This window comes from Paenibacillus sp. OAE614 (assembly GCF_040546645.1).
Classification (GTDB): domain Bacteria; phylum Bacillota; class Bacilli; order Paenibacillales; family Paenibacillaceae; genus Paenibacillus_AQ; species Paenibacillus_AQ favisporus.
The window spans coordinates 3,991,820-4,107,162 of sequence record NZ_JBEPOD010000001.1 but is presented as its reverse complement, the minus strand read 5'-3'; the positions used below and the strand labels follow the sequence as shown (position 1 = coordinate 4,107,162).

The 115,343-nt window shown below is 53.0% G+C and carries 100 protein-coding genes, 3 pseudogenes and 1 riboswitch (2 of these 104 running past the window's edge); of the genes and pseudogenes, 87 read left to right on the top strand and 16 right to left on the bottom strand.

Translation table 11 applies throughout. From position 1 onward, the window contains the following. The 4 genes from ABIE48_RS18805 to ABIE48_RS18790 all read left to right on the top strand — a co-directional run. Nucleotides 1–1,221: the 3' portion of a methionine gamma-lyase family protein gene (locus tag ABIE48_RS18805; protein ID WP_192715519.1), read on the top strand. It extends 33 nt beyond the left edge of the window; 1,221 of the gene's 1,254 nt are visible here — the last part of the coding sequence; its start codon lies off the left edge, out of view; it ends in the stop codon at nt 1,219–1,221. An 87-nt stretch (nt 1,222–1,308) separates the two neighbouring features. Beyond that, the gene (locus ABIE48_RS18800) at nt 1,309–1,722 is read left to right on the top strand and encodes a MerR family transcriptional regulator (RefSeq protein ID WP_076171220.1); all 414 of its coding nucleotides are present in this window, start codon (nt 1,309–1,311) and stop codon (nt 1,720–1,722) included. Between the two features lie 33 nt (nt 1,723–1,755). Beyond that, entirely contained in the window at nt 1,756–3,084 is a 1,329-nt protein-coding gene (gene glnA / locus ABIE48_RS18795; RefSeq protein WP_076171222.1) for a type I glutamate--ammonia ligase, read from the top strand. Nucleotides 3,085–3,239: 155 nt separating this feature from the next. Then, nucleotides 3,240–3,365 (top strand): sporulation protein YjcZ, encoded by a 126-nt coding sequence (locus ABIE48_RS18790; protein WP_143811875.1) that lies wholly within the window; start codon nt 3,240–3,242, stop codon nt 3,363–3,365. Between the two features lie 85 nt (nt 3,366–3,450). Here the strand turns inward: ABIE48_RS18790 and ABIE48_RS18785 are convergent, their stop codons facing one another. Further along, on the bottom strand, nt 3,451–3,834 hold the full coding sequence (locus ABIE48_RS18785) for a DUF1259 domain-containing protein (protein ID WP_145024178.1): 384 nt from the start codon (nt 3,832–3,834) through the stop codon (nt 3,451–3,453). A 220-nt stretch (nt 3,835–4,054) separates the two neighbouring features. Here ABIE48_RS18785 and catA point away from each other — a divergent pair, with 220 nt between their 5' ends. The 6 genes and pseudogenes from catA (at nt 4,055) to ABIE48_RS18755 (ending at nt 11,262) form a co-directional block, all read left to right on the top strand. Then, nucleotides 4,055–4,705 carry a type A chloramphenicol O-acetyltransferase gene (catA, locus tag ABIE48_RS18780; RefSeq protein ID WP_145024180.1) on the top strand — a complete coding sequence of 217 codons (651 nt, stop codon included), beginning with the start codon at nt 4,055–4,057 and terminating at the stop codon, nt 4,703–4,705. A gap of 227 nt (nt 4,706–4,932) precedes the next feature. Next, on the top strand, nt 4,933–6,285 hold the full coding sequence (locus tag ABIE48_RS18775) for an extracellular solute-binding protein (RefSeq protein ID WP_192715518.1): 1,353 nt from the start codon (nt 4,933–4,935) through the stop codon (nt 6,283–6,285). A 128-nt stretch (nt 6,286–6,413) separates the two neighbouring features. Continuing rightward, a pseudogene (locus tag ABIE48_RS18770) lies at nt 6,414–7,306 on the top strand (carbohydrate ABC transporter permease). Between the two features lie 15 nt (nt 7,307–7,321). Next, a complete protein-coding gene (locus tag ABIE48_RS18765) occupies nt 7,322–8,200 on the top strand; it encodes a carbohydrate ABC transporter permease (protein WP_145024184.1) in 879 nt (292 codons plus the stop codon). Between the two features lie 67 nt (nt 8,201–8,267). Next, entirely contained in the window at nt 8,268–10,097 is a 1,830-nt protein-coding gene (locus tag ABIE48_RS18760; protein WP_145024186.1) for a sensor histidine kinase, read from the top strand. Then, a complete protein-coding gene (locus tag ABIE48_RS18755; RefSeq protein WP_145024188.1) occupies nt 10,072–11,262 on the top strand; it encodes a response regulator transcription factor in 1,191 nt (396 codons plus the stop codon). Before ABIE48_RS18760 ends, ABIE48_RS18755 begins: the two co-directional genes overlap by 26 nt. A 95-nt stretch (nt 11,263–11,357) precedes the next feature. On the opposite strand, the gene lexA is transcribed toward ABIE48_RS18755, so the two are convergent. Continuing rightward, the gene (gene lexA / locus ABIE48_RS18750) at nt 11,358–11,984 is read right to left on the bottom strand and encodes a transcriptional repressor LexA (RefSeq protein ID WP_076171240.1); all 627 of its coding nucleotides are present in this window, start codon (nt 11,982–11,984) and stop codon (nt 11,358–11,360) included. 239 nt (nt 11,985–12,223) lie between these two features. Here lexA and ABIE48_RS18745 point away from each other — a divergent pair, with 239 nt between their 5' ends. The 5 genes from ABIE48_RS18745 (at nt 12,224) to ABIE48_RS18725 (ending at nt 15,131) form a co-directional block, all read left to right on the top strand. After that, nucleotides 12,224–12,604 carry a LysM peptidoglycan-binding domain-containing protein gene (locus ABIE48_RS18745; protein ID WP_145024190.1) on the top strand — a complete coding sequence of 127 codons (381 nt, stop codon included), beginning with the start codon at nt 12,224–12,226 and terminating at the stop codon, nt 12,602–12,604. 101 nt (nt 12,605–12,705) lie between these two features. After that, nucleotides 12,706–12,888, top strand: coding sequence for a DUF896 domain-containing protein (locus ABIE48_RS18740; RefSeq protein WP_076171246.1), 183 nt, complete (start codon nt 12,706–12,708; stop codon nt 12,886–12,888). Between the two features lie 248 nt (nt 12,889–13,136). Further along, nucleotides 13,137–13,652: a hypothetical protein gene (locus tag ABIE48_RS18735; protein WP_192715517.1), complete on the top strand. Its 516-nt coding sequence runs from the start codon at nt 13,137–13,139 to the stop codon at nt 13,650–13,652. 39 nt (nt 13,653–13,691) lie between these two features. Then, entirely contained in the window at nt 13,692–14,486 is a 795-nt protein-coding gene (locus tag ABIE48_RS18730; RefSeq protein WP_192715516.1) for an HAD family hydrolase, read from the top strand. Between the two features lie 231 nt (nt 14,487–14,717). After that, a complete protein-coding gene (locus tag ABIE48_RS18725) occupies nt 14,718–15,131 on the top strand; it encodes a FixH family protein (RefSeq protein ID WP_192715515.1) in 414 nt (137 codons plus the stop codon). Nucleotides 15,132–15,221: 90 nt separating this feature from the next. Here ABIE48_RS18725 and ABIE48_RS18720 read toward each other — a convergent pair whose 3' ends face one another. After that, on the bottom strand, nt 15,222–15,761 hold the full coding sequence (locus ABIE48_RS18720; protein ID WP_076171258.1) for a 1,2-dihydroxy-3-keto-5-methylthiopentene dioxygenase: 540 nt from the start codon (nt 15,759–15,761) through the stop codon (nt 15,222–15,224). Nucleotides 15,762–15,966: 205 nt separating this feature from the next. Here ABIE48_RS18720 and metH point away from each other — a divergent pair, with 205 nt between their 5' ends. The 22 genes from metH (at nt 15,967) to ABIE48_RS18610 (ending at nt 40,463) form a co-directional block, all read left to right on the top strand. Beyond that, nucleotides 15,967–19,383: a methionine synthase gene (gene metH / locus ABIE48_RS18715; protein ID WP_483312693.1), complete on the top strand. Its 3,417-nt coding sequence runs from the start codon at nt 15,967–15,969 to the stop codon at nt 19,381–19,383. A 102-nt stretch (nt 19,384–19,485) separates the two neighbouring features. Continuing rightward, nucleotides 19,486–20,418 carry a ribonuclease Z gene (gene rnz, locus ABIE48_RS18710; protein ID WP_192715513.1) on the top strand — a complete coding sequence of 311 codons (933 nt, stop codon included), beginning with the start codon at nt 19,486–19,488 and terminating at the stop codon, nt 20,416–20,418. A 452-nt stretch (nt 20,419–20,870) separates the two neighbouring features. Next, nucleotides 20,871–21,668: a TIGR01457 family HAD-type hydrolase gene (locus ABIE48_RS18705; RefSeq protein ID WP_483312659.1), complete on the top strand. Its 798-nt coding sequence runs from the start codon at nt 20,871–20,873 to the stop codon at nt 21,666–21,668. 72 nt (nt 21,669–21,740) lie between these two features. Then, entirely contained in the window at nt 21,741–22,556 is an 816-nt protein-coding gene (mutM, locus tag ABIE48_RS18700) for a DNA-formamidopyrimidine glycosylase (RefSeq protein ID WP_192715836.1), read from the top strand. Beyond that, on the top strand, nt 22,546–23,403 hold the full coding sequence (locus tag ABIE48_RS18695; protein ID WP_192715512.1) for a deoxyribonuclease IV: 858 nt from the start codon (nt 22,546–22,548) through the stop codon (nt 23,401–23,403). The genes mutM and ABIE48_RS18695 overlap by 11 nt, the downstream gene beginning before the upstream one ends. Nucleotides 23,404–23,443: 40 nt before the next feature. Next, the gene (locus ABIE48_RS18690) at nt 23,444–23,785 is read left to right on the top strand and encodes a cyclic-phosphate processing receiver domain-containing protein (protein WP_145132273.1); all 342 of its coding nucleotides are present in this window, start codon (nt 23,444–23,446) and stop codon (nt 23,783–23,785) included. Next, nucleotides 23,782–24,102: a thioredoxin family protein gene (locus tag ABIE48_RS18685; protein WP_192715511.1), complete on the top strand. Its 321-nt coding sequence runs from the start codon at nt 23,782–23,784 to the stop codon at nt 24,100–24,102. Before ABIE48_RS18690 ends, ABIE48_RS18685 begins: the two co-directional genes overlap by 4 nt. After that, on the top strand, nt 24,099–24,872 hold the full coding sequence (locus ABIE48_RS18680; RefSeq protein ID WP_192715510.1) for an ABC transporter ATP-binding protein: 774 nt from the start codon (nt 24,099–24,101) through the stop codon (nt 24,870–24,872). Before ABIE48_RS18685 ends, ABIE48_RS18680 begins: the two co-directional genes overlap by 4 nt. 7 nt (nt 24,873–24,879) lie before the next feature. Further along, nucleotides 24,880–25,950: a 23S rRNA (cytidine(2498)-2'-O)-methyltransferase RlmM gene (locus tag ABIE48_RS18675; RefSeq protein WP_145024206.1), complete on the top strand. Its 1,071-nt coding sequence runs from the start codon at nt 24,880–24,882 to the stop codon at nt 25,948–25,950. Between the two features lie 216 nt (nt 25,951–26,166). Beyond that, a complete protein-coding gene (locus ABIE48_RS18670) occupies nt 26,167–27,651 on the top strand; it encodes a protein kinase domain-containing protein (RefSeq protein ID WP_192715509.1) in 1,485 nt (494 codons plus the stop codon). 34 nt (nt 27,652–27,685) lie between these two features. Then, the gene (locus ABIE48_RS18665; protein WP_192715508.1) at nt 27,686–28,714 is read left to right on the top strand and encodes an SAF domain-containing protein; all 1,029 of its coding nucleotides are present in this window, start codon (nt 27,686–27,688) and stop codon (nt 28,712–28,714) included. An 82-nt stretch (nt 28,715–28,796) separates the two neighbouring features. Continuing rightward, nucleotides 28,797–29,510, top strand: coding sequence for a hypothetical protein (locus tag ABIE48_RS18660; RefSeq protein WP_192715507.1), 714 nt, complete (start codon nt 28,797–28,799; stop codon nt 29,508–29,510). After that, complete coding sequence (locus ABIE48_RS18655; protein ID WP_145024214.1) at nt 29,507–30,352, top strand: P-loop NTPase family protein; 846 nt, start codon at nt 29,507–29,509, stop codon at nt 30,350–30,352. The genes ABIE48_RS18660 and ABIE48_RS18655 overlap by 4 nt, the downstream gene beginning before the upstream one ends. Beyond that, a complete protein-coding gene (locus tag ABIE48_RS18650; RefSeq protein WP_192715506.1) occupies nt 30,353–32,260 on the top strand; it encodes an ATPase, T2SS/T4P/T4SS family in 1,908 nt (635 codons plus the stop codon). After that, nucleotides 32,250–34,325, top strand: a complete 2,076-nt coding sequence (locus ABIE48_RS18645; protein ID WP_192715505.1) for a hypothetical protein — start codon at nt 32,250–32,252, stop codon at nt 34,323–34,325. Before ABIE48_RS18650 ends, ABIE48_RS18645 begins: the two co-directional genes overlap by 11 nt. Before the next feature lie 14 nt (nt 34,326–34,339). After that, on the top strand, nt 34,340–34,822 hold the full coding sequence (locus ABIE48_RS18640) for an ABC transporter permease (protein ID WP_192715504.1): 483 nt from the start codon (nt 34,340–34,342) through the stop codon (nt 34,820–34,822). Nucleotides 34,823–34,851: 29 nt separating this feature from the next. After that, the gene (locus tag ABIE48_RS18635) at nt 34,852–35,265 is read left to right on the top strand and encodes a hypothetical protein (RefSeq protein ID WP_192715503.1); all 414 of its coding nucleotides are present in this window, start codon (nt 34,852–34,854) and stop codon (nt 35,263–35,265) included. Continuing rightward, nucleotides 35,258–35,812: a hypothetical protein gene (locus ABIE48_RS18630; RefSeq protein ID WP_192715502.1), complete on the top strand. Its 555-nt coding sequence runs from the start codon at nt 35,258–35,260 to the stop codon at nt 35,810–35,812. The genes ABIE48_RS18635 and ABIE48_RS18630 overlap by 8 nt, the downstream gene beginning before the upstream one ends. Continuing rightward, a complete protein-coding gene (locus tag ABIE48_RS18625; protein ID WP_192715501.1) occupies nt 35,799–36,806 on the top strand; it encodes a hypothetical protein in 1,008 nt (335 codons plus the stop codon). Before ABIE48_RS18630 ends, ABIE48_RS18625 begins: the two co-directional genes overlap by 14 nt. Before the next feature lie 132 nt (nt 36,807–36,938). Then, a complete protein-coding gene (locus tag ABIE48_RS18620; RefSeq protein WP_192715500.1) occupies nt 36,939–38,492 on the top strand; it encodes an ABC-F family ATP-binding cassette domain-containing protein in 1,554 nt (517 codons plus the stop codon). Nucleotides 38,493–38,594: 102 nt separating this feature from the next. Next, nucleotides 38,595–39,626 (top strand): thiazole biosynthesis adenylyltransferase ThiF, encoded by a 1,032-nt coding sequence (locus ABIE48_RS18615; RefSeq protein ID WP_145024230.1) that lies wholly within the window; start codon nt 38,595–38,597, stop codon nt 39,624–39,626. Nucleotides 39,627–39,773: 147 nt separating this feature from the next. Beyond that, nucleotides 39,774–40,463, top strand: a complete 690-nt coding sequence (locus ABIE48_RS18610; protein ID WP_192715499.1) for a response regulator transcription factor — start codon at nt 39,774–39,776, stop codon at nt 40,461–40,463. A 43-nt stretch (nt 40,464–40,506) separates the two neighbouring features. Here ABIE48_RS18610 and ABIE48_RS18605 read toward each other — a convergent pair whose 3' ends face one another. Further along, nucleotides 40,507–41,025 (bottom strand): C40 family peptidase, encoded by a 519-nt coding sequence (locus tag ABIE48_RS18605; protein ID WP_145024234.1) that lies wholly within the window; start codon nt 41,023–41,025, stop codon nt 40,507–40,509. A 276-nt stretch (nt 41,026–41,301) separates the two neighbouring features. Beyond that, nucleotides 41,302–41,943 (bottom strand): thiamine diphosphokinase, encoded by a 642-nt coding sequence (locus tag ABIE48_RS18600; RefSeq protein WP_145024236.1) that lies wholly within the window; start codon nt 41,941–41,943, stop codon nt 41,302–41,304. A 179-nt stretch (nt 41,944–42,122) separates the two neighbouring features. Between ABIE48_RS18600 and ABIE48_RS18595 the strand changes: the two genes are divergently transcribed. Then, the gene (locus tag ABIE48_RS18595) at nt 42,123–42,776 is read left to right on the top strand and encodes a trimeric intracellular cation channel family protein (RefSeq protein WP_089550280.1); all 654 of its coding nucleotides are present in this window, start codon (nt 42,123–42,125) and stop codon (nt 42,774–42,776) included. A gap of 21 nt (nt 42,777–42,797) precedes the next feature. Continuing rightward, nucleotides 42,798–43,262, top strand: a complete 465-nt coding sequence (locus tag ABIE48_RS18590) for a low molecular weight protein-tyrosine-phosphatase (RefSeq protein WP_116229885.1) — start codon at nt 42,798–42,800, stop codon at nt 43,260–43,262. Nucleotides 43,263–43,458: 196 nt separating this feature from the next. Here the strand turns inward: ABIE48_RS18590 and ABIE48_RS18585 are convergent, their stop codons facing one another. Next, complete coding sequence (locus tag ABIE48_RS18585; RefSeq protein ID WP_192715498.1) at nt 43,459–44,190, bottom strand: alpha/beta hydrolase; 732 nt, start codon at nt 44,188–44,190, stop codon at nt 43,459–43,461. A gap of 259 nt (nt 44,191–44,449) precedes the next feature. Between ABIE48_RS18585 and pdhA the strand changes: the two genes are divergently transcribed. The 12 genes and pseudogenes from pdhA to ABIE48_RS18525 all read left to right on the top strand — a co-directional run bounded on the left by pdhA (nt 44,450) and on the right by ABIE48_RS18525 (nt 57,673). Next, nucleotides 44,450–45,517 (top strand): pyruvate dehydrogenase (acetyl-transferring) E1 component subunit alpha, encoded by a 1,068-nt coding sequence (pdhA, locus tag ABIE48_RS18580; protein WP_076171332.1) that lies wholly within the window; start codon nt 44,450–44,452, stop codon nt 45,515–45,517. 54 nt (nt 45,518–45,571) lie between these two features. Next, nucleotides 45,572–46,552: an alpha-ketoacid dehydrogenase subunit beta gene (locus ABIE48_RS18575; protein WP_076171334.1), complete on the top strand. Its 981-nt coding sequence runs from the start codon at nt 45,572–45,574 to the stop codon at nt 46,550–46,552. Nucleotides 46,553–46,584: 32 nt separating this feature from the next. Next, nucleotides 46,585–47,905, top strand: a pseudogene (locus ABIE48_RS18570) (dihydrolipoamide acetyltransferase family protein). Between the two features lie 3 nt (nt 47,906–47,908). Beyond that, the gene (gene lpdA, locus ABIE48_RS18565; RefSeq protein ID WP_076171339.1) at nt 47,909–49,330 is read left to right on the top strand and encodes a dihydrolipoyl dehydrogenase; all 1,422 of its coding nucleotides are present in this window, start codon (nt 47,909–47,911) and stop codon (nt 49,328–49,330) included. A 295-nt stretch (nt 49,331–49,625) separates the two neighbouring features. Beyond that, complete coding sequence (locus ABIE48_RS18560; RefSeq protein ID WP_145024238.1) at nt 49,626–50,495, top strand: AraC family transcriptional regulator; 870 nt, start codon at nt 49,626–49,628, stop codon at nt 50,493–50,495. Between the two features lie 163 nt (nt 50,496–50,658). Further along, nucleotides 50,659–51,933, top strand: coding sequence for an ABC transporter substrate-binding protein (locus tag ABIE48_RS18555; protein WP_244364426.1), 1,275 nt, complete (start codon nt 50,659–50,661; stop codon nt 51,931–51,933). A 63-nt stretch (nt 51,934–51,996) separates the two neighbouring features. After that, a complete protein-coding gene (locus tag ABIE48_RS18550; protein WP_116229893.1) occupies nt 51,997–52,884 on the top strand; it encodes a carbohydrate ABC transporter permease in 888 nt (295 codons plus the stop codon). A gap of 16 nt (nt 52,885–52,900) precedes the next feature. Beyond that, nucleotides 52,901–53,776, top strand: coding sequence for a carbohydrate ABC transporter permease (locus ABIE48_RS18545; protein ID WP_084203934.1), 876 nt, complete (start codon nt 52,901–52,903; stop codon nt 53,774–53,776). A 252-nt stretch (nt 53,777–54,028) separates the two neighbouring features. Further along, the gene (thyA, locus tag ABIE48_RS18540) at nt 54,029–54,823 is read left to right on the top strand and encodes a thymidylate synthase (RefSeq protein ID WP_076171348.1); all 795 of its coding nucleotides are present in this window, start codon (nt 54,029–54,031) and stop codon (nt 54,821–54,823) included. A gap of 37 nt (nt 54,824–54,860) precedes the next feature. Beyond that, the gene (locus tag ABIE48_RS18535; RefSeq protein WP_192715496.1) at nt 54,861–55,349 is read left to right on the top strand and encodes a dihydrofolate reductase; all 489 of its coding nucleotides are present in this window, start codon (nt 54,861–54,863) and stop codon (nt 55,347–55,349) included. 278 nt (nt 55,350–55,627) lie between these two features. Continuing rightward, nucleotides 55,628–57,116, top strand: a pseudogene (locus ABIE48_RS18530) (glutamate synthase subunit beta). Between the two features lie 113 nt (nt 57,117–57,229). After that, a complete protein-coding gene (locus tag ABIE48_RS18525) occupies nt 57,230–57,673 on the top strand; it encodes a GNAT family N-acetyltransferase (protein ID WP_145024240.1) in 444 nt (147 codons plus the stop codon). Between the two features lie 121 nt (nt 57,674–57,794). On the opposite strand, the gene ABIE48_RS18520 is transcribed toward ABIE48_RS18525, so the two are convergent. Continuing rightward, nucleotides 57,795–58,580, bottom strand: a complete 786-nt coding sequence (locus ABIE48_RS18520) for a TioE family transcriptional regulator (protein WP_192715495.1) — start codon at nt 58,578–58,580, stop codon at nt 57,795–57,797. 213 nt (nt 58,581–58,793) lie between these two features. Here ABIE48_RS18520 and ABIE48_RS18515 point away from each other — a divergent pair, with 213 nt between their 5' ends. The 3 genes from ABIE48_RS18515 (at nt 58,794) to ABIE48_RS18505 (ending at nt 63,091) form a co-directional block, all read left to right on the top strand. Further along, nucleotides 58,794–59,765 (top strand): ATP-binding cassette domain-containing protein, encoded by a 972-nt coding sequence (locus tag ABIE48_RS18515; protein WP_192715494.1) that lies wholly within the window; start codon nt 58,794–58,796, stop codon nt 59,763–59,765. Then, nucleotides 59,762–60,583 (top strand): ABC transporter permease, encoded by an 822-nt coding sequence (locus tag ABIE48_RS18510; protein ID WP_192715493.1) that lies wholly within the window; start codon nt 59,762–59,764, stop codon nt 60,581–60,583. The genes ABIE48_RS18515 and ABIE48_RS18510 overlap by 4 nt, the downstream gene beginning before the upstream one ends. A 246-nt stretch (nt 60,584–60,829) precedes the next feature. After that, nucleotides 60,830–63,091, top strand: a complete 2,262-nt coding sequence (locus ABIE48_RS18505) for a type IA DNA topoisomerase (protein ID WP_192715492.1) — start codon at nt 60,830–60,832, stop codon at nt 63,089–63,091. Between the two features lie 70 nt (nt 63,092–63,161). On the opposite strand, the gene ABIE48_RS18500 is transcribed toward ABIE48_RS18505, so the two are convergent. Both ABIE48_RS18500 and ABIE48_RS18495 read right to left on the bottom strand, forming a co-directional pair. Further along, nucleotides 63,162–63,926, bottom strand: a complete 765-nt coding sequence (locus ABIE48_RS18500) for an HAD family hydrolase (RefSeq protein ID WP_192715491.1) — start codon at nt 63,924–63,926, stop codon at nt 63,162–63,164. Between the two features lie 13 nt (nt 63,927–63,939). Next, nucleotides 63,940–64,857, bottom strand: coding sequence for an ArsR/SmtB family transcription factor (locus ABIE48_RS18495; RefSeq protein ID WP_145024252.1), 918 nt, complete (start codon nt 64,855–64,857; stop codon nt 63,940–63,942). Nucleotides 64,858–64,978: 121 nt separating this feature from the next. Between ABIE48_RS18495 and ABIE48_RS18490 the strand changes: the two genes are divergently transcribed. From ABIE48_RS18490 to ABIE48_RS18470, 5 genes are all read left to right on the top strand, one after another. Further along, nucleotides 64,979–66,166, top strand: coding sequence for an MFS transporter (locus ABIE48_RS18490; protein ID WP_192715490.1), 1,188 nt, complete (start codon nt 64,979–64,981; stop codon nt 66,164–66,166). 117 nt (nt 66,167–66,283) lie between these two features. After that, on the top strand, nt 66,284–67,009 hold the full coding sequence (locus ABIE48_RS18485; protein WP_145024254.1) for a phosphonate ABC transporter ATP-binding protein: 726 nt from the start codon (nt 66,284–66,286) through the stop codon (nt 67,007–67,009). Between the two features lie 44 nt (nt 67,010–67,053). After that, nucleotides 67,054–68,385 carry an FG-GAP repeat domain-containing protein gene (locus ABIE48_RS18480; RefSeq protein WP_192715489.1) on the top strand — a complete coding sequence of 444 codons (1,332 nt, stop codon included), beginning with the start codon at nt 67,054–67,056 and terminating at the stop codon, nt 68,383–68,385. Next, nucleotides 68,378–69,076 carry a response regulator transcription factor gene (locus ABIE48_RS18475; RefSeq protein ID WP_076171376.1) on the top strand — a complete coding sequence of 233 codons (699 nt, stop codon included), beginning with the start codon at nt 68,378–68,380 and terminating at the stop codon, nt 69,074–69,076. Before ABIE48_RS18480 ends, ABIE48_RS18475 begins: the two co-directional genes overlap by 8 nt. Further along, entirely contained in the window at nt 69,073–70,521 is a 1,449-nt protein-coding gene (locus ABIE48_RS18470) for a sensor histidine kinase (RefSeq protein ID WP_076171378.1), read from the top strand. The genes ABIE48_RS18475 and ABIE48_RS18470 overlap by 4 nt, the downstream gene beginning before the upstream one ends. A gap of 72 nt (nt 70,522–70,593) precedes the next feature. On the opposite strand, the gene ABIE48_RS18465 is transcribed toward ABIE48_RS18470, so the two are convergent. Continuing rightward, entirely contained in the window at nt 70,594–71,814 is a 1,221-nt protein-coding gene (locus ABIE48_RS18465; protein WP_145024260.1) for a glucose-1-phosphate adenylyltransferase, read from the bottom strand. Nucleotides 71,815–72,010: 196 nt separating this feature from the next. Here ABIE48_RS18465 and glgB point away from each other — a divergent pair, with 196 nt between their 5' ends. Both glgB and glgA read left to right on the top strand, forming a co-directional pair. After that, nucleotides 72,011–74,116 (top strand): 1,4-alpha-glucan branching protein GlgB, encoded by a 2,106-nt coding sequence (glgB, locus tag ABIE48_RS18460; RefSeq protein WP_192715835.1) that lies wholly within the window; start codon nt 72,011–72,013, stop codon nt 74,114–74,116. A 12-nt stretch (nt 74,117–74,128) separates the two neighbouring features. Continuing rightward, the gene (glgA, locus tag ABIE48_RS18455) at nt 74,129–75,559 is read left to right on the top strand and encodes a glycogen synthase GlgA (RefSeq protein WP_192715488.1); all 1,431 of its coding nucleotides are present in this window, start codon (nt 74,129–74,131) and stop codon (nt 75,557–75,559) included. A 112-nt stretch (nt 75,560–75,671) separates the two neighbouring features. Here glgA and ABIE48_RS18450 read toward each other — a convergent pair whose 3' ends face one another. After that, nucleotides 75,672–77,420: an alpha-glycosidase gene (locus ABIE48_RS18450; RefSeq protein WP_192715487.1), complete on the bottom strand. Its 1,749-nt coding sequence runs from the start codon at nt 77,418–77,420 to the stop codon at nt 75,672–75,674. Nucleotides 77,421–77,888: 468 nt separating this feature from the next. Here ABIE48_RS18450 and ABIE48_RS18445 point away from each other — a divergent pair, with 468 nt between their 5' ends. From ABIE48_RS18445 to ABIE48_RS18430, 4 genes are all read left to right on the top strand, one after another. Further along, nucleotides 77,889–78,698 (top strand): transporter substrate-binding domain-containing protein, encoded by an 810-nt coding sequence (locus ABIE48_RS18445; protein WP_192715486.1) that lies wholly within the window; start codon nt 77,889–77,891, stop codon nt 78,696–78,698. 170 nt (nt 78,699–78,868) lie between these two features. Next, entirely contained in the window at nt 78,869–79,528 is a 660-nt protein-coding gene (locus ABIE48_RS18440; protein WP_192715485.1) for an amino acid ABC transporter permease, read from the top strand. After that, nucleotides 79,515–80,237: an amino acid ABC transporter ATP-binding protein gene (locus ABIE48_RS18435; protein ID WP_192715484.1), complete on the top strand. Its 723-nt coding sequence runs from the start codon at nt 79,515–79,517 to the stop codon at nt 80,235–80,237. The genes ABIE48_RS18440 and ABIE48_RS18435 overlap by 14 nt, the downstream gene beginning before the upstream one ends. A 238-nt stretch (nt 80,238–80,475) precedes the next feature. Beyond that, a riboswitch (cyclic di-AMP (ydaO/yuaA leader) is annotated at nt 80,476–80,628 on the top strand. A 3-nt stretch (nt 80,629–80,631) separates the two neighbouring features. Further along, nucleotides 80,632–81,291 carry a 3D domain-containing protein gene (locus ABIE48_RS18430; protein WP_192715483.1) on the top strand — a complete coding sequence of 220 codons (660 nt, stop codon included), beginning with the start codon at nt 80,632–80,634 and terminating at the stop codon, nt 81,289–81,291. A gap of 72 nt (nt 81,292–81,363) precedes the next feature. Here the strand turns inward: ABIE48_RS18430 and ABIE48_RS18425 are convergent, their stop codons facing one another. Then, the gene (locus ABIE48_RS18425) at nt 81,364–82,206 is read right to left on the bottom strand and encodes a polysaccharide deacetylase family protein (RefSeq protein ID WP_145024272.1); all 843 of its coding nucleotides are present in this window, start codon (nt 82,204–82,206) and stop codon (nt 81,364–81,366) included. A gap of 270 nt (nt 82,207–82,476) precedes the next feature. On the opposite strand from ABIE48_RS18425, the gene ABIE48_RS18420 reads away from it, so the two are divergent. The 7 genes from ABIE48_RS18420 to mobB all read left to right on the top strand — a co-directional run bounded on the left by ABIE48_RS18420 (nt 82,477) and on the right by mobB (nt 88,195). Beyond that, complete coding sequence (locus ABIE48_RS18420; protein WP_192715482.1) at nt 82,477–83,499, top strand: NADH:flavin oxidoreductase/NADH oxidase; 1,023 nt, start codon at nt 82,477–82,479, stop codon at nt 83,497–83,499. Nucleotides 83,500–83,743: 244 nt separating this feature from the next. Then, nucleotides 83,744–84,412 (top strand): PspA/IM30 family protein, encoded by a 669-nt coding sequence (locus ABIE48_RS18415; protein WP_089547862.1) that lies wholly within the window; start codon nt 83,744–83,746, stop codon nt 84,410–84,412. Between the two features lie 110 nt (nt 84,413–84,522). Then, nucleotides 84,523–84,927, top strand: a complete 405-nt coding sequence (locus ABIE48_RS18410) for a DUF350 domain-containing protein (protein WP_076171403.1) — start codon at nt 84,523–84,525, stop codon at nt 84,925–84,927. A gap of 49 nt (nt 84,928–84,976) precedes the next feature. Further along, on the top strand, nt 84,977–85,483 hold the full coding sequence (locus tag ABIE48_RS18405; RefSeq protein WP_145024276.1) for a DUF4178 domain-containing protein: 507 nt from the start codon (nt 84,977–84,979) through the stop codon (nt 85,481–85,483). Nucleotides 85,484–85,497: 14 nt separating this feature from the next. Beyond that, nucleotides 85,498–86,259, top strand: coding sequence for a DUF4247 domain-containing protein (locus tag ABIE48_RS18400; RefSeq protein ID WP_145024278.1), 762 nt, complete (start codon nt 85,498–85,500; stop codon nt 86,257–86,259). A gap of 125 nt (nt 86,260–86,384) precedes the next feature. Then, nucleotides 86,385–87,659 (top strand): molybdopterin molybdotransferase MoeA, encoded by a 1,275-nt coding sequence (locus tag ABIE48_RS18395; RefSeq protein ID WP_192715481.1) that lies wholly within the window; start codon nt 86,385–86,387, stop codon nt 87,657–87,659. Continuing rightward, entirely contained in the window at nt 87,656–88,195 is a 540-nt protein-coding gene (gene mobB / locus ABIE48_RS18390; protein WP_192715480.1) for a molybdopterin-guanine dinucleotide biosynthesis protein B, read from the top strand. Before ABIE48_RS18395 ends, mobB begins: the two co-directional genes overlap by 4 nt. 93 nt (nt 88,196–88,288) lie before the next feature. Here mobB and xerS read toward each other — a convergent pair whose 3' ends face one another. Beyond that, nucleotides 88,289–89,371: a tyrosine recombinase XerS gene (gene xerS, locus ABIE48_RS18385; protein WP_192715479.1), complete on the bottom strand. Its 1,083-nt coding sequence runs from the start codon at nt 89,369–89,371 to the stop codon at nt 88,289–88,291. 184 nt (nt 89,372–89,555) lie between these two features. On the opposite strand from xerS, the gene ABIE48_RS18380 reads away from it, so the two are divergent. Then, nucleotides 89,556–90,044, top strand: coding sequence for a GNAT family N-acetyltransferase (locus tag ABIE48_RS18380; protein ID WP_192715478.1), 489 nt, complete (start codon nt 89,556–89,558; stop codon nt 90,042–90,044). 261 nt (nt 90,045–90,305) lie between these two features. Then, a complete protein-coding gene (locus ABIE48_RS18375; RefSeq protein ID WP_192715477.1) occupies nt 90,306–91,196 on the top strand; it encodes an aldo/keto reductase in 891 nt (296 codons plus the stop codon). 157 nt (nt 91,197–91,353) lie between these two features. Here the strand turns inward: ABIE48_RS18375 and ABIE48_RS18370 are convergent, their stop codons facing one another. Then, the gene (locus ABIE48_RS18370) at nt 91,354–93,693 is read right to left on the bottom strand and encodes a helix-turn-helix transcriptional regulator (protein ID WP_192715476.1); all 2,340 of its coding nucleotides are present in this window, start codon (nt 93,691–93,693) and stop codon (nt 91,354–91,356) included. A 410-nt stretch (nt 93,694–94,103) separates the two neighbouring features. Between ABIE48_RS18370 and ABIE48_RS18365 the strand changes: the two genes are divergently transcribed. The 4 genes from ABIE48_RS18365 to ABIE48_RS18350 are packed head-to-tail and all read left to right on the top strand — an operon-like array spanning nt 94,104 to nt 99,395. Then, a complete protein-coding gene (locus tag ABIE48_RS18365; protein WP_354519451.1) occupies nt 94,104–95,093 on the top strand; it encodes an ABC transporter permease in 990 nt (329 codons plus the stop codon). 30 nt (nt 95,094–95,123) lie between these two features. Further along, the gene (locus tag ABIE48_RS18360; RefSeq protein WP_145024294.1) at nt 95,124–96,011 is read left to right on the top strand and encodes a carbohydrate ABC transporter permease; all 888 of its coding nucleotides are present in this window, start codon (nt 95,124–95,126) and stop codon (nt 96,009–96,011) included. 39 nt (nt 96,012–96,050) lie between these two features. Continuing rightward, nucleotides 96,051–97,583, top strand: coding sequence for an extracellular solute-binding protein (locus tag ABIE48_RS18355; RefSeq protein WP_192715475.1), 1,533 nt, complete (start codon nt 96,051–96,053; stop codon nt 97,581–97,583). A gap of 33 nt (nt 97,584–97,616) precedes the next feature. Beyond that, a complete protein-coding gene (locus tag ABIE48_RS18350) occupies nt 97,617–99,395 on the top strand; it encodes a glycoside hydrolase family 35 protein (RefSeq protein WP_192715474.1) in 1,779 nt (592 codons plus the stop codon). A gap of 174 nt (nt 99,396–99,569) precedes the next feature. Here ABIE48_RS18350 and ABIE48_RS18345 read toward each other — a convergent pair whose 3' ends face one another. Further along, nucleotides 99,570–100,652, bottom strand: a complete 1,083-nt coding sequence (locus ABIE48_RS18345; protein WP_145024300.1) for a GntR family transcriptional regulator — start codon at nt 100,650–100,652, stop codon at nt 99,570–99,572. A 520-nt stretch (nt 100,653–101,172) separates the two neighbouring features. On the opposite strand from ABIE48_RS18345, the gene ABIE48_RS18340 reads away from it, so the two are divergent. The 9 genes from ABIE48_RS18340 to ABIE48_RS18300 all read left to right on the top strand — a co-directional run bounded on the left by ABIE48_RS18340 (nt 101,173) and on the right by ABIE48_RS18300 (nt 113,656). Beyond that, entirely contained in the window at nt 101,173–102,090 is a 918-nt protein-coding gene (locus ABIE48_RS18340; RefSeq protein ID WP_483312658.1) for an ABC transporter permease, read from the top strand. A gap of 11 nt (nt 102,091–102,101) precedes the next feature. Further along, a complete protein-coding gene (locus tag ABIE48_RS18335; protein WP_089547852.1) occupies nt 102,102–102,998 on the top strand; it encodes a carbohydrate ABC transporter permease in 897 nt (298 codons plus the stop codon). An 80-nt stretch (nt 102,999–103,078) separates the two neighbouring features. Then, nucleotides 103,079–104,776 (top strand): extracellular solute-binding protein, encoded by a 1,698-nt coding sequence (locus tag ABIE48_RS18330; RefSeq protein ID WP_354519446.1) that lies wholly within the window; start codon nt 103,079–103,081, stop codon nt 104,774–104,776. Then, a complete protein-coding gene (locus tag ABIE48_RS18325) occupies nt 104,773–106,398 on the top strand; it encodes a glycoside hydrolase family 183 protein (RefSeq protein WP_354519444.1) in 1,626 nt (541 codons plus the stop codon). Before ABIE48_RS18330 ends, ABIE48_RS18325 begins: the two co-directional genes overlap by 4 nt. A gap of 67 nt (nt 106,399–106,465) precedes the next feature. After that, complete coding sequence (locus tag ABIE48_RS18320; RefSeq protein WP_192715471.1) at nt 106,466–108,091, top strand: hypothetical protein; 1,626 nt, start codon at nt 106,466–106,468, stop codon at nt 108,089–108,091. A gap of 72 nt (nt 108,092–108,163) precedes the next feature. Continuing rightward, the gene (locus ABIE48_RS18315; protein ID WP_192715470.1) at nt 108,164–109,015 is read left to right on the top strand and encodes a sugar phosphate isomerase/epimerase family protein; all 852 of its coding nucleotides are present in this window, start codon (nt 108,164–108,166) and stop codon (nt 109,013–109,015) included. A gap of 190 nt (nt 109,016–109,205) precedes the next feature. Further along, nucleotides 109,206–112,250 (top strand): alpha-mannosidase, encoded by a 3,045-nt coding sequence (locus ABIE48_RS18310; RefSeq protein ID WP_192715469.1) that lies wholly within the window; start codon nt 109,206–109,208, stop codon nt 112,248–112,250. Nucleotides 112,251–112,292: 42 nt separating this feature from the next. Continuing rightward, nucleotides 112,293–112,961, top strand: coding sequence for an SGNH/GDSL hydrolase family protein (locus tag ABIE48_RS18305; protein WP_145024312.1), 669 nt, complete (start codon nt 112,293–112,295; stop codon nt 112,959–112,961). Nucleotides 112,962–113,215: 254 nt separating this feature from the next. Then, entirely contained in the window at nt 113,216–113,656 is a 441-nt protein-coding gene (locus ABIE48_RS18300; protein WP_192715468.1) for a MarR family winged helix-turn-helix transcriptional regulator, read from the top strand. A gap of 254 nt (nt 113,657–113,910) precedes the next feature. Here ABIE48_RS18300 and ABIE48_RS18295 read toward each other — a convergent pair whose 3' ends face one another. Next, nucleotides 113,911–115,343, bottom strand: the 3' portion of a protein-coding gene (locus tag ABIE48_RS18295) for a PucR family transcriptional regulator (protein ID WP_192715467.1). The gene runs 154 nt beyond the window's last position; the window shows 1,433 of its 1,587 coding nt (coding positions 155–1,587); its start codon lies beyond the right edge, outside the window; its stop codon occupies nt 113,911–113,913.

Sequence of the window (115,343 nt, the reverse complement as noted above, 5' to 3'; positions counted from 1 at the left end):
AAAGATACAGCCGAGCGGCGGATCGAAGGTCAGCTCCGGACGGTGGACGGAATCGTGGACCATAATCAGTGGAAGGTCATCGAAGCGTTCCAGCGCCATCAGGTGAGCGATTTTCATTTCGCCGGCTCAACCGGTTATGCCTATAACGACCGAGGAAGAGAAGTGCTTGACTTGGTGTATGCGGACGTATTCGGAGCCGAAGCAGCTCTGGTACGCCCGCATTTTGCTTCCGGGACCCATACGATTTCAACGGCCTTGTTTGGGGTGCTTCGTCCTGGGGACGAGCTGTTCTACATTACCGGACGGCCGTACGATACATTACATAAGGTGATCGGCCAAAAAGGGGATGGTACGGGCTCCCTGGCCGATTTCGGGATTACTTACCGCGAAGCTGCCTTGACTGCGTCAGGAGACGTAGACTGGGAGGCTGTAGAAGCAGGCATTTCCGGCTCAACGAAGTTGATCGGCATCCAGCGGTCGCGCGGATATGACTGGCGTTCCTCGTTCACGGTGGAGCAGATTGGCGAAATGGTCCGGCGCGTAAAGCAAATCAAGCCGGATGTGATCGTGTTCGTGGACAACTGCTACGGCGAATTTACGGAAGAAATAGAGCCGACGCAGGTCGGTGTAGATCTGATGGCGGGCTCGCTGATCAAAAACCCCGGCGGGGGTATTGCCGAAACCGGCGGCTATATTTGCGGCAGACAAACCCTCGTTGATCTTGCAGCCTATCGGCTGACCGCACCGGGCATCGGCGGTGAGGTGGGAGCGATGCTGGGAGCGACCCGGGGGATTTACCAGGGGCTCTTCCTGGCGCCGACGCTTGTGGGACAAGCGGTCAAGGGCAGCATTTTCGCAGCCGCGATGTTTGAGCAGGCGGGGTTCGAAAGCAAGCCGGCATGGAACGAGAAGCGCACCGACCTGATCCAGGCCATTTCCTTTACCGGGCCGGATCATTTGATCGCTTTCGTTCAGGGGATCCAGCGCGCGGCAGCGGTCGACAGCCACGTCGTACCTGAGCCGTGGGACATGCCCGGCTACGAGCATCCGGTCATTATGGCGGCCGGGACGTTCATTCAAGGGGGAAGCCTGGAGCTGTCTGCAGACGCGCCGATCCGGGAGCCTTTTATCGGATACATGCAGGGCGGACTCACCTATTCACACGTCAAATATGGCGTAATGATGGCGTTACAGACGATGAAAAATCGAAAATTATTGTAAGTTTATCTGACACGTTATTGACGTGTGATATCATGAAATGTACAATGGAACATGAGAAATAGTTCATGTGGAAGGTTGAGATGAGTCATGGGTGATGAAATTCGCAGAAACATGGCATTATTCCCGATAGGTATCGTCATGAAGCTGACCGATTTGTCCGCGCGGCAGATCCGGTATTACGAACAGCACAATTTGATCGTGCCTGCGCGCACCTCCGGCAACCAGCGGTTGTTCTCGTTTAATGATGTCGAGAGATTGCTGGAGATTAAGGCGCTCATTGAGAAGGGCGTCAACATCGCGGGAATCAAGCAGGTCATGAATCCTGTGTCCAAAGAGTCTGAGGAAGCCACTGTCCTTAATGCCGACACCGAGGTAAAGCGCAGAGAACTGTCGGAATCTCAGCTGCACCGATTGCTGAAACAGCAGCTGGTATCTGGTAAGAGACCGGGTCAGGTCTCATTGATTCAAGGCGAGCTGTCCCGGTTTTTTAATAAAAAATAATAGGAATCACATGTGAGAAAGGGAGAGGATATCGTGAGTTATACTAAAGAGGATATTCTGCGTATTGCGGAGGAAGAGAACGTCCGTTTTATCCGTCTTCAATTCACGGACTTGCTGGGAACGATCAAAAATGTGGAGATTCCCGTCAGCCAGCTGAAGAAGGCGCTCGACAATAAAATGATGTTCGATGGATCTTCCATCGAAGGTTATGTGCGCATCGAGGAATCCGATATGTACCTGTATCCGGATTTGGACACTTGGGTCATTTTCCCTTGGGTGACGGAAGACCGCGTTGCGCGTCTCATCTGTGACATTTATATGCCGGATGGCACTCCGTTTGCCGGAGACCCGCGCGGTATTCTGAAACGCAACCTGAAAGAAGCGGAAGCGATGGGCTACACGTCCATGAACGTAGGTCCGGAGCCGGAATTTTTCCTGTTCAAGACCGACGAGAAAGGCAATCCGACGACGGAACTGAACGACCAGGGCGGATATTTTGACCTGGCTCCGACAGACCTCGGCGAGAACTGCCGCCGCGAGATCGTATTGACGCTGGAAGAAATGGGATTTGAAATCGAGGCTTCCCACCACGAAGTGGCGCCGGGACAGCACGAGATCGACTTTAAATACGAGAACGCCGTGAAGGCAGCGGACCAGATCCAAACGTTCAAACTGGTCGTTAAAACGATTGCCCGTCAGCATGGTCTGCATGCGACCTTTATGCCGAAGCCGCTGTTCGGCGTGAACGGTTCCGGTATGCACTGCCACCAGTCGCTGTTCAAAGGCAACGAGAACGCCTTCTACGATGAGTCTGACGAGCTGGGCCTGAGCGCCACCGCCCGCTATTACATGGCAGGCGTACTGAAGCATGCCCGCGCCATGGCAGCCATCACGAACCCGACGGTCAACTCTTACAAGCGCCTCGTTCCAGGTTATGAAGCTCCGTGCTACGTGGCTTGGTCCGGCAGCAACCGCAGCCCGATGATCCGGATTCCGGCTTCACGCGGTTTGAGCACACGCGTTGAAGTTCGTAACCCGGATCCTGCAGCGAACCCGTACCTGGCGCTTGCCGTTATGCTGAGAGCCGGCCTTGACGGCATCAGCAACGAGCTGAAGCTGCCGGCGCCGATCGACCGCAACATCTACGTGATGTCCGAAGAAGAGCGCATTGAAGAAGGCATCCCAAGCCTGCCGGCCGACCTGAAGGAAGCCCTCGGCGAACTCATCCGTGACGAAGTCATCATCGACGCGCTCGGCGAGCATGCCCTGGCTCACTTCTACGAGCTGAAGGAAATCGAATGGGATATGTACAGAACACAAGTTCATCAATGGGAGCGCGATCAATACATCACGCTGTACTAAGAATGGACAATCCCCTGCACCTGACCGGTGCGGGGGATTTTTTTACGGCTGACAGGCTGCTGCCCAATCTCACTGTTCTTACCATTTAGCCTATACCTCTTTATGCTTTTCGCCATATGAATATGGTGTACCTTATAAATCAAGGAGGTTATCACATGAGCGATGGCGTTGGAGGCGTTGGAGTAGGATACGGTTATGGTGGTCTGTGGGGCGGAGGCGTAGGAGCAATCCTGGTCCTCTTCATCCTGCTGGTCATCATCACGAAAGCCTTTATTTACTAAAATAAAGGATCTCGAAGCCCGTCGGCATCTGCCGGCGGGCTTTTCTTGTCGGAATCGGCATCATCCTTTCAGCGATGCACACAGATCACTTTTTCAGCACATTTAAAGCCGCTCTTAATTTTCTGGCAAACGTAACGGGGTTCTCTACTGTTTCCAAATGAAGGTACATCAGCCTCGGCTTTTCAAAGAGCCAGTGATTGTGGATAGCGGTCACTTTAAAACCTTGCTTGCGGGCGGCACTGGTAAAGCGCTGGACTTCCGACTGAAGCAGCGTGATTTCCCCTGTGTTGAGCGTTGTGCCGTTTTTCAAAGATTGGATCGTGATTTCGTGCTCGGTTTCATAGTTTCTGCCGAGAATTTTGGCATTCAGCTTTCTTTCGATCATGATGGAGCAGCTTTTTCCGTCTGACGTGCCTTTGCCCCCGAGAATGGCGGCCAATCGGTCGCACAGCGATTTGGAGATGTTCATAACCGGATTTCTCCTTTCATCTCTTGATGATCTAACTTATGCGAAACCGTGCTAGAAAGGAAAAGCAGGAGTCTATAACTCTATAAAATGGTTTTGTTGTTCAGCGAAATTGGTTACAATGGCATAGTAACCAATCCTGTACATGGAGTGAGCGTCGTGGTGAAATCCGTTGATTTACCCTCCTAAAATCGCGAAATATACATTTTAGGAGGGTTCATACATGAAATTTATTCCGATCCAAACCGGGCAGTGGGACAGACAGCCTTATTTTGACCACTATTTCAAACAGAACCGGTGCACCTTTAGCATGACAGCCAACATCGAAATCACCTTGCTGCTGGGCGAGCTGAAGAAGAGGGGGATGAAGCTGTACCCCGCCTTTTTGTACATGCTGTCCAGAATCGTAAATGCGCATGTGGAGTTTCGGATGGATATTCGGGAGGAGCAGGTTGGCTTCTGGGAGCAGATGAGTCCGTGTTATACGATTTTTCATCCGGAAAACCATACCTTCTCCGCGATCTGGACTGATTACAGCAGCAGCTACCGGAGCTTTATGGAACTTTACCGGGAGGATCAGCTCCGTTATGGACAAGATATGGGGCTGTTTACGAAAAAAGACATGCCGCCTCATACCTTCTCCGTCTCCATGATTCCATGGGTCAGCTTTACCGGCTTTAACCTGAATCTGGATCATGGCGGAGGCTACCTGCTGCCGATCATCACGGGGGGCAAGTATTTTCGGGAAGGGAAGCGCGATCTGCTCCCGGTATCGCTCCAGGTACATCATGCCGTCTGCGACGGGTACCATGCCGGGATGTTTCTGCAAGAGCTGCAGCAGCTCGCCGACACCTGCACTGACTGGATGGATTGAGGGATGTACACGCTATAAATGAGGATGAAAGGATTCTCAGGGGACCCTTACAGGGTCCCTTTTTTGTCGATTGTTCGGCAATGCCTGGTTTTAAAATACTACATTGTCTCAGGTGATCATTTAAAGGGACCTTTAGAAATTAAACCTATTTCCTGAATTTCTCACCTCCCTTTTCGAGTCAAATCGCGGCATAATGAACCCATACCAAACAAAAAGGGGATAACAAGATGGCAAAGATGTCGAAATTATTAAGCATCGTGCTTACAGGCACCTTGGCGCTTAGTCTTACGGCTTGTGGAAGCGGTAACAAGGAGGATTCTGGCAGCAACGCATCGGGCGCGGCCGGATCCAACAGCAGCACATCCGACACATCGAAGGACAAGAACATTACGATTACTTTCCAAAACATCTATCCGGACCCGACGGATCCGAAGAACAAGATCATGAACAAGATTGTGGATCAGTATGAGAAGGATCATCCGAATATCAAAATCGAACTGGATTCGCTCAACACCGACCAGCAGAAGCTGAAGCTGAAAACGCAGGCGGCCTCCAAGGAAATTCCGGACATTACGGTCGTGAACCCGGCGGCGCAAATGCAGCCTTTTGTCGATGCCAAGCTGCTGGCTCCGCTCGACGACATGCTGGCCGAGAACGGTCTGAAGGACACGTTCCAGGACGGGCTGCTGGACTGGTACAGCTTTAACGGCAGCACGTATGCGGTACCGGACGGCAACAACATCGGCGTGGTGTACTACAATAAAGAGCTGTTCGAAAAGGGCGGCGTGAAGGTTCCAAGTACGTTTGAGGAAATGGTCGACGTCGTCAAAACGCTGAAATCCAAAGGCATTCAGCCGATGGCAATCGGCGAGAAAGACACCTGGACCGGTTCGTTCCTGTTCATGAACATGCTGCTTCGCACGAACAACGGCCCTGGATTCCTGAAGGACGTCCTCGACAAGAAAAAGACGTTTGAAGATCCGGCCTTCGTTGAGGCGGTTGACGCATTCCAGAACCTCGTGCAAGCCGGAGCTTTCCAGGAAGGCGCAACCTCCTTCGATTACAACGCCGGCGAGAACCTTTTCAAAACCGGTAAAGCAGCAATGTACTACATGGGAACCTGGGCCACCGGCGGCATTGAATCGTCTTCCGTAAACGGCAAAGTCGGCGTCTTCAAATTCCCGACGATCGGCGGCAAGGGCAACCCGGACGAATTCATGCTGGCACCGGGCAGCGCGTTCGCGATTGCAGCAGACAGCAAGCATCTTGCAGAAACGAAGGAGTTCCTCAATTACTTCATGCTGAACTTCCCGAAAGAAGCGTTTGAAGCTAAAGGCGCGGTCGGAATCGGCCAGAAAGTGGACGGAGACTTCAAGGCTGCAGGATATTCCGACATGGCGATGGACGTGCTGAACATGTTCAAGGAAGTCAAAGGCGGAGACCTGGCGTTTGACAACACGATGAATCCGGGCACGGCCCAGGTTCACCTCTCCAGCATTCAAAACCTGTTCGCCCAGAAGAAAAATTCGGCGGACGTGGCGAAAGAGCATCAAGCCGGGTTCGAAGATAACAATCAATAAATAACGGATACAGCTAGTTATAGAGAGAACAGGGATTTAAACATGAAGGGAACGCATTTCGGATGCCGTTCCCTTCAATTCCCATGAGGAATATTGCAGCCAAGAAGGAGAAGGAGGAGAGGTAAGTCGTGAACGTGCTGAAGGTCTCCCGCTGGACGATTGCCGCGTTTGTGCTTCCTTGCTTAATCATCTATATCGGTATTGTGTTTGTTCCCATCCTCGTATCCATGTACAGCGGTATGCTGGACTGGAACGGGATCGGCGAATCGACGTTCGTGGGTCTGGCCAATTTCAAAAAGCTGCTGTTCCACGACTCGGTATTTTGGCCGTCGGTGCGGAGAACGCTGATGTTTGCGGTGTTCTCTATGGCCGAGATTCCGATCGCACTGCTTGTAGCCATACTGCTGAAGCGTTACGTGCGAAAACCGAATTTTTTGGTTTCCAGCTACTTTTTACCGGTCATCTTGTCCGTCGTCGTCGTCGGCCAGCTGTGGAAAACGATCTATAACCCGGCTTCGATGGGCGGTATGCTGAATCAAATCCTGGATGCAGTCGGACTGCATTCCTGGGGCAAAGCCTGGCTCACCGATCCTTCGGTCGCCATGTATTCGCTGTATTTCGTCGCCCTGTGGCAGTACCTGGGTTACCACACCCTCATTCAATTTACAGGCATTTCGAATGTCCCGGACGATGTGTACGAAGCGGCCCGTATTGATGGTGCCGAAGGCTTTAAAGCGGATTGGCACATTACGTTTCCGCTGATTGTCCCGATTTTCAAAATTTCCATCGTGCTGGCCTTCATCGGCTCTCTGCAAGCTTTCGACATGATCATGGTCATGACGGGGGGGGCGGACCGGCGCATGCCACGGACGTCATTTCCACGCACATGTACAATATGTCGTTCACGTCCATGAAATACGGTTACGGAAGCTCGATCGCCGCATTCCTGGTGGTGCTCTGTCTGGCCGCCACGTTCTGCATCAACTTCATTTTCAACAAACTGGAAAAACGATACTCGTAAAGGAGGAAACCGCCAATGAACACAAGCACTGCCGTCGCTTTGAACAAGCAGGTGGCCGCAACCGGACGCAAACGGTTTTCCGTTACGAAGGCCATCGTGTTTCTGGTGCTGGGCATTCTGTTTGTAACCCAGGTGTATCCACTGTTGTGGCTGCTCCTGTATTCCTTGAAATCCAATGAAGAAATTTTGTCGGGCAGCTTCTTCGCCCTGCCGCATTCGCCGCAGTGGGGCAATTACAGCGCTGCGCTGGAGGGCAACTATTTCCGCTATCTGCTGAACAGCATTTTTGTCACATCCGTGACGATGATTGCCGTCATTATTCTCAGCTCCCTGTGCGCCTATGCGATCAGCCGATTCCGGTGGCGCTTTGGCGGGGCGGTCATGGTCGTATTCTTGATCGGAATGATGATCCCGATGCAGGCGACGCTGCTGCCGCTCATGATCATTTTCAAAAACATGCATATCCTGAATACACATCTGTCGATCATTTTGCCGTATGTGGCATTTTCCATGCCGATCGCCATCTTTATTCTGAGCGGGTTCATGAAAACCATTCCGCACGAAATCGAAGAATCCGCGGTGGTGGACGGAGCGGGGATCGGACGCATATTCTCGAGCATCATCCTGCCGATCTCGGTTCCGCCTGTGATGACGGTGTGTATCCTGACATTCATCAACATCTGGAACGAATATATTTTGGCTGCGACGTTTATCTCATCAGAAAAGCTGAAAACACTGCCGTTCGGCGTCAACAGCTTCGTCAGCCAATATTCGGTCAACTACGGGGCCATCGGCGCATTTCTTGTGCTGGGCGCGCTTCCGGTCATCATTATCTACTTCCTGCTGGCGGATAAGATCACCCAAGGTATGGTAGCAGGAGCAGTAAAAGGTTAGTAGGGCAAAGACGGCTTCTGTGATAGAATGACAAATGGATGACCGGATACGAAAGGGGAATGTATCTGTGGGGCGACATTTTCGTTCGATTCACAGCCGTCTTTTTCTGCTGTTTCTATGCTGCATGACCGGCATATTGATATTGATCAGCGTTGTGTATTATTACCGTACGATTTCCATTATTCATACCAAGGTGAATGATATCGCCGAGAAGAACATCTCGCAGACCGCCGGACTGTTCAACTCGCTGCTTCAAGGCTACAACAGTCTCTCCAAGTCGCTCAACAGCAACTACGAGCTGACCCGGCTGCTGCAGGAGACCCATGTGAAAGAGACCGTCGCCATCGAAAACGAACGAACGATTACGAATATTATCGGGGCGGCTTACTATTCAAGGAACGATATTACAGGCATCCATATTCTGACCGACAGGGGCAAAGTGTACAGTTATGAGCGCCAGTTCGCTGGGGTCATCGACAACAATTACGCCCAGACGTCCTGGTACAACGAGCTGAACGCCTCGTCGGGCAATATGGTCTGGCTTGGGATCATGCCAGGATCGCCGATCAATACGCTGCAGCAGAAAGAGAACGTCTTTGTGTTCGGTCGGAAGCTGTATGATCTGAACACGCACAAGCAGCTTGGCATCATGGTCATCGAAGCGAATCCTTCGTCCATCATGGAGGCAATGTCCAATGTGACGATCAGCCCGGGCAGCCGCGTGTACCTGATCGATCAGAACAACAACATCATCGCTTCCACCGGTAAAAAAGGGACGGAGGCGCCGGACTTTGCCAGCATTCCGAAGCCGGGTGCCGAAGACGGTATTCTGGTGGACGACAGCTCAAGCCAGCTGGTGGTCGCTGCCAATACGCCCATGGCGGGCTGGACAATCTACGGTTTTACCCCGAAGCACGACATTCAGGCGGAAGTGAACCAGACGACCCAATACCTCGTTGTCGTCCTGATCGTGCTGATTATCGTCTCGACGGTTCTGGCCACGCTGGTATCGCGCAACATAGCTTCTCCGCTGAAGCTGCTGATCCGGGAAATGAAAAAGGTGGAGATGGGCAATTTCAGCGGTTCGGTTAATGTCGATTCGTTTGACGAAATCAACAGCCTGGTGTCTTCCTTCAACCGGATGGTGCACCGGATGGATGAGCTGATTGAGACGATCAAGGTCACGACCGTCAGCGAGAAGAACGCGCAGCTGCAGGCGCTGCAGTCCCAGGTGAATCCGCATTTTTTGTACAACACGCTGGACATGATCTACTGGATGCTGGATGAAAAAGGGAATGAACGCCTCAGCAGGGTCATTCTGTCGCTGTCGCAAATGTTCCGTTACAGCAGCAACTGGGAGGAGGCCTCCCGGACGACGCTGCGTCAGGAATTGGAGCAGATCCGGCATTATTTGACGATTATCGAGAACCGTCTTGAGGACAGGCTCGTACCGAAGATCGATGTGGATCCGCAGTGGATGGACGTCACGCTGCCGAAAATGACGATTCAGCCGATTATTGAAAACGCTGTAAAATACGGACTGGAGCCGCTGGATCGGCAGGGTATGCTGCTCGTTACGGCGGAGCAGGTCATGGACGATCTGCATGTCGTCGTTCGGGATAACGGGAAGGGAATGGACGAAGACACGCTGATGCGGGTCAGAAGCTTGCTGGAGGGCGGGAACCGCACGTCGCCCATAGCGGAGGACAGAGACGGCCCTGTGCTTCGCCGTGGCATCGGTTTGAGCAATGTGCATGAGCGGATCCGAATGATGTTCGGCAGTCCGTACGGTTTATACTTGGACAGTCAAGAAGGGGAAGGAACGACGGTAACCATCCGTTTACCAATCCGGCACCAAGGAGGAATGGAAGATGAACATTTTAGTCGTGGACGATGAGCATGTGATCCGTGACGGAATTAAGCGCACCATCCACCGGGCCTATCCGCAGCATTATGTTCACCTGGCAGCGAATCCGGAGGAAGCGGTTCAGCAGCTGCGCAGACACCGGATTGACCTGGTGCTGACCGATATCCTCATGCCGGGAATGACGGGCCTTGAATTGATGCAGCTGTGCCAAGGCAGTTATCCGCATATCAAATGGGTCATTATTTCGGCTTATTCCGAGTTTTCCTACGCCCAGGAAGCCGTCAAGCTTGGGGCTAAGGACTATATGCTCAAGCCGATCGGGAAAGAGCTGCTGCTCTCCATGATATCCGGACTTGCTCAGGAGATGGATCGGGAGAATGAAATCGTTCGCGAGGCGGAGCTGCTGAAGTCTAACCTGAAGTATTTGCGCGAGGCGGTATTTCAGCGCTGGGCGAGCGGACTCGATACCGGGCGCCTTGACGTCGCCTCAATAATTGAGAGCTACCCCGCATTCCAACTGGTGATGGTTAAGATGGAGAGCGAGGCGCCGGTGCATCTGGAGCATTTTATTATTGAAAATGTGCTTGGTGAGCTGATTGAAGCGCACGGCTGCGGATTTGTGACAAGCATGGACGAAACGAGCCTGATCGGCCTCGTCTCGCTGGGGGAAGAGGGCGGCATGAAACGTCTGACGGATGAGCTGCGCGCTAACTTGAAACGATGCGTCAAGGTGCCTTTCCAGATTCAGTCGACGGGACTCATCACAGACATTCACCGGGTGCCGGAGGAAGTGCGGCGGATGCGCCAGGAATCGGCATCGCTGGACTACGAATACAACAACCCGGGCGGTAACCGAGCGATCGAGGTTGCGGTGCAGTACATCAAAGCGCACTATCATACGGATCTGTCCCTGGAAAAGGTAGCTTCGGTCGTGTTCCTGAATCCGGTCTACTTCAGCCAGCTGTTTAAGCAGAAGACAGGAAGCGGCTTCAAGGAATACGTCACCAATCTGCGGATCGAACAAGCCTGCAAGCTGCTGCTGCAAACGCATTTGAAGCTGGCCGATATTTCGGACAAAGTCGGATATGTGGACGTCAAGCATTTTACCCAGGTGTTCCGCAAAAAGACGGGAAAAACCCCGACGGAGTACCGTCTGGAGCAAACGGCGGATTCCCGTGAGGCGTGTCCCACCTGAATCATCCTGCCTTGATCCCAACGCCGAAAAGAGCCCTTGACCTTCCTGAGTAAGGAAGAGCAAGGGCTCTATTGCTGCTTGTCCAGCATCATCTGCTAGTGAATATCGCGGAACAGCCCGACGACTTTGCCCAGAATGGTGACATGGTTCAGACGCAAAGGTTCGTAAGCCGGGTTCTCCGGTTGAAGCCGGATATGGTCTTTCTCCTTGTAAAACGTCTTCACGGTTGCTTCATCCTCATCCGTCATGGCAACGACGATGTCCCCGTTATCAGCTGTCTGCTGCTGTCTCACGATGACGTAGTCACCGTTATGAATGCCCGCCTCGATCATACTGTCCCCAACGACGGAAAGCATAAACACTTTCTCATCTCCGACATAGTGCTGCGGCAGAGGGAAGTAATCTTCAATGTTCTCCGTTGCCGTGATCGGCACTCCCGCTGTGACCTTGCCTACTACGGGAACTCTGGCGATCGTATGCGTGAACAGATTGCTGCTCTCGGATTCTTCTTGTCCCAACAGTTCAATGGCACGCGGCTTCGTAGGGTCTCTGCGGATCAAGCCTTTCTTCTCCAGTCGGTCCAAATGGCCGTGTACAGTCGAGCTGGAAGCCAACCCTACCGCCTCACCGATCTCTCGGACGGACGGAGGATAACCCTTGGCGCGGACTTCATTTCTGATAAATTCCAATATCGCTTGCTGCCGGCTAGATATCTTTGACATTCCCCATCAACCCCATTTAGTAACGTTTGGTAAAATTATAACATAGAACTGCCGTTCGTACAAACATAAGTTCTAAATGATTTTGCTTTGATGGAGCGGGATTTTTGCGGCTTCTGAATGAAGGAAACCTGTCTCTAAAAACATAGGAACAATTGTTCGAAAAAAGTGTTGAACAAAACAAATGTTCGTGTTATATTGTTCTCATAAAACAAGAACAAACGTTTGGAGGCGTAATATTTATGCTGAAACACACTACATACCAAAGTATTTATAATAACCCATCCGTTAACCCATCCATCAATGAAGCTATAGCAACTCCTTGGTTGAAGAAAGTCCAGTCCTTCGCGCCAGGCCCTGCCTTGATCAAACTGATCCTAGCGGCCCTGATTATTTTGGTGGGATGCACAGGTGTCGTTCGCGTATTCGCAGGAACCTCGGATGATGTTCGGTTAGAGAAAAATGTCATCGTTCAGCAAGGCGATACGCTGTGGGGAATCGCTTCTGCCCATAAGCCGGAAGACATGGATATCCGCGCATATATTATGGCGGTGAAGAAGTATAACGATTTAACCAGCAGCGAAATTCAAGCCGGAGAAGTATTGGCACTCCCACAATATTAATAGAAGATAAATGATCAAGAGCTTGGAAAGGTGTGAACCTTGACAAGCTCTTTTTATCATGGCAAAGTTAGGTATGACTTGAATATTGGAGGAGTAATTGTATGGATATCGATAGCGTTGTAGAGAGAATTAATGAGCTTGCGCGCAAGCAAAAGGAATCCGGTTTAACCGAAGAGGAGATCGAAGAACGGGCCAAGCTTCGTGAGAGATACCTTCAGAATGTCCGCAGAAATTTCAGACAGCAGCTGGACTCGATTGAATGGGTGGATGAAGAGAAGAAATAACACCAGCTGGATTAGACTCATACATTCGATCATGGTATAGACTGACTCAAGGTTTTGTATGGCTCACTACCGATAACAGAATGCTTCTATGTAAGCGCACCAAGTTTCCTTCATTTGTTCTATTATATAGAATATGAAACTACAGGAATAAATGCTGTAAGCAGTATTGGGCCGTTATATATTAGGAAGTAAATAGCAAAACTTTCGTTCAAACTATATAGCCGTAAGCATTTTGAGGAGGTTCGTGAATGGCCCGTTCATGGGAAAGACAGGTAAGAAAAAATTCAGCGCAGCTGGATAAGCAGAGAAAGAAGCAAGGGAAGCCTTCCATCTACAGCGCGGGGGGGCCTTCAGCTGACATTTATAAAGGAAGAAACTATGTGCTTCCGATTACGATGGTCGCTCTGGCTGCGGTCTACTTTTTGCTCGGGATGATCGGACAGGAGGGTACGGCAGGAAACAGCAGCATGACCTGGATCATTATGGCCATGTACTTGTTCCTGGGCTTGATGATCTTTTTGCGCAGGCCTTTCCTGCGTGTGGAGAAAAACGCCGTATCGACGATCAAGTTCAACCGGGATCGGCGACTGACCGCAGACAATATCGCCAAGATCAAGCTGGCCAAAGGCTCTGTCGTGATTGAGCCGAAGGGCAAAGGCGGCAATTGGGTGTTCACGCGCCTGATTAATCGCTACGACACTGATGCCATAGGGGAACGTCTGGAGCGTTTTGCACAGACCCACAATATCCCTTTGGAAAAATAAACATATATAAGAGATAGCTAATGGAGAGGATGGAAGAGGATGCCGGTACAAGCTGTTTTTTTCGATTTGGACGATACGCTGTTGTGGGATGAGCGCAGCGTGAAGGAATCCTTTGAAGCGGTATGCGAGACGGCCGCCAAGGCGAAGGGCATTGACGCCAAGGAGCTGGAGGAAGCGGTCCGCAATGAGGCAAGGACGTTATATCAATCCTATGACACGTTTGCCTTTACCCAAATGATTGGAATTAACCCGTTTGAAGGGCTCTGGGCCAACTTCAGCGCAGGCGAACAACCTGAATTTCGCAGACTTGAGGAGCTCGCTCCAGGCTACCGCAAGGAATCATGGCGGCGCGGGCTGCTGAAGCTTGGTGTTGACGATGAACAGCTGTCCGGAGAATTGGCCGAGCAATTTGCCGCCGAGCGTCGCTCCCGCCCCCATGTATATGAAGAGACCTTCCAGGTGCTGGACGAACTGAAAGGAAACAAGAAGCTGCTTCTTCTGACGAACGGCTGTCCTGCGCTCCAGCAGGAGAAGATCGCCGGCGTTCCCGAACTTGCCCCGTATTTTGACGAGATCGTCATTTCCGGCACATTCGGCAAAGGCAAACCGGATCCGACCATCTTCGAACATGCGCTTTCTTTGCTTGGATTAACACCGGAACAGACGCTCATGGTCGGCGACAAGCAGACAACCGACATCAAAGGCGGAAACAGCGCCGGACTGACCACGGTATGGATCAACCGCACCGAAAAAGTGAAAGATCCGTCCATTGAGCCTGATTACGAAATCAAGCATCTGTCCGAGCTGCATCGCATCATTGCCGAACGGTCTTAAGCTGGTTTTATACGTTAGCCTGCCCAGAGGGAGGAATCCTTCGTCCGGCAGGCTTTTATTATACCTTGTGCATATGAATGCCCCGTTTGCTGAGCAACCTCGACCGCTCTCCGGTCAATTTGTTCCATTTTGTTAACAGATGGATTGTTTGGGTGAGGCGATAATTATGTATAATGATGAAGAATATGGACAAACAGCATACATAGATAGACGTATAGGGAGTGACTTCGCTTGAGAAAGTACGGTTTTGTTGCTCTGCTGCTGCTGGCGGTATGGAGCATAGCAGGCTGCGGCAGCGGCGGCGGTGGTCATGCGGGCATGGACATGAGCGAGAGCATGATGGATCCGGTGCAGGTGGATCTTAGCTGGACGCCGGAGCAGGTCAAGGTAGGTAATCAAGTTACCATCGAGGTGAACGTAACGCAAAAAGATAAACCAGTCGATAAGGCCGATGAGGTTATGATTGAAATCTCGAAGGAAGGCGACAGCAGCAGCCATGAAAAGGTGGCCGCCCAGAATGCCGGCGGAGGGAAGTATACGCTCGATAAATCCTTTGAGCAGGCGGGCACCTACAGTATCACGTCACATGTTACGGTAGGACCACAGCATACGATGCCGACGAAAAAGCTGACCGTGGCGGAATAATCAGCATCATGTTTCGTTTGATAACGACAAGCAACCCCCGTCCTTCCTGGCGAAGGCGGGGGTTGCTGCGTATATCGCTATATTTGTGGATTAGGACTGAAAGCTTGGGTCCTGAACCGGATGGGCGACCCAGCCGTTTTCCTCGATAAAGAGGCGGACGGCGATAATTTTACGATTGTCCATCAGCGTAAAGAAGTGGTTTGTATTTTCCGGAACGGAGATGACATCGCCGGCTTCGAGCTCTACATTGAAGTAGCCGATGTCGCCTGCGCCCTTGATTACGAATATTCCTTTGCCGCCCACGATCGCCCGGATTTCGTCTTCCGTGTGGGTATGAACCTCTTCGAACTTATTCAGCAGGTCTTCCAGGTTCGGCGTAGCGTCGGACAGGGTGATGACGTCCCAGATCTTGTAGCCGCGGCGGGCAGCCAGATCACGGATCTCCTCATCGTAGGTGTCCAGGATTTGCTTTTTCTGCTCGTCGTTCAGTTGAAAATTGGTTTGAAGCTCCAGAGGCAGCTTGGAAGCATCCCATTTTTCATAAAGAACGTTTTGATTGTTGAGGAACTCACGAACATTATCGTCGCCGGTAATCCGTTCGTTCGTATTGCGAATCACGATTTCAGCCATCTCTAAACCCTCTTTTCCACTTGGATTAATTCATATTATAACGAACCATACTTTTGTTGTCGATTATATATTACACGAAAATCAGGTGCAAAACCCTCCCTTAAGGCATTTCTTGCACTTTTCTAATAAGGGCTATTCTGATAAACTAAGATTTAACGTTTGGCAGGGGGGACATACAGTGAACAGACCTGACTTGAAGGAATTAATGAAAGAACGAATATTGATATTGGACGGTGCCATGGGTACCATGATCCAGCAGGTCGACCTTGGCCCTCAGGATTTTGGTGGAGAAGAGCTGGAAGGCTGTAATGAAATGCTGGTCATTACCCGTCCCGATGTGATCGAACAGATCCACGAGAAGTATCTGGAAGCCGGGGCGGATCTCATAGAGACGAATACGTTCGGCGCTACCTCGGTCGTATTGTCCGAATACGACATTCCCGAGAAGGCGCGGGAGATTAATCTGCTTGCTGCGGAAATTGCCCGCAGAGCGGCGGATAAATTCAGCACGCCGGACAAGCCTAGGTACGTGATCGGAGCGATCGGCCCGACGACGAAGACGCTGTCGGTGACCGGGGGCGTAACTTTTGAGGAGCTCGTGAGCAGCTACGAGGAGCAGGCGGTTGCCCTGATCGAGGGCAAAGTCGACGCCCTGTTGCTTGAAACGAGCCAGGATACACTGAATGTTAAGGCTGGCAGCATCGGAATCCGGAATGCCTTTGCAAGCACAGGGATCACGCTGCCGATCATGATTTCCGGTACGATCGAACCGATGGGGACGACCCTGGCCGGGCAGAACATTGAAGCGTTCTACATTTCACTGGAGCACCTGAATCCGATTTCGGTCGGCCTTAACTGTGCGACAGGTCCGGAATTCATGCGCGATCACATCCGTTCGCTCGCCTCCATGGCCAAAACGGCGGTCAGCTGCTATCCGAATGCCGGCCTGCCGGATGAGAACGGGCATTATCATGAGTCTCCGGAGTCGCTGGCCCGGAAAATGGAAGACTTTGCGGAGCAGGGCTGGCTCAATATTGCCGGCGGCTGCTGCGGCACGACCCCGGATCATATCCGGGCGCTGAACGAGGTCATGAAGGGCTACCAGCCGCGTCAAATGGAAGGGAGCCATCCGCCGGCGCTGTCCGGGATCGATCCTGTGTACATTGAGTCAGACAACCGGCCTTATATGGTGGGAGAGCGGACCAACGTACTCGGCTCTCGCAAATTCAAACGCCTGATCGTGGAAGGGAAGTACGAGGAGGCATCGGAGATCGCCCGGGCCCAGGTCAAAAACGGAGCGCATGTCATCGACGTGTGCGTGCAGGATCCGGACCGGGATGAAGCGGAGGATATCAAGCTGTTCCTGGAGCTTGTGGTGAAAAAGGTCAAAGTGCCGCTCATGATCGACACGACCGATCCGAAGGTCATCGACCTTGCGCTCAAATATTCTCAGGGCAAGGCGATTATTAACTCCATTAACCTTGAAGACGGTGAAGAAAAATTCGAATATGTGACTCCGCTCATCCATAAATACGGGGCTGCCGTCGTGGTGGGAACCATCGATGAGAGCGGACAGGCCATTGACCGAAACGACAAGCTGAATGTGGCAAAGCGATCCTACGATCTGCTCGTTCATAAATACGGCATTCCCGCTGAGGACCTGATTTTCGACACGCTAGTGTTCCCGGTTGGTACCGGAGATGAGCAGTACATCGGTTCCGCCAAGGAAACGATTGAAGGGATCCGTTTGATTAAGGAAGCGATGCCGGAGTGCCATACGATCCTTGGCATCAGCAACGTCTCGTTCGGTTTGCCGGAAGCGGGCCGCGAAGTATTGAACTCCGTCTTCCTGTACGAGTGTACGAAAGCGGGCCTGGACTATGCCATCGTGAATACCGAGAAGCTGGAGCGCTATGCCTCGATTCCAGAAGCGGAGCGGAAGCTGGCCGAAGAGCTGATTTACAATACGAACGATGAGACGCTGGCCGCGTTTGTGGCGGCGTTCCGGAATAAAAAGGTCGAGAAGAAAGAGAAAATTTCGAACTTGTCGCTGGAAGAACGGCTGGCTACCTATATCGTTGAAGGCACCAAGGAAGGGCTGATTCCCGACCTGGATGCTGCGCTGCAGAAGTACGGCGCCTTGGAGATCATCAACGGGCCGCTCATGGACGGCATGTCCGAAGTCGGTCGTCTGTTCAACAACAACGAGCTGATCGTGGCGGAGGTGCTGCAGAGCGCCGAGGTGATGAAAGCGTCCGTGTCCTATCTGGAGCCTTTTATGGAAAAGAACGAAACGTCCGTCAAAGGGAAGATGCTGCTGGCCACCGTTAAAGGCGACGTGCATGACATCGGTAAAAACCTGGTCGAGATTATCCTCTCGAACAATGGTTACCAAATCGTCAATTTGGGTATAAAAGTACCACCGGAGACGATCATCGAGGCTTACCGGAAGGAGCAGGCCGATTTGATCGGACTATCCGGTCTGCTGGTGAAATCCGCACAGCAAATGGTCGTGACCGCGCAGGATTTGAAAAATGCCGGCGTGAAGGTGCCGATTATGGTTGGCGGAGCGGCATTGACCCGCAGGTTCACCAAAACGCGGATCCGGCCGGAGTATGAAGGCATGGTCGTGTACGCGAAGGACGCCATGGACGGGCTTGACCTGGCAAACAAGCTGATGGATCCCGAGCAGCGCAGTCTGATGCAGGCTGAAATGGACGCGGAGCTCGAAGCTCTATTGGCGGAAGCTGAAAAGCCGGTTGAGCTGCCGGAACTGACCCGTGCGGCCAAGTCCAACGTGTCGACGGATGTCCCGGTCTTTAACCCGCCCGATTTGGAGCGGCACATCATCCGCAACTATCCGATCAGCCACATCATCCCATACATGAACATGCAGATGCTGCTTGGCCATCACCTGGGGTTGCGCGGTCAGGTCGAGCAGCTGCTGGAGAAAGGTGACGAAAAAGCGCTGGATTTGAAAGCAACCGTCGATGAAGTACTGGATCAGGCCGCCCGCGAGGGGATTATCCAGGCGCATGCTATGTACCGCTTTTTCCCTGCGCAGTCGAGGGGCAACGACATTGTCATTTACGATCCGGAGGATCACACCAAGGTACTGCATACGTTTACGTTCCCGCGCCAGAACGTGGCACCGTTCCTCTGCCTCGCCGATTTCCTGAAATCGGTCGACAGCGGCAAGATGGACTATGTCGGCTTCCTGGTCGTCACCGCGGGACAAGGCATTTCGAAGCTGTCTTCGGAGTGGAAGGATAAAGGGGACTATCTGAAGTCCCATGTCCTGCAATCGGTAGCGCTTGAGACCGCCGAAGCGCTGGCCGAGCGCGTTCACCATATGATGCGCGATACGTGGGGCTTCCCTGACCCGGCCGATATGACGATGAAGCAGCGTCACGGGGCGAGGTATCAAGGCATCCGCGTCTCCTTCGGATATCCGGCATGTCCGGATCTGGAGGATCAGGAGCCGCTCTTCAAGCTGATGCAGCCGGAGGATATCGGCGTACATCTGACCGAAGGCTTTATGATGGAGCCTGAAGCCTCGGTGTCGGCGATGGTGTTTGCCCATCCGGAAGCACGGTATTTTAATGTCGACAAGGTAAAATAATATATATTCGGTTCATAGCCGAACCGAAGCAAATGTCAGCAAAACCCTCCGAATGTTCGGGGGTTTTTTGCTGGCGCATTCTTGGAAAGAAGGTATAGCGTTATGGAACTGGAGTTTTTGGGTACCAATGCGGGGGTTCCTTCCCTGCAGCGGAACGTGACATCGATGGCGCTTCGGATGTACGAGGAGCGGCGCAGCTTCTGGATGTTCGATTGCGGCGAAGGCACGCAGCATCAAATTCTGCGGTCTTCATTAAAGCTGAGCAAGCTGGAGAAAATTTTCATTACCCACCTGCACGGTGATCATATATTCGGTCTTCCCGGGCTGCTCTCCAGCAGGTCCAACCAGGGCGGCACCACGCCCTTGCAGCTGTACGGACCACCGGGGATCAAAAAATACATAGACACGTCACTTACCCTCAGCCAGTCGCGAATCGAGTTTGAACTTGAGGTGATTGAGCATACGGGGGGAGTCATTTTTGAAGACGGGGAGGTCCGGGTTGAATCCCGTCTGCTGGAGCACCGCATTGACAGCTATGGATACCGGATCATGGAAAAAGACAAGCCAGGCAGCTTGGACTTGAAACGGATGGCCGAGTACGGGTTAAAACCGGGGCCGATTTACGGCCGTTTGAAGCGCGGGGAGAGCATCGACCTGGAAGATGGCCGGGTGCTGACACCGGCAGACGTGCTTGGTGCGCCGAAGAAGGGGCGCGTCGTTACGATCTTGGGTGATACCCGCCCTTGTGCCAACGTTCTGCCGCTGGCCGAACAGGCGGATCTGCTCGTTCATGAGGCCACGTTTCTGCATGAGCTTCATGAGACCGCACACAACTATCATCACAGCACGGCGCTTCAAGCCGCAGAAGCTGCCCGCGATGCGGGGGTCAAGGAGCTCATTATTACGCACTTCAGCTCACGTTACAAGGATATTGAGCACCTGCAGCCTCTATTGGCGGAAGCCAGGTCACTCTTTCCAAAAACGCTGCTGGCCGAAGAATTGGTGCTGTTTCCGGTGACCCGCCACGAAGAATAGTGAAGACATAGGGCAGGCGATAATGGAATGAAGGCTCCGGGCGAGCCTTTTTTCTTTAAGATTATAGAATTTATAAATTTCAGCGAAGCTGAACCATTCTATAATCGCAAGAAAAACTTCAGCTAAACGCGGTCTGTCTTCTTTGAAAGTACGTCGATAGACGTTTTTCTTACTGCAGCGGTTCATTGCCCGGATAATCATTATTTTCCGGGAAAGCGCAGGAAATGACACAACTTTGCACAATTGGACTTCCCGTGATAGGTTTCAGGGGAAACGCTTGACGAAATAATGGAGATAAACGTCCTTGTCGTCGTGCTTTCGGTTGCCACATTCCTCCGTTTTCTTTTACAATGGAACAAGCTGGGTTACAGGAAGCCTGGAGATCGACCGTTGCAGCGGGAGCCAGGCTTTTCGCAGCCATAAGTTTTACTAGATGAAACGAGGTATGTCCATTGAACACGCTGAGAACTACCCGCGGTCTGCTGATTGACCTGGACGGAACGTTATATCATGGGAAACATATGATACCCGGAGCGGACATTCTGATTCGAACGCTGCAATCGCGGGAAATCCCTTATTTATTCGTGACGAACAATTCTTCGAAAACGCCGGAAATGGTGGCTGCTCATTTGAACGAGATGGGCGTTCCCGCCGACAAAGAGAAGGTTTGCACCTCGTCACTGGCCGCCGCGCGGTATATCGCTGAAGAATCTCCTGGGGCCAGAGTGGCTATGCTAGGGGAAGATGGGCTTCGGCAGGCTTTGATTGAGGAAGGGCTCAAGCTCGTCGACGAAGCGCCTGAATTTGTCGTGCAAGGCATCGACCGCTCTTTTACTTACGATACGCTCGCCCAGGCCGTTCGCTGGATCCGTGAAGGTGCCCGCTCTGTGCTGACCAATCCCGACCTTCTGCTCCCTTCCGATCACGGGCTTGTCCCGGGAGCCGGATCGCTTGGAGCGGCAATTGAAGCGGCTTCCGGTGTCAAACCAGTGATTATCGGGAAGCCTTCGAGCCACTTGATGAAATATGCTACGGATCGGCTGCAGCTGTCCCCGACCGAAGCCACTGTGATCGGTGATAATATGCGTACGGACATTGCGGCAGGGGCTGCCGCGGGATGTCAGACGATTTTGGTCCTGACGGGGCTGACGACGGAGAGCAACTTGCAGATGCACGTCGATGCAGCCGGCATCTCTCCGGACATCATTTGCCGTGATCTGACCGAGCTGACTCAGCTGTTGTGTCCTTGACACCTTCAGGGACCGTTTTATATACATTTACATGAACATCCGTGATGGATTTTGAAAGGATAGATGAACAAGATGCCGGAACTGCCGGAAATGGAAAATTACCGAAGATTGCTGTCAGAACTGATTATCAATGCTCCGATTACGAACGTAGTCGTCAACCGGGAGAAATCCATTAATGTTCCCGTTGAAAGCTTCAAGGAGGAACTGCTTGGCAAGAGAACGATTTTTGTGGAGCGGCGCGGAAAGCATCTCATTTTCCACCTGAACAACGGCCGCAGGCTGCTCCTGCATCTGATGCTGGGCGGCTTGATGTATTACGGAACCGAAGAGGACCGCCCGAAACGTTCTACCCAGATTGAAATTTCGTTTGGAGACCGGACGCTGTATTTTATCGGCCTTCGGCTAGGCCATCTTCATCTGCATTCGGCAAAAGAAGTCGATGAGCTGTTCGCTCCCCTTGGACCGGAACCGCTGGACCGCCGGATGAACCCGGAAAAGTTTGCAGGAATATTGCAGGGGCGGCGCGGATCTTTAAAATCGCTGCTGGTCAACCAGCATGTCATTGCCGGCATCGGGAACTGCTATGCGGATGAAATCGCGTATGAAGCCGGTCTTCTGCCTTCGGTGAAGGTTCAGGACTTGACGGAAGCATCGGTTGCGAGGCTGTATGATGCCATGCAGAAAGTACTGCGGGAAGCCCTTGAAGGCGGGGGCTATATGGATACTCCGTTTATGGTGGGAGACCAGTTAACCGGCGGCTATGACGATCAGTGTAAAGTGTATGACCGTGAAGGGGAAGCATGCTACCGCTGCGGAGGTACGATCAACAAATCCGAATTAAACGGGCGGAAGTTTTTTTATTGTCCGTCCTGCCAGCATGAGCAGTAACCAGCTGCTCATCGGCTGCCATGTCAGCACGCGCGGCGGTTATGGGAGAGCTGCCCGGCGGGCATGGGAGATCGGAGCGAGATCGTTTCAATATTTTCCGAAAAATCCCCGCAGCATGTCGATCAAAACGCTGGATGCATCTGCTGCGGCGGACTGCCTTACCTTTTGCCGGGAGCACGGCATGCCAAGCATCGCCCACACTCCGTATCCGATCAACATCGCAATCGGCGACAGCCGGGGCCGGGAGCTGTACGAGCTGACCGTCAAGTCGCTGCAGAACGATCTGATCATCGCCGAGGCTTGCGGCACGGTCGGCATCGTGGTCCACTTCGGACATTTCAAAGGACGCGATGCATTACAAGGCTACAAAAATATAATACAATGTTTAAACGAGACGCTGTCAGGCTGGCAGGGCAGCGCGAAGATTTTGCTGGAAAACCAGGCCGGCACCCCGGGCTCAATGGGCATTACGCTTGATGAGCTGGTAAACATCAGGCGGCTGAGCGATTACCCGGAGAAAATAGGCTTTTGCCTGGATACTTGCCATGCATACGCATCAGGCGTGTGGGATCCGCGTACGACGGATGCCCTCGTTGAGCGGGGCAGAGAGCTTGGATACTGGAGCGATCTGGCCGCAGTTCACCTGAACGATTCCAAATACCCGCTCGGGTCGGGAAAAGACCGCCATGAGCGGATCGGTCAGGGGTATATTGGCGAGGAAGCCTTTCAGGCGCTGCTGTCATATCCGGAATTCCATGGCAAGGCGCTCGTGCTGGAGACGGACGCAGGCGAAGACGGTACGCACCTTGGCGATATCGCCAAGGTGAAAAGCTGGCCGATCGATTAGCCGTTTCGTTTTGTTTTTTTAGGGAAGGAGGGACCCGAGCGTGATCCATCTGTTTTTGGATGACTACCGCCGCTGTCCGCAAGGCTTTACCCTCGCTCGCAATGCGGAGGAATGCCTTCTGATGCTTAAGGAGTGCGAGGTTGGCATCTTATCGCTTGATTTTGACTTGGGACCCGGTGAAATGACCGGCAAGGACGTGGTCAAGCATATGATTACGGACGCCTTATTCCCGCAGGAGATTTATTTGCATACGTCGAGTATGTGGGGGAAAAAGGAAATGTATGAGCTGCTCTATCATCATAAGCCAGAGCATGTCGTGCTTCATAATGGCCCAATGCCTCCGGATGTGCTTGAGCGGGTTGCGGGAGGGGAAACGCAATGAGGCATCTAAGCGAGCAGGAGCTGCTGAAGGAGCTTTGGACCAAGGGGCAGCCGCTGGCAGTTTTTTTGTATACTCCTTTCTGCGGCACGTGTAAAGCGGCCAGACGAATGCTTGAAGTGGCGGAGCACCTGCTGCCGGAGGGCATTGTGGCGGATGCGGACGTGAACATGCTGCCGCAGGTCGTTCAGCAGTATCAGATCCGCAGCGTGCCTGCGCTCCTCGTCACCGACGCGGACCGCAGCGCCAAGCCGTCCATCCGGTACAGCATGGGCTCCGTGGAGGACCTGCTGCAGGAAATTAGGGGAGTGATTTCATGATTTCGATGAAGGACGTGACGCTGAGAAGAGAGGACAACCTCATTCTTGACCATGTGTCTCTCGAAATAAAACCCGGGGAGCATTGGGCGATTCTCGGGAGAAACGGCTCGGGTAAAACGACGATGCTGGAAATGATGACGGGTTATCTTTTTCCCAGCTCGGGTACAATTGAAGTACTGGGTAATGTATATGGCGAGTGCGATGTCCGGGAAGTGCGCAAAGATATCGGCTATATCAGCCCTTCGCTGATCGAAAGGCTGTCGCTCAGCGACCCGGTTTGGGAAGTAGTGGCGACCGGAGCGTACGCTTTTTTGCGGTTTTATCAGGAGATTCCGGCGGACGTAAAAGAGAAGGCTTATAGTCTGCTGAAGGATATGCACTTGGGAGGACATGCGGAGCATCCCTTCGGCACGCTCTCTCAGGGCGAACGGAAAAAGGTACTGCTGGCACGCTGCTTGATGGCAGAACCCAAGCTGCTGATCATGGACGAGCCATGTGCGGGCCTCGACTTATATGAGCGGGAGAAGATGCTGGCCGAGGTCGACCGGCTTCGCCAGCGGAATATGACCGTGGTGTATGTGACCCACCATGTGGAAGAGATCGTGCCTCTATTCACCCATGTGGCGCTGATCCGTGACGGCAAAATCGCCGGTTCCGGTCCAAAGCAAGAGGTGCTGACTAACGAATTGATCAAGCGGACTTACGACATTCCTGCCAAACTGGAATGGGATGAAGGACGTCCATGGATTAAAGTGATTTCTGGAGGGTAAACCCATTTTGACTGATCATAACTTATCGAATAATGAAAATAGCGGGGAATCGGGAGATTCCATCTCAAGATTTATATGCACGGCAAACCACGGCTTCGCTCCTTATGCCCAGGAAGAGCTGCGCCGCAAATTCGGCCGCCTGAAAAGCCGCGTGCTCGTGTCTGGAGAGGTGTTCCTGTTAACGCTAAATGAAGAAGCCGGCCGGGCCGTAGACATGATTATCAGCAGCCCGCCGATCTTTCTGCGTCACATCCAGCCTGTGCAGCTGGAGCAAAATGCAGAAGACATGGATCAGGCGGTCCGTGAGGTCAGCGCCTTCCTGCGGAACCGGAAGGAGCTTCATGGCGCAGCCGTGTCGCTTCAGGTTCGGAAAGCCGACGACAGCCTGTGGCAGGACAGCGCGGGCAAACTGCGCGAAACGCTGGCCGAGATGCTGAGCGACCTCGGGGCGGATTTCGTCGTGCAGGATCCGGAGTGGATCATTTCTATTTTTGCCGCCGGAAGCATGCTGTACGCCGGGATTTCACGGCCATCCGACAACTTGTCGGACTGGAGCGGCGGAGCAATCCGCTTTCAGCGTGAGGAAGGACAGATCTCCAGGGCCAAATTCAAGCTGCTCGAAGCCGAGCACAGCTTTGGCATCGATTTCACCGCTTTTCACAAAGCGCTTGATATCGGAGCGGCGCCTGGAGGCTGGACGTCCTTTTTGCTGGAGCGCGGTTTACAGGTTACGGCCGTGGACCCGGCGGTCATGCATGAGTCGCTGCAGGGGCATCCCGCGCTGCGGATCCTCCGGAAAAATGCCTCAGAGGTACAATTCAAGGATGAGGAATTTGATCTTCTTGTCTGCGATATGAGCTGGAGTCCGAAACAGATGGTGAAGCTGGTGAAGGAGCTGCTGCCAAGCCTGGCTGCGGGAGGAACGGCGGTTGTAACGGTGAAGCTGATGCATAAGAAACCGATGGCATTAATTGATGACGTCATTTCGTCGTTTGAGCAGGCTGAGATGCAGGTTCAGAGAGCGAAGCAGCTGTTTCACAACCGGGACGAGATCACACTTTATATGATTAAATATTAAGGTTGTTAATGCTTTAGTACTGGTTTGCCAATATTGGCGCAATGATGCAGTTTGGAAAATATTTCTTGCGCTATCCGACAATTTATTTTATACTGGTACCAAAATTAACCAAACGATAATATAGGGAAAGCATCCCGGAGTACGATCGTGGCCCAGGCCACGTCGTCATCCAGAGGGTGCTTTCCTTTTTTGTCGTTCAGAAAGGTTGTGTATACGATGAGTCATCCTTCCAGGCTGCGTCCCGGACAAAGGATTGGAGGGAGGTATGAAGTAATCGCCAGCATTGGCGAAGGGGGTATGAGCCGGGTATACCTGGCAGCGGACCTGAAGCTTCCAGGCAAGCAGTGGGCCGTCAAGGAGACACCGTCGAGGCCCGAACTGCTTCAGGGCTTGCAGGATGAGGCTGAGCTTCTCATCTCATTGAACCATCCCCGTCTCCCGCGAATCGTCGATTTTTTCGCATCGGATGAAGAAGGGTTCGCTTATTTGGTCATGGACTTCATTCAGGGTGTCACGCTCGAGAAGTATTTTAAGGAGAACCAATACAGGCTCCCGGCTGGAACTATTCTGCAGATCGCGAATCAGCTGCTGGAAGTGCTGGAGTATCTGCATGAGCATGAACCCGCGGTCATTTTTCGCGACCTGAAGCCATCCAACATCATGCTTGCCCGCCAGTTGGAAGTCCGATTGATCGATTTTGGGATCGCCAGAAATTACAAGCAGGATCAATATCAGGACACCGTTAGGCTCGGTACGGTCGGATTTGCGGCCCCGGAGCAGTATGGATTGGGGCAAAGCGACGCAAGGTCGGACTTGTACGGCTTGGGCGCCTTGATGCTGTATTTGTCCACCGGCGGCAAATGCAGCGAATGGAAGGAAGGGGTACAGGAACTGATCCGCCCCGATATTCCGAGAGGCATGATCCCTATTATCCGCCGCTTGCTGAACATTGAACCCGAAGACAGGTACCAATCGGCCAAGGAGGTACGCTCGGTCCTGGATTCCATCGGGATGCTGGGTACAGGACCGGTGGGACTGAAAGCGGGGAGGAAGCCGGGATTTCCGGGAACGCTGGCGATCGCGGTCATGGGGGCAGGCAGCGGCACGGGGACAACCCATACGGCGATTGCCGTCGCGCATTATTTGGCCCGAAGCTACGGCAAAGTGGCCCTTGTCGAGATGAATCTGCAATCTCCGGCGTTCGGCCGGATTCAGAGAATCGCGGCCGGCAGGACAGATAGCGTTCAAACGGGTGAGCGCAAGTTTGAGGTGCAGGGCGTGGATTACTGGCGGCAAACCGGGAGGGCAGACGTGATCTCCCTGCTTGGTGGAAGCTACAGCTTTGTGGTGATGGATCTGGGAGCTTATTTCGGTAATGACCGGCTGGAGGAATTTCTGCGTGCGGATATTCCCATCATTGTCGGATCGGGAGCGGAGTGGAAGCAACAGGATTTGGTCGGGCTCGTCCAGCAATTGTCCAGTCATCCGCAGCATAAGTGGATGTACTTTCTTCCGCTCGCACCGCAGGACGCTGTGCACCGGCTGCGGCGTACGCTGGGCACGTCCCGGGTATTTTCCATCCCGCTTCAGGTGGATCCTTTTGACCAATGCGATGAGATGGACCGGGCATTTGTCCGGATATTCCAAGGGCTGCTGCCGGTCGCGGAGCGCAGACGAAAGTTCAGGTTTGGCTTAAGCTGAGATGCGACTATGAAGGAGGGAGTAATCGGGAAGTATGTCAAAGTTAAGGCAGCGAACGAAACACTTGATTTATGCAGGCATGGCAGGCGCTTCGGCGATGGGGCTGCTGTTTGCAGGCTATGCGGTCTGGAACGCGATGGAGCACAACAAACGGGAGGGAGTGATAGAGCACCACTACCAGCGGCAAATCGCCGATTTGGAGCAGGCTCAGCTCCAGTCGCAGAAGTCAATGGCATCCGGGTGGACCATCTCCCGCGATGTTGCTCCCGGAGAGACGATCAAGCAGGGCGATCTGATTCAGATCAAGCTTCCGCTCGAGGCTACCCCTGGCAACCTGATCACGGACAAGGACGGAGCTGCGGGAAGGACTGCCAAGATCGAGCTGGGCAAAGGTACGCCGCTAACCGAAGCGATGCTGTATGATGGCCAGCCGACAGCGCCGGATTTAAGAAACCGGGAGATGAAGGCGGTCTCACTACCCTCCAACCTGAGGCAAGGCGATTCCGTCGACGTACGGATCCAGTTTCCTTCCGGTCAGGACTACATCGTGCTGTCCAAGAAAAAGATAGATAAGCTTGCTTCGCCAACGATGTGGATCAAGATGAACGAGCAGGAGATTTTGTCTTTGTCGAGCGCCATGGTGGATGCCTATTTGCATGATGCCGCATTATATGCGCTCACTTACGTTGAACCGGAAATGCAGAGCAGGGCGGTCCCGACCTATCCGGTAAATAAAGCCGTGATGAAACTGATTGCGAGCGACCCTAACATCGTAAACAAAGCGGAGCAGACGCTGGCTGAGGCCGTGCGCACAGCGCTGGAGAGCGACCTTGCCCGCGCGGATGCACAATCTCCAGGGAACGGCTCATTTTCGGCGTCGGAATATTCTTCAGGGTATGGTCAGGCCTCAGGATCTTCCTCTAGCACGCCAAGCTCGTTCCAGACGGACGGTTCAACCCCTGACGGGGAGTCAGAGGACTCGTTTACGTTGGACCAACCGCAGCAGAACAAGCTGCTGGAACAGGCAGTGAAAGAGGGTGGGAGTTCAACGGATCAACCATAGTTAAGAGCAGCCGGAGCTGTATGTGAGCAAAGCAACACGATGCGTGAATTTTTGAAAAAATCGACAGGCCAGGGGTGATGAGGTGAAGACGTGGATCTTTGCCGGAATATGCGACAAGAGCGAGCTTCTGCTCTATGTTTGCATGCTGCTTCGTGCGGCAGGGCAAAAGGTATTGCTGGTGGATGCGACCGAGAAGCATAAATATCCGCTGTATATCGGACAGCTGGACAAACCGCTGTCTGTAACGGAATTTTCCGGCTTTGATGTCGCTTCGGGTTTTGCGGATGAATCCGAACTGAGGGAACATTTAGCGCTAGTCGGGACATCGATAGAGCAATACGACGTGGTTGTGTTTGATATGGAGCAGGCGGAATTTTGTCCCCGTGATACCTGGGAAAGGGCCTCTGCGTTGGTATGGGTCAGCGATTATGAGATTTGGACGCTGGAGCAGGGAAGGGATTGGTTGGAAGACTTGCTACGCGGGCATCTCGGCAGTACGCAGCAGGAGTTCTATAAAGTGTACGTACGGGCAGTGGATGATTTTTTTGACGAAGGGTACGCGGAAGGATATTTCGGCAGCCTCCCTGTGCTATGGAAAGAAGCATCTGTCGTCATCCCATGGGTTGAGACGGATTATGCCTTGAAGCTGCAGAACGATCATACCCGGAAGGTACGGATCAGACGCCTAAGCCGAATATATAAAAAAAATCTATGCCTGCTGATGAGACTTCTGACAGATATGGAACCGAAAACAATCCATCGCGCCTTACGGAGCGCGGAAAGGAGCAAAGTATGAGTACAGTAGCATTTTGGAGCCCGTTAGAGGGAGGGAGCGGAAGTTCGGCGCACGCAGCAGCGGCTGCGGCTTGCCTCAGTTTGGAATATCGCCTGCGCATCCTTCTCGGTCACGGTGGTACGGCGGGGGAACGTGTGGAAGGGGCGTTCCGAAGCAGCAAGCTGGTGCTCGACCATTCCCTCGTGTCGTTTCACGATCACGGTATGGACGCGCTGGAAAGGCTTGCGGTTAACCGGCGTTTATTCAGGGACAATTTCCGGGATTACACGATCCCTGTGCTGCCTGAGCGTCTCGACTTCGTCCAGGGAAATGACCGTCGGGGAGGAACGCTGCCGGGTTATCGCGCGCAATCGGTGCAGTCCATCGTAACGATCGCCAACCAATGTTATGATCTGGTACTGCTGGATGCCGGGTCCGGGATGGGGGCAGCCGGGGATCCGGGGGACGGGGCGATGCTGGAGCAGGCGGATTTGATCGTCGTCAGCCTGACGCAGAGTGTTCAGGGATTGGAACACTTTTTCAGCGGGAGACACTATCCCGACCAGTTAAAAGATAAGCCGGTTATCCTTGTCCTTGGGCGCTACGACAAAGAATCCCACTGCACGCTTCACAACATTAAACGCAGGTTCGGGTATAAGGGCATTCTTCACGGAGTTCCTTACAATACGGATTTCATGGATGCGTGGAACATGCATGGTGTCATGAACTATATGCAGCGCAGCCGCAATCTAAACGAGCGGCACCCATCGGCACACTTCTACGGCAGCATAAGGCAGCTGGCCAAAGACCTGATGAATATGCTTGAAATACCCGCTTTGAAGATGGTGGGAAGGGGAGCTTGAATGTTTTCCGGACCGCTGTTCAACATTTTGTTTATGGCAATCATTTTATTATTTGCAGCTCTTTTCATTTACTTGAGATGGCTTGATCTGCGCAAACGGCCCCCTGTATCCGGGACAACCGGCGTTGAATTTACGATCGAAGCGATGACATCCTTCGTCAAACAGACCCTTCATGAGCTGACCCACAGTCAACTAACCGACCTGGGACTGCATGAAGAAGAATACAAGCGCAGGCTGAATCAGCGCAGTGAGCTGCGCAAAGCGCTTAAGAACTGCATTTCTGGAGATGTTCATGAAAAGCAATACGTGAAGCAGTTTATGGCCGATTTGTTGGTCAAAAGTTATGGCGTGACGGAGGGCAACATAGATCAGGCGATTCCGTTTGCGGATCCGAGGCTTTTGAACGTACAGGATCAATTCGAAATCATCTTTTATTTATACAAACTGCAGTATGGCCAGGACGCGCTGTCGATGATGCTCGAACTGCATGGTCTAGCCGACCTGCGCGTGCTTCCTGGTTATGGCGATGAGCCAGTTTATGCTGTAACCGCCAGCGATGTGGAACAAATGTATACTAATGAATCCCGAAGCCTGATGTTTTCGGAGAAGCTGGAGATTGTCGTTCAGCGTATTTACCAGCAGTTTAAAGGGTTTTCGGTTATCGATGAGCTCAGGGATCAGCGGATTGACGGCGTCAGCGGCGGTGTGAGCGGTATTTTGGCTGATGAGTCATTCGCCGCCTCCTATGGACTGGACCCGCTGCGTATGCTGCAAGCTTCGGTTCAGCCGGATCGTAAAGCCAGAATGACTGAAAGCGTGTGGATATTTTACAGGGGCAAAACGATTCATATGGCCTGCCTGTCCTTCGGGACAGAGCTTGAGCTGAAGCGTGTCTGCCAGAACATTTATAAATACAATCACCCCGGCCAGCTGTCGGAAGCTAACGGCTACAAAGTAAACGAAATGAAGGACGGGTCGCGCGTCGTGGTGGTCAGGCCGCCGTTTTCGGAGTCATGGGCTTTTTTCGTCCGTAAGTTTGACATCCGCAGCGCGACGCTGGAGCAGCTGGTCACCGGGGATAACGCCCAGCTTCCGATCCAAATGCTGCGCTATCTCATGAAAGGGAGCCGAATTACGGCCATCACGGGAGCCCAGGGCTCAGGCAAGACGACACTGCTGATGGCGATGATCGAGCATATCTACCCGACCTATACACTCCGGGTGCAGGAAATGGCGTTCGAGCTCCACCTCCGGAAGATTTACAGCCGCAGAAACATTTTATCGTTCCGGGAGACAGATCGCATTACCGGACAGGAAGGATTGGACCTTCAGAAAAAGACGGACGGCACGGTCAATATATTGGGCGAGGTGGCCAGCGACGGGGTTTCCTCCTGGATGATCCAAATGTCCCAGGTCGCCAGCCTGTTTACCGTATTTACGCATCACGCCAAGACGTTTCGCGATTTGATCTTCTCCCTGCGGAATTCCCTGCTGAAGAGCGGCGTGTTTCACCATGAAGCCGTTGCTGAACAGCAGGTGGTTCAAGTCATCAACTTTGACATTCATTTGAAACGGGATGCTGCCGGCAAACGGTACATCGAACGGATTACCGAATGCATCCCCAAGGAGAAGGAGACGCTGGGCATGATTGAAGGGGGCACCCACGGGAGTATCAGGAAGATGCTAGGCCAATTCATGCAACTGCAGGCGGAATATTATCGCCGCGTTCATGACCAGAGCTCCTTTTCCTCCCGGAACATCATCGAGTTTCGCGACGGAGGATATGTGGCCGCAGAACCCATTTCCGAGAGGAACTTCAGGGAAATGGCCGAGCAGATGAGCGTGGAAGATGCGGTCATGTTCAAGGATTTTGCTCAGACGAATTGGGGGAATGGGTATGGGAATTAGGCGTCTGCTGTTCCTGGTCCTGATCATTTCTCTGGCGTTGTTTGCGGTAGTCTATGCCGTCATGATGTGGCTGAATAACAGGTCGCGGCGGAACCGGCTGGAGCTGCTGAGCGATCCTGCGCGTCCGAAGGATGAATTGATGCTGCGCAAACGATGGCAGCAATTTCTTCAAACCGCTTATATCGTAGGTTGTTCTGTACCGTTTCTTTCAGCCTATATCCGACAAGTAAGGAAACGGGTAAGCGGCGTTCATGCGTATGAGGAATTTTATCTGCGCCATGAGGTCATGAAAGTTACGCTTTCCATACTGGGGACACTGAGCATTTCAGTTGCGGTGCTGTTTCTGCTAAACCCCAGATTAAGTTTCCTTCTGCTGGTTCTGCTTACTGCGGTGGTGATCAACAGCCTGTTGATCGACATGGTGGTTAACCGGCTGGAGCGGCGGCTGCTCGTCCAAATGCTCGATCTGTTTTCGGATATCCGCCACCGGTATCATCAGCATGGGATGGTGGATGAGGCGCTGCAGGAGGCGGCTGAATCGGCCGATGACGAGGCAGGCCTTCATACCCGAAAAATTGCCGAGGCGCTGATCAGCAACAACCCTTCCGAAGAATTGGAGAAGTACTATGAAGCTGCACCCAACCGTTTTCTGAAAGCTTTTGCCGGCATTTCTTACATGATCATGGAGTTCGGCGACAAAGTGAAGGAGCAGGGTTCCATCTATTTGCAGGGACTTAGCGGGCTGACGAAGGAGATCCATCTGGAAATTTTGCGGCGAAGCAAGCTCGATTATCTGTTAAAAGGCCTCAACGTGATCGCGTTAGTTCCCCTGTTTTTTACCAAGCCGATCGAGCGATGGGCCAGAAGCAGTTTTCCGGCGATGGATGAGTTTTATATGAGCAAGCTTGGGTATGCGGCCAAAATTCTCATTTATATCGTGATTATCCTGTCGTTTGTTTTGCTGCAAAAGCTTCAGCAGAATGATGAAACTACATACCGGGCGGGAAGAAACAGCCGCCCATGGGAGAAAGCAATATCGCGTGTTCCGTTATTCCGGGTAATGGCCGCATGGGCCGCCCCCCATCCGGGAAGCGCAGATTATTCCAAAGTGGTCCGCTTGATGAAGGAAACCGGAACCGAGCTGACCTATGAATGGTTTTACATCCGGCGGGTCGTCTACAGCCTCATTGTGTTTGTGGTTACGCTGACGATGACATTGTATCTTCATCAGATGTCCAGGCATCACATCATGTACGATCCGGTGGTTCAGGACAGCTTCTTCGGGCAGACGACCATCACCCAGCAAGAGGAAGGAAAGCGTCTCAGCAGCCGGGACCTAGAGGTCATGAGAAGGGTGAACATGTCGCCGGAAGCTACCTATGCGGAGATTGCCGAACAGCTGCAGCAGGCTGAAAGCAAAGGTCTCGGCAAAGACGAGCTTGTAGACTCGGCTCACCGGATCCTCGGTAAGCTTCAAGCTTATCACAACGAGTATTTTAAATGGTGGGAGCTTGTGTTGTGCCTCTTCGCCGGCATGCTTGGATACGAATGGCCTTTCTGGCTGCTTCTGTTCCAGAGGAAGCTCCGCTATATGGACATGCGGCATGAAGTCTACCAGTACCAGACCGTCATTTCGATGCTGAGGGAGATGGACCGGATTTCGGTGGAGGAAATTTTAGAGTGGATGGACCGTTTTGCCGTCATATTCAAAATTCCGATTCAGAAGTGTCTCATTCATTATGACCACGGCGGGGAAATGGCTCTCCAGCAATTGAAGGAGGAGGTGCGGTTCACCGAGTTTCAAAGAATCGTGGACAAGCTGCTCCTTTCCGTGGAGAAAATACCGATCAGCCAGGCTTTCGACGATTTGGAAGGCGAGATGTCCTTTTATTTTGAGCAGCGAAAACAGGATTATGAGCGGATCATTGATACAAAAGCGGGTCTTGGCAGGCTGATCGGCTTTGCACCCATGTACTCCTTGATTTTCATCTATTTGGTCATCCCGCTGATTGCGATGAGCTTCATGCAGATGAACATCTATTACGAGCAAATTCAAAAAATATAAGGAGATGTAAACCTATGAACAACGCGTCCAGTGCATTAAAAGTAGCCGCAGGCATTTTTCTGACGATCGCCCTCATTACGATTGTTGTCATTCTGTTTATATCGGCGCAGGAAGCCACAAAAACCGCGCAAAACAATTTCTCGGACATCCAGACCGAGCTGTCCCAGGCTTCGTTTACGGTTTACGACGGAACAAGCATCAGCGGTTCCCAGGTGACGAATGCACTGCGAAAGTTCAAGGATAAGGACCAATTCGGCATTTTGGTGAAAACGGGCAAAAACAGGCAGGGTCAGTGGTACGGCAATCAGCTCAACATCAGCGCCGATATTGCGAGCGACACTTACGGTTCGGTGATCAATACAGGGCAGCGTGTAGGAAACTTGACGGAAACTGCCAACGAGTCCAGCAATGAGTATGTCAATCCGAGCGGAAAGTTTAAGGCAAGCATCGTGAAGGACAGCTCCAATGTGGTACGGGGACTTATATTTGAACAGTAGGCAGGGACGGTGAAGGAGTGGCTTAGGTTATGAATCAGCATGCAGAAAGCATGATTTCCGTCAGTGTAGCCTTCATTTTGTTTATTAGCGCCTGCATCTCCGCTCTAGGCTTAACCGGCGAACTGAACCGTACCGTGAACGGGGTAGGGCGCGCCGCCCAGGGACAGTTGAGAAGCGTACAGCCCGTATTGGAAGCATCGCATGAGGATTGGGTAAGCGGCTCTCAAGTTGTGTTCAGTATGATGGGGCTTAATGATCCGAGTGTCCGGATTTCGGTAGACGGTGCAAATGTTCCCGGAGGTCCATGGGAGGATGGGTTTGATTTCTCAATGATCGAGACCGGCGCGCTGTACTCCGTTGCTTATGAGTGGGACGGCTCCGGCGTCCTGACCGGCATCCATTTTGCGAAGTCGGAGAATAGGGAGAAGACCAGCCATGAGTAACGCCATCTCGAAGTTTGCGGCGGTGCTGCTGGCCGTGGTCGTCATGTACATTTATCCGGCAGCGGAAGCTTCGCAGAGGCAGGACGACCTGTCCCGCATCGTCGTCTATAATGCAGTGACGCAGTTCGTGGATGCCGTAAGGAACAAGGGCTATATCAGTCCGGTGATGTATGAGCAGTTTCTGGAAGAAATTCAGGCGACGGGCAACGAGTTCGACGTGCAGATGGAGCATCTTCACAAGAAGTATCATCCGGAATATACCGACGCGGCTGACCCGGGTACGTTTCAAAACAAGTTCAGCACCGTTTATGACGGATATTATACCTCTGACATTATGGATCATATATTTCCCAACACTACGGTTCCCAAAGACGATGAATCGAGAGTCTACAAGCTCACGGCCGGAGACTATTTTAAAGTTACGGTCAAAAATGTGAACCGGACAGCGGGAACGGTGATGTTCGATTTCGTTACAGGGGCATTGACCGGTGAGGCCGCAGTGATCGCTTTTCCGTATGGAGGCATGGTACTTAATGAAGATTACTGATTTTTGCCTCGTATTCATCGTCATATTCTTTCCGGTCTTTTTGATCGTGGGTTACCATGTTCAGGATCAGCGGAATGTTCGTTTTACCGAGCTGAAGTACGTTACAGCCTTGAGAACAGCCGTTCAGGACGCGGGGAGCATGCTGAACGTCAATGAGCGGCAGGAGTTTGAGTCAGGCTACGGCTCGGCGAAATTTTTTAAAGCGGATAAGGAGCTGGCCCTTGATACGTTTTACCATACACTGTATGCCAATTTGGGGATTGAAGAGGATGCGGCTGCCCAGCAGGTGCTGGACCGTTACATTCCGGCCGTAGTTGTGATCGATTATGACGGATACTGGGTGTACGCTGAGGAGGAATATAAGGGAGCTGACGGCAGGGCATATGCCAAGCATCTATGGCTTCCGAAAAAGCCGTATAGTTACAGCGACCGGGCAGGCAATCTGGTCCATTTTACGCTCGATAATGTCGTAGAAGCTTATCAAGCCGGCTCGGGCACTTGGATCAGGGGACTTCAAAGGGAGCTCGGACCGACTTCGTCCATTCCTTTGCTGCAAGATGGGGTACGGTTTGAGCAGGTAAGAAGAACGACCATTGTTCAGGCGATCGAGGACGACCTTGCCAATGTCATTAACAGGCATAATGAAAAGGCAGTCCGAAACGGCGCATCGTACGTGTTTACGCTTCCGCTCATTTCGCAGGAGGAGTGGAATAACTCGATCGATGATATTGGCATCTTGGCGTTTATCCAAGGCATGCCTATCGGCGAGCAAGCATTGAACAATTACGCGCTAGGCAGCGGACGTTTGGTCAAGTCGACGGTTATCAAGGCGGGGGTGGATCACCGAACAGGTATCCGTTATTATTCCAGAGGTGATTGTGCCGATGATTTGGACGCTGCGGAGACCTTCACGAGCGCCAAAGAAGCGGCTGCAAACGGCTATTTTGAGAAACCGTCACACGGGCTTTCGAGCCGTAATGGTTTCTTCAATTAAGAAACAATGATTTCGTGGATTTCTGTTTTACGGCCGGCTCCTTCTTATGATAAAATGATGACTTGAATGTCATTTCAATGACTTGATGCTAAAAATGAATTTTTATCATAGATAGGAGCGCAAAAAGCAGCTATGAGCTTATTGACAGTCGAAAACGTCTCCCACAATTTCGGGGAACGCACGTTGTTTAAAAACGTATCCTTCCGCCTCCTGGCCGGCGAACATGTAGGTCTCGTCGGTGCCAACGGTGTCGGAAAGTCAACCTTGATGAATATTTTGACGGGGCAGCTGCTGAAGGACAGCGGCAAGGTGGAATGGACGCCGAAGATCCGCTACGGCTATTTGGACCAGCATACGAAGCTGACGCCGGGCAAAACGATCCGCGATGTGCTTAAGGATGCCTTCCTGCCGCTGCTCGAGCTGGAAAAAGAGATGATGGAGATCACCGAGAAAATGGCCGATGCGTCTCCCGAAGAGCTGGAGCTGCTGCTTGAGCAGATGGGTGATATTCAGGAACAGCTGGATATCGGCGATTTCTACATGCTCGACGTCAAAGTGGAGGAGATGGCAAACGGTCTTGGCCTTAATGCGATTGGGCTGGACCGGGACGTGGCCGCCCTCAGCGGTGGTCAGCGCACCAAGGTGCTACTGGCCAAGCTGCTGCTCGAGAAACCGAACGTTCTTCTTCTCGACGAGCCGACCAACTATTTGGACGTGGAGCATATCGAGTGGCTGACCCAGTATCTGAAGGATTATCCGCATGCCTTTATCTTGATCTCCCACGATACGGAGTTCATGAACCAGGTCGTCGATGTCATTTACCATCTGGAATTCGCTAAACTAACCCGGTACTCGGCCAATTACGAGAAGTTTTTGGAGATGGCGGATATTTCAAAGAATCAGCATATCGACGCCTATGAGAAGCAGCAGGAATTTATCAAGAAGCAGGAAGACTTTATCCAGCGAAATAAGGCGCGTTATTCGACCTCCGGCCGGGCGAAGAGCCGTGAGAAGCAGCTGGAGCGCATCGAGCGGATCGATCGTCCGGAAGAAGCGGCCAAGCCGGTGTTTAACTTTAAAGAGGCACGGGCCAGCGGCAAGACGGTGTTTGAAGGGATCGATTTCGAGATCGGTTATACCCACGCCCTGCTTCCCAAAATGAGCATGACGATTGAGCGCGGAGAAAAAATTGCTATCGTCGGCTGTAACGGCGTCGGCAAATCGACGCTCCTGAAGACGATCATGGGTAAAATCCCGCCGATCAGCGGCAAAACGTACCTTGGCGATTTTCTGTATCCGGCCTACTTTGAGCAGGAGGTCCGCCCCGGCAACATCACGCCGATTGACGACGTATGGAATGAGTTCTCGTCTTTGAACCAGCACGAAGTGCGTGCTCACTTGGCCCGCTGCGGCCTGAAGAACGAGCACATTACGCGTCCGCTCAATATGCTCAGCGGCGGCGAGCAGGCGAAGGTGCGGCTGTGCAAGCTGATGATGCGAGAAGCGAACTGGATCCTCTTTGACGAACCGACAAACCATCTCGACGTCGTGGCCAAAGCCGAGCTGAAGCGCGCCCTTCAGGAATTTAAGGGGACGGTGCTGCTCGTTTCCCACGAACCGGATTTTTATGAGGATTGGGTCACCAAAATTTGGAACGTAGAAGAGTGGTCCGCGCAGCGGGCTTAACTGCCTTGTAAATATCGAGCACTCGCAGCAAACAATAACTAAAAGCATATGATAGCCGCTTTCCTTCGGGATTGCGGCTTTTTATGAAAGGAACGATGAGCGATGCAACATACAGGAGACCGTTACTCCCGGCAGGAGCGGTTTGCCCCCTTGGGCAGGGAAGGCCAGCAGAGGCTGGCGGGCAGCCACGTTCTCATTATCGGCGCGGGGGCGCTTGGCACTTCGATCGCCGAGACGCTGGCCCGTTCCGGGGTGGGGCATCTCACGATCGCCGACAGGGATTACGTGGAATGGAGCAACCTTCAGCGGCAGCAGCTGTTTTCCGAGGAAGACGCCCGGCGGCGGCTTCCGAAGGCGGTAGCGGCTAAGCAGCGCTTGGAGGCGATCAATTCGGAGATTGTCATCGACAGCCATATTATGGACGTGCGCGTCGATGAGCTGGAAGAGCTGGTCCACGGAGTGGATCTGATCATGGACGGTACCGATAATTTCGATACGCGTCTACTGATCAACGATCTCGCCCACAAGCATGACCTTCCCTGGATATATGGGGGCTGTGTCGGCAGCTATGGCATCACCTACACCATTCTTCCCGGCAAGACGCCCTGTCTGAACTGCTTGCTGGGCACAGTCCCGCTCGGTGGAGACACCTGCGACACAGCGGGCATTATTCCACAGGCCGTACAGATGGTGACGGCCCACCAGACTACGGAGGCTATGAAGCTATTAAGCGGGCATCCCGAGGCGGTATCGAACAAACTGGTGTCCTTTGACCTGTGGCGCAACGAGTGGATCACAATCGGCGTAGACCATGCGAAAATGGAGGATTGCCCGACCTGCGGACATCAGCGGACATACCCCTACCTGTCAGCCTCAAATCTGGAGAAAACCGACGTGCTCTGCGGGCGCGACACCGTCCAGATCCGTCCCGGGAGCAAGCGGTCCCTCAATTTGGCAGAAACGGCCGACAGGCTAGCCAAGCTCGGAGAGGGCATCGTCGACGCCAACCCTTTTCTGGTATCATTTCAATTGAAATCGAAGCGGATGGTCATCTTTGCCGACGGGAGGGTGCTGGTGCACGGCACCAAGGATATTCCCGAGGCCAGGTCGCTGTATCATCGGTATTTTGGGTAATAGGCATCATTTTCAAATTCAGACCATTCCGTACTCCGGAATGGTTTTTTATTTTGTGGCCACCCTAAAGGGAAACAATCGGCGTGCTCGCCGGAGCAAGCGGTACTGACCGCACATTATCAATACTAAAAAAGTCGGTGGGCTGACATGCACGAAAGCATCCTGGCTGTGGGACTAGCGAAGGACAGTGAGGTCGTTGACGCTCTTCTGGAAGAGCGGTTTGAAATATATATTGCCGGGGACGAAGAAGAAGCTGCTCAATACGCGTGCAGCCATCCGGTCGACCTGCTGCTCATGGATTTGACCGATTCCGCTGTGCCTTTAACCCGGCTCATTCGCACCGTCCAGCGGGAGCAGAAGGGCCGCCGGTTCCCTGCCGTCGTATTGTTGCCGTCCGATATGGACCTGCCTGCCGCCAAGCTTTTCCGTGCAGGCGCAAATGACGTGCTGAAAACGCCTGCCGAAACCGACGAACTGCTGGCCCGGATCCGCAATTTGCTGTCGCTGTTCGGGCTGATCGAAGAGCAGTACGGACAGACGGTCACGATTGCCGACCTGGACATCGACCCCAAGAGCCGGACGGTAACGCGCGGGGGTACCCCTATTGAACTGACGGCAAAAGAATATGACCTGCTGCTGTACCTGGCCAGGCACGTCAACCAGGTGTGCAGCCGTGAGGACATCTTGAAGTATGTATGGGAATTTGAATTTCATATGGTGACCAATGTCGTGGATGTATATATCCGGCATTTGAGGAAAAAGGTTGACCGCGGATTTAAGAAAAAACTGATTCATACCGTGCGCGGAGTGGGTTATATAATAAAAGAAGGCCAATAGTCCTACAGGACTACCAGCCTTCCACGTTGATGTCTATTATAACCTACAGTACGCGGCGTGCTTTCAGATAAGTTCTCTTCCAGTTGCCGGAGTTCAGATCGGAAATCGTTACGCCGGGAGAACCGTACGTGTGCAGAATTTTACCGTTGCCGGCATACACTGCCACGTGAGTTACGTTATGGCCATTGGCTCTGCTGCCGCTGGAGAAGAATACGAGATCTCCGGGCTTCAGGTTTGCTTTCGATACGGCTTTTCCGACTTTGGATTGCGCCGCGGATGTACGCGGCAAGTTAACACCGTACTTTTTAAAGATATGCTTCATAAAAGATGAGCAGTCAAAATTTCTTGTTGTGCTGGTCGAAGCACCGAACTTGTATGGAGTACCCATATATTGTTTTCCGTAATTTACGACTTTTTGTCCAGTCGTTGTCGATGTCGTTGCAACTTGAGTATTAGCTGCAGAGGCTTCCGTTACCTGTGCGCTCGTTGCGATCATTCCACCAAAACCTATAGATGCACATAACCCTACGGTTACTACTTTTTGGATCAGTTGTTTGTTCATGTTGTATTACCTCCAAATTTCGTTTTCTCTCAAGCTCGTCTCCGAGTATAACAGCTTTGTAACAACCTAAATTCTGGATGATGTGTAACAAAACGTTGCGGCTGTAAGAGAAATGGGCTTTTATTAAAAAACGATTAAAAGTTACAAAAAATTAAGAAATACATTTACCCATCCTTGAAGATAATAAAAAACCCTTGATGTATCAAGGGTTTTCATTGTTTTTTGCAATTTTCATTTCGGTTACAAAATTGTTGTCAAACCAAAGCTGCGGCTTTCTTAATCATTGCTTTGGATGACCAGCAGGAGTCCGCCTTCCACGGTGATTGTGCCTTGGGAACCGGTTAATTGGTTGCTGATGCCGAGGGATTCTCCCATTTTAAGCGTGGCGTTGTCCAAGGGGTATTGGAATCCTGTTAATGTAATTCCGGTCACTTCGGGGGTCATAGGCAGCAGAGAGACATACTTGTACCCTCTGTCCTGCACCTCAATGGATGAGCCGGTGAGTGTCATATAATTGTTACGGTCCAGCAGGGCGCAGGAGATGTGATGCTGCAATACCCGGTTCATCATCTGGATATTGGCTAACGTGTGATCGAGCCTGGAGCCTGTCACCCCCATCAGCAGAATGATATCCGGCTGTTCTTTGATGGCGAGGTCCAGCGCAAGCTCCGTATCGGTCAAATCCTTGTCGATGGGATCGCAATCGATGAGCTGCTTGCTGCCGCTTCTAACCTTCTGCAAATCGTCTGAAGATATAGAGTCAAAATCCCCTACAGCCAGGTCAGGCTTATAATTGTTTTCTATTAAAAATAACGCTCCCCGGTCGGCACCGATCAAAAAGTCGGAAGGCCTGATTTCCTTCAAGTACTGCTTGTGCAAATCGCCTCCGGAAAAGATCAATACCCGTTTCTGTTCCATCCTTATTTACCTCCGATTGTCGCATTGACGGCTCTTGGCAAGCCCTTTAATTCGCTTTTTATCGAAAGGGCTTGGAAGTTATTCTAGTATAAATCAGAATAGATGGTTGCACAATTCGGCCGGCAGCGGCTACAATGGATGACAGCATATGTTAGGGAGAGGTCAGAAAGAAAGTGGACATGCACGTTTTTGAACTATTCAGCATGATCGGCACCATCGCTTTCGCCATGTCCGGTGCGCTCGTAGCCATGGAGGAAGAGTACGACATTTTGGGGATCTTGGTTCTCGGCCTGGTGACTGCCTTCGGCGGCGGGGTCATCCGCAATGTACTGATCGGTGTGCCGGTGACGACGCTTTGGAGCCAGGGACTGCTGATCAAATTGGCGATCGTGGCAGTGATCGTCGCTTTCCTGCTGCCTGTAAACTGGATCAGGCACTGGAAGAGGGCGGAGGCGCTGCTGGATGCGGTGGGACTGTCCGCCTTCGCGATCCAAGGCGCATTGTATGCAGCCAACATGCATCATCCGCTCAGCGCGGTCGTTGTTGCCGCCGTGTTGACGGGCATTGGGGGAGGAATTATCCGGGACCTGCTCGCCGGAAGGAAGCCGCTTGTGCTTCGAGATGAAATATATGCCGTGTGGGCGATGCTGGCCGGGGTAGCCATCGGACTGCATTGGATCCAGACTACACTGGAAGTGATCGTTTTGTTTGCGGCGGTGGTGGTGTTCCGGATGCTGTCTGTTTTCTATAAATGGAAGCTCCCGCGGCGTTCGCTGCAGCCATCTGCCATACAGCCCGTCATCCGCGACGAACGGCACAAGGAATCAGCATAAAGCTAGGAGGACGAGACTTACATGATTTCCGTTTTATTTGTTTGTTTGGGCAACATTTGCCGCTCACCGATGGCTGAGGCGATCTTGAGACATAAAGTGGGCGAGGCAGGGCTGGAAGGAAAGATCAGCGTGGATTCCGCAGGCACGGGAGACTGGCACCTCGGCAAGATTCCGCATGAAGGAACCCGGCGGATGCTGGATCAGTACAAGATCAGTTATGCGGGAATGAAGGCGAGACAGGTCGCGAGCAGCGATTTCGAAACCTTCGACTACATCGTCTGCATGGATGACAGCAACGCGGCGAACCTGCGCAAGCTTCCGGGGGGAGAACAGGCGACCGTCCTGAAGTTTATGGACCTGCTGCCGGATCATGAGCTTCGCGAAGTGCCGGACCCTTATTATACGGGGAATTTCGAGCAGGTGTACGAATTGATGGACGCGGGCTGCCAGGTACTTTTGGACAAAATATGCCAAGAAAAGCTATAATAGAAAAGACACGCCCGAACGAGGCAATGATCAAAAAGGAAAGCGGCAGGCGCACTGCCGTTTTTTCAGGCTGGAATTGAAAGCGTAACCACTTGCGGGGATAAAAAAAGGTGAACGTCGGCTGAGCTGTGGCTGCTGCATTAGCATTCATACCGGATCATGTTCACCTTTGTGCTGTTCAATAGAGGGTAATGGGTCAGGCGCGAAGAAAATAGAGCAGTGCATCCGGCAGTTCTTTTTGCCAGAAGCCCCAAATATGCTTGCCGTCTTTCTCGGTATACCGAACGGTTGCGCCGCGGTCCAACAGCAGTTCTTTCATGCTTCGGTTAATCTCGACGAAGTTGTAGACTCCAAGGTCACTCTCGAAATGGGTTTCCTGCAGGCCGACGATCATGTAGACATCGAGCCAGGACAAGTCATCGTTTTCGGCTACGATTTCCTGGGTGTCCGTATAGTAAGCGCCGGACAAGCTGACAATCCGGTGAAACATCTCCGGATAGTTCATAGCCAGGTGGAGCGAAACACATCCTCCCAGCGAGTCGCCGGCCAGCACGCGCTGCCCGGGGTCTTGCCGCACGGGATATTTTTGCTCGATGAAGGGAATAATTTCTTCGGCAAAGCACCGGGTGTAGGCCTCGAACCGGCTGCCGAACGGCGCATATTCTTCGGTTCGCACGGAGGTGTCGACCTCGACGCCTACGACGATGAAGGGTTCGGCGAGATCGTCCAGAATCAGCTGATTGGCGATGGTCGCGATCCGGCCGAAATTAAAAAATTCCTCGCCATCCTGGCAGTAGACGACCGGATAGCTGACGACCTCGTGGTAGCCGGGCGGCAGATACACGCGCAGGTTACGGCTTTCATTCAAAAAGCGGCTCTCCAGTTGTTCCTTGTGAATGGTTCGTTTCAAGTATTTTGAATCCGTCATTCATGATCACCTTTCGTGCGGTTAATTTTTGCAATCGGGAAAACAATAAGTTACTATAACCCATGTTTGCCGATTTTGTACCTGTTTCAGTCAAAGCACTCTGTCTGTTATACAAAATGTATTCGCCTGTTATACATACAAAGCGCAAATATTTTGAAATTTAATCCGCAATAGCTTTGACGAAACGAATAAAACAGGTGTATAATAATTCTATAACAGCGGAACTTGATATTCAAATTTTTTTGTTGAGGTGAAGAGAATGAGCAAGGTTCCTTATGAAGTGTACACCGAGGAAGTCGAAGCGCTTTCCGTGCTTTCTCCGGACGGTGAAATTGTTAATGAAGCGAAAATGCCTAAACTTACTGATGATCAGTTAAAAGAAATTATGTACCGTATGGTATTTACACGTACTTGGGATGACCGTGCTGTTAACCTTGGACGTCAGGGCCGTCTCGGCTTCTACGCACCGGTTTCCGGTCAAGAAGCGACGATGGTCGGCAGTGAATTCGCGCTGGAGAAAGATGACTTTATCTGCCCGGGCTACCGCGACATGCCGCAAATCGTATGGCACGGACTTCCGCTATACCAAGCGTTCCTGTACTCCCGCGGACATCAAGAAGGCGGCCGCATTCCTGAGGGCGTTAACGTTTTGATGCCGCAAATTATTATCGGTGCGCAAATTTTGCACGCGATGGGTATTGCCATGGGCTACAAGCTGAAGAAGCAGAAGCAAGTGGTCATTACGTACACAGGTGACGGCGGATCTTCCGAGGGCGACTTCTACGAAGGCCTGAACTATGCCGGACGCTTCAAACTTCCTGTCATTTTCTTCGTACAAAACAACGGCTACGCCATTACGACTCCTTTCGCAAAACAAACGGCAGCCTTGTCGATCGCGCACAAAGCGGTTGCAGCCGGTATCCGCGGCGTAAAAGTCGACGGTATGGACGTGCTTGCCGTTATTAGTGCTGTTCAAGAAGCTGCTGAGCTAGCACGCAACGGCGAAGGCGCAACTTTGATCGAAGGCGTAACTTACCGGTACCGTCCGCACTCCTTGTCCGACGATGCAACCAAATACCGCACGAAGGACGAAGAAGGCGAATGGAACGCGAAGGATCCGATTACGCGCCTCGGCAAGTACCTGGAGAAGAAAGGCCTGTGGTCGGAAGAAGACACGGCCCGCGTGAAAGAGGAAGCCAAAGCGAAAGTAAACGAAGAGATCAAAAAAGCGGAACAGACTCAAAAAATGACCGTTCCCGGCCTGATCGACAGCATGTTCGAACAAACACCGAAACATTTGGAAGAACAAAAGGCCGATTTCCAATAAATCGTTTGATCCGTTTTGCGTAGTTTAACGAATGTTTAAGGAGGAAATGAAGCAATGGCACAAATGAATATGAAGGAAGCAATCCGCGATGCGCTGCGCGTGGAACTCAAGCGTGACCCGAACGTGATTGTGTTTGGTGAGGACGTAGGTAATGTCGGCGGCGTATTCCGTGCGACGGAAGGGCTGCAAAAAGAATTTGGAGAGGAACGCGTCTTTGACACGCCTCTGGCTGAATCCGCGATCGGCGGCCTGGCTGTTGGCCTCGGGATCCAAGGCTTCCGTCCGGTAGCCGAAATCCAGTTTGTCGGCTTTATCTTTGAAGCGCTCGACCAAATGTTTGTACAGGCAGCCCGTATGCGTTTCCGTTCCGGCGGACGCTACAACGCGCCGATCGTATTCCGCACACCGTTTGGCGGCGGGGTTAAAGCGGCTGAGCTTCACACCGATTCCCTGGAAGGTTTGGCCGTTCAAACACCGGGTATTAAAGTGGTAGTGCCGTCGAACCCTTACGACGCCAAAGGCCTGATGATTGCGGCGATCCGCGACAACGATCCGGTGTTCTTCATGGAGCACTTGAACCTGTACCACGCGTTCCGCGCCGAAGTTCCTGAAGAGGACTACGTCGTTGAGCTGGGTAAGGCTAACGTGGTCCGCGAAGGTTCCGACGTGACGATCATCGCCTACGGCATGATGGTTCATACTGCTACGAAAGCAGCGGAAGAGCTTGAGAAAACGAAAGGCATCAAAGCCGAAATCATCGACCTGCGTACGCTGAATCCTTTGGATATCGATACGATCGTTGCATCGATCAAGAAAACAAACCGTGCCATCGTCGTACAGGAAGCTCAAAAAACTTCCGGCGTAGCGGCTGAGGTCATTGCTCAAATCAACGAAAAAGCGATTCTTCACCTGGAAGCTCCAGTACTGCGCGTAGCTGGACCTGACACGGTATATCCTTTTGCCCAAATCGAAGATACATGGCTTCCTACACCGGCTCGAGTCATCGCTGCAGTCAACAAAGTCATGGAATTCTAAGAATCGCAGTCATTCAATAGGGAGGTAGTAACGTGGCAAAATTTGAATATCGGTTCCCCGAACTGGGAGAGGGCTTGCATGAAGGCGAAATTATCAAAATGCATATCAAGCCCGGCGATAAAGTAACAGACGACGACATCATTATGGAAGTGCAGAACGACAAGGCGGTTGTAGAAGTGCCTTGTCCGGTTAACGGCACAGTACAGGAAGTATTCACGAAGGACGGACAGGTGTGCCGTGTTGGCGAAGTAGTCGCCATTATCGATGCGGAAGGCGAAGTGCCTGAGCAGGAAGCTCCTGCCGGCGATCACGGCGCCCAAGAAGCAGACGCAGCAAAAGGCAGCGCGGATACGACTTCTTCCCCTGCAGCAAGCAGCCCTGCCGATGATAAAGAAGGCGGCGCTGACCAAGCACCGGCTCCTGCAGCTCCGAACAAAGAAGTGCTGGCTACGCCAAGCGTGCGCAAGTTTGCGCGTGAGCAAGGCGTTGACATCACGCAAGTGAGCGGAACGGGCAACAACGGTAAAGTGACTAAAGAAGACGTCGAAGCCTTCAAGAACGGCGGCGGTCAAGCAGCAGCACACTGCAGCAGCTAAGGCTGAAGACAAGGCAGCAGCACCTGCAGCGGCAGCAGCAGCTGCGGATCCGCGTGCTGAAGAAGAGCGCGTACCGTTCAAAGGAATCCGTAAAGCGATCGCTAACGCCATGGTGAAATCGGCGTATACAGCTCCGCACGTTACGATCATGGACGAAGTGGACGTAACCGAGCTGGTGGCATTCCGTACCCGCATGAAACCGATCGCCGAGAAGAAAGGCACGAAGGTCACTTATCTGCCGTTCATCGTCAAAGCGCTTGTGGCGGCCAGCCGTCAATTCCCTGCTTTGAACGCGACGATTGACGAAGAAAACAACGAAATCGTCTACAAGAAGTACTACAACATCGGTATCGCAACCGATACGGATAACGGTCTGATCGTACCGGTCATCAAAGATGCGGACCGTAAGAGCATCTGGATGATCGCTGACGCGATCCGCGACCTTGCGGCACGCGGCCGTGACGGCAAACTGGCTCCGGCAGAAATGAAAGGCAGCACGATCTCCATCACCAATATCGGTTCCGCCGGCGGCATGTTCTTTACTCCGATCATCAACTTCCCTGAAGTGGCGATCCTGGGTACCGGACGCATTACCGAAAAACCTGTCGTGAAGAACGGCGAAATCGTGGCAGCTCCAGTTATGGCCCTGTCCCTGAGCTTTGACCACCGCATCATCGATGGTGCTACAGCCCAAAACTTTATGAACTATATTAAATCACTGCTCAGCAACCCTGAGCTGCTGGTTATGGAGGTGTAAGATATGGTAGTAGGTGACGCTTCTCTCGATATCGATACATTAGTGATTGGTGCTGGTCCCGGCGGTTACGTGGCAGCTATCCGTGCTGCACAGCTAGGACAAAAGGTTCTGATTGTGGATAAATCCGAAGTGGGCGGCGTGTGCTTGAACCGCGGATGTATCCCTTCCAAAGCCCTGATTGCGGCGGCTCATCAATATGAGTCTGCCGTTCACGGCGAATCTTTCGGCGTAACCGCTGAGAACGTGAAAGTGGACTTTAGCAAAACCCAGGAATTCAAAAACGGCGTTGTGAAAAAGCTGACCGGCGGCGTTGCCGGCCTGCTCAAAGGCAACAAGGTTGAAATTTTCAACGGCGAGTGCATGTTCATCAACGAAAACGAGGCGCGCGTGTTCAACGAACACGAGTCCCCTCGCTACCGTTTCAAAAACTGCATCATCGCTACCGGCTCCCGTCCGATCGAGCTCAAAGCGTTCCCGTTCGGCGGCCGCATCCTGTCTTCGACAGAAGCGCTGAGCCTGCCTGAAATTCCGAAGAGCATGGTTGTCATCGGCGGCGGATACATCGGTGCCGAGCTTGGCCAAATGTACTCCAAATTCGGAACAAAAGTAACGATCATCGAAGGACTGGATTCCATCCTGAACGGATTCGATCCGGACATGACGAAGCTCGTTGTGAAGAGCATGACCAAAACCGGCGTGGAAATCATCACAAACGCCAAAGCGGAAAGCGCGACTCAAACCGACAGCGAAGTTACGGTGAAATACTCCGTGAACGGCGAAACGAAAGAAGTGACTGCCGACTACCTGCTCGTTACGGTTGGACGCCGTCCAAACACCGACGGAGAGCTCGGACTCGACCTGATCGGTATCGAATTGGATGACCGCGGTCTGATCAAAGTCGATCATCAGGGACGTACGAACAAGCCGCATATCTTTGCAATCGGCGACATCGTTAAAGGCCCTGCGCTGGCACACAAAGCTTCCTACGAAGGTAAAGTAGCGGCTGAAGCCATCGCCGGACATCCTTCCGTTGTGGACTACAAAGTCGTCCCAGCCGTAGCATTCGTCGATCCTGAATGCGCGAGCGTAGGCTACACCGAAAAAGAAGCAAAAGAAAAAGGCTACAAAGCAAAAGCAGCGAAGTTCCCGTTTGCGGGCAACGGACGCGCCTTGTCCCTCAATGCTGCGGACGGCTTCGTGAAGCTGGTGTTTGACGAGGAAACTCAACTCGTGCTGGGATGCCACATCGCCGGGGTGGAAGCTTCCAACCTGATCGCTGAGCTGGGCCTCGCTATCGAAATGGGCGCCACACTGGAAGATATCGCTTTGACGATCCATGCGCATCCAACGCTGGGCGAAATCGTGATGGAAACCGCCGAGCTTGCGCTGGGCAATCCGATTCACGTGATCGCACCACGCCGCTAAGTTATCATCATATATAGAAGTAACTCAAGGAAAGAGCCGCCCCAAGCGGCTCTTTCTTTTTTTGTTATTGAAGGGACTTCGTCATTTCAGGCGTTAGCGCCAAAGGAGCCGGATCCATTAACCGCTGAAATAACCATCTAGAAGGGGCTGTTTTGCAATCCACCCATATCATAATAGGAGGGGATGTGTTGTTTTTCTAATTATGGGATCATCTGGGTGATGATGCTGACTGGTTGAGGATTTTGCTACAATAGAAAGAGCAGAACGTTTCATTCTAGGGAAGGTGGGGGATGTTATGGGAACGATGACCTCATTTCTGGAAAGAGGACTGATGGACGAAGATTTTCCGATTCGTGTGGTTCAGACAGAAGAAACGTTTCTTTTTGCGCCGCATTGGCATGAAGAAGTCGAAATTGTATATGTGGCCGAAAGCGGGGCGCGTATCGAACTGAACCATCACTTATGTGAGCTGAAGAAAGGGGAGATTTTGATGATCAAGCCGGGTGAAGTCCATTCTTTTCTGCCCGGCACCGGCAAGCTGCTGATTATCGTATTTCGCATGCACTTTTTAACAGGAACGAACCTATGCGGCCCGGATGAGCAAAGCTTAAAGTCGCTCGTTTCGCACAATACCGTCATTCCGGCACATCAAGTGCAGAAGGCAAATTTGGCGCTGATGATGAAAGCGATTGCTGAAGAAGAATCGGGCAGGCAGCCCGGTTATAAATGGTCCATGAAAGCAAGGCTGTACGACCTGATCGTTCGTTTGATCCGGCTCAAGCCGGGGCAAATGGAGGATGATTGTCCAGGGGGTGCCTGCTCCGAGAGCAAAAAATTCGCCTTTATTGAGGCGGTGTGCGAGTACATGGAAAGGCACTACGACCAGCCGCTGAAGCTGGATGACATTGCCGACCATACGAACTTTAACAAATTTTATTTATGCAAGTTGTTTAAGGAAGCCCGCGGCATGACGGTTATGGATTACTTGAATCAATACCGGATTGCACAGGCTAAATGGGAGCTGCTTGGCGGTTCTGAATCCATTCTGCAGATCGCTGTGCGGAACGGATTTAACAATCTGAACTCGTTTAACCGTATTTTTAAAAAGTACAATGGCTGCACGCCTTCCGAATTTCGCAAGCGAAGCGGCAGGACTGCGCAATAAATGAACAATCCAGACCAATATCCGATGAGCCCGGCCGGCAAAAATCCCATAAAATGATAACAAACTTAGATGTAAGCGTTTCCTTTTAAATCGTGGATGAGGGGGGACTAGTTGTTATCCTGGGATTGACCAACATCAAGCGAAAAGCAAAGGACGGGTGCTCATGAGAAGAAATCATTGGGGATATACCTTTATGCTGAGTCTGCTGGGCTTGTCCATCCTGCTGGCCGGGTGTACGGTCTCGGGCAAAGGAACGGGCTCAAGCCAGGAAATTACCGTATGGAGCTTTACCGATGAGGCGAATTACGCCATTGATAAGTTTGAGAAGAAGTACCCCGGGGTCAAGGTGAACTTCGTCAACATCCCCGGCAACTTTTACATCACCAAGCTGAAATCCGCCTTGCAGACGGCTTCCAAGGCACCGGACGTGTTCATGCTCGAAAACGGGAACATCCGTGAGCTGATCGACGTTCCCTACCTGGAGAACCTGTCTGCGGCTCCGTATGATGCAAACAAGCTCATTCCTGAGCAGTATCCCTTCGTGCAAGCCAACGAAAAGGACTCTGAAGGGAACGTCAAGGCACTGGGTTACCAGGCGACACCTGGAGGCATTTATTACCGCCGGGACCTGGCTAAACAATATTTGGGCACAGACGATCCGGAGGAAGTCAGCAAGCAGATTGACTCCTGGGACAAAATTTTCGACATCGGCGAAAGGGTTGCCAAAGAAAGCGGGGGCAAAGTGCACGCCCTGGCGAATTGGAACGCCATTTCCGTCTCATATGAAGGCATTCCATGGGTCAAGGACAACAAGCTTGTTATCAACGACGCTTACCTGAAGGTGCTCGATATGGTGAGGGAAGCGCGGCAGCGGCATGTGCTGGCCGAATTTGACGACGGGAGCGCCGGATATGCCGCTTCCATGCAAAAGGGCGAGGTGATGTTCTATCCGGGCGCAAGCTGGGCGCTGCAATACACGTTTAAGGCGAATGCACCGGATACGTCGGGAAAATGGGGACTTGCGCACGGACCGGCCTCGTTCAGCTCCGGGGGAACGTATATCGCTATGTACAGCAAAAGCAAAAACAAGGATCTGGCGTGGAAATTTATCCACTTCTACAATTTCGACCACGAGTTTTTGACCGAGCTGGCCCATGACCAGGACTACTTTACGAGCAATCGGGTCGTGGACGACCAGCTGGCTCCGACGCTGACTTCCGCTTACCTGGGGAACCAGAAGCACTTCGAGTTCTTTTCCGAGGAAGCGAAAAACGTGCCGAGCTATCAGCGGACGCCTTTTGATACGGTGATCAACAATGACATTTACAAAAATGTGCTGCAGCTGTACCTGAACAACAAGATGAAGACGAAAGAAGAAGCCATCCAAAGAATTAAACGGGACGTCAAGCTCAGGTACCCCGAGCTGGAGGTGGATTGACGATTAGCGGTTGATTATTCGGCTGCGACAACGTTGGAACAACCTATACCAGGAGGTGCGTCCATGTTTGCCAAATCGATACGGAAGGACCATTACGGTTATTTTTTCATAGCACCGTTCTTTATCATCTTTCTGCTGTTCGGATTGTATCCGATTCTATACTCACTGTATATCAGCTTTACGAACTGGGACGGGATCCGGACGCCGGAATTCGTGGGGCTGGGTAACTACATTGCGGTATTCCACGACCCGATATTTTACAAAACCTTTCTCAACACGCTGTTTATTTGGGGCGTGTCCGTCATCCCTCAGCTGACCGTTTCGCTTGTGCTCGCCTTTATTTTAAACGAGAAGTTCGTCAAGGGAAGAAACATCTTCCGTGCCGTCTACTTCTTCCCGCATATCGTCACCGCCGCTTCGCTGGGGCTGCTTGTAAGCCTGATCTTCGACTGGCAGTCGGGCGGGCTGAACCACTTTCTCGTCGAGAGCGGAATCATCCACGATCCGATCAACTGGAAGAACAACGCCTGGTTCATGCGGCTGATCGTGTCCTCGATTTTGTTCTTTCAATACTTCGGCTACTCCATGATCATTTATTTGGCCGGACTGCAGGGAATCGATCCTTCGCTGACCGAGGCCGCCCAAATCGACGGGGCCACGAAAAAGCACATTTTCCTGCACATCACGGTTCCGATGCTGAAACCGATCATTTTGTTCCAGGTCATCACCTCGATCATCGGCGGGATGCAGATCTTCGATCAGCCCTTTACCCTCACCAATGGCACGGGAGCGCCGGACCGCGCATCCATGACCAGCATCATGTACCTGTACAACGTCGCGTTTCAGAGCACGCGGTTTGGCTACGGAGCTGCCATCGCGTTTTGCCTGTTCATCATTATCATTCTGTTCTCCGTCCTGTCGTTTGTGCTGACGAACCGGAAGAAGGCTTGAGGAAGGAGTCGATAACATGGAAGCGATTAGACCGATCCGGCGGGAACTTCCGTATGCCGCCAAGCCCAAACGCCGCCTGTCCGCCGGCATGGTGCTGCTGTATATTTTTCTGATCGGGTTTGCCATCATATGTATCATCCCGTTTTATCTCATGCTGATCTACTCCAGCCACAGCAATGCCGACATCGCCTCATCGTTCATCTTTCTGCCGGGGAAGGATCTGTGGGCGAACTACAGCAACATGGCCGCAAAAATCAACATTTGGCGGGGATTCATGAACAGCTTCTTCATTGCGGGATCCACAACGGTGCTGTCCTTGTACATCGGTGCGCTGACGGCCTACGGCTTCGCCAAATTCCGGTTTAAAGGCAACAAGCAGCTGTTCTTCGCTCTTCTGGCCACGATGATGGTGCCGGGGCAGCTGGCCCTGATCGGGGTATACCGGCTGTTCAGCACATTCGGCCTGCTCGACAGCTACGCGGCTATCATTCTGCCGGCGGCGGCGAACGCCTTTAACGTCTTTTTCATCAAGCAATTTATCGACGGAAGCATTCCGGACGAAATCATCGAATCGTCGCGGGTCGACGGTGCGGGCGAGTTCCGGACGTTCAACCAGATCATCCTGCCGATTCTGGGTCCTGCGGTTTCCGCACTCGGCATCTTTACGTTCATCGGCTCCTGGAACAACTTCCTCGGCCCGCTCGTCTTGTTCTTCTCGCAGAGCAAATATCCGCTGCCGGTTCTGGTCGCGCTCGTACAGGGTTATTACGGGATGGACTACGGCCTGTTGTACCTGGGTGTGGCGATTTCCATCGTGCCGATCATCATCGTGTTTGCGGTCTTTTCCAAGCAGATCATCGGGAGCGTGGCGATTGGAGCCGTTAAAGGGTAACGCTGCGTCTGTCATATGAATAATCTCGCGATGATGTAACGGCAACAAGGCTTTGGCATGAGACGGTTCTTGGGGGAAGACCCTGGGAACCGTTTTTTTGTAGTTAGATCCCGGTATGCGGCAAGCGGGCGGATTTTGGTCACTGGGGATGGACTTTTTTAGGTGTTTATCAACCATGCCCCCACATGGTAAACTAGAATATACACAATCAACAGATATATAGACATTCGGCATTGAGAGGAAGGATACAAAGTGCGAAACTATTTGGAACTGCTGCAGGACATACTGGAACACGGTACCCCCAAGGAGGACCGGACCGGAACCGGCACGATTTCCGTCTTCGGACGACAGCTGCGGTTCGATCTGTCCCAGGGCTTCCCGCTCGTGACGACGAAGCGCATCCATTTGAAATCGGTCGTCCATGAGCTGCTGTGGTTTTTGAGCGGCGATACGAATATCCGGTACCTGAAAGAAAACGGCGTTTCCATATGGGACGAGTGGGCTGACGAGAACGGGGATTTGGGACCGGTGTACGGCTCTCAGTGGCGGAACTGGGAGGCACCGGACGGCACCCATATCGACCAGATTGCGAATGTGATCGAATCGATCAAGCGGAATCCGGATTCCCGCAGACATATCGTGAGCGCATGGAATGTGGCGGAGATTGAGAATATGAAGCTTCCTCCTTGCCATTTCGTATTCCAATTCTATGTGGCCGGGGGCAAATTGTCCTGCATGCTGACGATGCGTTCGGTCGACACGTTCCTCGGTCTGCCGTTTAATATTGCCAGCTACGCGCTGCTGACGCATATGGTGGCTCAGCAGTGCGGGCTTGAAGTCGGCGAATTCATCTGGTCCGGCGGCGATGTGCATATTTATTCAAACCATTTGGAGCAAGTCAAAACCCAGCTGGAGCGCGAGCCATTTGAGCTGCCTCAGCTTGTGATCAAACGGAAGCCCGAATCGATTTTCGACTATAAGTTCGAGGATTTCGAGTTCGTGAATTATCAGCATCATCCAGGCATTAAGGCGCCGGTCGCCATCTAGCCGGCTTTCATTTTATGTTGAAGGGAGCTTTTTGACCATGACAATGACGTTTATCTGGGCCATGGGCTCAAACGGAGTAATAGGGCGGGACAACAAGCTTCCTTGGCGGCTTCCGCGGGATATGGCTTTTTTCAAGGAAAAGACGATGGGCAAAACGGTCCTCATGGGCCGCAAAACGTGGGAATCCTTCGGCGGTAAGCCGCTGCCTGGACGCGACAACGTCGTCCTGACCCGCGATCCGGATTACGAGGCACCGGGAGCCCAGATCATTCATACGATAGAAGAAGCGGTTGAGCTCGGCAAGAATAAAGAGATCATGGTGATCGGAGGAGCCGAAATTTACTATAAGCTGCTTCCGGTAGCGGACTGCCTGATCGTCACCCGGATCGACGAGACGTTTGAAGGCGACACCTACTTCCCTGAAGTAGACTTCGGGGACTGGATTCTGCAAGAAGAGATCAAAGGGATCACGGATGAGAAAAACCCGTATTCCTACCGTTTCTGCACCTATATCCGCAAAAGTTAACCGAAATTCATGGTATCATGACATGTGATCTCGATGTGAAATAGTACAAATAATTATGCGGATAATCCATTTAATATTCAAAGTTTCAAATGATACTATAATTGAAATATCTATGTAGAATGAACTTGAGCGTATTATGCTCTAACACGAAAGCTGCGCCGTGGTCAGGGGATAATACATGCACAGGCTCGGGTTCAATCTATCTACGTGTCGTTAATGTGATAGATAGGAAGTAACTTTCAACAAGATAGAAAAGAACGGATGGGGGAAAATGCGTCATGTCAACACCAACAGGCTTTATGGAGTACAGCCGCCAGCTTCCGGCGGATCGCGATCCTGCAGAGCGGATTAAGGATTGGGAAGAGTTCCATAAACATATGTCCGAAGAAGAACTGCGCACCCAGGGCGCTCGCTGTATGGATTGCGGAACACCTTACTGTCATACGGGAATCGATATGGCTGGAGGCACCTCGGGCTGCCCGGTCAACAATTTGATTCCGGAATGGAACAACCTCATCTACCGCGGCTTGTGGAGAGAAGCGCTGGAGCGCCTGCATAAAACGAACAACTTTCCGGAGTTCACCGGCCGGATTTGTCCTGCTCCATGCGAAGGCTCTTGTACCGTCGGCCTGATCGGCCAGCCGGTAACGATCAAGACGATCGAGCAGGCTATTATAGATAAAGGATTTGAAGAAGGATGGGTTGTGCCGAACCCACCGGAGAAACGTACAGGCAAACGCGTGGCGGTCGTGGGCTCGGGCCCGGCAGGACTGGCCGCGGCGGCACAGCTGAACAAAGCGGGCCACAGCGTGACGGTGTACGAGCGTGCGGACCGCATCGGCGGCCTGCTGATGTACGGCATCCCGTCGATGAAGCTCGACAAATCCGTTGTTCAGCGCCGTGTGGACCTGCTCGCAGCGGAAGGCATCCAGTTTATTACGAATACCGAAATCGGCAAGGACATTCCTGCACAGCAGCTCGTTGACGACTACGATGCAGTCGTGTTGTGCGGCGGAGCCACCAAACCGCGCGAATTCAACATTGAAGGCAGCGATCTGAACGGGGTTCATTATGCCATGACGTACTTGAACGGTACGATCAAGAGCTTCCTGGACTCGGGTCTTGCCGACGGTAACTACATTTCCGCAGAAGGGAAAGACGTCATCGTGATCGGCGGCGGCGACACCGGTTCGGACTGCGTCGCAACAGCACTTCGTCATGGCTGTGCAAGCGTAACGCAGTTTGGCACGCATGAGAAGGCGCCGCTGGAGCGCGATCCGATCAACAAACCCTTGGCCGCAGTTCCCGAACGTATACACGCTGGATTACGCCCAGGAAGAAGCGAAAGCGGTCTTCGGCAGCGATCCGCGCGAATTTTCCATCATGACCACCAAATTTGTGGGTGATGACGAAGGAAACCTCCAAGAGCTGCACACCGTTCAAATTCAGCGGATGGTGGACGAAACCGGGCGTAAAATCTACCAGCCGATTCCGGGAACGGAGCGGGTATTCAAAGCGCAAATGGCGCTGATCGCCATCGGTTTCGACGGACCGGAGCAGACGATTACCGAACAGCTCGGCCTTGAAACGGACCGCCGCTCGAACGTAAAAGCGCGGAAGGGTAAATACAACACAAACGTGGACAAAGTTTTCGCAGCCGGCGACATGCGCCGCGGTCAAAGCTTGGTCGTATGGGCCATCAACGAAGGCCGCGAAGCTGCCCGTGAAGTGGACAAATATTTGATGGGCTCGACAGTGCTGGTATAAGATCGTCGGCTCATGACCCGGGTATGATAGGACAGCAGCTCCACATTGTTGGCGGGGCTGCTGTTTTTTCTGTAACAGGTCAAATACCGATGTGAGTAAGGAGGCAGCAATCGATGGGACGAATAACGGCTTATCTGGAAGAGGATCATGATTATTTGGTAGAGTTGTGGTATCGGGCGGTTCGTGAGACACATTCTTTTTTAACCGAGGCAGATATCGCGTTTTACCGCCGGATTGTAGACGAGCAGGCGCTGAAGCATGTGGAGGTGTGGGTGGAAAAGGATGACAGCGGCGTCCCCTTGGGCTTCATCGGGCTGGACGGCAGTATGGTGGAAATGCTGTTCGTCGATCCCGACCGGCATGGACAAGGCATCGGCACCCGTTTACTCCGGTATGCGGAGCAGCTGAAGGGAAGTCGGCTGCGAGTCGACGTCAACGAGCAGAACGACGGGGCGTTCGCGTTTTATCAGCGGTATGGATTTGTACGGACGGGACGGTCCGAGCTGGACGGCTCCGGACGGCCGTTCCCGCTCCTGCATTTGGAGCTGAAACGGTAAACGGGCAGGCTCAACCTGCCTCTTTAAAAACATCATGCTCTCCCAAGGTCTGGGATTATCAAATGGGGAGCTGCTGATACATATTTAAGTTAAAAATGCATCCGAAGCGAGGGCTCCTTTTTCATGGAGCTTCGCCGGGTGCTTTTTCCGCTTTGGCTTTTTGGAAATAATCAAACCACAAGCCTTTAATGTATTCTACCGGATCGATCAGTCCTTCTTCGATGCACAGCTCGACCAGCAAGTGAACCCCGAAGAACTGCCGCCGGTTCCGGTCATGGATACTCGATAACGCCTCCAGCGTCACCTTCTTCGCTTTTTCAACGCTGTGCTGCTCGACGCCATGCACTATTTCTTTCATGTTTTCCAGCACATAAACCGTCTTCCTTAATGTGCGGATGAGCAAAATTTGCCGGACATGCGTGGGGGTAAACAGTCTGTACCCGTTTTCGGGATCCCGTTCCGGCTGGATCAGCCCTTCTTTTTCCCAATGCCGGATCGCCGAGGGCTGCACATCCGTAAGCTCAGCTGCTTCGCCGATCGTCATGCGGCCCTTCAATCGTTTGCCCGAGACAAGCGGCAGTTCGGGATCCTGGAGTAAAGCCAGTGTCTGTTCGGCAACCGTTTTTTCATGCTGCAGACGAGCCTGCTCCTGATTGACGAGCCAGAAGGCTCCGTCCATGTCACGCTGTTGAATCAAGCGAAGCACTTCAGAGGTAATCCCGACCCCGAATCCTGAAAACATAGCCCGCAGGCAGCGGAAATAAGCCAGGTGCAGCTGGGTGTACAGGCGGTAGCCGTTATCCGACCGCTCCGGCTCGGGGACTACCCCCCAAGATTCATAGTGGCGCAGGGCGCTTGTGCTGATATACAATTCCCTGACGATTTCGATCGGCTTATAATAACGCATTTCCCTTTCCCCCTTTTGCGCTTGGACGATTTTCACTCCCCCCAAGGATAACATGCCGGCAAACACTGCACAAAAAGCTTTAAGTGACATGATAATGTTCTGTTGCAGGGTTACTGTAAATTCAAGTGAAAATTTAAGCCAGCCTTCCCATTTGCATGAGTGTTATAAAATTTGGGTGTAAGTTGATTTCAAGCGCTAGGTAGGAGGTAGAACATGAAACAAGAAGCAGCCGTTGACGTGCGCGGGCTAAGGAAAGCTTACGGCAAGGAGGATGTTCTGAAGGGATTGGACCTGCGGGTTGAGCAGGGAACCGTGTACGGCGTACTCGGCCCCAACGGGGCAGGCAAGACGACGCTGATCGGCATTTTGTCCACGCTGCTCGCACCGGAGTCCGGTTCGGTCCGGATCTTTGGACTCGACGTCGTGCGGGAAGCCGATGCCGTGCGCCGAAGGATCGGGCTCACCGGGCAATTCGCCGCGGTGGACGAGGGGATGAGCGGCCGCGATAATCTGGTCCTCTTCGGCAGGCTGGCGGGTTATTCCGCCAAAACGGCCAAAGTCCGGACCGAACAGCTGTTGGATGCATTTGGCCTGACCGATGCGGCCGGGCGTTCGGCCGGAAAATATTCCGGGGGCATGCGGAGGAGGCTGGATATTGCGGCGGCGATGCTCGTCGCCCCGGACCTTCTGTTTTTGGACGAACCGACAACTGGTCTGGATCCGCGAAGCCGCAGCGAAGTGTGGGATATCGTGCGCGCTTTGGTAGACCATGGCACAACCGTAGTGTTGACGACCCAGTATCTGGAGGAAGCGGACCAGCTTGCGGACCGCGTGGCAGTGATCGGCGAGGGCTCCGTCATCGCCGAAGGAACGCCCGCCGAACTAAAGGCTTCCATCGGTTCAGGCTCGATTCAAATCCGGCTGGCTGATCCGAAGCAGCGAAGGGAAGCCGAGCAGGTCCTGCGGCGCGTACTTCAAACAGAAGCCAGGCTTCATGCGAACCCCGCCGAACTGTCGGCTCAAGTCTCCGATCCGCGGCAGGCTGCGCTGGCGCTGACGGAACTCAGTGAGGCAGGTATTTATACGCACCAATATTCGCTTGGAGAGCCTAGTCTTGACGAGGTTTTTCTCACGCTGACCGGCAGGAGCGCTCAAGCAGAAACTTTGAAGGAGGAGAACCGATGAGCGAACCACAGTCCAACATGGTGGCCGCCCTGAACTTGAGGGAGCGTCCGCCGCGGCCGAGCGCGCCGCAGGCGGTAATGACCTTTATTTGGCGCTCGTGGCGGAAAACGAGCGGCAACGCGGCTTATTTGGCGATCGATTCGATCATTTTCCCGGCGGTCTTTCTGCTGATCTTTACGTATTTGTTCGGCGGCGCCATCTCCGGATCAACGGGAAATTACCTGCAGTATCTGCTGCCAGGCATGATGGTGTATACCGTCACCACCATGACGGTGTACATCGGCATCAATCTTAAAACAGATATCGAACGCGGCGTCTTCAACCGATTCCGAACGCTGCCGTTCTGGCAGCCCGCTGCGATTATCGGCACGATGGCCATCAACCTCATTTCCTTTGCCGTGGGGCTCATTACGACGTTAGGGCTCGGAATGCTGCTGGGATTCCGTCCGGAAGCGGGATTGCCTGGAGTGCTGCTGTCAATGCTGCTCGTGATGCTCTATGCTTTCAGTTTCAGCTGGATTTTTGCCTGCCTGGGACTGACCGTACGGAAAACCGAATCGCTCACGACGATGTCCTATCTCGTGCTGTATCCGCTCATGTTTACGAGCAACGTGTTTGCCGATACGTCCACCATGCCGGATTGGCTGGGTCCGGTCGTTGCTTACAACCCCGTCAGTCTGGCTTCCGCATCCGCCCGGGCATTGATACACGGTACGGCGGATACAGCTGCCCTGACCACCACGCTGATAAGCTTGGGATGTATCATTGCCGTGTTTATGCCGCTTGCATTTCAGCTTTACCGCAAAAAAAGTAAGTGACCGAAACCAAAGGAAACATCGTCAGGGAATGGCAACGCTTTGGTTGTACTTCCTGATCCTTGAAGCGGGAAGCCCCGCCGCTAAGAGATGACTCTCCAAAGGCTTTCCCGCTTGCATTGAAAAACGGGCTTCTCGTATGCTATCATAATTTAGAGTCAATTCTATCAGAACGTGGAAGTTATCCATGAATAAACCGGCCGGGAGCAGCTATTCTCGGCCTTTTTCCATGCGGGGAGCGAATGATTGTTGAAAACTCTAGTCATAGCAGAAAAACCGGATATGGGGCGCAACATTGCCGCGGTCATTGAGCCAAGGGCGAAGAATGCCCGCTCCTATCTGGAGGGGGAGCAGTATATCATTACCTGGGCCATCGGACATCTCGTCGGTTTGGCAGAGCCGGATGCCTATGATGACCGGTACAAGAAATGGAACTTTCGTGATCTGCCGATCATGCCCGACCAATTCAAAATCGTGCCGCATTATAAAACGAAAGACCAGCTGAAAACGATCGGGGAGCTGGCAAAACGCTGCGACCGGATCGTTAATGCCTGCGATGCGGGACGGGAGGGGCAGTACATCTTTGCGCTGATTCAGCAGCAGCTGAAGCTGAAGCAGCCCGTCCGGCGGCTGTGGATTTCGGACCTGACCGCGGAAAGCATCGCCCGGGGCTTCAGGGAGCTGCGCGCCGCCGAGGAATTCGAAAATTTGACGCAGGCCGCCAGGGCCCGCAGCGAGGCCGATTGGCTTATCGGCATGAACGCGACCCGGGCGTTTACGACCAAGCATAACACCCTGCTGTCCGTCGGGCGGGTTCAGACGCCCGTGCTGGCGCTCATTTATGACCGGCAGAAGGAAATCGAGTCGTTTGAATCGCTGACGTATTACGAGGTCAAGGCTCATTTTCGCCAAGAGGCGCTGGAGTACACGGGAACGTGGCAGGGAGACCGGCTGACCTCCAAGGAGAAGGCCGAGGCGATTGCCGCCAGGGTCAAAGGAAAGGAAGGCAAAATCGCCAAATACGAAGTCAAAGATACGAAGGAGTATCCTTTTAAGCTGTATGACCTGACGCTGCTGCAGCGGGACGCAAACGCCAAGTTCGGCTTCTCCGCCAAGAAGACGCTGGACATCGCGCAGGCTTTGTACGAACGGCATAAGGTGATTTCTTATCCACGGACCAACTCGAACTACGTCAATGAGCAAAATATTGAAGGAATGCATAAGGCGCTGCATATGCTGAAATCTACTTCATATCAGGAACAGGCTGAAGGGGCCAACGCATCCCTGGTTCACAAGAACAACAAGGCGATCTGCAACCCGGAGAAGGTCGAGGATCACCATGCCATCCTGCCGACGCTTAAGCGGCCCGGCCAGCTGGGAAAGGAGGAGCAGCAGCTGTACGACCTGATCATTCTGCGGTTTTTGTCCCAGTTCTATCCGCCCGCCTTGTACAAGCAGCATACGGTCCTGACCGAGGTGGAGGGGGACCTGTTCAAAACGAACGTGAAGGAGCTGCTGGCGCTGGGATGGAAGGTGCTGATGCCGAGCACCGATAAGAGCGGGAAGAAAACAAAATCCGCAAAGCAGGAGGAAGAGGAAGAAAACCTGGAGTGGAATGACCGGGCTTTCGATCTGGATCCTGAGAAGCCGGTGAAATGCGGCAAGAGCGAGGCCAAAGAAAAAGCCACGCAGCCGCCGAAGAGCTATACGGAGGGCACCCTTCTGAAGGCGATGGAAAGCGCAGGCCGGACGATTGAAAACGACGAGCTGCGGGACGCGATGAAGGACAGCGGTCTCGGCACGCCGGCCACCCGGGCGGCGACGATCGAACGGCTGAAGAAGGTCGGGTATATCGCCATGCAGGGCAAAAAGATCACGATTACCCAGAAGGGCCGGACGGCGGTCGAGCTCATTCGCCAGGCAGGCGTTGAGCTGCTGACTTCTCCCGAGATGACCGGGCAGTGGGAGCGGCGACTTCATCAAATATCGAAGGGCGAGGCAGCCTCGGTTAAATTTATGGACAATGTCCGCAAATTTACGGTCTCCATCATCGAGAAGGTTGGCGTCCAGCAGGCGGCGCCATCTTCGCTATTCGGTACGGATCAGGAGCAGGGCCGGGGGAAGCCGCGCTCAAGGTCGGCAGCAGGGAAGGGCAAGCGGGGGACAGGAACCGCTTCGCGAACGGTCCGCACGGAAACGGCCGCTGCTGCCGCGCCCCCCGCACCGCCGGGGGAACGGCTGACACATGGGCCATGTCCGCGGCCGGGCTGCCACGGTCAGATTATCGAAGGCAAAAAGGGTTACGGCTGCAATGCGTTCAAGGATGGCTGCGGCTTTGTAATCTGGAAGGAGTTCTCCGGCAAGAAAATCAGCGCCAACATGCTGAAATCGCTGCTGGCTTCCGGCCGTACGCAGCTGCTGTCCTTCAGCGGAACCGGGGAACCGTATAAAGCGCGGATCGTGCTGCAGGATCGAAGTTCCGGTAAGCTGAGCCTCGAGCGTTCGACTTAAATCAAACCAAAAAGAACGGACCCTGGCGGGCCCGCTCTTTTTTTGGCCTTTTTTTATGGAGGAGGCACATTCACTGCCTCAAGGCGTTCGCGGAAGTTACGATGCTCTTGCTGTGGATAACCTCCGGAACTTCCTCGATGCTTGTGACGGTGTAGAGGGAGCTGTCAGGCATCTTCTGCAGCTCCACCATGTTATAAATCCATTCGTTCTGCTGTTTGATATAGATGCTGTGGATTCCTGCCGATAATGCCGGCATAACATCGGTGCGCAGGGAGTTGCCGATCATCCAGGTGGAAGGGCGGTAGAAGCCGCCCTGCTTCAGGATGTTCTCCAGCGTCGCTTCGTTTTTGTGCTGCGTAATGTAAATCCGGTCGTCAAAGTACTGGCTCAGCTTCATCTGGTCAATCTTCCGCTGTTGTATCGCCGTTTCTCCGCCAGTATACAGGTACAGATGATGTCCCTGTGATTTCAGCGACTCCAGCGTCTCTACCATGCCCGGATAGGGCTCCACTTCCTGCTCGTACACGCTCAAGCCGAGCTCCATCAGCTGTTTTTCTTCGTCCGGCTGAACGGGGCGGTTAAACTTGCGGCTGAAGAAGCGGTATGTTTCGATCAGCGATTTGGGGAAGATGCCGCTGCTGAAGCCAGCTTGGCTGACGGCCGCGACGTCGATTTCGATCTGCTTGCTGCGAATCTCTTCTGTCTTGATCTGGTGGGGCTCAAACCATTGTTGTACCCATTCAAAAAACTCCCCGAGGACGATGCCGAAATACTTGTTGCAGTGGATCAGCGTGTCATCCAGATCAAACAGAATATGCTGCTCAGGTGCTTTCACGTTAAGTCACTCCTTAAAGACGGATGTAGGACTCCAGGAACATCTGAAGCTCCGCCGCTCCGTCCGGACGAATGCTGAATTTCTCGGTGTTGTAGGAACCCAAATGGATGCGAAGCAGACCGGCTACCCTGAGGATCATCAAATGGTGCTTAAGCAGCTCCTGGGTCTGGTTCAGATCCCGCATCATATCGTCCAGGGAACGCGGCTTCTCCGCCGCATACCGCAGCAGGCGCAGCCGCTTCGGATCAGACAGCGCATGCGTCATGCGCAGCAGGCAGGTCGGCGGCTCATCCTCCTGTTCTTCAGGAACGTCGACAGGATACTGGATCAGCATCATTTTCCGGTAAAAGCAATAGGCGTTGATCGGGCGGTTGTGCACGGTCGGGAATAACACAATGGTTTCCAGCCCGGGAACATCTTCAACCACCAGCCCGCCGGAAGCATACTCCACCAGGCTTTGGGGCTCCATCTTGGTCAGCAGCATGCGCTTCTCCTCCGCATCCTCTTCGATCAGCGGGATGATGGCGGGTTCCTCATGTTTGAAATAATGCTCATACCATAACTCTAACAGCGGTGTATATGAATCACGAATTCGTTCAGCTTCCTTTACAGTTAAAGAAGGCAGGTAAGGGGAGGCGGCTTGGTACAGCACCTCTGCCGGCGTTTCATGCAGGCAATCCAAAAAGGCGCGGACGGTATCGCCGTTTGCGCGGTGAATCGCCCAGGCATACAGCACGTCGTAATCGTCGAATGGCCAAGCTGCGGCCGGGCCTAAGGCGGACGTCACTTCAGGTGGAAGCTTGCCGCTCACTTCACCGATCCATTCGGGCCCGATGTCGAGGTTGCGAATCCATTTCTTCGAAATGTACACCATAAAGCTGCTGAGCAGCTCGTAAATCGGTGAAACGTCAACCTTTACTTCATAGTTCATGAAACCAATAACCTCCTATGAAATCTGTGCGCTCATTCCATTATGGCTTGTTGATAGCAGGGTTGTCCACTATAATGTTCAGGGAGTTTGAACGGATTTGCACTCAAGGAGGATATTTTCATTGTCAACACAGAACGACAGCAATCGCGGATTATCTATTCATTACCTCATTCTGATCACCGTGATCGTTGCGGCAGGGCTCAGTCAAGGGCTGCTGCTGCCGGTCCTGTCCATATTTTTGGAGCAAATGGGCGTATCGTCTTCCGTCAATGGATTAAACGCAGCCGCCCTGTATGTCGGATCGTTCGCCATGACGCTTGTCGCCGAGCGGACGCTGGGCGCGCTTGGCTTTAAGAAGCTGGTGAGCGCCGGCCTCGTGCTCGTGCTCGTCTCCGTCATATTGTTTCCGCTTGTGCCGAGCGTGAAAGTGTGGTTTGTCTTAAGGCTGCTCGTCGGCATCGGAGACAGCGCCGTTCATTATGCTGCCCAATTATGGGTGCTGATGGTCACGCCGGCCGAATATCGCGGCCGAAACCTCTCGCTGTACGGCATGTCGTATGGCCTGGGCTTCAGCTTCGGGCCGCTGGGCATCCAGCTGCTGAAGTTCGGAAATGCAGTGCCCTTCATCGTGCTGGCGCTGCTGATGCTGCTCGTGCTTGTGCTGGTCTGGGCGAAGCTGCCCGATTTCCGCCCGGAGCGGACGGAAGGGGAGGCGCAGCCTCCGCGGCGCTTCCGCCGAAGCTATGCACTCGCCTGGTACGCCCTTCTACCCGCATTGCTGTACGGGTACATGGAAGCCGGGATTAACAGCAATTTTCCGGTCTACGGGCTAAGAACAGGGATGGGCGAGTCCCAGATCGCGTTCCTGCTTCCGTTCATCGGCATCGGCGGATTGATTCTGCAGCTGCCGCTCGGCATGCTGAGCGACCGCTTCGGCCGCAAAAACGTGCTCATCGCCTGCGGCCTCATCGGCGGCGCAGCTTTTATGGCCGTGCCGCTGGCAGGAACGGCGACAGCCTGGCTCGTTCTGCTCCTGTGCCTGGCGGGGGGCATGGTCGGCTCGTTTTTTTCTCTGGGCCTGGCCTACGCGGCGGATATTCTCCCGAAGGCGCTGCTTCCCGCAGCGAATGTCGTCGCATCCTTTCATTTTAATATAGGCAGCATCGCCGGGCCGAACATCGGGGGGACCCTGATGCAGTATGGGTGGAACGGAGGCGTGTTTATCGTGATGGGCCTCGCCTTCGCTTTATTCGGCGCCGTCGGCACCGCCTTTCGGACTTCGGGTGGACGCAGTCAGGAGCCGCTATAGAATAGTTTTTCCCAAAAGGTTCAATAATGTGCGAAAACTCTATATAATCGATATAATAGAAACGTATTGTTCAAAGCCAAGAAGAGATAGAGATCACAGGACAAGAGGAGAAATGTCATGATACGAATTCAGCATTTAACCAAGTCAGTCGGTGTGGACAGAATTCCGATACTCAAAAGGGTATCCCTCGATATCCAGAAGGGCGAGCTTATCGCCGTTGTCGGTGCCAGTGGGAGCGGCAAGAGCATGCTGCTGCGGTGCCTGGCGCTGAAGGAAAAATGGGACGGAGGGACGTTTGTCATCGACGGCCAGGATGTGCTGAAGGAACCTCTCGGCGGAAAAAGGAAAATTAGACGCGAATGGGCATACTTAGAGCAGAATCCCCAGCTCTATCCGAACCGGACCGGACTGAAGAACGTGCTGATCGGCCAAGCCAGTCAGACGCCGCTTTGGCGCATGGTGACGGGGATGGTCCGCTCGGACGATTATATGGGCGCGATGGACGTCATCGAGCAGATGGGTCTCTTGGATAAAGCCCGTATGAAGGCGGGCACACTGAGCGGCGGTGAAAAGCAGCGTATCGCCATCGCAAGAGCTTTGGTTCATGGGGCCAAGGTTATTCTCGCCGATGAGCCGGTGGTCGGGCTGGACCCGAAATCGGCGGAAAGCGTAATGGAAACGCTGAAAAATCTGTGCGAGGAGGAGCGCGTCACCGTCATTTCCGTGCTTCCGATTGAGCTCGCCGAGAAATTTGCCACCCGTATCGTCGGGTTGTCTGGCGGGGAGGTCGCATTCGACATCCGCGGCCGCCGTCTGACGGTGAGGGAAAAGAATATGATTTAGACTTTGCGCCCGCTTGCGGGCTTGGTATAGAAAAGAGTGATGCAATGCATTTGTTGAAGACAAACTGGATACGTGCTGCAGCTGCGGTCCTGCTGACGTTTGTGCTGGGCGGCTGTACGTTTATCAGCGACCCGGTCAGCTTGATGAAGACGCCGATGCTGTCTGCGGATAAAGAGACGCTGAGCTCGATCATCCACGCGCAGCTTCCCGATGGAGCGGATCTCATCCGCTCGAGGGAAGAAACCGACACAAACCTGATCCATTTCGTCGATCTGGACGGAGATAAGGTCAACGAAGCGGTCGTATTCTACGAAACGCCGGATCAGCAGGTGGTCATCCACTGCATGATTTTCAAGCTGGTCAACGGAACGTGGACGAAGGTAACATCTTTCGACGGAGAGGGCAGGGTATTGGAATCTCTTCAGTTCAAGGATCTGAACAATGACGGCAAACCGGATATTATCGCCGGATATTCCAGAAGGGACGAAAACCCTGTGAACCGTTTGTACGTCTATACGTACACGGAGGGCAGCATCAAGAAAGACCTGATGCAGGATTACACCAATTTCGTCATTATGGACCTGAACGGGGACAAAAAGAACGACCTGACGATTATTAGCCTGAAGCAGAATGATCAGGCGTTTGTGGCGACATACCAGTATGAAGAAGGCAGCTATGTCGAAATTGACAAGCTGGATATGGATCCGTACGTTTCGAATTATTACAATATTGTCGCAGGTAATGTCTATAAGGATCCAGAAGGTAAAGCCAAGGAAGGCATTGTGATCGACACCTCGATTGGCGGGGGAGACGCCTCTTATTCCAACATCATCGTGATGGAGGACGGGAAGCTGAAGTCCGTGTTCGGAGGCAATCAGGACACCACATTCAAGGATCTGCCGGTCAAGAGCGGCGACGTGAACAACGACGGGATCATCGAAATCGGATCCGTAGAGCCGCCGATTGGCTGGAACTATTTCAAGCCGGATGAAATTCCGAACTTCTTCGTATATTCGCAGTGGGACGGCAAACAAGGACTAAAATTCGTAGCCGAGCAATATCGTGATTTACAGAACGGCTTCGAGCTGGGCTTCTTCCCACCGGAGTGGCATAACAAGGTGACGGTGGACACCAAGTCCATCAAGAACCAGTATTTGCGCTTCGTGATGGTCGATACCGGCAAAACGGTGGCCGAGATCAAATTTTTCACCCTGGCCGAGTGGGATAAACAGCATGATGAATGGAAGTACCTGTACCGGACGAACGACAAGGTGATCGGCTACAAGAAATACGGGGACTTTGATATCGATAACAGCCGGAAGCAGCTGAAGAACGAGGTACCCCCGATTGAAAGGAAGGAAAAGATCAGTGAGTAAAGTTTTAATTTTGGAAGACGAGGATTCCATCCGCAGTTTTATTGTGATCAACTTGAAACGCAACGGCTTCGATGTGCTGGAGGCGGCAAACGGGAACGAGGCGCTCGATAAACTGACGTCCAATCCCGATATCGATATCGCACTGCTGGACGTTATGGTTCCGGGGATCGACGGTTTTGAGGTATGCCGCCGCATCCGGGAAACGAACGAACGGATCGGTATTATCTTTTTGACAGCGAAAGTGCAGGAGCAGGACAAGGTGTACGCTCTGTCCGTCGGGGCGGACGACCATGTGAGCAAGCCGTTCAGTCCGACCGAACTCATCGCACGGATTCAATCGCTGCTGCGCCGGGTGAACGTTCACCGCGAAACGACGGCGAAGGTCAGCTTTCACTCCGGTCCGTTTAGCCTGGACCTGATCTCCAAGCAGTTCAAGAAGAACGGGCATGCGATCGAACTGACGCCGACGGAATTTTCGCTGATCCAATTTTTCCTCGAAAAAGAAAATACGCCTCTCAGCAGGGACGTACTGCTCGATCATGTATGGGGCAAAGAATATATGGGCGATCCTAAAATCGTGGACGTGAATATCCGCCGTCTCCGTCAAAAGATCGAGGAGAATCCGTCGGACCCCGAATTTTTACAGACCGTATGGGGCCACGGTTATAAATGGAAGGGTCAGGGACAATGATCAAGAAAGGCATACGCAGGCAGATTGTCCTGCACTACTTTATCGTAGTGTTCTCGGCGCTTCTGCTGGCGGAAGTCATTTTTTTATTAGCCATAAGAACATATTATTATGACAGCATTTATAGTCATATTAAAAACCATATCGACAATGTGGAGGATTATTATTACCAGCGGATCAACCCGGGACTTGACGGAAACCGCGACCTGGCTTCCATGCTGACCTACTACGATCTGAACTCGGCCAACGTGCAAATTCTGGATACCCAGGGTAACGTGCTGATCAACTCTTCCGAGTTTCAGCCCGATATGTCTGTGAAGACGGCCGATATTTCCCAGGCGCTGTCCGGCAACGTCGGCCGTTGGGTCGGGCGTCAGGCCAGCACCGGCGAGAATGTCATGGCCGTGTCGAAGCTGGAGCAGAGCAGCGGGCAGGATGGCTATATCGTCCGTTATGTCACCTCGCTGGAAACGGTCAACGATAAATTGTTTAATCTAACCATGTTGGCCACGGGCGTAGGAGCGGCTGTACTCGCCATCGTGCTCGTATTCAGTATGGGTCTTGCCAACTCAATCGTGCAGCCGCTGAACACGATTACGGCCGTCTCCGCCGAGATGGCACGCGGCAAGTTCAACCAGCGGATCAAGGGCGACTACAAGTACGAGCTTGGCGAGCTGGCATCCACGCTGAACTATATGGCCCAGGAGATCGTGCGGAGTAATCAGGTCAAGGACGATTTCATTTCGTCGATTTCGCACGAACTGCGGACGCCGCTGACAAGTATTAAAGGGTGGAGCGAAACGATCAATTCGGGTGGCTATGACCCCGAAGAGACCCGGATCGGCATGGAGATCATTACGAAGGAGACCGAGCGCCTGATTGGCTTGGTTGAGGAAATCCTCGACTTCTCCAAACTGCAGCAGAATGAGATGAAGATTGCGATTGGCCGGGTCGACATCAAAGAGCTGCTCCAGGAAATTATGCTGAACCTGTGGACGAAGGCGGAGAGCAGGCAAATCGAGCTCCGGCTGAAGTCTGAGGACAGACCGCTCGTGGCCGGGGACGCGAACCGCTTGAAGCAGGTGTTCCTGAACCTGGTGGACAATGCGATCAAATTTTCGCATGAGCATTCGGCAATCGATCTGGTTGTGTACTTCGAAGGCGACAATGTAGTAACCGAAGTGAGGGATACAGGTATCGGGATCAGCGAGGATCACTTGGTCAAAGTGCGCGACCGGTTCTTTCAGGTGGATCCGCTCAACGGCGGCACCGGTCTTGGGCTTGCCATCTCCCAGCAGCTGGTTGAGCTTCATAAAGGAATTTTGCTCATCCAGAGCACGTTGGGGGAGGGGACGACGATCGTCGTGTCCCTGCCTCGGCTGCCGGAGAATACCGCTCAAACGGACGGTGCACCCGAGCTGCCTCCCGCAGACGAGAAGCTTTCATGAAGCCCATACACATCAAAGAGCGAACTCCCGGAAAAAAAGGGGTTCGCTCTTTGTATATTCACACATATTGTATTAAGAGGATAAGCCTTCGGCACGCAGGCGTCCGGTTTTCTCGTATACATCCTGCAGGAGTCGGGAAGGCTGGGTACGAATGCTTGGTTTCGGCATAACGGTTTCGTAAGGGCCGACTACCGTTACCTGACCCGGCGTTCCTTTGATGACGGCGCCGTCTTTAATGATCGCTCCTTCGCCAATAATGGCATGCTCGATCTGCACGTTGCGTCCGATCCGGACGTTCGGCATCACGACGCTGTCCTTAATCTCGGACATTTTGCCGACTTCGACACCACAGAACATAACGGATTGATGTGCTATGCCGTCCAACGTGCACGTTTCGGAGATCAGGCAGTTGGTCGCCATCACGCTGCGGTTCCGTGTCGATCCTAGCTTCGTACGCCAAGGACGGGTGTACATTGGCCATTCACTGTTATGCAGCTTCCAGTCCAGATCGTCGGACAGGAGGTCCATGTGTGCTTCCCAAAGGCTGGCAACAGTGCCGACATCTCTCCAATATCCTTCAAAGCGATACGCGAACAGTTCATCCTGATCCGCCAGCATCTTCGGAATAATATCCTTGCCGAAGTCATGGCTTGAGGCATCATTCGCAGCGTCCTCCATCAAATGTCTGCGGAGGTACTCCCATTCAAACAAATAGATGCCCATGGATGCCAGGTTACTTTCGGGTTCGGCCGGTTTCTCGGCAAAGTCCGAGATGCGCAGCGATTCGTCCACGCTCATGACCCCGAAACGGCTGGCTTCCTCCCAAGGCACCTCCATGACAGAGATGGTGGCTTTGGCGCCGTTCTTTTGATGAAATTGAAGCATTTGATTATAATCCATGTGGTAAATATGGTCACCGGACAAAACCAGTACATGCTCCGGCTGGTGACGGTCAATATATTCAATATTTTTATAAATGGCATCAGCAGTTCCCAAGTATTCCGAGGATCCTGTGTTGTAAGAAGGCAGCAGGGTGATTCCGTCCTCTCCATTTTTTTGGAGGCCCCATGGTTCGCCTTCCCCGATATGCAGATGAAGCGATTCAGCCTCGTACTGCGTCAGCACACCGATGGTGTCAATGCCTGAGTTTACGCAGTTACTGAGAGGAAAATCGATAATACGGTAACGGCCGCCGAACGGAACAGCGGGCTTTGCCAGTTTCGATGTCAGAGGTGATAATCTGCGCCCTTCACCTCCGGCAAGCAACATGGCGATGCATTCTTTTCTCTTCATGTCGTTTCCTCCCATTCAAAATTGTCAATGTAGTACATAAATAAACGACTATCGCCCATCTGAAACGATTATATTGAAATATCACTGAAAAATTACAATTTTATTTTTCAACGGTCATTTTTATTTTCATTTTGGCTACAATGGGGTAATGGTTTACATGCACTATATTCCTAAAGCAGGTGATCATTTGGAGAACATGAATAAGGCGCCGCGTCAGTCGCTGTCCGCGGAAGACATCTATTTGTTTCATGAAGGGACCTCCTATCACAGTCACAGGATGTTGGGCGCTCATCCTGCTGTGGAAGAAGGCGAGGAAGGCGTCCGGTTCACCGTCTGGGCGCCCCATGCCCAGGCTGTAGGCTTGGCGGCAGACTGGAACAACTGGAACGGAGAAAAGGATTCGTTATATAAGATACCCGATTCAGGTTTTTGGACTCGCTTTTTCCCCGGAATTCGTTCAGGTACTTTTTACAAATATGACATGACCGGACCTGGCGGAGAACGGTTCCTGAAGGCCGATCCTTATGCGTTTCAGTCGGAGCTTCGCCCGGCCACCGCGTCGGTTGTCACGGATCTTGCCGGATATGTATGGAATGACGGCCCTTGGCGTAGAAAGAGAAAAGCACCTTACCGGAAGCCGCTGAATATATATGAGATTCATTTCGGCACGTGGCGACAGAAAGAGGACGGGACTTTTTATACATACCGGGAAATGGCCGATCTTCTTATTCCTTATTTGAAGGAAATGCATTATACCCATGTCGAGTTTATGCCGCTTGCGGAGCATCCATACGATTTATCTTGGGGATATCAGGGAACCGGCTATTTTGCCGTGACGAGCCGCTATGGGACGCCACATGACTTTATGTATTTGGTGGACGCCCTGCACCAGGCCGATATCGGCGTCATCCTGGACTGGGTGCCATCCCATTTTGCCAAGGACGCCCACGGACTCCGCCGGTTTGACGGGACACCGTTGTTTGAATACAGCGATGCGTATAAGGCTGAAAAACCCGGCTGGGGCACGCTCAGCTTCGACTTCGGTAAACCCGAGGTCCGCTCGTTTCTGATTTCCAACGCGTTGTTCTGGCTGGATATGTTCCACATTGACGGGCTTCGGGTCGACGCGGTCACCAGCATGCTGCGGCTTGATTTCGAGAAGCAGGAAGGACAGTTCCAGCGCAACGAAAACGGTGGTCTCGAGAACACCGAGGCGATTGCTTTCCTGCAGCAGCTGAACACCGTGGTGTTCAGCTATTTCCCAAATACGCTGATGATGGCCGAAGAATCCAGCGCTTGGCCCGGGGTTACCGCACCCGTGCACGAAGGCGGGCTGGGCTTTAATTACAAATGGAACATGGGCTGGATGAACGACACGCTGGATTATGTAGAAACGCCGTTTGACCAGCGGCCCGGGCGGCATCATCTGCTGACATTCCCGATTGCTTATGCTTATTCTGAGAATTACGCGCTGCCTTTATCCCATGATGAAGTTGTTCACGGCAAAAAATCGCTGCTCAGCAAAATGCCTGGGGATTACGGGCAGAAGTTCGCCGGGCTTCGGCTGCTGCTTGGATACCAGATGACCCATCCCGGGAAAAAGCTGTTGTTCATGGGCGGGGAGTTTGGCCAGTTTATCGAATGGAAGGACCAGGAGCAGCTCGACTGGCTGCTGCTGGACTACGAGAGCCACCGCAGCATGCAGCGGTATACCGCGGAATTAAACCGGCTGTATCTGAACGAACCGGCGCTGTGGGAGCGGGATCATGAGCTTGAAGGGTACCAATGGATCACGCCGCATGACAACACGCAAAGCGTCATTTCGTACCTCAGAAAAGGGAAGAAAGCCGGTGACACCCTTGTCGTCATTATTAATTTTCAACCGGTGCGGCGAGAGCATTACCGGATCGGGATTGCCAAGTCCGGCACGTACGTGCCTGTGTTCTGCAGCGAGGATTCCCGATATGGTGGAAGCGGCGAGTTTAGCGCCGAACCCGTGCAGACGGAGAAGATCCCTTGGCATGAACAAACCTGCAGTCTGGAATTAACGCTGCCGCCGCTCAGTATGCTGATATATAAAAGGGAGCAGCCTCGTACGAAAAAGGCGGTTCCGGGTAAAGAGAGTAAGCCAAGCAAGCGAAGTGCCGCGGCAAGGTCCGGCAAATCCGGTGAAACCAGCCGTGTGTCGGCGTCCAAAGGCAAGGAAGGGTTAGAAATGCCTACTGCAGAGACAAAGAAAAGATCGGGCAGAGGCACCGGAAGAAAACCGGTGACGGAAGACGGCCCGCGGATCAATGAATAGGAGGCAGGAGAGATGAAAGTCATATTTGCAGCAGCGGAATCGACACCGTTTATTAAAACAGGGGGACTTGCCGATGTAATCGGCGCCCTGCCCAAAGCGCTCAAACGAAGCGGCGCGGATGTGCAGGTCATTTTGCCCAAACATAAAGGGATACCACAGCAATTTAAGGATGAAATGCAGCATCTCACGGAAATAAAAGTGCCGGTCGGCTGGAGAAATCAATACTGCGGCATCGAAAAGCTCGTTTACGACGGCATTCCGGTATATTTTCTCGATAACGAATACTATTTCGGACGGGACGGCGTGTACGGATACATGGACGACGGCGAACGCTTTGCCTTTTTCAACCGGGCCGTGCTTGAAGTGCTTCCGCTGATCGGTTCCGAGCCGGACGTGCTCCACTGCCATGACTGGCATACGGCGCTTATTCCGGTGCTGCTGCAGGCGCACTACCGCCATAACGAGTACTACCAGCACATCCGTACCGTGTTTACGATACATAATTTGCTGTACCAGGGAATTTATCCTTACGAGGTACTTGGCGAACTGCTGGAGCTGGGACACCAATATTTTACGCCGGAAGGCCTTGAGTTTTACGGAAACGTCAACTTTATGAAAGGCGGGATCGTGTACGCCGATCACGTGACGACGGTGAGTCCGACCTACGCCAGGGAGATTCAGACGGCCCATTACGGATACGGGTTGGAAGGGCTGCTGTATTCGCTCGGTGACCGGCTGAGCGGGATCGTAAACGGAGTGGATACGAAGAGCTACAATCCCGCTAACGATGCGAGCCTCTACGTAAAATACCGGTCGAACCTGGCGAAAAAGAGGGAAAACAAAGCGGGGCTCCAGCAGGAGCTCGGCTTGCCGGTTAAGCCGGACGTGCCGCTCATCGCAATGGTGACCCGGCTGGTGGAGTCCAAGGGACTGGATCTCGTGACGCGGGTGCTGGACGAGATGCTGGATCACGACGACTTCCAGTTCGTCTTGCTCGGCACGGGCGACTCCGTCTACGAGCATTGGTTCCGCGAAGCGGCAGGGCGGCATCCGGACAACATGTCGGCGCAGATTACGTTCAGCGACGCCCTGTCACGCAAAATATATGCAGGCAGCGACATGTTCCTCATGCCGTCGAAGTTCGAGCCATGCGGCATCAGCCAGCTGCTGGCGCTGCGGTACGGCAGCATCCCGATCGTTCGCGAGACCGGAGGGCTGAACGACACCGTGCAGTCTTACAACGAGTTTACGGGCGAGGGCAACGGTTTCAGCTTCACGGCGTTCAACGCCCACGATATGATGCATACGATCCGCCGTGCGGCAGCGTTTTACCAACAGCCGGAGCATTGGAGCAAAATCGTGAAAAACGCTTTTGCCGGGGATTACAGCTGGAACATGTCCGCCAAGGAATACATGGACATTTACGATCGCGTCACCGTTTGAGCAAACGGAACTGGTCCAGGCCGGCTCCGTGGTAATATTCACAGCTGCTAAAAATCCATTTGGAAAAAGCCTTCCGGAACTCCGGAAGGCTTTTCGTTATGAAGAAACCGATTTATTTGGTGAGATTTCGGTACAAAATCCGGTACCCGTAAGGGTCCAGACTGACGTTCATCGTTCCGTTCTGGGTAGGCACCTTGTCGCCCGATAAGGCGTCCTTCCAGTCGTTCGTAACCATCGGGTGGGACAGCACTTGCGGCTTGTCGGTGTTGTTCATCCAGATCGTGAAATGAACCCGGCTGTCCATTCGCTCGTAAATAATGTTGGGATTGCCCGGTTCCGCCTTCAAAAAGCGGAAGCGGCCTTCGCGGAGCGCTTTGTTCTTTTTGCGCAGACCGATGAGCAGCTTGTAAAAATCGTACAGCTCGCGGTCCTGCTTCTTCGGATCCCACTCCATGCATTTACGGCAGTCCGGATCGCCGCCTCCGGTAAGGCCCACCTCGTCGCCGTAGAAGATGCATGGCGTCCCCATAAACGTGAACAGGAAGACGACGGCCAGCTTCATCCGGCGCTTGTCGTTGCCGACACGCGTCAAGAGGCGCGGCGTATCATGGCTGCACAGCATGTTGAACACCACTTCGTTCGTCTGCTGCGGATAGCGCATCAGAATCGTGCCCATTTTGTTGGCGAACGTCAGTCCGTCCATGCCGCCGTTGAAAAACTCCAGCACCTTGTCGGCAAAAGGGTAGTTCATGACAGAGTCGAACTGGTCGCCCACCAGCCAGGCCAGGGAATCGCTCCACACTTCTCCGACGATATAGGCGTCCGGATTGGCGTTTTTGACGACCATGCGGAAGTCCCGCCAAAAATGGTGATCGACCTCATTTGCCACGTCCAGCCTCCAGCCGTCCAGCTTGATTTCCTTGATCCAGTACTCGGCAACGTCCAGCAAATACTGCTTCACCTCGGGATTGGCCGTGTTGAACTTCGGCATATTGCCGAAGAAGCCGAACGTGTCATACGTGGCGATCCCGTTCTCAACCCGTGCCGGAAACTGGTTGATATGAAACCAATCGGCATATTTGGACTTTTCCCCATGCTTGAGGACGTCCTGGAACGGTGGAAACTGTTCGCTGCAGTGGTTGAACACGGCATCGAGCATGACGCGGATTCCTTTGCTGTGACAGGCTTCCACGACCTGCTTGAGCAGCTCATTGTCCCCAAAATGCGGATCAACCTGCTTATAGTCGACAATGTCGTATTTATGGTTCGACGGCGACTTGAACAAAGGTGTGAAATATATCGCATTAATGCCCAGATCGAGTAGGTCGTCCAAATGATCCAGGACGCCCTGCAGGTCGCCGCCGAAGAAATTGTCCGTTGTCGGCTGTCCTCCCCAAGGCTGTGTCCCTTTCGGATCATTGCTTGGATCCCCGTTCGCAAATCGTTCGGGCATAATTTGGTAAAAAATAGCATCCTTTGCCCAATCCGGCACCTTAAACACGTCGATCTCATGTATGTAAGAAAATTCGTAATAGCCGCCCGTCGGCGCCGGACAATTTCGGTACAGCCCGTTGTCGAGCATGTAAATCGTTTCTTTGCCGGAAGTGATCCGGAACGCATAGCTAAGACGCTTGTATTTAGGCAGCACGGCAGCTTCCCAATAATCGAACATATCGTCGGTCGCGGCTTTTTCCATCGTAATTTCAAAATAGGTCGAATCCCAGTCGTATTTGTCTCCGGTCATCGCAACCACCGTATCCACGTCGTTTCGTTTGGTGCGGACACGCAGATGTATCGTCTTCGGATCGTACGCATAGGCCCATTTGTCCCGGGGGACATGGTATAAAGCTTCCAGCAGCATGACTACACCTCCACTAAATATCTAGCTATTTAATACCTCATTCCCGGAATGATGAACCATGGCTGCCGCCTTAATCTGACGTTTCGGTGAACTTTTTGCGTAGGAGTCCCCAATGCGTGTAATTACATAATAAGAAGCTTTTCTTTCAAAGGGTGCAGGTTTTTGAAGGGATTTATGCATCGATATTAGGAAGGAGACGGGCTTTGAAACGGTAAATACATATTTATTCCGAAAAAGAGGGGGAGGTGACTAAAAGAAACAATAGAACTAGGAATAAATGGAATTAAACAGCTATAATCCGCATTATTCTGGCTATTTTGAAATGTATTGACCACTGTATGAAAATGTCATTGCATAATCATGCATTTTTATTGTATGATTAGAACCGTGGTTTTTCGGGCTGGGCCGGATACGGATCATGCCTTTGAACAACAATAAGTATCATTGAAATGGACAGGAGAGATAGATATGAAAAAATGGGGTATTCTAACGGCATGCATTCTGCTGGCAGGCTCCCTGCTTGCCGGATGCGGAAGCAAACCTTCGACTGAGGGCGGCACGGCAGCGGGCGAACAGCCGGCCAGCGGCAAGACAATCGTGCTTGGAACAAGCGCGGACTTCCCGCCGTACGAATTTCATAAAATGGTGAACGGCAAGGACCAAATCGTCGGATTCGATATCGAAATCGCCAAGGAAATCGCCAAAGACATGGGAGCGCAGCTTGAAGTCAAGGACATGAGCTTTGATGCGCTTCTCGGCGAGCTGTCCACCGGCCGCGTAGATTTTGTCATTTCCGGGCTTACACCAAACGAAGAACGCAAGAAACAAATCGATTTTTCGAACAACTACTATAAGGCGGAGCAGGCCGTTGTCGTCAGAGAGGCTGACAAAGACAAATACAGCACGATGAAAGCTCTGGAAGGAGCTTCGCTCGGCATTCAGAAGGGTTCGATCCAGGAGGACATCGCCAAGACGATTCCGGGGGCGAAGATCACCGGTCTGGGCAAAATTTCCGACATCGTGCTGCAGCTGAATTCGAACCGCGTGGATGCCTCCATCATGGAGAAGCCGGTTGCCGAAGCATACATCAAGAACGTCAATGGTCTGGTAATTGCGGATGCGGTTCCTGATTATAAGGAAGACGGCTACGCGATCGGGATCAAAAAAGGCAACACCGAGCTCGTGAACCAAATCAACAAAACGCTGGACCGTCTGAAATCCGAAAACAAGATTGAGCAGTACGTCGCCGAAGCGAGCGATTTGGCTGCACAGAAATAGAGGTTAAGCTGTCAGTTCTCATTTTATACATCGGATAAAAATAGCGAAGCGAATTCGCTATTTTTTCTGTTCAATGATGGGTACCTTGTTTCTAATATGTCCCGATCTGTTGTATACAGGGAAAGGATGGGACAGGCAGGTATGATGACAAAGGAGGTTCTTGGGTCTTTATGAATATGTTCTCCGTTTTTTGGGATTACCGGACGTATTTTGCGACAGGTATCCAGTATACACTGCTCCTGGCGGCCATTGGCGTCATATGCGGCTTCGTGCTGGGCATTATTATATCCTTGATGCGGATGTCCCGCTTGTGGCTGCCGAAGCTAATCGGTTCGGTATGGGTGGAAGTTCTCCGCGGTACCCCGATGGTTGTTCAGCTGTTTATTATTCACTACGGCCTTGTGGCCTTCGGGGTCAAATTTACGCCTATCGAGTCCGGTGCAATTACGCTGTCCATTAACAGCTCCGCGTACCTTGCGGAAGTGTTCCGTGCCGGAATCCAGGGGGTGGACCGGGGCCAGTCGGAAGCGGCCCGTTCCCTGGGAATGACGCGCAGCATGACGATGCGGTACATCGTGCTGCCCCAAGCTGTAAAAAGCGTGCTGCCGGCCATCGGCAATGAGTTTATTACGATTATCAAGGAATCATCCATCGTATCGTTTATCGGTGTCACCGACTTGATGTACCAGTCGGGGGCTATCCAAGGGATTACGTATGATTACCTCAGTCCGCTGCTGGTCATTGCAGCCATCTACTTCATTATGACGTTTACCTTATCCAAGCTGCTGGGGGCATTTGAAAGGAGGCTGAATACCGATGATCAGCGTTAAAGATTTGCGCAAATCGTTCGGCAAGCTGGAGATTCTGAAAGGGATCGACATCGACATCGCCAAAGGCGAGGTCGTCGTCGTGATCGGCCCCAGCGGCTCGGGAAAAAGTACCTTTCTCCGCTGTTTGAATCTGCTCGAAACCCCGACAGGGGGGCAGATCACGTTTGAAGGCGAGCCGATTACGGACAAACGCCATAACATCAATGCCACACGCGAAAAAATGGGCATGGTGTTCCAGCATTTCAATCTGTTCCCGCATAAATCGGTGCTGCAGAACCTCATGCTGGCCCCGGTTAAGGTGAAAAAGCAGCCGCCGGCCGAGGCGGAACGCATTGCCCTCGACCTGCTGCGCACGGTCGGATTATCCGACAAGAGGGATGCATATCCGTCCCAGCTGTCAGGCGGGCAGAAGCAGCGGATTGCCATCGCGCGGGCGCTGGCCATGCAGCCCCACGTCATGCTCTTTGACGAGCCGACTTCGGCGCTGGACCCGGAAATGGTCGGCGAGGTGCTGGAGGTCATGAAGAAGCTCGCAGAGGGAGGCATGACGATGGTCATCGTAACCCATGAAATGGGGTTTGCCCGGGAAGTCGGCGACCGGATCGTCTTTATGGACGGCGGACAAATCGTCGAGCAGGGGACGCCTGCAGAAGTATTTGGTAACCCGCAAAACAGCCGCACGAAAGATTTTCTGAGCAAGGTCCTTTGACAAAGAGCCTGCATCTACAAATGATAAAGCCCTGGACGAGAATATTACTCATCCAGGGCTTTTTATGTACCTTTTCATGAATAAATTGTTAAAATGAATGAAGATGTTGTAACTTTTTTAAAAGGAATTGAGCCGTTACTCCCTTGCTTAAGTCAGCTAACAACTCTAAATAAAGCCTGATAATTCAAGGGTTTTGGATTGGTAACATTTTCATGCGCACAGGTTACAAAATTGTGATATATTTGTTGAGCCGAAACTTTTAAGGTAAAGTGCGGGGGATGTAATTTGTGTACATAGTACGCTTGGGGTGAATCGCACCAACAGGGCGTAGGGTTGTCTCCTCAATCCGAATCCGACAGCTAACTTCGCAGGCATCACGACTTAAGGAGGAACCATGAAAAGATTTAAAGGAATCAAGACACTTGCAGCCATCATCGGCATTTCTCTGGCGGTACAAGCGGTACCCACGTTTGCGGACTCGGTCCATGTAGCGAAGGATGGAGACACCTTCTATACACTATCTAAACAATATGGTGTTAATTTGAATCAGCTAATGAATGCAAATCCGAACGTAGAAGCAACCAATATTTATCCAGGCCTGAAATTAAATGTTCCCGGAGCAAGCACAGCCAAGGCATTTGCCGCAGAGGACAGCGGCTCCATCATCACGGCAGCTTCCTTGAACGTCAATGGCGATGACAAAGTTGTGGAAGCATGGGGTAAAACCTTCAATTACTCCAAAACACTCGACGTCCGAGCTACGGCTTATTCTTCTGCCGCTAGCGAAAACGGCAAGTGGGGCGCAGTGGACTACTTCGGCAACCCGCTGAAGCTGGGAACGATCGCGGTTGACCCTTCCGTTATCCCGTTGGGAACGAAAGTGCTCGTTACCGGTCACAGCTTCCAAGGCCTTCCGAAGAAAGCCTTCGTAGCGACAGCTAAGGATACCGGCAGCGCGATTAAGGGTAAACGCATCGACATTTTCGTGCCGGGCAGCCCGGAAAGCGTTAGTGCCTTCGGGTTCCAGGACGTTGAGCTGTTTTTCATTAAATAGTCAATGCTATTCATAATAACACGGAAAAACCGGCTTTTGTACTCAAGCCGGTTTTTTTGTACGCTCAGCGCGTTACTTGTCTTTTGGAACGTGAAGTAACCTCGGCAGCGTGACAAATGAATAGCCTTTATTTTTCAAGGTCCGAATAATGTCCGGAAGGGCATCGATCGTACCACTGAGGTTGGACGTGGTTCCACCTCCCGCATGCTGAAGAATGATCGAGCCTTGCCCAACGGTGGACAGCACGTTGCGCTTGACCGCCTCCTTGCCGATTCCTTTCCAATCCAGCGAATCGACGTTCCAGTTTACGATTTTGTAGCCCTGCTGTTTGGCCCAGCGTAGTTGGCGTTCCGTGATGTCTCCATAAGGCGGCCTGATCAGCTTGGGCTTATAGCCGACGATGCCGTAAAGCGTGTTCTCCGTCCGCTTAATCTCGGCTACATATTCGTCCATCTCCAATTTGTGAAACACCGGATGATTATAGGAGTGGTTTCCGATCACATGTCCTTCACGGACGATGCGCTCGACCAGCTCGGGATGCTTCTTCGCCCGGCTGCCCATCACAAAAAAGGTGGCTTTAATATGATGGGCTTTGAGCACATCCAGGATCTGAGGAGTAAACCTGGGATCCGGCACGTCATCAAAGGTTAGGGCTACCTCTTTGACGCGCGGACCGTGAATTTTGAACGTTTCGGGATATTTTTTGATCAGCTGGCCGAGCGTAAGGATCTGCTGTTCCTTCCGCTTTTCTTTCGCCTCCCGGCTGCTGGTTTCCCGTGCAGGTTCGGAACCTGACGGATGTTCCGGGGGTTCACCGCCTTGAGCGGCGGCTGCCGGCCACCCGGACTGCCAAGGACAGATCAACAACAAGATCAGCAGGGAAGACAGCAATGTGCATAACAGCTTCTTTTTCATCCGTCTCGACTCCTTTCCACCGCGGACAAACAGCGAAAACATGATTATCCTTGTTATGTCCATAAGTTGATGCAATTATGTTGCTTTTAATCAGATGATGGGCCACATTTTCATATCGTTCGGCAAAGCGTGTATAATAGAACTGATGGATTACGGTCGCTGCACGTTGGCCGTAACCGCGAGGTATGGACATGAGCGGCGGCGCTGCAATCATATAACCCTGTTGTCATATAGGCTTAATCACATACACCATAAAGGAGACACGAAGCAATGGCAGATCTATTTACACCTTATGTACTTAAAGGATTATCTCTGAAAAACCGGATTGTTATGCCTCCGATGTGCCAATATTCGGTACAGGCTGAGGACGGGATCCCTAACAATTGGCATTATGTCCATTATGTATCCCGCGCAGTCGGCGGAGCCGGATTGATTATCGTAGAGATGACGGGGGTTCACCCCGACGGACGGATTACGAACCGAGATACGGGAATATGGGATGACGGGCAGATCCCTGCTTACCGCAAAATCGTCGACGAAGTGCACGCCTATGGCGCAAGGATCGGCATCCAGCTGGGCCATGCCGGCCGCAAGGCGGAGGACGCGAACCCGCCTGTAGCTCCATCGGCCATCCGTTTTGACGAGAAATATAAAATTCCGAGAGCTTTGTCCACCGAAGAGGCCCAGAGTTTGGTTACCGCCTATGGGGAAGCGGCCCGGCGCGCGGTGGAAGCCGGCTTTGATACCGTGGAGATACACGGCGCTCACGGCTATTTAATCCATCAGTTCCATTCTCCGCTGACCAACCGAAGAGACGATGCGTATGGAAAAGACCTGGCTTTGTTCGGAGAAGAAGTCGTTAAAGCCGTCAAGAAGGCGGTCCCTGAAGACATGCCTGTTCTGATGAGAGTGTCTGCCAAGGAGTACGTGGACGGCGGTTATGACGTCGATTACTGCGCGGAAATCTGCCAACGATACCGGGATGCGGGCGTGGACGTATTTCATATTTCCTCCGGCGGTGAAGGTCATATCGGATCGAACGGCGGACCGAAGGCCGGCTCGGGGTACCAGGTGGAATTGGCGGAGCAAATGAAGGCAAAGCTGGATGTGCCGGTAATCGCTGTCGGCCGCTTGGAAAATTACGAGGAAGCGCAGCAGGTGGTGCTGGAAGGAAAGGCGGATCTGGTCGCAGTCGGCAGAGGCATGCTGAAGGATCCTTACTGGGCGCTCCATGCTGCCCAAGAGCTGAACGGAGAACAGAAAATCCCGAAACAGTATTTGCGCGCTTTTTAACGAGGCATTGCGGAAATGAAGCTAATCAAGCATTCACAACAAAACGCTGGAGTCAGATCGGTCGGATCGGCTCCCGCGTTTTTTAAACGGTAAACATAGCCTTGAATGAAGGCTCGTTTCTGCTATATTATGGAAGATGAACAAAGCCGAAAAAAATTTTGGCGATTTTTGAAACGGTCCTAAAACTGCTGCGTAAAAGAGTATCAAGAAGAACACATTAACCTTTCAGGAGGAACAAGAAACCATGGCTATTTTCAAAAGACTGCGCGATTTAACAATGTCCAATATTAATGCGATTATCGATAAGGCAGAAGACCCGATCAAGATGACGGATCAGTATATCCGCGATATGACCGAAGATTTGGAAGATGCGGAGAAGGCTGTAGCCGCTCAAATCGCCATCGAGAAAAAATTCAAGCAGCTGTACGAAGAGCAGCAGGCGCTCGTTGAGAAGCGTACCCAGCAGGCACACACCGCAGCCCAGGCACAGAACGTTGAGCTGGCCCGCCGTGCGCTGGAAGAGAAAAAATCGGCTGAGCAGAAAATGAACGAATACAAAGCAAGCTACGACCAGAACAAGGCTTCGGCCGACAATCTCCGTGCCAAGCTTGAGGAAATGCGCAAGCAGCTCACCGAAATGAAGAACAAAAGAGAGACGCTGGTAGCCCGCTACAATGCGGCCAAAGCGCAAACCGAAATCAACAAGGCGATGAACGGCTTCAGCACCGATTCTGCGACGAACGGCATGAAGCGGATGGAAGAGAAGATGCTGCAGATGGAGGCGCAAGCCGAGGCCAGCAACGAAATGTCCGCCAAAGGAAAATCGCTCGACGATGAGTTCGAACAGCTCGGCAAGGACAAAGAAGTTGAAGATGAGCTGGCAGCGCTCATGAAGCAGTACGAGAACAAATAATCTGCCATAAACCGGGTATGATGAATAGCGAAGGGGAACATTTGTCATATTTCTCCTTCGCTTTTATTATGTATGAGTGAGACGTTGAGAAGATGTGGAGGCTAAGGTAGATGGATTTTAATATCATTAAAGGGATTCTGGTATGGACAGGTTCCGGGGCGATCCTGCTCTTTATTTTGATGTTTGTGGATTCGCTGTTTACCAAGTACAAAGATTTTGAAGAAGTGAAGGCGGGCAACATGGCGGTCACCTCGCGCCTGGTCATCAAGCTGCTGTCCCAGGGTTACATTCTGTCCGTTTCGATTCGGACCTCGAATAACCTGCTGGAAGCGCTGGTTGTATCGATCGTCTCCTTCTTGATCTTACTCGTGCTGGAAGCGATCGTGCGCGTCTTGATGAGATGGTGGGCAAAGCTTGATCTGGATACAGGTACACAGCAGGGCAAAGTGGGTTACGGCCTGTTTGCCGGTACGATCCATTTGGTGGGCGCCCTCATCATTACCGCCTGCCTGTAGCACGACCCCAATATATATTAAAGTTTGATTACCTAAGGAGTTATAGCATATGAGTGTATTTAAAAGAATCGGCAACCTGTTTGCCAAGCCGGAACCGCCGAAACCGGAGAAAAGCATGCTGGCGCTGATGCCGGGAGATATTTGCGAGGTATCGCTGGTCACGTACGAAGTCATCGGACGGGTGCACAACCGGGGAAGAAACGCCGTTCTGCTCACGCTCCGGGACGGGAACACGATCGCTTACCTTCATATTGAAGAGCGCGAGACCGTGGAGTATGAATTGTACGCTCCCATCGACGGCCGGCTTGATAACCCTGCCGAAGTACCAACCGAAATCGAACTGGACGACCGGGTTTACTATATGGAAGAAGAATACATCGGTCATGTGTTGATTCAAGGCAAAACCCCGTTTACGCAAGGGGGAGAGCAGCATGTATGGCAGTACCAATCCGACGATTATCATCTGCTGCGGATCGAGTGGCAGAACGGACGCTTTATGCTGTATGAAGGAGAGAAAGTAATCCCAGGTGATGTGAAAGTCATCCGGGCCAATTAGAGGTGGGGCACATGATGGGTAAGAAGAGAAGCAGGTTTCTCGGCCTGAAGCTTCTGCTTGTCGCCAGCCTTGTGCTGTCTCTGCTGACCGGATGCGGCATCGGCTCGCCAAACGTCAAGGAGACATATCCGCTGGAGTCGGTGAACCGCGACGGTAACGCTACGTCGTATGTGTACCGGGCCGCAGACAAGACGGTTCCCGAGGTTGCGAAGGAGCTGACGGACGAGAAGAAGCCCGACCAGATGTCGCCGGAAGATGCCGACCGGATGTTCCTGGTGTACGGTAACGAATGGTACCATCTGCAGAAAGATACCGCCAAGCCAAGCGATACGCTGATTGAAATCGACTCGCAGCAGTATGTGCAGCGGAATTACGATTCAAGCTTTCTTCAGGGATATCTGACGGCCGCGCTCATCGGACAACTCTTTGATTCGTTCGGCGGCGGAGGCTCCTACCGTGGATATACGAGCCGGGACATTTATCAGCCGAAGCAGGGAACGTACCACACGCCGACGACCAATGATAAAAAAGTGGCGCCGCCGCTGACGGTTGAGAAGAAGGGCTCGATTCTCCGCCGCGGCAAAAACAGCGACACAAATCCGAGCGTCGGTTCCGGCGGCAGCATCTTTGACCGGAAGAAAGATACGACGACGCCAAGCAGGGGCAGCATATCCAGAGGCGGCAGCAGCGGTTCCAGCATCTTTGATTCTCCGAAGCGGTCGTATACGAAACCGAAAACCCGGGTCGGATCGGGCAAGATCACAAGGCGCAGGTGACGCTGGCCACAAGCGAATATCCTGATGCCGTATTCACGACGGACGAAAACGCACGAAGCATGGATTCGTGCGTTTTTTTGTGTCATGATAGAGGGAGACATTCAGCTACGGAAGGATGATACATAATGGATCAGACACGAACCGATTACGATAAATTTCACCGGAAGCCGATGCAGGTCAAGGATGCCCAAAGGCTGATCGCCGGGTATGTCGAGCCAGGCGCTGTAGAAACGGTACCGCTGGCGGAGAGCGTCGGGCGCTTTCTGGCCGAGCCCGTTACCGCCCCGCATCCGTTTCCGCGGTTCCGCCGCTCCGGAATGGACGGGTACGCGATATGTTCCGCCGACACCGCTTCTTGCAGCTCGGACGATCCGGTCTGGCTGGAAGTCATCGACGAGATTCCTTGCGGCAGCGTGTCCAGCCAAGTGATCCGGCCGGGGACGGCTGCGCGGATCATGACGGGCGCCGAAGTGCCGGACGGCGCGGACGCCGTCGTCATGCTGGAGATGACGGAGCAGCGGGAAAAGGACGGACGTGCCCGGGTTGGACTGAAGCGAAAAATCCAGGAGGGGCAAAACATAACCCCGATCGGCCTGGAGGTTCAGGAAGGACAGCTGCTGCTTAGCCCGGGGACCCGTATTTCGGCCGGGGAAATCTCGGTGCTGGCGACATTCGGCATTCCCCGTGTCCCGGTGTACCGCAAGCCGCGGATCGCGATTTTCTCGACGGGGTCGGAGCTGCTGTCCGTCGAAGAGCCGCTGCAGCCGGGTAAAATCCGCAACAGCAACACGTACATGCTCGCGGCCCAGGTGCGGGAAGCGGGGGGCGAGCCCTTGATCCTGGACGCCATTATGGACGATTTGCAGCTGGCACAAGCACGGGTCGAGGAGGCTCTCCGGGATTACGATGCTGTCGTGACCAGCGGAGGTGTGTCGGTCGGCGACTACGACATTATGGGCGATCTCGTCCGCGGCGACGGGGTGGAGATGCTGTATAACAAAATCGCCATGCGTCCCGGCAGCGTCACGACGGCGGCCGTAAAAGACGGCAAACTGCTCTTTGCACTGTCCGGCAATCCTGGCGCCTGCTTCGTCGGCTTTGAGCTGTTCGTCCGGCCGACCATTCAGGGCATGATGGGGAGAAAGGATGCCTACCTTAAGGAGTGGACAGCCGTCCTGGACGTTGACTATACGAAGGTGAACGCCTTTACCCGCTACGTTCGCGGAAGAATGGAAGTCCGCGATGGATTGGTGTATGCCGTTCCGGCAGCGGTGGACGAATCGAGCGTTATGGTAACGATCAAGGACAGCGACTGCCTGATCGTTATCCCTCCCGCCAAGGCAGTCACACCGGCCGGATCCAAGGTGCAAATTTTGCTGCTTAAAGAGGGATCGAGATGAGCCGGCAAGAAGCGAAGCCGCCCGTCTGGCAAATCGTCGGGTATAAGAACAGCGGCAAGACGACGCTCGTCTGCAGTCTCGTCGAGTTGCTTGCGGCGAAGGGCGTACGGACAGCGGTGATTAAGCACGACGCCCACGATTTCGACATCGATCATCCGGGAACGGACTCGTACCGGCACCGGAAATCGGGGGCGGGTGCAGTCGCCCTAGTGTCCTCGCGGCGTACGGCCGTGATCGAGGAAGCGGAAACCGGGCTGGACGAGCTCATCGGGCGGTTTTCCGCATACGACATGATTTTAGTGGAGGGCTTCAAGCAGGCGGAGTACCCCAAACTCGTGATGGTCCGCAGCCAGGAAGACCATTCGCTCGTTTCCCAATTAACATCCGTAAATGCGATCGTCTCCTGGCTTACCGATGACAAGGTGAAGGGGAACATGGATGTGCAACCGGGTTCCGTTCCGGTATTTGGCGTCAATGACACCGGCCGGATCACGGAATGGCTGCTTCACCATAGTAAGCACGGTATGACGGAATGAACGGAAACTAACCGTTTGCAAAAAAACAGCACGCCCATCCTGATATACCGGATGCGGCAGTGCTGCTTTTTATTGTGACCGCGCCTAAAGCCGTTACGGTTCCAGCCTACGCTCAATCGCCTCGGACATCGTTTTGTCCGTGAGATGGGCGTACACCTCCGTCGTTTCGGTTGAGGCGTGGCCGAGCTGCTCCTTCGTTTTGTAAATATCGTTCTGCAAATAATAGTCGGTGGCGAAGGAATGCCGGAGCTTATGTACGGTGAGATAAGGCTTGCCGAAGCGCTTGGCATACTTGATGATCATCGCCTGGATCGCCCGTTTGGTCATGCGTCCGCCTTCCTGATGCCCGTTTGGAAGCGCTGCAAACAGCGCTTTTTCCCGCTTGGGCACCTTGTATCTGGACTGACGAAGGGTAAGGTACTGGGCCAAATCATCCCTGGCCTGCTCGCGGAAATAGACCGGGGTCTTGAACGTCTCGTCGTTATTGCCCTTCCGGTACACATACAGCATCTTGTTGTTCATGTCCAGATCATCGACATTCAGGTTAACGACCTCGGACACCCGAAGCCCCGAATTCAAAATCAGGCTGGCAATGCAGGCGTCGCGTTCCTTATTCAGCTCATGGGCGTAGAGCGCCTGCTTGTTATTGGCGACATCCTTGGCGTAGCCGTCCATAATATAACCGATAAACTCCAGCAGCTCGTCTTCCTCGAGGATCTTCCCTTTTAGTTTGGCGGCCGTGTCTTTCGGTTTGTGGATCCGTTTGATCTCCACTTTCGCCATAATGTTGCGCTTCAGGAGCGGATAAAAGTTGTCATCCTCGGCAATTTGGCTTAAGTAATGAAACAGGGAGCGCATGGAAGAAAGCTTGCGGGAGACGGTAATTTTGGAGTTGGCACTCTCCCGGCGGGTCGTTAAATACAAGCGGTAGCTGACGACGTCTTCCATCCGCAGCACCTCCAGCTCTTCCAGCGTTACCTTGCTGTTGTCCGGCGCAGCGGACAATCCTTCGGCCCGGAGCCAGTTGAAGAACGTTTCGTAATCCCGGATATATTCAAGCAAAGTGGATGGCGACAGATCAGGCAGCTTGTAATCGATAAATTGCTGGACGTACCAAGGCATGGTCAGCACTTTGTCGTCGAGCTTTTTCCGGTCTTGTTCCTTTTGAACGTTCATCGTCATCCCTCATCTTTCCTTTTCTTCGTATCTTTTTATAATAACACAATGGGCGAACAGATGTCCGCTTCAATTGCGTATATGTCAGGGAATCCGTCCGCGTATAACCTTGCCCGTCCGTTGACAAAGTTATATAGTGGAAATGAAGTCAGGATCGTGAACAGGAAAATAGGAAGGTGAAGTTATGGAGTTCAGGCTGGACCTGGTTCCGCACAAGCGTAGGCAAGTGATCTACAATTTGATGCAGCTGTATATGTACGATTTTTCCCGCTACCAGGATATCGTGGTGGACGATAACGGCAAATTTCCCGAATACCCGGGAATCGACGAGTACTGGCGCAGGGGAACCGGCAAGCATGCTTTTTTGATTTCTTACGACAAAGTGCCGGCCGGTTTTGCTCTGGTGGACCGGTTGTACGACCCGATCGAAGGCGACTTTTACATGACGGAGTTTTTTATTATGCAAAAATACCGCCGCACCGGCATGGGAACCTGGGCTGCGCAGGCGCTGTTCGATCGGTTTAAGGGCAGATGGAAGGTGACCCAGATCAAAAACAATCTGCCGGCTCAGGCCTTCTGGCGGAAAGTGATCGGCAGCTACACGAACGAGCGGTATTCGGAAAAAGTTCACCCGCAGTATGGCAATATCAGCCAATATTTCACCAGTTTATAGATGGAACTAAAGTTTGGTATTTGTAACCTTATGGGGACAGAGTCCCTGCGTTGGATTTTCTTTCAGTTTATTCCAGATGAATACATAGGCTCTCGTTGGCAGGGAAGCGAGCATTTCTTGAATCGGAGCGGGCCGGGGAGGAAGAACCGTCCATGCCAGCGGTTTGGCGGCCCTCCGTTTTGGGTAAACACTTCATATACTGCGTAAAAGTCACTTCGATCTATGAACGCATCCAATTATGAAACCAGGGAGGATTTCATTATGGAAAGACGGGCATTCGGCAAGACAGGCATGGAAGTGAGTATTTTGGGCTTTGGCGGCGCGGAGATCGGCAAGGAAACGGACCTTTCCAAAGTCGAGCAGCTGCTGGGCAGCGCGCTTGATGCGGGCCTGAACATGATCGATACGGCGGAGTGCTACGGAGACAGCGAGGAGCTGATCGGCAAAACGATGGCGAACCGCCGCAGCGAATATTATTTATTCACCAAGTGCGGACATGCTTCCGGCTTGGGTTATAAAGATTGGGACCCTGAGCTGCTCGAGAAAAGCATCGACCGCAGCCTGAAGCGGCTGCAGACCGATTACGTCGACTGCATCCATCTGCACAGCTGCTCGGAGGATGTGCTGAGACAGGGCGCGGTGATCGAGGTGCTGCAAAAGGCCAAGCAGCAGGGAAAGACGCGGTTTATCGGATACAGCGGCGATTCGATTGACGCATTGTATGCGGTGCAAACCGGCGTGTTTGACAGCTTGATGGTGTCGCTCAACATCGCCGACCAGGAAGTGATCGACCTGACGCTGCCCGAAGCCCGCATGCGGGGAATGGGGATCATCGCCAAGCGGCCGATCGCCAACGTAGCCTGGACTTACGACAAGCTCCCCGAGAACGCATACCCGTATAAATACTGGCAGCGGCTGAAGGAGCTGCAGTATGACTTTCTGCGGGACAACGAGCAGGCGGTGGCGGATGCCCTTCATTTTACGCTGGATACGCCCGGAGTGGATACCGCGATCGTGGGAACGAACAAACCCGGGCGCTGGTCGCAGAACGCTGAAATGCTTGCAAGCACGAGCCTGAGCCATGACAAGTACCAGGAGATCCGGGCGCGCTGGAAGGAAGTGGCCCCGCGGGACTGGGTGGGTCTGACGTAAAGTAGATCAGTATGACGTAAGGCGGTCAGGTTGAATGGAATCATGAAAAAGCACTACGAACTGGTATCATTTGCCCGATAGAGAAGGCTCCCTCTGGAACACTTCAAGTTCCGGAAGGGAGCCTTTTTTGCATGCCCGGAGACCGGGAGAACCACTCTTATTCAGCCTTTCCGAGCTTCGTTTCGCTAAATTGAAGACGGTACTGCCCTGGAGTCATTCCCTCAAGCTTTTTAAACATCCGGTTGAAATACGGCGGCTGATAGCCTACAGATTTGGCGATTTCATTCATTTTGAGGTCGGTCGTCAGCAGAAGCTTTTTGCAGCGGCCGATTTTGAGCGCCGTTAAATAATCAATGTAATTCGAGCCGGTCATTTGGCGGAACGCCTTGCTGAGATGCGACACGCTGACTCCGGCTTCCATGGCGAACGTCTCGAGGGAGATATCGCACATGTAATTGTCGTGAATGGTTGCCAGCACCTGGTCCACGATATCCTTCATGGCATGCTGGTAGCTCTTGGACAGCATGTCGATATACGGCCGAATTACCCGCTTACCGAACCACTGGATACACGCCTCAGCGTCCCTAAGCGTCCTCAGTTCTTCTTCCAGCTGGACGCCGTCAAAGAGGGCGTACGGGTTATGTCCCGACTGCAGCATGGACCGGTACAGGCTGCTCTTCAGGCGCATCAGTCCCTGGTGGACGACCCATTCCGGCGCGCCTTCATTTTTCAGAGCGGTCACGAACCGCTCCAGGATGTCGGCTGCCTCGCGTTCCAGCCCGAGGTTCAGTGTATGCGTAAATTCCTGCTCCAGATCGTACGGAAAATCGACTTCGGGATTCGCCTGCTCAAGCACGGCGGTTGCATCCAGCAGCTGGCTCTCCGACGTAAACGTGCGGTAGCTGAGCGCTTTGCGCGACTGTTCCAGCAGGTAAGGAATGTCCATCCACAGCGACGCCGGGCCGTTCACGACGATCGTCGACGGCATGCGCAGCACATGCTCCAGCGCACGGAGCATATCCCCGCCAAGCCGGAGCAATTCATCCCGCGCATCCATGGCGGAGGTTTCCGGAAATATCAGCACCGCGGCAATCGAACCGTCGAGCAAATCGAGCGTATGCACATAGGCGGCCGATGCTTCCGACATTTCGCCGACGATGTTGATGGCCGCGTAGGTGATGAGCTGGCTGTCCTTTTCCGTCAGGGGAGCCTTGTGACCGTCAAGTCCGTGCAGCTGGCAGACCGCGACCGAAAACAGGCAGCCTGTCACGTCGAGCTGCAGGGCGCGAAGCTTTTCGATCATTTCCGTCTCCGATAAATGGGCGGCTTGTCCCAGCACAAACTGGTTGATCAGCGCTTCCCTGACTTTGGGAGTGGATTGATCCAGCCGGCTCTGCAGCGACTCGTTGGCAAACCGGTACTGCTGCCATTTTGCCTCAATGTAGGCCATTTCGTCGGACGGGTCGGCGTCTTCATCCGTTTTGCCGTCCCTGACCAGATCCATGACTTTGCGGAACGGCTGGTAGAAGCGGTTGGACGCAAACCAGCTAAGCCCGAGCGCGGCGATGAGAGAGAGGATCCAGTAGACGACCACCACATGCGTATACGCACTGTTGGGCGCGGTGACTTTGGATGACGGGGTACCCGTCACAAAGGTCCAGATCCGGTTCATTTTTTCAAAAGAAACCGCATTCATGAGGAACTGCTCATGATCCGCACGGATTTGAAAGCGCGACTGGCTGTCATACGTGCGCTTGGTCGAGCCGAGCTGTTCCATGATCCGCGGCAGTAGCTCGGGATACGATTTGGCGGCATCCGACTGACCAATGACCACGTCGCTGCCATCGAGAACATAGGCGGCCTGGTCGGGGGTCACGTTCAATTGGAGCATGGCCGGGTTGACGTAGAGGACGAGCGCCCCGTATGAGGTTTGGCCGTTAAAAGGCAGCTTCATGACGATCGCATGCTTGGAGCCGGTGCGCCCGAACGGCCGGGTGAGATGATTCGTCCAGAAAATGCCCTTATCCCCGTTCATGAGACTGTTCCAAACGGCACGATCCGCCGGATCGTCCAGTGTGCGCAGGCCGAGGACCGGCTGCAGCAGCACATTCTGTTTCGGTATGTACAAATAAGCCTGATCGATCAGCGATTCCCCGTTTTCGATCAGCGACATCGTCTCCAGCAGTTCCTGGGTCTTTTCGAACTCATCGACATAGTTCATGTCAGCGATCGCAGGCTTAAAGATGGGGTTGGCCATCATGTGCAGGGCGTATTGTACCAGCTGGGCGAACTGGCCGTCGATTCTGCGCACCGATTCCCGCAGCATGATCTCGTTATTTTGCTGATACTGCTGGATCAGGTACCGGTTGCCGACATACCCGCCAATGCAGCTGACGATCGTGATCGGAATACAGGTCAGCAGGATCGCAAGCGCGATGCTTCTCCAGTATACGGTCCCTTTCGATGCGAACCTTTTCGCCAAGTAGTCTCTCAACATGGTATCCACTCCTGCTCGTTTGCTTCCGTCCTGAATCTTGATCATGACGATAGTATGTCTATCATAACGAACGGCAGCGGGGTTGAATAGACCTGTAACCCATGAATTTCCGCCAGTCAAAAAAGTGCAATCCCCAGAAACGGACACGCGGAAATTATTGATCGCAAGCGGCCTCAGCAGCTTCGATTAAAGAATTGGGCATGACCATGGGTGTGGCGTCTGTTCTAACGGGAAAGAAAATCGAATTGCCGGAAATCCGGCCGCTCCCTAACATGATTCACATAAGCGGCCACAGGGCGGCAGGCTCATAACCTTCGGATGGATATCAACCCGGGCAGCAGCCAGCCATCCCGATTGCCGCGGACCGGCAAGCAGGGGACCGACATTTTTGACGAAAGAGAGGGAGCGCGATGAGCGAAACATCGATGGGCGGGCAGTCCGAGCGGCGATCCACCCCGGGGAAATCTGCCCCGCTAAGGGAGATCACGCTGAAGAAGCGGAGGCTGTGGCCGGATCTTCGGCGCGACAAGTATTTGTATTTACTGGCCATGCCAGGGCTGCTGTTTTTCATTATTTTTAAGTACATCCCCATTACGAATCTGGTCATTGGCTTCCAGGATTATTCCCCTTACCTTGGGATCATAGGCAGCAAGTGGGTCGGATTTGAGCACTTTGTCCGATTCTTCTCCAACCCCGACTTTTGGATGCTGCTCCGTAATACGCTTGGGATCAGCTTGATGAATCTGGTGTTCTTCTTCCCGGCTCCGATTATTTTGGCCCTGATGATGAACGAAGTGAGAAATCAGATCATGAAGCGGTCGGTTCAGTCGCTGATCTATATTCCGCATTTTCTGTCCTGGGTGCTGATTTACGGGCTGACGTATTTGATGTTCTCCCAGTCGGAAGGGCTGATCAACAAGCTGCTGGAGGCAAGCGGGAGGAGTACCGTCGATATTTTATCGAATCCGCATTATTTCTGGGGCATGCTGACGGTTCAGTCCATTTGGAAGGAAGTAGGGTGGGGTACGATCATCTTCCTCGCGGCGATTGCGGGCGTCGATCCCCAGCAGTATGAAGCGGCCGTAATGGACGGAGCCGGGCGGTTCCGCCGGATGTGGCACATTACGCTGCCCGCGATGCGCAATGTCATTATGATCCTGTTCATTTTGCGGCTCGGCACGATTATGGATACCGGCTTCGAGCAGGTGTACCTGATGATGAACGCGGCGGTGACGGAGGTGGCCGAAGTGTTCGATACCTATGTATACCGGGTCGGCATCCGCCAAGGCGAGTTCAGCTACAGCACGGCCATCGGCCTGTTCAAATCGGTCGTCGGCGTCGTCCTGGTCGTCCTTGCGAACAAGGCGGCTAAACGCCTGGGTCAAGACAGCTTGTATTAAGGTGAAACTTCGAAAGGAGAGTTGCAGCGGATGGAACTGTCCCTGACCTGGAAAGACCGCCTGTTCAGCCTGTCCAACGGCGGGCTGCTGATTCTGTTCAGCCTGGCCATGGTGTTTCCGATTTATTATACGATTGTGCTTTCGTTTACGGATCCGACAGAGTATTATACGAGGGATTTGATTTTGTGGCCGCATCACTGGTCGCTGGACGCGTACCGCTATCTGCTCGGCAACGGCTTGTTCGTCAATTCGGTGCTGATCAGCCTGTTTCTGGCAACTGTGGGCACGCTGCTGAGCCTGCTGGTGACCGGGGGACTGGCCTATGCCATCTCGGTCCGCCGGCTCCGGTTCCGCAGGACGATGATGGTCATGATCCTGATTACGTTTTTGTTTACGCCGGGACTTGTGCCGCTGTACATGGTGGTCCGAAACCTCGGCCTGATCGACAGCGTCTGGTCGCTGATGTTGCCGTCGCTGACGAGCGGCTGGTACGTGTTGCTGATGAAAGGCTTCTTCGACAGCATCCCGGACAGCCTGGAAGAGGCTGCGCGGATCGACGGCTGCACCGAAATCAGCGTGTTCTGGCGGATTATCATTCCGTTGTCGCTGCCGGCGGTGGTCGCTTTCGGGCTGTTTTTTGCGGTGGGGTACTGGAACACCTATTTCAACGCGATCATGTTCATTAATGAGCAGAACAAATGGCCGCTGCAGGTGCTCCTGCAAAATATGCTCGTCGATCCGACGACGATGGGCGGCGGCGAGAACGCCAATATCAGCGTTACCATGAACCGGCAGATGCCGACAGAGACGCTCAAAATGGCCGCGGTGGTCATTGCGACGGTTCCGATTATGCTCGTATATCCGTTCCTCCAGAAGCACTTCGCCAAAGGGGCGATGGTGGGCTCGGTCAAGGAATGAAGATATATAACAAGGTAAATCCAAGGGAGGTTATTCTCTATGAAAAGACAAGCAGAACAGAGAGCAAGGCAATGGTTCATCAAAACGCTCGTTGTGGCGGTGGGCACCAGCCTGCTGCTGTCCGCCTGCGGCGGCGGGGGGAAAAGCGGCTCGGCGGATTCTTCGGCCCCGACCAAGATACAGATGCAAACGCTGAATTACGCGACAGAGTTTATCGACAATACGAATCCGATCTGGAAGGAATTTGAGAAGCGCACGAACACGCAGCTGGATATTACCTGGCTGTCGCCGACAACGTCCGAGGAGAAGATCAATGTCATGCTGGCATCCGGCGATCTGCCGGAGGTGACGTTCGTGGAATCGCTGCTGAATCCGCAGCTGCAAAAAATGATAGGCCAAGGCGTGTTCTGGGATCTGACCCCGTTCATCAAGGATTACCCGAATCTGAGCCAGCCCGCGCTCGCCGAAATGTGGACGGATTCGAAGGTCGACGGCAAAAATTACAGCATTCCCCGCTATTACCCGAGCTATGGAGGAGGGGCGTTCCCAATTCTGCGCAAGGACTGGATGGACAAGCTGGCACTGCAGACCCCGACCACCATGGACCAATTTTTCGATGTGCTGAAGGCGTTCAAGGAGAAGGACCCGAACGGAAACGGCCAGGCGGACGAAATTCCGTATGCCGCCAACAGCGATACGATGGGCTTTGTGTACGGGGTGTTCAACGGCGTGCAGGGTGCCTGGAAGCTGAAGGACGACAAGCTGGTGCCGACGATTACGGAAGACGCGTCGCGGGATGCGCTCCTCTGGATCAAAAAAGCGTATGACGCCGGACTGTTCCCGAAAGATTTCGCGATCCTGAAGTACTCCCAGACGGTCGACCTGATCCGCGGCGGCAAATCGGGCGGCACGTCGCAGTCGATGAACCATGCCTGGGTGACGGGCTCCAAAATCAGGGAAGTGGTGCCGACGGCCGATTACATGCCGATCACCTATCTGCAAAACGCGGAAGGGGAAAAATATACGCCATCCGGATCGCCGTATTACGGCGTGTACCTGATCCCGAAAAAAGTGCCGGAAGCCAAGGTGAAGAAAATCCTTGAATTTTTCGATTACGCTTACGGCAAAGAAGGCAATGAGCTGGCAACTTACGGCATTGAGGGCGTCGACTATACGGTCGAGAACGGCCGCAAAATCCCGACGCCGCAGGCAGCCAAGGACCAGGTGGGCGACGGCAACATGAATAACCTGATCCACCTCATCAGCGACGATATGTCGATCGGAGCGGTCGGCATGCCGGATGACGTATACAACCGTAATGTGGAAATCGTCAATGAGCGCAAACAAATCAAAACACCAAACCCGGGCAACGAGCTGTACTCCGAAGCCTACAATAAATACTATCCGGAAATTTCGAAAAAAGTGAGCGATATGCGCACCAAAGTGATCATCGGCAAGGATACGATCGAAAACTACGACAAGCTCATCGAGCAGCTCCGCAGCGATCCGACGCTGAAACAGGTTGCGGATGAGATGACAGAGGCTTATCATAAAAAAATGGAAAGCAAGTAACCTCCAAATCCCATTCATGAGAGAGGCGAAACGATGAGTGTACTAAGCGTTCAAGGCAAGCAGTTTGTGTGGGACGGCGAGCCCATCCGCCTAGTTTCCGGGGCGATCCATTATTTTCGGGTCGTTCCCGAGTATTGGCGGGACCGGTTAATGAAGCTGAAGGCTTGTGGCTTTAACACGGTGGAGACCTATGTGGCCTGGAATATCCATGAGCCCAGAAAAGGGGAGTTCGTGTTCGATCACGGGGCGGATCTCGTCCGCTTCATCGAAACGGCCGGTGAACTCGGCCTGCATGTCATCGTAAGACCCAGCCCGTATATTTGCGCCGAATGGGAGTTCGGCGGTCTGCCCGCCTGGCTGCTCAAGGAACCGGGCATCCGGCTGCGCTGCAATGACCACCGGTATTTGGGCCACGTCGATGCTTATTATGACGTGCTGATTCCGAAGCTGGTTCCGCTGCTCAGCACGAACGGCGGGCCGATCATTGCGATGCAGATCGAGAACGAATACGGCAGCTACGGCAATGACAAGGCGTATCTGAACCATTTGAAGAAAGGGCTTACATCCCGCGATGTGGACGTGCTGCTGTTCACCTCGGACGGGCCGGGAGATTTTATGCTGCAGGGCGGCATGGTGGAGGGCGTGCTGGAGACGGTCAACTTCGGGTCCCGTGCGGTTGAAGCCTTTCAGGAACTGGAAGCCTATCAGCCGGACAAGCCGTATATGTGCATGGAGTTCTGGAACGGATGGTTTGACCATTGGGGCAAGCCGCATCATACCCGCGATGCGGCGGATGCTGCGCGCGTGTTCGAGGACATGCTGGCGGCCGGCGCTTCGGTCAACTTCTATATGTTCCACGGCGGGACTAACTTCGGCTTTTACAACGGCGCGAACTGCGGGGAAGAAGGGTACGCCCCGACCGTCACCAGCTATGATTACGATTCCCCGCTGAATGAATGGGGAGAGCCGACAGAGAAATTTTATGCGGTCCGGGACGTTCTGGCCAAGTACGTGGACCTGCCGGAACTGCAGCTTCCCGATCCGATCGAGCGGAAGAGCTACGGCGAGGTCCGCCTGACCGACCGGGTCGGCTTATTCGACTCGCTCTCCGACCTGTCTGACGCGGTGGAGCGGGCTGTGCCGGAAACGATGGAGCAGCTGGATCAGGACTACGGCTTTATCCTGTACACGACCTTCGTCTCCGGGCCGCGCGGCGAAGCCGACCTGATCCTGCAGGAGGTGCGGGACCGTGCACTCATTTTTGTCGACGGGGAGTACCGGGGCGTCGTGCAGCGCTGGGATGAGCAGCGCAGCCTGAAGCTGACGATTCCGGCTGGCGGCGCGAAGCTGCAAATTTTGGTAGAGAATCTCGGTAGGGTCAATTACGGGCCGTACATGCACGACCCGAAAGGGATTACCGAAGGGGTCCGGTTAGGCAACCAGTTTTTATTCGGATGGACGATCCACACGCTTCCGCTGAACAACCTGGACCAGCTGGCCTTTGTTCCGCATCTGAAGGAAGAAGATGCCGCCGGCTTGGATGCTGCAAGCCAGAATACCCCTACATTTTACAGAGGCACCTTTGAGGTAAGCGGAACCGCCGATACCTTCTTGGACGTCACAGGCTGGACAAAAGGCGTCGCTTATATTAACGGTTTTAACCTGGGCCGGTACTGGGAGGTTGGGCCGCAGTCCACGCTGTATATCCCGGCACCGCTGCTGCGCGAAGGCCGGAACGAAATCATACTGTTCGAGCTGCATGGTACGCGGCAGTCATCCGTCACGCTGGCGGATCAGGCAAAGCTGGGTTAAAGCGGACAAAGTTAATTCCTGCAAGAAAGAGCAGCATGACATGAACTTATCATATAGATCACGATCATCATCTTCGGAACGGAAAAAGGGAACGGCCTTAGGCGGCCGTTCCCTTTTTGATTATTGGTTAGCTCAATTCATTATGTGAAAAATTCATAATAGAAAAGCAGAGCGTCATGGCTCTACGTTGGTCCGGATCGACTCGCGGATGACAAGCTCCGTGGACAGCAATATTTTTTTGGATCCGCCGGACATGTCTTTACTGCTCTCAAACAGCAGTTTTGCCCCTTCATAGCCCAGCATCTCGAAGGGCTGATTGACGGTGCTCAAAGATACTTTGGCATATTTCGAGCTTTCTACGTCATCGAATCCCATGATCGATATTTGCTCCGGAATGCTGACCCCTTGCTGCGTAAGCTGCCCGATCACTTCGAGCGCGCGTCTGTCGTTGACGCAAAACAGGGCGGTGAGCTCTCCTCTTTGAATTTGCCGCAGCAGCTTCGCATAATCTAATTCCCGCTGAAGAAACAAGACATCGTCATCCGGCCCGAGCGAGGCGTCTGCCATGGCATGGCGGTATCCGTTGTACCGTTCGACCTCGGTGCTCAGATGAAAATCATATGCGGCGAAACCGATCTTCCGGTGGCCCTGGGCGATTAAATACGCAACAGCCTCATAAGCGCCGTCATGGTTATTGCATGTAATGCAGTTGACCGGATAACCGGCAGGAAAGCGGTCGAGCATGACGAACGGGATCGACTTCTTCCGGATTTCGTTGAGGTACTCCCTGGCCGCGTCGGGATTGGCGGAATAAATCAGCAGCCCGCGGTTCTCGGACTGAATTAGCTTCAGGATCAACTCCCGCTCCTGTTCGACATCATTTTCCACAAATTCAATGATAAGTTGGCATCCCTGCTGGTTCAGAAAGGATTGCACGCCTTTGATAATCTTCATATACGAACTGTCGTACATATCATTGCCGGAAATAATAAAAGTCACGTAATTGGACGTTTGATTGACAGACTCCGCCGGATTGGCGACAAAGCTGCCTTTTCCCCTGATCCGGTAGATAACGCCTTCATTGACGAGCTCCGCCAATGCTTTCCTTACCGTAATGGAGCTGACGTCCAGCAGCTTGGAGAACTCCGATTCACTTGGAATTCGGTCATCCTTGCCAAGCTCGTTATTCTCGATTTGCGACAGTACATAATCTTTCACCAGCTGGTACTTAGGCAATGTTGTATCGTTCTTGCTCATGCAGGGTCACCTCTTATATGGACATATACTTACAATTACGCGTTGTTTGTTAAATAGTATACCAAGTAGTGCAGACTAACTCAACTTTAATGTATAAATCCGGGCCGAGTTGGTGGTTTGCCTATGCGATTTATCTAGAAAGTTGTTGGTTTTATCCGGAATTATCAGATTTGTGCTGGTGCGAATCGATAGTATACTAACAACGTTGTATTAAAATCATAAATCTATATATTGACGACCAAATTAGTATGTGTTATCCTTCGCTTAGCATAACAACTCCGGGAAAAATGCATATGGTTTTACCTGCTTGATGAGTACGCTTAAGTTTTGTGTAACTGTCTTTACCATTGTAGAGATTCAAGCTTGCACGCCTGTTTGAAAGCGTTTCGATCTCGGGGAGTAGGTATTTAACAGCAAAGATTGAATGCGCTTTCAATTGCAGGCGTATCCGATGCGGTTTTTCGGTGAAGAACGGCCGGAGTTCAAGCGATGACTTGAAGTAACTAGAAAAGGGGTGTTTATGTTGGCGGCAACCAATAAAAAGCGAATGTCCAAACTGTGGAAACACCGATATCTGTACCTGATGGTGTTGCCAGGTATGATCACAGTACTGGTCTTCAGCTACTTTCCGATGTATGGAATCACCATCGCCTTCAAGGATTACAACGCATCAAAGGGGATCATGGGAAGCCCTTGGGTCGGCTTTAAATATTTCACCACGTTTTTTCATGACCCGATGGCTTTCCGTGTTCTAAAAAACACGCTGCTTTTAGGTCTGTATACACTGCTGTGGTCGTTTCCCGCACCTATTATCCTCGCCTTGTTATTTAACGAGCTGAGAAACAGGCATTTTAAAAAATTCGTCCAGACGGTTTCGTACTTTCCTCATTTTATTTCAGTGGTGATCGTTGCGGGGATGCTGAAGGACTTTACGGCGAGAGACGGCCTCTTCAACCAAATCATTACATACTTCGGCGGCACCCCGATCATGTTTCTGCTGGAGCCGGGTTATTTCCGGACGATCTTCATCTCTTCCGGCATATGGCAGGGGGTTGGCTTTGGAACAATCATTTACCTTGCCGCTTTGAGCGGGATCGATCCGACCTATTACGATGTGGCGGAAGTGGACGGAGCGAGCCGATGGAAAAAGATCGTGCACATTACCTGGCCCTCGATCAAACCGACGACGATCATCCTGCTGATTTTCGCCTTGGGCGGAATTCTGGGATCCGATTTTCAGAAAATTATTCTGCTGTATTCGCCTGAAACTTACAGCGTGGCTGACGTCATTGGATCTTATGTGTACCGTCAGGGGATCCTCGGCGCAAGATACGAGTACACCACGGCCATCGGATTATTTATGTCGGTCATCTCCTTTGTCATTTTGTACATTTCCAATTGGGTCAGCCGCAAAGTCTCGGAGACGAGTTTGTTTTAGGGGGGAGAATCTTGAGAAAAATCAGCTTCGGTTCCAGAGTGTTTGACGCCTTTAATATTTTCATCATGCTGTTGATCCTTGTCGTTGTGCTGTACCCTATTCTGAATATTATCGCTACCTCCTTCAGCAGCGGCAAGTACATCGCCTCGGGAAGCGTTACGATCTGGCCGAAAGGCTTTACCGTACAGGCTTACGCAGACGTATTTAAAGACTCGCTCATTTATAAGGGGTATCTGAATTCCATCCTTTACGCCGTAGGTTCTACCGGTATTATGCTGCTGTTTACCTCGCTGCTGGCATATCCGCTGACCATTCCCGGATTTGCGGGAAAGAAATTTATCACCATCTTTCTGATGATCACGATGTTTTTCAGTGGGGGATTAATTCCTACATACCTGCTGATGCGCAGTCTGCATCTGCTTGACACCGTTTGGGTCATGATCCTTCCCGGCGCGGTTGGAGCATACAACGTGTTTTTGTTCCGGACCTTCTTTTCGAATGTACCGGCAGAGCTGAAAGAATCGGCGGTCATGGATGGAGCCAACGATGTCGTCGTCCTGTTCCGAATCGTCCTGCCGTTGTCGAAGGCACTGCTTGCGACATTTGCCTTGTTTGGTTTGGTAGGAAGCTGGAACAGCTGGTTTGAAGCGTTAATCTACCTGAAGGATCAGGATAAATATCCGCTGCAAATGATTCTGCGAAACTATTTGTTTGCGCTGGATACCAACGCGATCCAAGGAAGGGTAGGCGCCGGTAACGTGGCCATCAATTCATCGGGATCATCACTTGATCCGAAGGCGATCCGAATGAGCGTAATCATTATTACGATGTTCCCCATTATGGCGATTTACCCATTCTTTCAAAAGCACTTTACGAAGGGCGTATTGGTGGGAGCGATCAAGGGCTGACAACAAAGGTTCAACATGGATGTAAGAGGAAGTTTTCTTTTACGCCATATTCAATAATCAAATTGATAGGAGGAATTGGGATGGTTAAAAAAGCAAAAATGCTCAGCCTGATCCTGGCTTGCATGCTGGCCTTTTCCGTAACGGCCTGCTCCAAATCCGACGAGACTTCTAAGGATTCTGCGGATGGAGACACGTTATCTTTTTCCGTAACGCTTCCGTCGAGCGGGGTGGACAACGAGAACAGCATGATCGGCAAGGAATGGAAGAAGCAGATGGAAGCCAAGCTGGGCAAAAAACTGAATATTAAGTTTAATTATATTCCGTCATCGGAATATGACGAAAAAGTAAAGCTCATGATTGCGAGCGACGATTTGACGGATTTCTTCGTCACGCCATTATTTTACGATATCACGGACATGGCTGAACAAGGCCAAATTCTGGAGCTCAGCCAGTATAAGGATTTAATGCCCAACTATATGAACTATCTCAGTAAGGTGAAGAACGGCATGTCGCGTGTGACTAATTCTGAAGGAAAAATGTACTCCTTCAAGGAAACATCAACTCCCAGATTTCCGGAGGATAAAGGCTTGCTGATTCAAAACGTATCCGCTTACAGATACGATGTATTCAAAGCGAACAACATCAAAATTCCGGAAACGCTGGATGAATTTTATGACGCGGCCAAAAAGCTGAAACAGCTGTATCCCGATAAGTACCCGGTGGATACGAAATGGAACAGTTTAAGATCGCTCTTCTCGGCGAATCACATCAAGGACGACATTTACTGGGATGGCAGCAAATACGTGTACGGCATTTTTAATGAAGGGTATAAAGACGCCCTTCAGTTCGCGAACAAGCTGTATTCGGAGCAGCTGCTGGATCCCGAGTATACGATTGATACGGACGACACGATCCGGAAGAAGGCGATGAATGGCGATACTTTCATGTGGCTGACCCAGTGGTTTACGGAGCCGGGAGATTACACAAGGAATGCGGATGACGGCAAAATATTTGCAGTTTCGCTGTACCCGGACAATCCGAAGTACGGAAAGGCATGGCAGGAAGCGACGAACGGAAATACCCCGGACCTGGGCTGGGCCACGTTCTGCATCAGCTCTAAAGCCAAAAATCCGGAAGAATTAATCAAGCTGATCGATTTACAGTATTCCGACGAAAACATCCGGCTCGTGACTTGGGGAATTGAAGGAACGACCTACAAAATTGGAGAAGACGGCAATCCGACCTTTATGGATTCGTTTAAAACGGCGAAGGATCCATGGCTGGAAGGGGATAAGTACGGGATCCGGGCAAGCAAAAATTATAACCCGGGTTTGCAAATGGTCAACGATGCCAGAGCATTTGTAGATTTTGCCGCAACGGATTATACCGTATTTAACGGCAAGTATGAGGAAGTCCCGCTTGAAAAGTCGCCTTATCTGACAAGTCTGCCAATGCCGAACAACGATTATGTCCCTTCGTGGTACAGCGAGCCGGCCATCCAGTTCACACCGGACGAAAGCCAGGAAATATCCGAGATCATGAATCCGATCAAAACGTTCGTTACGGAAGAGCAGGCAAAGTTTGTCGCCGGGAAGCAGAGCTTTGACAACTGGCCGAAATTTATCGATCAGGTTAAAAAAAATGGGCGATATCGACAAAGTGTTGAAGATTTACAACGATGCGGCCCAAAGAGTCCAGTCCAAAACGTCCTAACCAACAGCATCGAGACCATTTCACTAATGACAAATCGACAAGAAGTCGGGAGGAAGCCGAGATGATAGTGAAGATGAAAATGTGGAAGCAGGCGGGTGCATGGACCTGCGCCGCCCTGCTGTTAGTCACGATGGCACCGGGCGTTACGCCGGTTCAGGCTGCCGGGAACAGTGCCGAGCAAAAAGCAGGCAGCTCGTTAAAACAGGTGCAGGAGCCGTTCATGATCAAAGTCGTGGATGCCGAAACGGGCAGGGGTATTCCGCTTGTGGAGCTGAAGACGACGAATAACATTTTGTATTATACGGACAGCGCGGGTGTCGTGGCATTCGACGAACCCGGGTTGATGGATACGACAGTCTTCTTCCATATGTCCAGCGACGGCTACGAAATTCCCGCCGACATGTTCGGCAACCGCGGGCAGGCGGTCGAAGTTACGCCTGGCGGCAGTGTCACGCTGCAGATGAACCGGGTCAACATCGCCGAGCGGCTGTACCGGGTGACCGGCCAGGGCATTTACCGTGACAGTCTGCTGCTCGGACTCAATACGCCGATTCAACAGCCCGTCATCAACGGTCTGATTATGGGCCAGGATTCCGTGCAGACGATCGAATACAACGGGAAGCTGTACTGGTTCTGGGGCGATACGGACAGACCCGCCTACCCGCTGGGAAATTTCCGCACGACGGGTGCGACGTCGGAATTGCCGCAAAACGGCGGACTTGACCCGGATGTCGGCGTGAATCTGAAGTATTTTACCAAAGAGGACGGATTTGCCAAGAGCATGGTGCCGACGCTTCCCGACGGGGGAAACATGGCTTGGATTTTCGGTTTGATGACGGCAAAGGACAGCACGGGAAAAGAGCGTCTGCTTACAGGTTACACGACGCTAAATCCTGACATCGTTGCGCGCGGCATCCTGGTCTTCAACGATCAGACGGAGCAGTTCGAACAGGCCGTCCAGTTCCCTTCCAAGGACGATTGGCGCCATCCAGGCGGTCAGGCAACCTATTACGAGGAGAACGGCAAAGGCTACTGGCTGTTTACCGAGCACCGGATTCCGAACTTACGTGTGGCCGCCAGCTACGACGCCATCACCGACTATACTCAATACGAGTCGTTTACGTGCCTGACGCCGGGAGCGGCTTACGACGGCGCGAATACGTCCCTTGAGCGCGACCAGAACGGCAAGCTGGTATGGGGCTGGAAGAAGAACACCCCGGTGCTGACCCAGGATCAAGAAAAAGAATTAATCGGGTTTGGCCTGATCAAGGCGGACGACCCACGCTACTATCAGCTGAAAGATGCCGATACCGGCGAAGAGGTTTCGCTCTCCCAAAGCTCCGTCGAATGGAACGATTACCGGCAGCGCTACGTCATGATCGGACAGCAGCTGTTTGGCAAAACGTCAGTCTTAGGGGAAATGTGGTACGCGGAAGCAGACTCGCCCCAAGGCCCCTGGACGACGGCGAAGAAGATCATTACGCATAACAACTATACCTTCTATAACCCGGCCCAGCACAAGTTCTTCTTCAAAGACGGCGGACGCGTCATTTACTTCGAGGCGACCTATACGAATACGTATACAGACCATACTCCAACACCGCGCTACAACTACAACCAGGTCATGTACAAGCTGAATCTTGACGATCCGCGGCTTGGTCTTGAGCCAGTTCAGAACCGCAAGTGACGGCTGATGCGGAAGCGGACATTATTCGCCGATCCCAATAGGGCACTCCGCCCAGGAGGTAAACGAAATGAAATGGAAGCCTTGGAAAAGCGCGGGCATCTGGACCTGTGTCATGCTGACGGTCATGACGGCGCCGGGCGCCGCGATGGCGGCTCAGGCGGAAGGGAATAGCGCCATGCCGGATGTAAGCAGCGCTAAGAAAATGGTTCAGAAGCCGTTTATGATCAAGGTTGTGGATGCGCAGACGGGTCGGGGGATCCCGCTTGTCGAGCTGAAGACGACGAACAATATTTTGTACTATACGGACAGCGCCGGTGTTGTGGCTTTCAATGAGCCGGGCTTGATGGATCAAACGGTCTTTTTCCATATGTCGAGCGACGGCTATGAGGTGCCGACAGACATGTTCGGTTACCGCGGTCAGGCTGTTGAAGTGACGCCTGGCGGAAGCGTAACGCTGAAAATGGACCGGGTCAACATTGCTGAGCGGTTATACCGGGTCACCGGACAGGGCATCTACCGGGACAGCGTCCTGCTTGGCCAGAAGCCGCCGGTCAAGGAGCCGCTCCTGAACGGGCTCGTGATGGGTCAGGACTCCGTCCAAACGATAAAGTACCGCAACCGGCTGTACTGGTTCTGGGGCGATACGGACAGACCCGCTTATCCCCTCGGGAACTTCCGTGTGACGGGTGCAACATCGAAGCTGCCGGAAAAAGGAGGTCTCGATCCCGATACCGGCATCGATTTGGATTACTTTACGAAAGAGGACGGTTTCGTTAAAAGCCTGGTTCCTCAGCTGCCTGACGGTGCCGGCATCGCCTGGGTGTTCGGCTTGATGACCGCCAAGGACGGCAGCGGGCAGGAGCGCCTGCTCGCCGGTTACAGCACGCACAATCCCGAGCTCAGCGCCTTCGGCATTCTTGCCTTTAACGACGAGAAGAAGGAGTTCGAGCAGGTCGTTCAGTTCCCTTCCAAAGACGATTGGCGCCATCCGGGCGGCCAGGCGGCTTATTACGAGGAGGACGGCAAGGGCTACTGGCTCTTTACCGAACACCGAATGCCGAACCTGCGCGTGGCGGCAAGCTATGATGCCATCACCGACTATACCCAATACGAGTCGTTTACGTGCCTGACGCCGGGAACGACTTACAACGGGGCCCAAACGTCCCTTGAACGCGGCGCGGACGGCAAGCTCGTATGGGGCTGGAAAAAGAACACCCCGCCGCTCACCCAGGTTCAAGAGAAGGAGCTGATCGATGCCGGGCTGATCCAGGCGGACGATCCGACCTACTTTCAATTAAAAGACGCCGATACCGGCGAAGAGGTCCAAATGGCTTCAAGCTCAATCGAATGGAACGATTACCGGCAGCGTTACGTGATGATCGGGCAGCAGATGCAAGGCAAGTCCTCCGTGCTCGGAGAAATCTGGTACGCGGAAGCTCCCGCGCCTCAAGGTCCTTGGACCACGGCTAAAAAGATCGTCACGCATAACAACTATACTTTTTATAACGTGGCCCAGCATAAGGTTTTCAATAAGGAGGGCGGCCGGATCATCTACTTCGAGGGCACGTATACGAATACGTTCACAAATCATGTCCCGACGCCGCGTTATAACTACAATCAGGTCATGTATAAGCTCGACTTGGCCAATCCGAAGCTTGGGCTGACGCCAGTCCAGGGAAGTAGTGGTTCATAGAGCGCCGGGCTGTTAAGGCAGATTGCATTGGGATGGAGATTTTTTTCAAACAACAGTGAGGAGGAATATCACATGCTGAAGGGATTGACGCTTGCCGGTTTGGGAGCAGTCGAAAGTGAAGAGAGGTTCATCGAATTGGCGGGTGAGGGCGGTTTTCAAGCGGTTGACATCGATGCCCGGGGATTGATCGAGCGGCTGGGAACAGAGGGGGCTGCGGCTAAGCTTGAGCGGCACGGAGTCGTCGTCGGCGCGATCGGCCTGCCTGTGGAGTGGAGGGCGGGCGAGGAAGAGTTCCTCGCCGGGCTGCCCGGCTTGGCGGAAGCGGCTGCCGCGGCCCGGGCGCTGGGCTGTACGCGCTGCTGCACGTACATTCTGCCATCGACCGACGCCAAACCGGCGCACTTCATGGCGGTCGCCACCCGGCGCCTGCGCATCTGCGCCCAAATTCTCGGCGCCTATGGCATCAGGCTCGGACTGGAATTCGTTGGTCCGCATCATCTGCGGACGGCGTGGAAATACCCTTTCATCTGGACGATGGAAGAGACGCTGGATTGGGTCGGCGCGATCGGCGAGCCGAATGTCGGCCTGCTGCTGGATGCGTATCATTGGTATACGAACGGTCTGGCCGTAGACGACATCGAGCGGCTGCAGCCGCAGCAGATCGTTCATGTGCATATCAACGACGCACCGGATCTGCCGGTCGAGGCCGTGCTGGATAACGGGCGTCTGTACCCTGGGGAAGGCGTCATCGACTTGGAGGGCTTTTTAAGAGGGTTGCAGCGCATCGGATATGACGGTATCGTGTCGCAGGAAGTGCTGACGCCGGCCATGCCGGAAGAGACGCCAGAGCAGCTGATTATCCGCTCCAAAGCCGGGTTTGAACGCGTATTCTCTGCTGCCGGAATCGGTGCTGAAGGCAGATGATTCCGATGAGGCGGGCGGTAACATCGTATTTTGTAGACGGATACCATGGCGGGATTAAGGGGCCTATGCCCCTTGGATCCTGACCAGACCTCCCGTGTGAACCTGTCGCTGCAGCAGCACGGTCTCACCACGCTTCGTTACAGCGGCATCCGCTGCAACCCAGATCAATTCATAGGATGTGAACCGTCATTTGGATAAGAGAAAAGAGATTCTATACCATGTTGAGAAGCTGCTGAAGGATAAAAACCGTTACATTTATACCGTAGTCTCGCCAGTCGATTTTACCTGCTTTGTCACGAAGGAGCGGCTATCCTGCGATGAAATAGAGAGTAAACGATTTGAGGCAATCGAACCGGGCGACCGGTGGGGCGGAGACTGGACGTATGCATGGCTTCGCTCATCGGTTACCGCTCCCATGGAAGCCGAGGGCAAACGCCTGGTCATCCGGGCTGATTTCGGCTCAGAGGCGACGGTCTACGTGAACGGAATCGTACGGGGCGCGCTGGATCTTCAGCACCATGACGTGACGTTGACACGCAGCGCTAAGGCCGGCGAGCGGTTTGAAGTCGCTGCCGAGGCGTATGCCGGCCATTCGGGCATCCAGCCGGTGCTTGGCGAATCGCAGCTTTGCCTTTTTGAAGAGGAAATCTATCAATTTTATATCGATTTGGAATGTTTGGTTCAGGTCAGAAATCATATCGATCCGGATTCGCTGCGCGCGGCGGAAATCGACCGCGGGCTGACGGAGGTCGTCCGGACGATCGACTGGGGGCTTGCGAAGGATGCGCTGACGGCAAATGTTCAGCAATGTCGGCAGCGGATGGCGCCGCTCCTGGCATGCGTAAATGGATCGACGGCGCCCTTGCTGTACCTCATGGGGCAGTCCCATCTCGATATCGCCTGGTTGTGGCCGATGGAGGAAACAAAGCGGAAAATCGCCCGGACGATGTCCAATCAGCTTGCCCTCATGGAGGAGTATCCCGATTACCGCTACGTCCAGAGCCAGCCGTACTTGTTCCAGCTTGCCAAGGACCTGTATCCCGAGTTATACGCGCGCATCCAACAAGCGGTGGAGGAAGAACGGATCATTCCGGAAGGCGGCATGTGGGTGGAATCCGATACGAATCTGCCCGGCGGGGAGAGCCTGATCCGGCAAATATTGCACGGCAAGCGCTTTTTCAAGGTGGAGTTCGGCAAGGAAAACGAAATGCTGTGGCTTCCCGACGTGTTCGGATACTCCGGCAACATGCCGCAAATAATGAAGGGCTGCGGGCTCCGGTACTTTGCTTCCGTGAAAATATTCCAGACGTACGAGAACGTGTCGGATCCGTTTCCGTACAATACTTTTCTTTGGGAAGGGATCGACGGCTCGCAGGTGCTGACCCATCTGCTGGATTATGGCGATTTTCCGATTCGGGTCAATCCGTCGTTTCTCATCAGGCAATGGAATGATCGGGTGCAGAAGGACGGCATTGCGACAAGACTCGTACAGTTCGGTCACGGAGACGGCGGCGGCGGGGCGAACCGGGACGACTTGGAATTCCTCCGCCGGCTTGAAAATTTGGAGGGCGTGCCGCGTACTGTGCACGGCTCGCCGATCGACTATTTTGAGGATCAGATCGAAAGAGGTGTTCCGGATGCCAAATATGTCGGGGAGCTGTACTATCCGGCGCACCGGGGAACCTATACGACGCAGGCTCAGATCAAGCGGCTAAACCGGAAGGCGGAGGTCGGGCTTCACGAGGCTGAAATGTGGGGTGCCGCAGCCAGCCTGCTTCAGCGCCGGGCCTATCCGTACGAGGAGATGGACCGGTTGTGGAAGAAGCTGCTGCTGCATCAGTTCCATGATATTTTGCCGGGCACGTCCATTCATCGCGTTCATGAGGAAGCGCAGGCAGAGCTGACGGAATTGAACGGGCTTGTCGATGCGATGGCTTCCGGCGCAAGAGAGGTGCTTGCGGGTAGCGGACGTTCCGGTGTTACGGTGTTTAACTCGCTCTCCTGGGCAAGAAAAGAGCTGGTTGCCCTGCCCGAAGGCGTAGAAGGTATCGCGGACCGGGACGGAAAAACGCTCCCTGTGCAGCGGCATGACGGCATGTGTTACGCCGAAGTCGAAACGCCGTCTGCGGGATGGGCAGCATACACGGTTACTGCGGCTGACGTAACGCCGGAAGCGCCGGGACAAGCTGTCCTAACCGCTGCGAAGTCGCATCTTGAGAACGAATACTTAGCCATTGGGATAAATGAATACGGCGAGATCGTCAGCATCCTGGACAAGGAAACCGGAACGGAGTGGACGGCGGGACATTGCAACGCCATGAAGATGTACCGCGATCAGCCGTCGGCGTTCGATGCGTGGGAAATCGACCGCGGCTATCAGGCTGCTCCAGTCGCGTTGGATGAGAAGGCCGAAGTCTATGTCACTGCAGAGGGGCCCCTGTTTGCCAATATTCGCGTTGAGCGCATGCTTCATCGATCCAAATTAATCCAGGATATCCGGATCCGGGCCGGCAGCCGCCGCGTTGAGTTTCATACGACGGTAGATTGGCATGAGAAGAACAAAATGCTGCGGGTCGAATTTCCTGTACGTGTCCATGCGAACGAATCGTTACAGGAAATTCAGTTCGGTTACGTCAAACGGCCAAATCATGCTTCCAGGCCCCACGATGCCGACCGGTTCGAAGTATGCCAGCATAAGTGGGCGGTGCTTGCGGAGACGAACCGCAGCTTTGCGCTGCTGAACGATTGCAAGTACGGGATCGCCGTGCAGGACAACACGATGAGCTTGACGCTGCTTCGTTCGCCGACGCATCCGGACGAAACGTCGGATCAGGGAACGCACAAGTTTACGTACGGATTCTTTGTATGGAACGGGTCATTTCTGGACAGTCCCGTCGTTCAGGAAGCGTATGAGTTGAACTATCCGGTAAGCCTCGTGCACGGCGGAAACCAGGTGGGTCATAAATCTTTCCTGCAAACGGATCAAGCCAGCGTAATTACAGAGACGGTCAAGCTTGCCGAAGACGGATCGGGTGACTGGATCATCCGGGCCTATGAATGCAAAGGTGCCACCGTATCATGCGAATTGACCTTTGACCTCCCCGTCAAAACAGCGTACGAAACCAATATGCTGGAGGAAGTGACGGCCGATCTGCCGGTTGTTGAAGGGAAGCTCAAGCTGGATTTCCGCCCTTTTGAAGTGAAAACGATTCGGCTTGTGCTGCTTGATGCTTAGAAAAAGGTGTAAAAGGAACAAAAGATGGGAGGAAGCGCGAAGATGAAGATGGACAAAGGACAGCGCCTGGTCATGATCGGCGATTCGATTACGGACTGCGAGCGTAAATTCCCTTACGGGGAAGGGTTGTTTCAAGGCGTAGGCAAAGGGTATGTGTCGCTCGTGGACACCCTGCTTCAGACGGCGTATCCGGAGCTGAACCTGCGGGTCACGAATATGGGGATCGGCGGCAACACAGTCAGGGATTTAAAAGAAAGGTGGCAGACGGACGTACTGGATCTAAAACCGGATTGGCTGTCCATTATGATCGGCATCAACGACGTGTGGCGGCAGTTCGACCAGCCGGCGATTCCGGAATCGCATGTGCTGTTGGAAGAGTATGAGCACACTTTGACCGAATTGGCGGAGCAGGTTCGCCCTCGTTTGAAAGGGCTTGTCATCATGACTCCGTTTTATATCGAACGCAGCGCCGAGGACGGGATGAGACGGCGGATGGATGAGTACGGCCGGGCGGCCCACAGGGTTGCCGAGCGCGTCGGAGCGCTATTTGTGGACACGCAAGCGGTGTTTGAGCCGATGTTGGGCTACGTTCACCCTACTGCAATCGCATCGGACCGGGTGCACCCGAGCCTGACCGGCCACATGCTGATCGCACGAGCCTTCCTGCGGGCAATCGGCTTCGATTGGAAGCGTATGAGCGGTGAGGCTTGACTTCGATAACTGTCAGGATATGAAAGAACGGATTCAGAATCAAGCATCGGAAAGTGATCGCAGCTGACTATAGTGTTAATATAGCATTATGTGAAAAATTCACAACAATCTCAGCTTAAGGGGCGAGCGTATTTCATACGCTTGCCTTTTCCAGTTTATATACTCCGGTTTATTTACTGATAGCTAAAATGGTCATGTTTCTTTGGCGCCGATCCTCCTATAATCATGTACAAAGAGACGAAGGAGGACAAAGGATGGAGAGCGAAGCATCTTACGGTTTTGGATGGTATTTGAACGAAACAGATCAAGCCATGACGCGTTATATGGATCGATTCTTGGGAAAAGTCGGCCTGACCCGTTTTCATTGGCAGATCATGAACAGGATCCACCTGAGCGGCTTGGCCGTCAAAGAAAAGCTGTATGCCCGCCATTATCTAGGAGCGGATGATTTCAATGAAGTCATCGATTCCCTGATCCGCAGGGGATGGGTGGATGTCGTTGAACCAGCGGAGCCTGGCGAAACCAAGCTGCAGTTCACGGATGCCGGCGAGAACATATATGGTGAGGTGGCCGCAACGGTGAAGGAAGCCGCCGTCCAAATGTTTGCGCCGATCACGAAGGATGAATACGAAACAACGGTGAACGTGCTCAGCCGCTTGATCCGAAACATGAACGCAACGATCACTGAGGACTAACCGGATTAAATGTATTAAAAAATCAACATATGAAAAATTCACAATAGCAAACATTATCATATTCGTATCTAGACCATACCTACCTAAACCATCATTTCTGCGGATCTATATCGGAAAAAAGGCGGCTTGCGCCTGACATTTACCGCCTTATCGCAAAAGCATCCTCCTGACCGGAGCGGCCGGTCTCAGGGGATGCTTTGTTGCGAATTTATAACGTACTTGCTTGTGGGGCAGCGGGACCGTCCCGCTTCCGTTTACGTTCGAAGCATATCCCGGAACATCAGGACCAGTTTCATCCGCAGCAGGTGGTGATAATCCTTGAAGTCGACCTGAAGCAGCTCACTGATCTTCTCGAGCCGGTAGGCGGCGGTGTTGCGGTGTATAAACAGCTGCTTGGCGGTTTCGTGGATCTGTCCGTTGTTCGCCATGTACAGCTCCAGCGTTCGCAGCAGCTCCTGGGCGGAGTCTGGGGCTCGGTCCTGAAGCGGGGCCAATGCCATTTCGACGAACTGCCGCATTTTATGAACCGGGACGGATTGGAAAATATAAGAGATTTCCACGTTGGCAAACTCGACGACAAAAGCGTCCAGGTTGAGCCGGGCGGCCGTGTCGCGGGCGTTCTGGCATTCACGGTAAGCCGCTTCCAACTGATCGGGCCGGGTTTTGATATGGCTCACCGTCATGCGCAGATGCCTGCCTGCTTTGGCAGCAAGCTCGAAAAAGACACGTGTCAGCAGCTGAGGCAGCTTGCCGGAGCTTCGCGGGAGCTCAGAAGGAAAGATCGAGAGAATGGTGTCCTCGAGCTGAAAATGCAAAGGAGATAAATCCTTGAGCATCGGATGATAATGGAATTCCTGCTTGACGCTCTTGAGCAGATGGTCGGTCCGGCCTGTGTATTCGGGATCGCACGTGGTAAGCACGCATTGGAATGAACCGCTGCCGAAAGGGATGCCGTGGCTGGAAGCACAGGCAACGAGAGCTTCGGCGGAGACTTGCTGCTTGAGGTAGTTTTTCAGCATTGCCGCAAATTCGTTCTGGGTTGATTGGGTGAGATCGTTGCGTTCGACCGCGTTCAAATGGTAGCCGATAATTTCGGCCGCCTGGTGGTACAGCCCTTCCTCCTCCTTCATCGGAATGCCGGAAGGAAGCCGGAAAATCGCCCGGCTGTTAAAATCATGCTCCTGGCCGGGGCTTTTCAGGGGCACGCACAGCAGTCTTCCCTGCTCGCAGCGGAGCCACTGCGGCGTATCTTTGAGCTGGCGTTTTTTGAGCAGCTGCATTTCGTCTGTGGTCAGGGTGCTGAAGAGCGTTTGGCCGCGCATGCCGGTGACGGCCAGGGGCACGCCGAGAATCTCGCGGATCCGGTCAAACAGGCGGCCCGTATCAACAGGGGATAGGGCGAAGCGGATGAGCTCCTTTTGTTTGTCCAGGACGTTTTGGAGGAGGAGCGTGTTCTTTTGCAGTTCGGCATTGAACAAGCCTTTCATTTGATCCGAGAACGTAAACGGAAAGGGAAGCTCGATGAGGGGAAAACCGAGGCGGTCTGCTTCCTTCAGCATTTCGTCGGGGACCGAAGCCCAGAACCGTCCAAGCTTGATCCCGATTCCCGCCGCCCCTTTGTCAACCAGCTTCTGCAGCAGGCGGACTCCATCCGCGGGATTGTCCTTGATCAAATAAGCCGTCGTGA

Bases quoted from the DNA above. Each gene is read 5' to 3' on its own strand.
- ABIE48_RS18800 (WP_076171220.1), top strand. From the start codon at position 1,309: ATGGGTGATGAAATTCGCAGAAACATGGCATTATTCCCGATAGGTATC.
- ABIE48_RS18790 (WP_143811875.1), top strand. From the start codon at position 3,240: ATGAGCGATGGCGTTGGAGGCGTTGGAGTAGGATACGGTTATGGTGGT.
- ABIE48_RS18785 (WP_145024178.1), bottom strand. From the start codon at position 3,834: ATGAACATCTCCAAATCGCTGTGCGACCGATTGGCCGCCATTCTCGGG.
- catA (WP_145024180.1), top strand. From the start codon at position 4,055: ATGAAATTTATTCCGATCCAAACCGGGCAGTGGGACAGACAGCCTTAT.
- ABIE48_RS18775 (WP_192715518.1), top strand. From the start codon at position 4,933: ATGGCAAAGATGTCGAAATTATTAAGCATCGTGCTTACAGGCACCTTG.
- ABIE48_RS18765 (WP_145024184.1), top strand. From the start codon at position 7,322: ATGAACACAAGCACTGCCGTCGCTTTGAACAAGCAGGTGGCCGCAACC.
- ABIE48_RS18755 (WP_145024188.1), top strand. From the start codon at position 10,072: ATGAACATTTTAGTCGTGGACGATGAGCATGTGATCCGTGACGGAATT.
- lexA (WP_076171240.1), bottom strand. From the start codon at position 11,984: ATGTCAAAGATATCTAGCCGGCAGCAAGCGATATTGGAATTTATCAGA.
- ABIE48_RS18745 (WP_145024190.1), top strand. From the start codon at position 12,224: ATGCTGAAACACACTACATACCAAAGTATTTATAATAACCCATCCGTT.
- ABIE48_RS18740 (WP_076171246.1), top strand. From the start codon at position 12,706: ATGGATATCGATAGCGTTGTAGAGAGAATTAATGAGCTTGCGCGCAAG.
- ABIE48_RS18735 (WP_192715517.1), top strand. From the start codon at position 13,137: ATGGCCCGTTCATGGGAAAGACAGGTAAGAAAAAATTCAGCGCAGCTG.
- ABIE48_RS18730 (WP_192715516.1), top strand. From the start codon at position 13,692: ATGCCGGTACAAGCTGTTTTTTTCGATTTGGACGATACGCTGTTGTGG.
- ABIE48_RS18720 (WP_076171258.1), bottom strand. From the start codon at position 15,761: ATGGCTGAAATCGTGATTCGCAATACGAACGAACGGATTACCGGCGAC.
- metH (WP_483312693.1), top strand. From the start codon at position 15,967: ATGAAAGAACGAATATTGATATTGGACGGTGCCATGGGTACCATGATC.
- rnz (WP_192715513.1), top strand. From the start codon at position 19,486: ATGGAACTGGAGTTTTTGGGTACCAATGCGGGGGTTCCTTCCCTGCAG.
- mutM (WP_192715836.1), top strand. From the start codon at position 21,741: ATGCCGGAACTGCCGGAAATGGAAAATTACCGAAGATTGCTGTCAGAA.
- ABIE48_RS18695 (WP_192715512.1), top strand. From the start codon at position 22,546: ATGAGCAGTAACCAGCTGCTCATCGGCTGCCATGTCAGCACGCGCGGC.
- ABIE48_RS18685 (WP_192715511.1), top strand. From the start codon at position 23,782: ATGAGGCATCTAAGCGAGCAGGAGCTGCTGAAGGAGCTTTGGACCAAG.
- ABIE48_RS18680 (WP_192715510.1), top strand. From the start codon at position 24,099: ATGATTTCGATGAAGGACGTGACGCTGAGAAGAGAGGACAACCTCATT.
- ABIE48_RS18670 (WP_192715509.1), top strand. From the start codon at position 26,167: ATGAGTCATCCTTCCAGGCTGCGTCCCGGACAAAGGATTGGAGGGAGG.
- ABIE48_RS18665 (WP_192715508.1), top strand. From the start codon at position 27,686: ATGTCAAAGTTAAGGCAGCGAACGAAACACTTGATTTATGCAGGCATG.
- ABIE48_RS18655 (WP_145024214.1), top strand. From the start codon at position 29,507: ATGAGTACAGTAGCATTTTGGAGCCCGTTAGAGGGAGGGAGCGGAAGT.
- ABIE48_RS18650 (WP_192715506.1), top strand. From the start codon at position 30,353: ATGTTTTCCGGACCGCTGTTCAACATTTTGTTTATGGCAATCATTTTA.
- ABIE48_RS18645 (WP_192715505.1), top strand. From the start codon at position 32,250: ATGGGAATTAGGCGTCTGCTGTTCCTGGTCCTGATCATTTCTCTGGCG.
- ABIE48_RS18640 (WP_192715504.1), top strand. From the start codon at position 34,340: ATGAACAACGCGTCCAGTGCATTAAAAGTAGCCGCAGGCATTTTTCTG.
- ABIE48_RS18635 (WP_192715503.1), top strand. From the start codon at position 34,852: ATGAATCAGCATGCAGAAAGCATGATTTCCGTCAGTGTAGCCTTCATT.
- ABIE48_RS18630 (WP_192715502.1), top strand. From the start codon at position 35,258: ATGAGTAACGCCATCTCGAAGTTTGCGGCGGTGCTGCTGGCCGTGGTC.
- ABIE48_RS18625 (WP_192715501.1), top strand. From the start codon at position 35,799: ATGAAGATTACTGATTTTTGCCTCGTATTCATCGTCATATTCTTTCCG.
- ABIE48_RS18620 (WP_192715500.1), top strand. From the start codon at position 36,939: ATGAGCTTATTGACAGTCGAAAACGTCTCCCACAATTTCGGGGAACGC.
- ABIE48_RS18615 (WP_145024230.1), top strand. From the start codon at position 38,595: ATGCAACATACAGGAGACCGTTACTCCCGGCAGGAGCGGTTTGCCCCC.
- ABIE48_RS18610 (WP_192715499.1), top strand. From the start codon at position 39,774: ATGCACGAAAGCATCCTGGCTGTGGGACTAGCGAAGGACAGTGAGGTC.
- ABIE48_RS18605 (WP_145024234.1), bottom strand. From the start codon at position 41,025: ATGAACAAACAACTGATCCAAAAAGTAGTAACCGTAGGGTTATGTGCA.
- ABIE48_RS18600 (WP_145024236.1), bottom strand. From the start codon at position 41,943: ATGGAACAGAAACGGGTATTGATCTTTTCCGGAGGCGATTTGCACAAG.
- ABIE48_RS18595 (WP_089550280.1), top strand. From the start codon at position 42,123: ATGCACGTTTTTGAACTATTCAGCATGATCGGCACCATCGCTTTCGCC.
- ABIE48_RS18590 (WP_116229885.1), top strand. From the start codon at position 42,798: ATGATTTCCGTTTTATTTGTTTGTTTGGGCAACATTTGCCGCTCACCG.
- ABIE48_RS18585 (WP_192715498.1), bottom strand. From the start codon at position 44,190: ATGACGGATTCAAAATACTTGAAACGAACCATTCACAAGGAACAACTG.
- pdhA (WP_076171332.1), top strand. From the start codon at position 44,450: ATGAGCAAGGTTCCTTATGAAGTGTACACCGAGGAAGTCGAAGCGCTT.
- ABIE48_RS18575 (WP_076171334.1), top strand. From the start codon at position 45,572: ATGGCACAAATGAATATGAAGGAAGCAATCCGCGATGCGCTGCGCGTG.
- lpdA (WP_076171339.1), top strand. From the start codon at position 47,909: ATGGTAGTAGGTGACGCTTCTCTCGATATCGATACATTAGTGATTGGT.
- ABIE48_RS18560 (WP_145024238.1), top strand. From the start codon at position 49,626: ATGGGAACGATGACCTCATTTCTGGAAAGAGGACTGATGGACGAAGAT.
- ABIE48_RS18555 (WP_244364426.1), top strand. From the start codon at position 50,659: ATGAGAAGAAATCATTGGGGATATACCTTTATGCTGAGTCTGCTGGGC.
- ABIE48_RS18550 (WP_116229893.1), top strand. From the start codon at position 51,997: ATGTTTGCCAAATCGATACGGAAGGACCATTACGGTTATTTTTTCATA.
- ABIE48_RS18545 (WP_084203934.1), top strand. From the start codon at position 52,901: ATGGAAGCGATTAGACCGATCCGGCGGGAACTTCCGTATGCCGCCAAG.
- ABIE48_RS18535 (WP_192715496.1), top strand. From the start codon at position 54,861: ATGACAATGACGTTTATCTGGGCCATGGGCTCAAACGGAGTAATAGGG.
- ABIE48_RS18525 (WP_145024240.1), top strand. From the start codon at position 57,230: ATGGGACGAATAACGGCTTATCTGGAAGAGGATCATGATTATTTGGTA.
- ABIE48_RS18520 (WP_192715495.1), bottom strand. From the start codon at position 58,580: ATGCGTTATTATAAGCCGATCGAAATCGTCAGGGAATTGTATATCAGC.
- ABIE48_RS18515 (WP_192715494.1), top strand. From the start codon at position 58,794: ATGAAACAAGAAGCAGCCGTTGACGTGCGCGGGCTAAGGAAAGCTTAC.
- ABIE48_RS18510 (WP_192715493.1), top strand. From the start codon at position 59,762: ATGAGCGAACCACAGTCCAACATGGTGGCCGCCCTGAACTTGAGGGAG.
- ABIE48_RS18495 (WP_145024252.1), bottom strand. From the start codon at position 64,857: ATGAACTATGAAGTAAAGGTTGACGTTTCACCGATTTACGAGCTGCTC.
- ABIE48_RS18485 (WP_145024254.1), top strand. From the start codon at position 66,284: ATGATACGAATTCAGCATTTAACCAAGTCAGTCGGTGTGGACAGAATT.
- ABIE48_RS18480 (WP_192715489.1), top strand. From the start codon at position 67,054: ATGCATTTGTTGAAGACAAACTGGATACGTGCTGCAGCTGCGGTCCTG.
- ABIE48_RS18470 (WP_076171378.1), top strand. From the start codon at position 69,073: ATGATCAAGAAAGGCATACGCAGGCAGATTGTCCTGCACTACTTTATC.
- ABIE48_RS18465 (WP_145024260.1), bottom strand. From the start codon at position 71,814: ATGAAGAGAAAAGAATGCATCGCCATGTTGCTTGCCGGAGGTGAAGGG.
- glgB (WP_192715835.1), top strand. From the start codon at position 72,011: ATGAATAAGGCGCCGCGTCAGTCGCTGTCCGCGGAAGACATCTATTTG.
- glgA (WP_192715488.1), top strand. From the start codon at position 74,129: ATGAAAGTCATATTTGCAGCAGCGGAATCGACACCGTTTATTAAAACA.
- ABIE48_RS18450 (WP_192715487.1), bottom strand. From the start codon at position 77,420: ATGCTGCTGGAAGCTTTATACCATGTCCCCCGGGACAAATGGGCCTAT.
- ABIE48_RS18445 (WP_192715486.1), top strand. From the start codon at position 77,889: ATGAAAAAATGGGGTATTCTAACGGCATGCATTCTGCTGGCAGGCTCC.
- ABIE48_RS18440 (WP_192715485.1), top strand. From the start codon at position 78,869: ATGAATATGTTCTCCGTTTTTTGGGATTACCGGACGTATTTTGCGACA.
- ABIE48_RS18435 (WP_192715484.1), top strand. From the start codon at position 79,515: ATGATCAGCGTTAAAGATTTGCGCAAATCGTTCGGCAAGCTGGAGATT.
- ABIE48_RS18430 (WP_192715483.1), top strand. From the start codon at position 80,632: ATGAAAAGATTTAAAGGAATCAAGACACTTGCAGCCATCATCGGCATT.
- ABIE48_RS18425 (WP_145024272.1), bottom strand. From the start codon at position 82,206: ATGAAAAAGAAGCTGTTATGCACATTGCTGTCTTCCCTGCTGATCTTG.
- ABIE48_RS18420 (WP_192715482.1), top strand. From the start codon at position 82,477: ATGGCAGATCTATTTACACCTTATGTACTTAAAGGATTATCTCTGAAA.
- ABIE48_RS18415 (WP_089547862.1), top strand. From the start codon at position 83,744: ATGGCTATTTTCAAAAGACTGCGCGATTTAACAATGTCCAATATTAAT.
- ABIE48_RS18410 (WP_076171403.1), top strand. From the start codon at position 84,523: ATGGATTTTAATATCATTAAAGGGATTCTGGTATGGACAGGTTCCGGG.
- ABIE48_RS18405 (WP_145024276.1), top strand. From the start codon at position 84,977: ATGAGTGTATTTAAAAGAATCGGCAACCTGTTTGCCAAGCCGGAACCG.
- ABIE48_RS18400 (WP_145024278.1), top strand. From the start codon at position 85,498: ATGGGTAAGAAGAGAAGCAGGTTTCTCGGCCTGAAGCTTCTGCTTGTC.
- ABIE48_RS18395 (WP_192715481.1), top strand. From the start codon at position 86,385: ATGGATCAGACACGAACCGATTACGATAAATTTCACCGGAAGCCGATG.
- mobB (WP_192715480.1), top strand. From the start codon at position 87,656: ATGAGCCGGCAAGAAGCGAAGCCGCCCGTCTGGCAAATCGTCGGGTAT.
- xerS (WP_192715479.1), bottom strand. From the start codon at position 89,371: ATGAACGTTCAAAAGGAACAAGACCGGAAAAAGCTCGACGACAAAGTG.
- ABIE48_RS18380 (WP_192715478.1), top strand. From the start codon at position 89,556: ATGGAGTTCAGGCTGGACCTGGTTCCGCACAAGCGTAGGCAAGTGATC.
- ABIE48_RS18375 (WP_192715477.1), top strand. From the start codon at position 90,306: ATGGAAAGACGGGCATTCGGCAAGACAGGCATGGAAGTGAGTATTTTG.
- ABIE48_RS18370 (WP_192715476.1), bottom strand. From the start codon at position 93,693: ATGTTGAGAGACTACTTGGCGAAAAGGTTCGCATCGAAAGGGACCGTA.
- ABIE48_RS18365 (WP_354519451.1), top strand. From the start codon at position 94,104: ATGAGCGAAACATCGATGGGCGGGCAGTCCGAGCGGCGATCCACCCCG.
- ABIE48_RS18360 (WP_145024294.1), top strand. From the start codon at position 95,124: ATGGAACTGTCCCTGACCTGGAAAGACCGCCTGTTCAGCCTGTCCAAC.
- ABIE48_RS18355 (WP_192715475.1), top strand. From the start codon at position 96,051: ATGAAAAGACAAGCAGAACAGAGAGCAAGGCAATGGTTCATCAAAACG.
- ABIE48_RS18350 (WP_192715474.1), top strand. From the start codon at position 97,617: ATGAGTGTACTAAGCGTTCAAGGCAAGCAGTTTGTGTGGGACGGCGAG.
- ABIE48_RS18345 (WP_145024300.1), bottom strand. From the start codon at position 100,652: ATGAGCAAGAACGATACAACATTGCCTAAGTACCAGCTGGTGAAAGAT.
- ABIE48_RS18340 (WP_483312658.1), top strand. From the start codon at position 101,173: ATGTTGGCGGCAACCAATAAAAAGCGAATGTCCAAACTGTGGAAACAC.
- ABIE48_RS18330 (WP_354519446.1), top strand. From the start codon at position 103,079: ATGGTTAAAAAAGCAAAAATGCTCAGCCTGATCCTGGCTTGCATGCTG.
- ABIE48_RS18325 (WP_354519444.1), top strand. From the start codon at position 104,773: ATGATAGTGAAGATGAAAATGTGGAAGCAGGCGGGTGCATGGACCTGC.
- ABIE48_RS18320 (WP_192715471.1), top strand. From the start codon at position 106,466: ATGAAATGGAAGCCTTGGAAAAGCGCGGGCATCTGGACCTGTGTCATG.
- ABIE48_RS18315 (WP_192715470.1), top strand. From the start codon at position 108,164: ATGCTGAAGGGATTGACGCTTGCCGGTTTGGGAGCAGTCGAAAGTGAA.
- ABIE48_RS18305 (WP_145024312.1), top strand. From the start codon at position 112,293: ATGAAGATGGACAAAGGACAGCGCCTGGTCATGATCGGCGATTCGATT.
- ABIE48_RS18300 (WP_192715468.1), top strand. From the start codon at position 113,216: ATGGAGAGCGAAGCATCTTACGGTTTTGGATGGTATTTGAACGAAACA.